This is a genomic window from Pseudonocardia thermophila (genome assembly GCF_900142365.1).
GTDB classification, from domain to species: domain Bacteria; phylum Actinomycetota; class Actinomycetes; order Mycobacteriales; family Pseudonocardiaceae; genus Pseudonocardia; species Pseudonocardia thermophila.
Map to the genome: position 1 here is coordinate 1 of NZ_FRAP01000024.1, position 112,053 is coordinate 112,053.

General features: G+C 73.2%; 112 protein-coding genes, 1 tRNA gene and 3 pseudogenes (1 of these 116 only partly in view). 53 read left to right on the forward strand and 63 right to left on the reverse strand.

The annotated features are described in order from the left end of the window. The first annotated feature begins 199 nt into the window (after positions 1 to 199). The 3 genes from BUE41_RS25455 to BUE41_RS25465 all read left to right on the forward strand — a co-directional run bounded on the left by BUE41_RS25455 (position 200) and on the right by BUE41_RS25465 (position 2,971). A complete protein-coding gene (locus BUE41_RS25455; protein ID WP_073459866.1) occupies positions 200 to 631 on the forward strand; it encodes a nuclear transport factor 2 family protein in 432 nt (143 codons plus the stop codon). A 40-nt stretch (positions 632 to 671) separates the two neighbouring features. Continuing rightward, positions 672 to 1,586: a LysR family transcriptional regulator gene (locus BUE41_RS25460; RefSeq protein ID WP_073459867.1), complete on the forward strand. Its 915-nt coding sequence runs from the start codon at positions 672 to 674 to the stop codon at positions 1,584 to 1,586. 65 nt (positions 1,587 to 1,651) lie between these two features. After that, a complete protein-coding gene (locus tag BUE41_RS25465; protein WP_073459868.1) occupies positions 1,652 to 2,971 on the forward strand; it encodes a cytochrome P450 in 1,320 nt (439 codons plus the stop codon). Here the strand turns inward: BUE41_RS25465 and BUE41_RS25470 are convergent. The 3 genes from BUE41_RS25470 to uvrB all read right to left on the reverse strand — a co-directional run bounded on the left by BUE41_RS25470 (position 2,948) and on the right by uvrB (position 6,844). Further along, entirely contained in the window at positions 2,948 to 3,232 is a 285-nt protein-coding gene (locus BUE41_RS25470; protein WP_200804108.1) for an MmcQ/YjbR family DNA-binding protein, read from the reverse strand. The genes BUE41_RS25465 and BUE41_RS25470 overlap by 24 nt on opposite strands. 73 nt (positions 3,233 to 3,305) lie before the next feature. After that, positions 3,306 to 4,571 (reverse strand): glycosyltransferase 87 family protein, encoded by a 1,266-nt coding sequence (locus BUE41_RS25475; protein ID WP_234997575.1) that lies wholly within the window; start codon positions 4,569 to 4,571, stop codon positions 3,306 to 3,308. A 92-nt stretch (positions 4,572 to 4,663) separates the two neighbouring features. Continuing rightward, positions 4,664 to 6,844, reverse strand: a complete 2,181-nt coding sequence (gene uvrB / locus BUE41_RS25480) for an excinuclease ABC subunit UvrB (protein ID WP_084755822.1) — start codon at positions 6,842 to 6,844, stop codon at positions 4,664 to 4,666. A 171-nt stretch (positions 6,845 to 7,015) separates the two neighbouring features. Between uvrB and BUE41_RS25485 the strand changes: the two genes are divergently transcribed. Continuing rightward, positions 7,016 to 7,525, forward strand: coding sequence for a ribonuclease FAU-1 family protein (locus tag BUE41_RS25485; RefSeq protein ID WP_327194785.1), 510 nt, complete (start codon positions 7,016 to 7,018; stop codon positions 7,523 to 7,525). Between the two features lie 9 nt (positions 7,526 to 7,534). Here the strand turns inward: BUE41_RS25485 and BUE41_RS25490 are convergent, their stop codons facing one another. The 6 genes from BUE41_RS25490 to rpsA all read right to left on the reverse strand — a co-directional run bounded on the left by BUE41_RS25490 (position 7,535) and on the right by rpsA (position 13,105). Further along, on the reverse strand, positions 7,535 to 8,137 hold the full coding sequence (locus BUE41_RS25490) for a hypothetical protein (protein ID WP_073459870.1): 603 nt from the start codon (positions 8,135 to 8,137) through the stop codon (positions 7,535 to 7,537). A gap of 87 nt (positions 8,138 to 8,224) precedes the next feature. After that, positions 8,225 to 8,815: a hypothetical protein gene (locus tag BUE41_RS25495; RefSeq protein ID WP_143172352.1), complete on the reverse strand. Its 591-nt coding sequence runs from the start codon at positions 8,813 to 8,815 to the stop codon at positions 8,225 to 8,227. Positions 8,816 to 8,832: 17 nt separating this feature from the next. Further along, positions 8,833 to 9,453 (reverse strand): RNA polymerase sigma factor, encoded by a 621-nt coding sequence (locus BUE41_RS25500; protein ID WP_084755824.1) that lies wholly within the window; start codon positions 9,451 to 9,453, stop codon positions 8,833 to 8,835. A 102-nt stretch (positions 9,454 to 9,555) separates the two neighbouring features. Further along, positions 9,556 to 10,707, reverse strand: a complete 1,152-nt coding sequence (coaE, locus tag BUE41_RS25505) for a dephospho-CoA kinase (protein WP_073459872.1) — start codon at positions 10,705 to 10,707, stop codon at positions 9,556 to 9,558. A gap of 42 nt (positions 10,708 to 10,749) precedes the next feature. Continuing rightward, positions 10,750 to 11,421: a hypothetical protein gene (locus BUE41_RS25510; RefSeq protein WP_143172353.1), complete on the reverse strand. Its 672-nt coding sequence runs from the start codon at positions 11,419 to 11,421 to the stop codon at positions 10,750 to 10,752. Between the two features lie 220 nt (positions 11,422 to 11,641). Further along, positions 11,642 to 13,105, reverse strand: coding sequence for a 30S ribosomal protein S1 (rpsA, locus tag BUE41_RS25515; RefSeq protein WP_073459874.1), 1,464 nt, complete (start codon positions 13,103 to 13,105; stop codon positions 11,642 to 11,644). Positions 13,106 to 13,297: 192 nt separating this feature from the next. Here rpsA and BUE41_RS25520 point away from each other — a divergent pair, with 192 nt between their 5' ends. Continuing rightward, positions 13,298 to 14,158: a class I SAM-dependent methyltransferase gene (locus BUE41_RS25520; RefSeq protein ID WP_073459963.1), complete on the forward strand. Its 861-nt coding sequence runs from the start codon at positions 13,298 to 13,300 to the stop codon at positions 14,156 to 14,158. Positions 14,159 to 14,335: 177 nt separating this feature from the next. Continuing rightward, complete coding sequence (locus tag BUE41_RS25525) at positions 14,336 to 14,737, forward strand: PaaI family thioesterase (protein ID WP_234997587.1); 402 nt, start codon at positions 14,336 to 14,338, stop codon at positions 14,735 to 14,737. A 116-nt stretch (positions 14,738 to 14,853) separates the two neighbouring features. Here the strand turns inward: BUE41_RS25525 and BUE41_RS25530 are convergent, their stop codons facing one another. The 6 genes from BUE41_RS25530 to BUE41_RS25555 form a co-directional block, all read right to left on the reverse strand. Continuing rightward, on the reverse strand, positions 14,854 to 15,579 hold the full coding sequence (locus BUE41_RS25530) for an ABC transporter ATP-binding protein (protein WP_073459876.1): 726 nt from the start codon (positions 15,577 to 15,579) through the stop codon (positions 14,854 to 14,856). Next, positions 15,576 to 16,448, reverse strand: a complete 873-nt coding sequence (locus BUE41_RS25535; RefSeq protein ID WP_073459877.1) for an ABC transporter ATP-binding protein — start codon at positions 16,446 to 16,448, stop codon at positions 15,576 to 15,578. Before BUE41_RS25535 ends, BUE41_RS25530 begins: the two co-directional genes overlap by 4 nt. Next, positions 16,445 to 18,202, reverse strand: coding sequence for a branched-chain amino acid ABC transporter permease (locus BUE41_RS25540; protein ID WP_084755828.1), 1,758 nt, complete (start codon positions 18,200 to 18,202; stop codon positions 16,445 to 16,447). The genes BUE41_RS25535 and BUE41_RS25540 overlap by 4 nt, the downstream gene beginning before the upstream one ends. Then, entirely contained in the window at positions 18,199 to 19,125 is a 927-nt protein-coding gene (locus tag BUE41_RS25545) for a branched-chain amino acid ABC transporter permease (RefSeq protein WP_073459878.1), read from the reverse strand. Before BUE41_RS25545 ends, BUE41_RS25540 begins: the two co-directional genes overlap by 4 nt. An 85-nt stretch (positions 19,126 to 19,210) precedes the next feature. Then, entirely contained in the window at positions 19,211 to 20,446 is a 1,236-nt protein-coding gene (locus BUE41_RS25550) for a branched-chain amino acid ABC transporter substrate-binding protein (RefSeq protein ID WP_073459879.1), read from the reverse strand. A gap of 274 nt (positions 20,447 to 20,720) precedes the next feature. Next, positions 20,721 to 21,326, reverse strand: coding sequence for an ANTAR domain-containing response regulator (locus BUE41_RS25555; RefSeq protein WP_234997588.1), 606 nt, complete (start codon positions 21,324 to 21,326; stop codon positions 20,721 to 20,723). A gap of 142 nt (positions 21,327 to 21,468) precedes the next feature. On the opposite strand from BUE41_RS25555, the gene BUE41_RS25560 reads away from it, so the two are divergent. The 4 genes from BUE41_RS25560 to BUE41_RS25575 all read left to right on the forward strand — a co-directional run bounded on the left by BUE41_RS25560 (position 21,469) and on the right by BUE41_RS25575 (position 24,168). Then, a tRNA-Leu gene (locus BUE41_RS25560) sits at positions 21,469 to 21,542 on the forward strand. A gap of 90 nt (positions 21,543 to 21,632) precedes the next feature. After that, entirely contained in the window at positions 21,633 to 22,388 is a 756-nt protein-coding gene (locus BUE41_RS25565; protein ID WP_073459881.1) for a hypothetical protein, read from the forward strand. 138 nt (positions 22,389 to 22,526) lie between these two features. Next, the gene (locus tag BUE41_RS25570; RefSeq protein WP_327194786.1) at positions 22,527 to 22,904 is read left to right on the forward strand and encodes a DUF309 domain-containing protein; all 378 of its coding nucleotides are present in this window, start codon (positions 22,527 to 22,529) and stop codon (positions 22,902 to 22,904) included. Positions 22,905 to 23,043: 139 nt separating this feature from the next. After that, positions 23,044 to 24,168, forward strand: coding sequence for a GNAT family N-acetyltransferase (locus tag BUE41_RS25575; protein WP_159444965.1), 1,125 nt, complete (start codon positions 23,044 to 23,046; stop codon positions 24,166 to 24,168). Between the two features lie 75 nt (positions 24,169 to 24,243). Here BUE41_RS25575 and BUE41_RS25580 read toward each other — a convergent pair whose 3' ends face one another. Beyond that, positions 24,244 to 24,684: an HIT family protein gene (locus tag BUE41_RS25580; protein WP_073459884.1), complete on the reverse strand. Its 441-nt coding sequence runs from the start codon at positions 24,682 to 24,684 to the stop codon at positions 24,244 to 24,246. A gap of 31 nt (positions 24,685 to 24,715) precedes the next feature. Next, the gene (locus tag BUE41_RS25585) at positions 24,716 to 25,453 is read right to left on the reverse strand and encodes a decaprenylphospho-beta-D-erythro-pentofuranosid-2-ulose 2-reductase (protein WP_143172354.1); all 738 of its coding nucleotides are present in this window, start codon (positions 25,451 to 25,453) and stop codon (positions 24,716 to 24,718) included. A gap of 76 nt (positions 25,454 to 25,529) precedes the next feature. Here BUE41_RS25585 and BUE41_RS25590 point away from each other — a divergent pair, with 76 nt between their 5' ends. Beyond that, positions 25,530 to 26,318, forward strand: coding sequence for a shikimate dehydrogenase (locus BUE41_RS25590; RefSeq protein WP_073459885.1), 789 nt, complete (start codon positions 25,530 to 25,532; stop codon positions 26,316 to 26,318). A gap of 77 nt (positions 26,319 to 26,395) precedes the next feature. Here the strand turns inward: BUE41_RS25590 and dapA are convergent, their stop codons facing one another. The 5 genes and pseudogenes from dapA to BUE41_RS25615 all read right to left on the reverse strand — a co-directional run bounded on the left by dapA (position 26,396) and on the right by BUE41_RS25615 (position 30,249). After that, complete coding sequence (gene dapA / locus BUE41_RS25595; RefSeq protein WP_073459886.1) at positions 26,396 to 27,286, reverse strand: 4-hydroxy-tetrahydrodipicolinate synthase; 891 nt, start codon at positions 27,284 to 27,286, stop codon at positions 26,396 to 26,398. Continuing rightward, on the reverse strand, positions 27,283 to 28,392 hold the full coding sequence (locus BUE41_RS32735) for a methyltransferase domain-containing protein (RefSeq protein ID WP_073459887.1): 1,110 nt from the start codon (positions 28,390 to 28,392) through the stop codon (positions 27,283 to 27,285). Before BUE41_RS32735 ends, dapA begins: the two co-directional genes overlap by 4 nt. A 202-nt stretch (positions 28,393 to 28,594) precedes the next feature. Beyond that, positions 28,595 to 28,744, reverse strand: a pseudogene (locus BUE41_RS32550) (ATP-binding cassette domain-containing protein); the annotation flags it as partial. 51 nt (positions 28,745 to 28,795) lie between these two features. After that, positions 28,796 to 29,617, reverse strand: a complete 822-nt coding sequence (locus BUE41_RS25610; protein ID WP_084755829.1) for an SGNH/GDSL hydrolase family protein — start codon at positions 29,615 to 29,617, stop codon at positions 28,796 to 28,798. Between the two features lie 2 nt (positions 29,618 to 29,619). After that, positions 29,620 to 30,249, reverse strand: a complete 630-nt coding sequence (locus BUE41_RS25615) for an NAD(P)-dependent oxidoreductase (protein ID WP_073459888.1) — start codon at positions 30,247 to 30,249, stop codon at positions 29,620 to 29,622. A gap of 86 nt (positions 30,250 to 30,335) precedes the next feature. Between BUE41_RS25615 and BUE41_RS25620 the strand changes: the two genes are divergently transcribed. Next, positions 30,336 to 30,914: a TetR/AcrR family transcriptional regulator gene (locus BUE41_RS25620; protein WP_084755831.1), complete on the forward strand. Its 579-nt coding sequence runs from the start codon at positions 30,336 to 30,338 to the stop codon at positions 30,912 to 30,914. A 223-nt stretch (positions 30,915 to 31,137) separates the two neighbouring features. Next, complete coding sequence (locus BUE41_RS25625; protein WP_073459890.1) at positions 31,138 to 31,839, forward strand: DsbA family oxidoreductase; 702 nt, start codon at positions 31,138 to 31,140, stop codon at positions 31,837 to 31,839. A gap of 17 nt (positions 31,840 to 31,856) precedes the next feature. Here BUE41_RS25625 and BUE41_RS25630 read toward each other — a convergent pair whose 3' ends face one another. From BUE41_RS25630 to BUE41_RS25645, 4 genes are read right to left on the reverse strand one after another with little or no spacing between them, the layout of a single operon-like run. Further along, the gene (locus BUE41_RS25630) at positions 31,857 to 32,336 is read right to left on the reverse strand and encodes a hypothetical protein (RefSeq protein WP_143172355.1); all 480 of its coding nucleotides are present in this window, start codon (positions 32,334 to 32,336) and stop codon (positions 31,857 to 31,859) included. After that, complete coding sequence (gene ilvD / locus BUE41_RS25635) at positions 32,333 to 34,015, reverse strand: dihydroxy-acid dehydratase (RefSeq protein WP_073459892.1); 1,683 nt, start codon at positions 34,013 to 34,015, stop codon at positions 32,333 to 32,335. Before ilvD ends, BUE41_RS25630 begins: the two co-directional genes overlap by 4 nt. After that, positions 34,012 to 35,340 carry an MFS transporter gene (locus tag BUE41_RS25640; protein WP_073459893.1) on the reverse strand — a complete coding sequence of 443 codons (1,329 nt, stop codon included), beginning with the start codon at positions 35,338 to 35,340 and terminating at the stop codon, positions 34,012 to 34,014. The genes ilvD and BUE41_RS25640 overlap by 4 nt, the downstream gene beginning before the upstream one ends. A gap of 51 nt (positions 35,341 to 35,391) precedes the next feature. Continuing rightward, complete coding sequence (locus BUE41_RS25645; RefSeq protein WP_234997579.1) at positions 35,392 to 37,263, reverse strand: DEAD/DEAH box helicase; 1,872 nt, start codon at positions 37,261 to 37,263, stop codon at positions 35,392 to 35,394. A gap of 239 nt (positions 37,264 to 37,502) precedes the next feature. Here BUE41_RS25645 and BUE41_RS25650 point away from each other — a divergent pair, with 239 nt between their 5' ends. Continuing rightward, on the forward strand, positions 37,503 to 38,207 hold the full coding sequence (locus BUE41_RS25650; RefSeq protein WP_200804109.1) for an HAD family hydrolase: 705 nt from the start codon (positions 37,503 to 37,505) through the stop codon (positions 38,205 to 38,207). Between the two features lie 3 nt (positions 38,208 to 38,210). Here the strand turns inward: BUE41_RS25650 and BUE41_RS25655 are convergent, their stop codons facing one another. The 5 genes from BUE41_RS25655 to BUE41_RS25675 form a co-directional block, all read right to left on the reverse strand. Then, positions 38,211 to 38,915, reverse strand: a complete 705-nt coding sequence (locus BUE41_RS25655; RefSeq protein ID WP_073459894.1) for a DUF4333 domain-containing protein — start codon at positions 38,913 to 38,915, stop codon at positions 38,211 to 38,213. 575 nt (positions 38,916 to 39,490) lie between these two features. After that, positions 39,491 to 41,902 (reverse strand): Tex family protein, encoded by a 2,412-nt coding sequence (locus BUE41_RS25660; protein ID WP_073459895.1) that lies wholly within the window; start codon positions 41,900 to 41,902, stop codon positions 39,491 to 39,493. 99 nt (positions 41,903 to 42,001) lie between these two features. Continuing rightward, entirely contained in the window at positions 42,002 to 42,748 is a 747-nt protein-coding gene (locus BUE41_RS25665; RefSeq protein WP_073459896.1) for a hypothetical protein, read from the reverse strand. 64 nt (positions 42,749 to 42,812) lie between these two features. Next, positions 42,813 to 43,979: a class I SAM-dependent RNA methyltransferase gene (locus BUE41_RS25670; protein WP_073459897.1), complete on the reverse strand. Its 1,167-nt coding sequence runs from the start codon at positions 43,977 to 43,979 to the stop codon at positions 42,813 to 42,815. Next, positions 43,976 to 46,024: an APC family permease gene (locus BUE41_RS25675; protein WP_073459898.1), complete on the reverse strand. Its 2,049-nt coding sequence runs from the start codon at positions 46,022 to 46,024 to the stop codon at positions 43,976 to 43,978. The genes BUE41_RS25670 and BUE41_RS25675 overlap by 4 nt, the downstream gene beginning before the upstream one ends. Positions 46,025 to 46,105: 81 nt before the next feature. Here BUE41_RS25675 and BUE41_RS25680 point away from each other — a divergent pair, with 81 nt between their 5' ends. Together BUE41_RS25680 and BUE41_RS25685 are read left to right on the forward strand one after the other, a co-directional pair. Then, positions 46,106 to 46,768 carry a potassium channel family protein gene (locus tag BUE41_RS25680; RefSeq protein WP_073459899.1) on the forward strand — a complete coding sequence of 221 codons (663 nt, stop codon included), beginning with the start codon at positions 46,106 to 46,108 and terminating at the stop codon, positions 46,766 to 46,768. Positions 46,769 to 46,772: 4 nt separating this feature from the next. After that, on the forward strand, positions 46,773 to 47,432 hold the full coding sequence (locus BUE41_RS25685; protein ID WP_073459900.1) for a potassium channel family protein: 660 nt from the start codon (positions 46,773 to 46,775) through the stop codon (positions 47,430 to 47,432). A 10-nt stretch (positions 47,433 to 47,442) separates the two neighbouring features. Here the strand turns inward: BUE41_RS25685 and BUE41_RS25690 are convergent, their stop codons facing one another. Beyond that, a complete protein-coding gene (locus BUE41_RS25690; RefSeq protein ID WP_073459901.1) occupies positions 47,443 to 48,105 on the reverse strand; it encodes a DUF3159 domain-containing protein in 663 nt (220 codons plus the stop codon). Positions 48,106 to 48,129: 24 nt separating this feature from the next. Continuing rightward, positions 48,130 to 48,513, reverse strand: a complete 384-nt coding sequence (locus BUE41_RS25695; protein ID WP_073459902.1) for an OB-fold nucleic acid binding domain-containing protein — start codon at positions 48,511 to 48,513, stop codon at positions 48,130 to 48,132. A gap of 75 nt (positions 48,514 to 48,588) precedes the next feature. Between BUE41_RS25695 and BUE41_RS25700 the strand changes: the two genes are divergently transcribed. Further along, positions 48,589 to 49,380, forward strand: a complete 792-nt coding sequence (locus tag BUE41_RS25700) for an alpha/beta hydrolase (RefSeq protein WP_327194787.1) — start codon at positions 48,589 to 48,591, stop codon at positions 49,378 to 49,380. A gap of 6 nt (positions 49,381 to 49,386) precedes the next feature. Here the strand turns inward: BUE41_RS25700 and BUE41_RS25705 are convergent, their stop codons facing one another. Both BUE41_RS25705 and dut read right to left on the reverse strand, forming a co-directional pair. Next, on the reverse strand, positions 49,387 to 52,143 hold the full coding sequence (locus BUE41_RS25705; RefSeq protein WP_073459903.1) for a DUF3710 domain-containing protein: 2,757 nt from the start codon (positions 52,141 to 52,143) through the stop codon (positions 49,387 to 49,389). Next, a complete protein-coding gene (dut, locus tag BUE41_RS25710; protein ID WP_073459970.1) occupies positions 52,143 to 52,604 on the reverse strand; it encodes a dUTP diphosphatase in 462 nt (153 codons plus the stop codon). The genes BUE41_RS25705 and dut overlap by 1 nt, the downstream gene beginning before the upstream one ends. A gap of 100 nt (positions 52,605 to 52,704) precedes the next feature. Between dut and BUE41_RS25715 the strand changes: the two genes are divergently transcribed. Then, on the forward strand, positions 52,705 to 53,184 hold the full coding sequence (locus BUE41_RS25715) for a DUF3093 domain-containing protein (RefSeq protein ID WP_073459904.1): 480 nt from the start codon (positions 52,705 to 52,707) through the stop codon (positions 53,182 to 53,184). A gap of 92 nt (positions 53,185 to 53,276) precedes the next feature. On the opposite strand, the gene BUE41_RS25720 is transcribed toward BUE41_RS25715, so the two are convergent. After that, the gene (locus BUE41_RS25720) at positions 53,277 to 53,579 is read right to left on the reverse strand and encodes a DUF4193 domain-containing protein (protein WP_073459905.1); all 303 of its coding nucleotides are present in this window, start codon (positions 53,577 to 53,579) and stop codon (positions 53,277 to 53,279) included. A gap of 269 nt (positions 53,580 to 53,848) precedes the next feature. Between BUE41_RS25720 and BUE41_RS25725 the strand changes: the two genes are divergently transcribed. Both BUE41_RS25725 and cei read left to right on the forward strand, forming a co-directional pair. Beyond that, positions 53,849 to 54,943 carry a phosphotransferase family protein gene (locus tag BUE41_RS25725; RefSeq protein ID WP_073459971.1) on the forward strand — a complete coding sequence of 365 codons (1,095 nt, stop codon included), beginning with the start codon at positions 53,849 to 53,851 and terminating at the stop codon, positions 54,941 to 54,943. Continuing rightward, positions 54,940 to 55,614 (forward strand): envelope integrity protein Cei, encoded by a 675-nt coding sequence (cei, locus tag BUE41_RS25730; RefSeq protein ID WP_073459906.1) that lies wholly within the window; start codon positions 54,940 to 54,942, stop codon positions 55,612 to 55,614. The genes BUE41_RS25725 and cei overlap by 4 nt, the downstream gene beginning before the upstream one ends. A gap of 7 nt (positions 55,615 to 55,621) precedes the next feature. Here cei and BUE41_RS25735 read toward each other — a convergent pair whose 3' ends face one another. Continuing rightward, complete coding sequence (locus BUE41_RS25735) at positions 55,622 to 56,428, reverse strand: inositol monophosphatase family protein (RefSeq protein WP_084755871.1); 807 nt, start codon at positions 56,426 to 56,428, stop codon at positions 55,622 to 55,624. A 339-nt stretch (positions 56,429 to 56,767) separates the two neighbouring features. On the opposite strand from BUE41_RS25735, the gene BUE41_RS25740 reads away from it, so the two are divergent. Beyond that, complete coding sequence (locus BUE41_RS25740; RefSeq protein WP_073459907.1) at positions 56,768 to 58,168, forward strand: RNA polymerase sigma factor; 1,401 nt, start codon at positions 56,768 to 56,770, stop codon at positions 58,166 to 58,168. Positions 58,169 to 58,303: 135 nt separating this feature from the next. On the opposite strand, the gene BUE41_RS25745 is transcribed toward BUE41_RS25740, so the two are convergent. After that, positions 58,304 to 59,440 carry a glycoside hydrolase family protein gene (locus tag BUE41_RS25745; RefSeq protein WP_143172356.1) on the reverse strand — a complete coding sequence of 379 codons (1,137 nt, stop codon included), beginning with the start codon at positions 59,438 to 59,440 and terminating at the stop codon, positions 58,304 to 58,306. 60 nt (positions 59,441 to 59,500) lie between these two features. Further along, on the reverse strand, positions 59,501 to 59,983 hold the full coding sequence (locus BUE41_RS25750) for a deaminase (protein WP_234997583.1): 483 nt from the start codon (positions 59,981 to 59,983) through the stop codon (positions 59,501 to 59,503). 68 nt (positions 59,984 to 60,051) lie between these two features. Here BUE41_RS25750 and BUE41_RS25755 point away from each other — a divergent pair, with 68 nt between their 5' ends. Next, positions 60,052 to 60,549 (forward strand): DUF1707 SHOCT-like domain-containing protein, encoded by a 498-nt coding sequence (locus tag BUE41_RS25755; protein ID WP_073459909.1) that lies wholly within the window; start codon positions 60,052 to 60,054, stop codon positions 60,547 to 60,549. Here BUE41_RS25755 and BUE41_RS25760 read toward each other — a convergent pair. Together BUE41_RS25760 and BUE41_RS25765 are read right to left on the reverse strand one after the other, a co-directional pair. Continuing rightward, positions 60,546 to 60,950, reverse strand: coding sequence for a CBS domain-containing protein (locus BUE41_RS25760; RefSeq protein ID WP_084755838.1), 405 nt, complete (start codon positions 60,948 to 60,950; stop codon positions 60,546 to 60,548). The genes BUE41_RS25755 and BUE41_RS25760 overlap by 4 nt on opposite strands. Before the next feature lie 126 nt (positions 60,951 to 61,076). Next, positions 61,077 to 62,150 carry an extracellular solute-binding protein gene (locus BUE41_RS25765; protein WP_159444967.1) on the reverse strand — a complete coding sequence of 358 codons (1,074 nt, stop codon included), beginning with the start codon at positions 62,148 to 62,150 and terminating at the stop codon, positions 61,077 to 61,079. A 311-nt stretch (positions 62,151 to 62,461) separates the two neighbouring features. On the opposite strand from BUE41_RS25765, the gene BUE41_RS25770 reads away from it, so the two are divergent. Genes BUE41_RS25770 through BUE41_RS25790 form a run of 5 tightly spaced genes read left to right on the forward strand, consistent with a single transcriptional unit; the run spans position 62,462 to position 67,056 of the window. Next, entirely contained in the window at positions 62,462 to 63,196 is a 735-nt protein-coding gene (locus BUE41_RS25770) for an IclR family transcriptional regulator (RefSeq protein WP_073459912.1), read from the forward strand. Positions 63,197 to 63,221: 25 nt separating this feature from the next. Further along, positions 63,222 to 64,115 carry an ABC transporter permease gene (locus BUE41_RS25775; RefSeq protein ID WP_073459974.1) on the forward strand — a complete coding sequence of 298 codons (894 nt, stop codon included), beginning with the start codon at positions 63,222 to 63,224 and terminating at the stop codon, positions 64,113 to 64,115. Then, positions 64,112 to 64,909 (forward strand): ABC transporter permease, encoded by a 798-nt coding sequence (locus BUE41_RS25780; RefSeq protein WP_073459913.1) that lies wholly within the window; start codon positions 64,112 to 64,114, stop codon positions 64,907 to 64,909. The genes BUE41_RS25775 and BUE41_RS25780 overlap by 4 nt, the downstream gene beginning before the upstream one ends. Further along, a complete protein-coding gene (locus tag BUE41_RS25785) occupies positions 64,906 to 65,976 on the forward strand; it encodes an ABC transporter ATP-binding protein (RefSeq protein WP_073459914.1) in 1,071 nt (356 codons plus the stop codon). Before BUE41_RS25780 ends, BUE41_RS25785 begins: the two co-directional genes overlap by 4 nt. Positions 65,977 to 66,021: 45 nt before the next feature. Beyond that, the gene (locus BUE41_RS25790; protein ID WP_073459915.1) at positions 66,022 to 67,056 is read left to right on the forward strand and encodes an ABC transporter substrate-binding protein; all 1,035 of its coding nucleotides are present in this window, start codon (positions 66,022 to 66,024) and stop codon (positions 67,054 to 67,056) included. Between the two features lie 66 nt (positions 67,057 to 67,122). Here BUE41_RS25790 and BUE41_RS25795 read toward each other — a convergent pair whose 3' ends face one another. Continuing rightward, the gene (locus tag BUE41_RS25795; protein WP_084755842.1) at positions 67,123 to 67,845 is read right to left on the reverse strand and encodes a sulfite exporter TauE/SafE family protein; all 723 of its coding nucleotides are present in this window, start codon (positions 67,843 to 67,845) and stop codon (positions 67,123 to 67,125) included. A 109-nt stretch (positions 67,846 to 67,954) separates the two neighbouring features. On the opposite strand from BUE41_RS25795, the gene BUE41_RS25800 reads away from it, so the two are divergent. The 5 genes from BUE41_RS25800 to BUE41_RS25820 all read left to right on the forward strand — a co-directional run bounded on the left by BUE41_RS25800 (position 67,955) and on the right by BUE41_RS25820 (position 72,613). Further along, positions 67,955 to 68,563, forward strand: a complete 609-nt coding sequence (locus tag BUE41_RS25800) for a TetR/AcrR family transcriptional regulator (protein ID WP_073459916.1) — start codon at positions 67,955 to 67,957, stop codon at positions 68,561 to 68,563. 1 nt (position 68,564) lies between these two features. Beyond that, complete coding sequence (locus BUE41_RS25805; RefSeq protein ID WP_073459917.1) at positions 68,565 to 69,311, forward strand: P-loop NTPase family protein; 747 nt, start codon at positions 68,565 to 68,567, stop codon at positions 69,309 to 69,311. Then, complete coding sequence (locus tag BUE41_RS25810; RefSeq protein WP_073459918.1) at positions 69,308 to 71,287, forward strand: YhgE/Pip domain-containing protein; 1,980 nt, start codon at positions 69,308 to 69,310, stop codon at positions 71,285 to 71,287. Before BUE41_RS25805 ends, BUE41_RS25810 begins: the two co-directional genes overlap by 4 nt. Before the next feature lie 117 nt (positions 71,288 to 71,404). After that, entirely contained in the window at positions 71,405 to 71,827 is a 423-nt protein-coding gene (locus tag BUE41_RS25815; RefSeq protein ID WP_073459919.1) for a hypothetical protein, read from the forward strand. Positions 71,828 to 72,109: 282 nt separating this feature from the next. Next, positions 72,110 to 72,613 (forward strand): pyridoxamine 5'-phosphate oxidase family protein, encoded by a 504-nt coding sequence (locus BUE41_RS25820; protein ID WP_073459920.1) that lies wholly within the window; start codon positions 72,110 to 72,112, stop codon positions 72,611 to 72,613. Between the two features lie 19 nt (positions 72,614 to 72,632). Here the strand turns inward: BUE41_RS25820 and BUE41_RS25825 are convergent, their stop codons facing one another. Then, positions 72,633 to 73,313 carry a DsbA family protein gene (locus BUE41_RS25825; protein ID WP_143172357.1) on the reverse strand — a complete coding sequence of 227 codons (681 nt, stop codon included), beginning with the start codon at positions 73,311 to 73,313 and terminating at the stop codon, positions 72,633 to 72,635. Positions 73,314 to 73,316: 3 nt separating this feature from the next. Next, positions 73,317 to 73,820, reverse strand: a complete 504-nt coding sequence (locus tag BUE41_RS25830) for a MauE/DoxX family redox-associated membrane protein (protein ID WP_073459921.1) — start codon at positions 73,818 to 73,820, stop codon at positions 73,317 to 73,319. Positions 73,821 to 73,908: 88 nt separating this feature from the next. Between BUE41_RS25830 and BUE41_RS30935 the strand changes: the two genes are divergently transcribed. Both BUE41_RS30935 and BUE41_RS25835 read left to right on the forward strand, forming a co-directional pair. After that, positions 73,909 to 74,064: a hypothetical protein gene (locus BUE41_RS30935; RefSeq protein ID WP_159444968.1), complete on the forward strand. Its 156-nt coding sequence runs from the start codon at positions 73,909 to 73,911 to the stop codon at positions 74,062 to 74,064. After that, a complete protein-coding gene (locus tag BUE41_RS25835) occupies positions 74,064 to 75,620 on the forward strand; it encodes an HAD family hydrolase (protein ID WP_073459922.1) in 1,557 nt (518 codons plus the stop codon). Before BUE41_RS30935 ends, BUE41_RS25835 begins: the two co-directional genes overlap by 1 nt. 32 nt (positions 75,621 to 75,652) lie before the next feature. Here BUE41_RS25835 and BUE41_RS25840 read toward each other — a convergent pair whose 3' ends face one another. Next, positions 75,653 to 76,588, reverse strand: a complete 936-nt coding sequence (locus tag BUE41_RS25840) for a cation diffusion facilitator family transporter (RefSeq protein ID WP_073459923.1) — start codon at positions 76,586 to 76,588, stop codon at positions 75,653 to 75,655. Positions 76,589 to 76,659: 71 nt separating this feature from the next. On the opposite strand from BUE41_RS25840, the gene BUE41_RS25845 reads away from it, so the two are divergent. Continuing rightward, a complete protein-coding gene (locus BUE41_RS25845; RefSeq protein WP_073459924.1) occupies positions 76,660 to 76,854 on the forward strand; it encodes a CsbD family protein in 195 nt (64 codons plus the stop codon). Positions 76,855 to 76,994: 140 nt separating this feature from the next. Here BUE41_RS25845 and BUE41_RS25850 read toward each other — a convergent pair whose 3' ends face one another. Both BUE41_RS25850 and mftD read right to left on the reverse strand, forming a co-directional pair. Continuing rightward, positions 76,995 to 78,017: a DUF2157 domain-containing protein gene (locus BUE41_RS25850; RefSeq protein ID WP_073459925.1), complete on the reverse strand. Its 1,023-nt coding sequence runs from the start codon at positions 78,015 to 78,017 to the stop codon at positions 76,995 to 76,997. A 29-nt stretch (positions 78,018 to 78,046) separates the two neighbouring features. After that, complete coding sequence (mftD, locus tag BUE41_RS25855) at positions 78,047 to 79,225, reverse strand: pre-mycofactocin synthase MftD (RefSeq protein ID WP_073459926.1); 1,179 nt, start codon at positions 79,223 to 79,225, stop codon at positions 78,047 to 78,049. A 336-nt stretch (positions 79,226 to 79,561) separates the two neighbouring features. Here mftD and BUE41_RS25860 point away from each other — a divergent pair, with 336 nt between their 5' ends. Further along, positions 79,562 to 81,082 (forward strand): ABC-F family ATP-binding cassette domain-containing protein, encoded by a 1,521-nt coding sequence (locus BUE41_RS25860; protein WP_073459927.1) that lies wholly within the window; start codon positions 79,562 to 79,564, stop codon positions 81,080 to 81,082. A gap of 56 nt (positions 81,083 to 81,138) precedes the next feature. Here BUE41_RS25860 and BUE41_RS25865 read toward each other — a convergent pair whose 3' ends face one another. From BUE41_RS25865 to BUE41_RS32740, 3 genes and pseudogenes are all read right to left on the reverse strand, one after another. Next, positions 81,139 to 82,191 (reverse strand): class I SAM-dependent methyltransferase, encoded by a 1,053-nt coding sequence (locus tag BUE41_RS25865; RefSeq protein ID WP_143172358.1) that lies wholly within the window; start codon positions 82,189 to 82,191, stop codon positions 81,139 to 81,141. Positions 82,192 to 82,284: 93 nt separating this feature from the next. Continuing rightward, a complete protein-coding gene (locus BUE41_RS25870; protein ID WP_073459929.1) occupies positions 82,285 to 82,959 on the reverse strand; it encodes a response regulator transcription factor in 675 nt (224 codons plus the stop codon). A gap of 28 nt (positions 82,960 to 82,987) precedes the next feature. Next, positions 82,988 to 84,349, reverse strand: a pseudogene (locus BUE41_RS32740) (sensor histidine kinase); the annotation flags it as partial. Here BUE41_RS32740 and BUE41_RS25880 point away from each other — a divergent pair. After that, positions 84,264 to 84,764: a DUF1707 SHOCT-like domain-containing protein gene (locus tag BUE41_RS25880; protein ID WP_084755849.1), complete on the forward strand. Its 501-nt coding sequence runs from the start codon at positions 84,264 to 84,266 to the stop codon at positions 84,762 to 84,764. The pseudogene BUE41_RS32740 and the gene BUE41_RS25880 overlap by 86 nt on opposite strands. Here BUE41_RS25880 and BUE41_RS25885 read toward each other — a convergent pair. The 3 genes from BUE41_RS25885 to BUE41_RS30495 are packed head-to-tail and all read right to left on the reverse strand — an operon-like array spanning position 84,692 to position 86,636. Further along, positions 84,692 to 85,501, reverse strand: a complete 810-nt coding sequence (locus BUE41_RS25885; protein ID WP_084755851.1) for an alpha/beta fold hydrolase — start codon at positions 85,499 to 85,501, stop codon at positions 84,692 to 84,694. The two genes, BUE41_RS25880 and BUE41_RS25885, sit on opposite strands and share 73 nt — an antisense overlap. 44 nt (positions 85,502 to 85,545) lie before the next feature. Then, positions 85,546 to 86,427, reverse strand: a complete 882-nt coding sequence (locus tag BUE41_RS25890; protein ID WP_073459931.1) for an ABC transporter substrate-binding protein — start codon at positions 86,425 to 86,427, stop codon at positions 85,546 to 85,548. Positions 86,428 to 86,447: 20 nt separating this feature from the next. Next, positions 86,448 to 86,636, reverse strand: a complete 189-nt coding sequence (locus BUE41_RS30495) for a hypothetical protein (RefSeq protein ID WP_143172360.1) — start codon at positions 86,634 to 86,636, stop codon at positions 86,448 to 86,450. 53 nt (positions 86,637 to 86,689) lie between these two features. Between BUE41_RS30495 and BUE41_RS25895 the strand changes: the two genes are divergently transcribed. Continuing rightward, positions 86,690 to 87,199: an O-acetyl-ADP-ribose deacetylase gene (locus BUE41_RS25895; RefSeq protein WP_073459932.1), complete on the forward strand. Its 510-nt coding sequence runs from the start codon at positions 86,690 to 86,692 to the stop codon at positions 87,197 to 87,199. A gap of 96 nt (positions 87,200 to 87,295) precedes the next feature. Beyond that, positions 87,296 to 87,838: pseudogene (locus BUE41_RS32250) on the forward strand (DUF998 domain-containing protein); the annotation flags it as partial. 44 nt (positions 87,839 to 87,882) lie between these two features. Here the strand turns inward: BUE41_RS32250 and BUE41_RS25905 are convergent. Together BUE41_RS25905 and hppD are read right to left on the reverse strand one after the other, a co-directional pair. Next, positions 87,883 to 88,290 carry a VOC family protein gene (locus tag BUE41_RS25905; protein ID WP_073459934.1) on the reverse strand — a complete coding sequence of 136 codons (408 nt, stop codon included), beginning with the start codon at positions 88,288 to 88,290 and terminating at the stop codon, positions 87,883 to 87,885. Positions 88,291 to 88,448: 158 nt separating this feature from the next. Beyond that, on the reverse strand, positions 88,449 to 89,639 hold the full coding sequence (gene hppD / locus BUE41_RS25910) for a 4-hydroxyphenylpyruvate dioxygenase (protein WP_200804113.1): 1,191 nt from the start codon (positions 89,637 to 89,639) through the stop codon (positions 88,449 to 88,451). Between the two features lie 510 nt (positions 89,640 to 90,149). On the opposite strand from hppD, the gene BUE41_RS25915 reads away from it, so the two are divergent. After that, entirely contained in the window at positions 90,150 to 91,745 is a 1,596-nt protein-coding gene (locus BUE41_RS25915) for an acyl-CoA synthetase (protein WP_073459936.1), read from the forward strand. 21 nt (positions 91,746 to 91,766) lie between these two features. On the opposite strand, the gene BUE41_RS25920 is transcribed toward BUE41_RS25915, so the two are convergent. Beyond that, positions 91,767 to 92,624 carry an oxidoreductase gene (locus tag BUE41_RS25920; protein ID WP_073459937.1) on the reverse strand — a complete coding sequence of 286 codons (858 nt, stop codon included), beginning with the start codon at positions 92,622 to 92,624 and terminating at the stop codon, positions 91,767 to 91,769. 297 nt (positions 92,625 to 92,921) lie between these two features. Between BUE41_RS25920 and BUE41_RS25925 the strand changes: the two genes are divergently transcribed. Genes BUE41_RS25925 through BUE41_RS25935 form a run of 3 tightly spaced genes read left to right on the forward strand, consistent with a single transcriptional unit; the run spans position 92,922 to position 96,129 of the window. Then, entirely contained in the window at positions 92,922 to 95,342 is a 2,421-nt protein-coding gene (locus BUE41_RS25925) for a xanthine dehydrogenase family protein molybdopterin-binding subunit (protein WP_084755853.1), read from the forward strand. Between the two features lie 20 nt (positions 95,343 to 95,362). Then, complete coding sequence (locus BUE41_RS25930) at positions 95,363 to 95,833, forward strand: (2Fe-2S)-binding protein (RefSeq protein WP_073459938.1); 471 nt, start codon at positions 95,363 to 95,365, stop codon at positions 95,831 to 95,833. 11 nt (positions 95,834 to 95,844) lie between these two features. Beyond that, complete coding sequence (locus BUE41_RS25935) at positions 95,845 to 96,129, forward strand: hypothetical protein (RefSeq protein WP_073459939.1); 285 nt, start codon at positions 95,845 to 95,847, stop codon at positions 96,127 to 96,129. Positions 96,130 to 96,228: 99 nt separating this feature from the next. Here BUE41_RS25935 and BUE41_RS25940 read toward each other — a convergent pair whose 3' ends face one another. Continuing rightward, positions 96,229 to 96,618 carry a DUF5313 family protein gene (locus tag BUE41_RS25940; RefSeq protein WP_073459940.1) on the reverse strand — a complete coding sequence of 130 codons (390 nt, stop codon included), beginning with the start codon at positions 96,616 to 96,618 and terminating at the stop codon, positions 96,229 to 96,231. Between the two features lie 48 nt (positions 96,619 to 96,666). On the opposite strand from BUE41_RS25940, the gene BUE41_RS25945 reads away from it, so the two are divergent. Further along, a complete protein-coding gene (locus tag BUE41_RS25945; RefSeq protein ID WP_073459941.1) occupies positions 96,667 to 97,131 on the forward strand; it encodes a MarR family winged helix-turn-helix transcriptional regulator in 465 nt (154 codons plus the stop codon). A 3-nt stretch (positions 97,132 to 97,134) separates the two neighbouring features. On the opposite strand, the gene BUE41_RS25950 is transcribed toward BUE41_RS25945, so the two are convergent. Beyond that, complete coding sequence (locus BUE41_RS25950) at positions 97,135 to 97,836, reverse strand: phosphatase PAP2 family protein (protein ID WP_073459942.1); 702 nt, start codon at positions 97,834 to 97,836, stop codon at positions 97,135 to 97,137. A gap of 795 nt (positions 97,837 to 98,631) precedes the next feature. Then, positions 98,632 to 99,375: an SDR family oxidoreductase gene (locus tag BUE41_RS25960; protein ID WP_073459944.1), complete on the reverse strand. Its 744-nt coding sequence runs from the start codon at positions 99,373 to 99,375 to the stop codon at positions 98,632 to 98,634. Between the two features lie 86 nt (positions 99,376 to 99,461). Between BUE41_RS25960 and BUE41_RS25965 the strand changes: the two genes are divergently transcribed. Continuing rightward, complete coding sequence (locus BUE41_RS25965) at positions 99,462 to 100,163, forward strand: TetR/AcrR family transcriptional regulator (protein WP_073459945.1); 702 nt, start codon at positions 99,462 to 99,464, stop codon at positions 100,161 to 100,163. Positions 100,164 to 100,219: 56 nt separating this feature from the next. Here BUE41_RS25965 and BUE41_RS25970 read toward each other — a convergent pair whose 3' ends face one another. Next, positions 100,220 to 100,714, reverse strand: a complete 495-nt coding sequence (locus tag BUE41_RS25970) for a DoxX family protein (protein ID WP_073459946.1) — start codon at positions 100,712 to 100,714, stop codon at positions 100,220 to 100,222. A gap of 146 nt (positions 100,715 to 100,860) precedes the next feature. On the opposite strand from BUE41_RS25970, the gene BUE41_RS25975 reads away from it, so the two are divergent. After that, entirely contained in the window at positions 100,861 to 101,748 is an 888-nt protein-coding gene (locus tag BUE41_RS25975; protein WP_200804110.1) for an NAD(P)-dependent oxidoreductase, read from the forward strand. After that, complete coding sequence (locus BUE41_RS25980) at positions 101,745 to 102,251, forward strand: GNAT family N-acetyltransferase (RefSeq protein ID WP_073459947.1); 507 nt, start codon at positions 101,745 to 101,747, stop codon at positions 102,249 to 102,251. Before BUE41_RS25975 ends, BUE41_RS25980 begins: the two co-directional genes overlap by 4 nt. On the opposite strand, the gene BUE41_RS25985 is transcribed toward BUE41_RS25980, so the two are convergent. The 3 genes from BUE41_RS25985 to BUE41_RS25995 form a co-directional block, all read right to left on the reverse strand. Beyond that, positions 102,177 to 102,746 (reverse strand): TetR/AcrR family transcriptional regulator, encoded by a 570-nt coding sequence (locus BUE41_RS25985; RefSeq protein WP_234997585.1) that lies wholly within the window; start codon positions 102,744 to 102,746, stop codon positions 102,177 to 102,179. The genes BUE41_RS25980 and BUE41_RS25985 overlap by 75 nt on opposite strands. A gap of 52 nt (positions 102,747 to 102,798) precedes the next feature. Next, positions 102,799 to 104,013, reverse strand: a complete 1,215-nt coding sequence (locus tag BUE41_RS25990) for an HNH endonuclease family protein (protein WP_084755855.1) — start codon at positions 104,011 to 104,013, stop codon at positions 102,799 to 102,801. A 165-nt stretch (positions 104,014 to 104,178) separates the two neighbouring features. Continuing rightward, on the reverse strand, positions 104,179 to 105,015 hold the full coding sequence (locus BUE41_RS25995) for an HNH endonuclease family protein (RefSeq protein WP_073459981.1): 837 nt from the start codon (positions 105,013 to 105,015) through the stop codon (positions 104,179 to 104,181). Between the two features lie 175 nt (positions 105,016 to 105,190). On the opposite strand from BUE41_RS25995, the gene BUE41_RS26000 reads away from it, so the two are divergent. The 6 genes from BUE41_RS26000 to BUE41_RS26025 all read left to right on the forward strand — a co-directional run. Next, the gene (locus tag BUE41_RS26000) at positions 105,191 to 105,673 is read left to right on the forward strand and encodes a MarR family winged helix-turn-helix transcriptional regulator (RefSeq protein WP_073459950.1); all 483 of its coding nucleotides are present in this window, start codon (positions 105,191 to 105,193) and stop codon (positions 105,671 to 105,673) included. A 107-nt stretch (positions 105,674 to 105,780) separates the two neighbouring features. Next, entirely contained in the window at positions 105,781 to 107,046 is a 1,266-nt protein-coding gene (locus BUE41_RS26005; protein WP_073459951.1) for an FAD-dependent monooxygenase, read from the forward strand. Positions 107,047 to 107,063: 17 nt separating this feature from the next. Then, complete coding sequence (locus BUE41_RS26010; protein WP_073459952.1) at positions 107,064 to 108,455, forward strand: MFS transporter; 1,392 nt, start codon at positions 107,064 to 107,066, stop codon at positions 108,453 to 108,455. After that, positions 108,452 to 109,219 carry an FAD binding domain-containing protein gene (locus tag BUE41_RS26015; protein ID WP_073459953.1) on the forward strand — a complete coding sequence of 256 codons (768 nt, stop codon included), beginning with the start codon at positions 108,452 to 108,454 and terminating at the stop codon, positions 109,217 to 109,219. The genes BUE41_RS26010 and BUE41_RS26015 overlap by 4 nt, the downstream gene beginning before the upstream one ends. An 85-nt stretch (positions 109,220 to 109,304) precedes the next feature. Further along, positions 109,305 to 111,677 carry a xanthine dehydrogenase family protein molybdopterin-binding subunit gene (locus tag BUE41_RS26020; protein WP_073459954.1) on the forward strand — a complete coding sequence of 791 codons (2,373 nt, stop codon included), beginning with the start codon at positions 109,305 to 109,307 and terminating at the stop codon, positions 111,675 to 111,677. After that, positions 111,674 to 112,053, forward strand: the 5' portion of a protein-coding gene (locus BUE41_RS26025) for a (2Fe-2S)-binding protein (RefSeq protein ID WP_073459955.1). The gene runs 127 nt beyond the window's last position; only the first 380 of its 507 coding nucleotides appear in the window; the start codon lies at positions 111,674 to 111,676; its stop codon lies off the right edge, out of view. Before BUE41_RS26020 ends, BUE41_RS26025 begins: the two co-directional genes overlap by 4 nt.

Below are 112,053 nucleotides of genomic sequence, written 5' to 3' on the forward strand. Positions count from 1 at the left end.
GCTACAACACTCGACGCGCCCACTCCGCTCTCGGTGGCCGACCCCCAGCCACCCGACTCGCCGCCTAACTGTCAACAACCTCCCGGGTCAGTACACCTAGAGCGCGAACGACCGTCCTCCGCCATCCACCCTCCAACTCGTTGGACACACCAACGATCCTGCCTTATCGTTGGTCGAACCAACGAGATAGGAGGACGAGATGCCCACCACCACCCTCGACGAGCTCGCCGACCGCCAGGCCATCGCCGAGCTGGTCGCCCGCTTCGGGCGCTGGCTCGACGGCGACCCCGGCGACATCGCCGACTTCTACGCCCTCGACGCCGAGGTGGAGAGCCCACGGGCGCGGCTGCGCGGCCGCCACGCCATCGCCGAGTTCCTCGCCCGGACCGGGGACGAACGCGCCCACCACCTGCACACCGACCTGTTGATCGATCTCGACGGCGACCGTGCGGTGGTCTCGGCCAACCAGCTGGTCAACTTCTTCGAGCCCGGCGTCCCGCCGTACCGCACCTCCGGCCTGCGGGTCACCTACACCGTCGCTCGCACCGACGACGGCTGGCGGATCGTCCGCAGCCGGATCGAGCTGCAGTGGCTGATCGGCGAGCTGCCGACGGTGGCGGACAGCGCGTGACCCTGCCTGCACAGCCGGTCCCGGGTCCTAGGATCCCGGCATGGACGTCCAGCGGTTGCGCGTGCTGCGGGAGCTCGCCGACCGCGGATCGGTCACCGCCGTCGCCGCCGCCCTGTCCTACACGCCCTCCGCGATCTCGCAGCAGCTGAAGATCCTGGGCGCCGAGGTCGGCCTGGTGCTCACCGAGCCGGACGGTCGCGGCATCCGCCTCACCGAGGCCGGCAAGGTCCTCGCCGCCGAGGCCGAGCACGTGCTCACGGCGCTGGCCCGGGCGGAAGCCGCGATGGCCCGCTTGCGCGCCGAGCCGCAGGGGCGGGTGCGGATCGCGCTGTTCCAGTCCGCGGCCCGGATGATGGCGGCCGGTCTGCTCTCCCGCCTCGACGACGAGCCCGGCGTCGAGCTCGAGCTGCGCGACGTCGACATGGTGCCCGCGCAGGTCCCGGCGCTCGCCGCCGAGTTCGACATCGTCGTCACCCACCGCGACGAGCACACCGAGCCGCCGCGGTACGTCACCGAGGGCCGCTGGCAGGTCGAACCGCTGCTGCGGGAGCCGCTCGACGTCGTGATGCCGCGTGAGCACCCCCTGGCGAACCGCGACGGGGTCGCGCTCGTCGAGCTGGCCGACGAGGAGTGGCTCGGTGTGCAGGTCGGCTGGCCGGTCGACGACGTGCTGCGCTCGCTCGCGATCCAGACCGGCACCAACCCGCGGGTCGTGCAGCGGATCAACGACTTCTCGGTGACCGAGGAGCTGGTCGCCGCCGGCCGCGGCATCGCCCTGCTGCCGCGCTGGTCCACCGATCTGCGCGGCGGGCGGCTGGTCAACGTGCCGATCACCGGGGTGCGCGCGGCCCGGCTCATCGAGGCGGTGCTGCGGCCGAGCGCGGCCCAGCGGCCGGCGGTGGCGACGGTGCTGGCGGCCGTGCGCGCGGAGGCGGCCGAGATCGCCTCCCGCTGACGGCGGCTTGCCCGGTTCGGTTGGTGCCCGGCCGCCGCTTGCGCGGCGCAGTACCGTGGCCGGGGATGAGCGACGACGCCACCGCACTGCTGCACGACCCGGTGACGTACGAGACCGGGGTTCCGTTCGAGGTGCTGCACCGGCTGCGCCGCGAGCGGGGGATCGTCCGGGTCGGCGAGCCGGAGCAGGTGGGCTGGCCGGAAGGCCCCGGTTACTGGCTGGTCCTGCGGCACGCCGACGTCACCGCCGTCCTGCGCGACCCGGCCACGTTCTCCTCCCACACGGGCGGCACCCAGATCCGCGATCCCGCGACGCCGCAGGACCTGGCCTACGTGCGCCGCATGATGCTCAACATGGACCCGCCGGAGCACTCCCGGCTGCGGCGCATGCTCGCCCGGTCCTTCACCCCGCGGGCCGTCGCCGCGCTGGGCGAGCGCATCGCCGAGCACTGCCGGCGCATCGTGGACCGGATGCTGGCCGGGCCCCGCGAGGTCGACTTCGCCCGTGACGTGGCGGCAGATCTGCCGCTGCTCACCCTCGCCGACGTGCTCGGCGTACCGGCCGAGGACCGGCTGCTGCTCTACGACTGGTCCAACCGCGTGATCGGCTGGCAGGACCCCGACTACGCGGTCAGCGCAGCCTTCGATCCGTCCCGCGGCACGGACATGGCAGCGAAGGCGATCACGCTGCGCCCCGAGCCGGGACCGGACGGACGGATGCCGGATCCGCGCAGCCGCGCCGGCATGCCCGATCTGTACGCCTACGCGGCCCTGCTCGGCGAGCGGAAACGCACCGAGCCCACCGGCGACGTCATGTCGATCCTCATGGCGCAGCGCGACGACGCAGGCGGCCACGTGACGATCGAGGAGTTCGAGAACCTCTTCTGGCTGTTCGCGGTCGCCGGCAACGAGACGCTGCGCAACGGCATCCCGGGCGGGATGATCGCCCTGCTCACCCATCCCGACGCCCGGCGGGCCCTGCGCGCCGATCCCGGCCTGCTGCCGGACGCGGTCGAGGAGGTGCTGCGCTGGTGGACCCCGGTGATGGTGTTCCGCCGCACCGCGACCAAGGACACCGAGATCGCCGGGCAGCCGATCGCCGCCGGGGAGAAGGTCGTCGTGTCGTTCGCGTCGGCCAACCGCGACGAGGCGGTCTTCGCCGAGCCGGACGTGTTCGACATCCACCGCCGCCCGACCGCGCACCTCGCCTTCGGCCAGGGCCCGCACTTCTGCCTCGGCGCCCAGCTCGCGCGCCTGCAGATGCGCACGCTCTTCGCGGAACTGCTCGCCCGCACCTCCTGGCTGGGGGCGGCCGGAGAGCCGACCTTCCTGCGGTCGAACTTCCAGCGCGGGGTGAAGCGGCTACCGATCAGGTGGGAGCCCTGACGCCGGCCGCAGCCGCTTCGGCAGCTTCGCCACGACCGCGTCGTAGGAGATGTCGATCAGCTCGCGCAGCTCGTCGTCCGGCACCGCGCCGTCGAGGGTGACCGAGTTCCAGCCGTACCGCCCGATGTAGGCGCTCTGCGTCACCGTGCCCGGGTGGGCGGCGCGCAGCTCCGCGGCCTCGTCGGCGTCCCGGCCGCACGTGAGCCCGGCCCGCTCACCCGAGCCGAGGAACGCGAAGATCTTCCCGCCGACCTTCGCCACGAGGTCGCCCTCCCACGGCCGTCGAGCTCGGCCCCGGGCCTGGCCAGGCAGTAGGCCACGATCTCGTCGTGGTTCACGACGCCGGCACCGCGCTGCGCCGCTGCCAGTGCACGCGCAGCGCGACGAACAGGGCCACCGCGAACCACACGTAGGTGCTACCCACGACCTGCTGCCACGGCGTCCAGGTCAGCTCGACGTCGTTCGCGCGGGGCAGGCCCAGCTGGTGCGGGGCGGCCACGAACACCACCGCGGTCAGCGCAGTCGCCCACCACCAGCCGGCCGACCGCAGCCGGGCCGCGGTCGCGGCGGCGACGAGCAGCGCGGGCGCGATCCACACCCAGTGGTGCGACCACGACGTCGGTGAGACGAGCAGGCCGAACCCGGCGGTCGTCACCATCGCGAGCGGGGCGGGGGCCTTCGCGATCACCGGCGCGACCAGCACCAGCAGCAGCAGCGACAGCAGCACCCACACGATCGTGCGCGCGGCGCCGTCGACCCCGGCACGCACCAGCACCGCCTGGAAGGTCTGGTTGGTGAAGAACGGCGAGGCGCTGACCCCGCTGACCGGGTTGTCCAGCCAGAACCGCAGCGACGCCGCCGGTGCGAACGCGAACCCGACCAGCGTGGCCGCCACCCCGGACGCGGTGGCGATCGCGGCGGCTCGGTAGTCGCGCCGCAGCAGGAAGTACACGACGAACACCGCCGGCGTCAGCTTGATCGCCGCGGCGACACCCACCAGGATCCCGCGCGGCCAGCGCGGTGAGCGGATCATCAGGTCGACCGCGACCAGCGCCATCAGGACGAGGTTGATCTGGCCGAACTCGATCGTCTGCACCACCGGCTCCAGCGCCAGCGGCGGCAGCCCCGCGGTGGGGTGGTCGAAGTCGATGTCCTTGCCGGGCTGCACCGCCAGCGCCAGCGGCAGCAGGATGGAGGTCACCGAGATCGCGCCGGCCGCGCCGCCGGACGGCCACAGCCGCCGCGCGGTCACGTACAGGGTGGCGCCCAGCGCCAGCGTGGACAGCACCAGCAGGATGATCCAGCTGACCGTCCACGGCACGACCGCCAGCGGCACCATCAGCAGCGCCGCGAACGGCGGGTAGATGAACGGCAGCGCGATGTGACCCGACGTCTCCGGGAGCGGCCCGTACATGTCGCCCCCGGCCAGCCACGCCTGCACGGCGAAGCGGTACACCTCGAGATCGATGTGCCGGCCGCCGGTGTGCACGACCAGCCCGGCGAGCACGAGCGCGAGCAGCGGGAGCGTGACGGGCAGGACGCGCTGCGGCCTGCGCAGCACGTCGAGCACCCGGCTCGACACGTCCGTCGCGGTCACCACGTACCTCACGGTAGCGCCCGGCGTCCCCGGCGCAGCACGGAGCGTGCACCCTGGACCGGCCGTAGGCCCCCGACCTGGGCTTACCCGGCGGGCTACTGGATGCCCGCCGCGTCCATGCCGCGCAGCTCCTTCTTCAGCTCCTGGATCTCGTCGCGCAGCCGGGCGGCCAGCTCGAACTGCAGGTCGCGGGCGGCGGCGAGCATCTGGTCGGTCAGCTGCTGGATCAGGTCGGCAAGCTCGGCGCGCGGCATGCTCTTCGTGTCGCGGCGGGCGACGATCCCCGAGCTCACCGGGGCCCGACCCGGCTCCCCCGTCGCGCGCTTGCCGCGGGACGCGTTGCGGCCGCGGCCGCCGACCGGTACCTCGTCGGCTTCCCGGTAGACCTGGTCGAGGATGTCAGCGATCTTCTTCCGCAGCGGCTGCGGATCGATGCCCTTCTCCGTGTTGTAGGCGATCTGCTTCGCCCGCCGCCGATCGGTCTCCTCGATCGCGTTGCGCATCGACTCGGTGATCGTGTCGGCGTACATGTGCACCTCGCCGGACACGTGCCGGGCCGCGCGCCCGATGGTCTGGATCAGCGACGTGGTGGAGCGCAGGAAGCCCTCCTTGTCGGCGTCGAGGATCGCCACGAGCGACACCTCGGGCAGGTCCAGGCCCTCGCGGAGCAGGTTGATGCCGACCAGTACGTCGTACTCGCCCTTCCGCAGCTCGCGCAGCAGCTCCACCCGCCGCAGGGTGTCGACCTCGGAGTGCAGGTACCGCACCCGGATGCCGAGCTCCAGGAGGTAGTCGGTGAGGTCCTCGGCCATCTTCTTGGTGAGCGTGGTGACCAGGACCCGCTCGTCGCGCTCGGCCCGCACCCGGATCTCGTGGACCAGATCGTCGATCTGCCCCTTCGTCGGCTTCACGACGACCTTCGGGTCGACCAGCCCGGTGGGCCGGATGACCTGTTCGACGAACTCGCCTCCGGTGCGGGAGAGCTCGTACGGGCCGGGGGTGGCCGACAGGTAGACCGTCTGCCCGATCCGCTCGGTGAACTCCTCCCAGGTCAGCGGCCGGTTGTCGCACGCGGAGGGCAGCCGGAACCCGTACTCGACGAGGGTGCGCTTGCGCGACATGTCGCCCTCGTACATGCCGCCGATCTGCGGCACCGTCTGGTGCGACTCGTCGATGACCAGCAGGAAGTCGTCCGGGAAGTAGTCGAGCAGCGTCGCGGGCGCGGAACCCGGCGGGCGGCCGTCGATGTGGCGCGAGTAGTTCTCGATGCCGGAGCAGAACCCGACCTGGCGGATCATCTCCAGGTCGTACTGGGTGCGCATGCGCAGCCGCTGGGCCTCCAGCAGCTTCCCCTGGCTCTCCAGCTCGGCGAGCCGCTCCGCCAGCTCGGCCTCGATGTCCTGGACGGCACGGGCCATCCGCTCCGGCCCCGCGACGTAGTGGGTAGCCGGGAAGATCCGCAGCTCGTCGACCCGGCGCAGCACGTCACCGGTGATCGGGTTGAGGTAGTAGAGCGAGTCCACCTCGTCGCCGAAGAACTCGATGCGGACCGCGAGCTCCTCATACGCCGGGATGACCTCGACGGTGTCGCCGCGGACCCGGAACGTGCCGCGGGTGAACGAGTGGTCGTTGCGGGTGTACTGGATGTCGACGAGCGCCCGCAGCAGCTCGTCGCGGTCGATCCGGTCGAGGATCTTGATCGGCACCGACCGATCCAGGTACGACTGCGGCGTGCCCAGGCCGTAGATGCACGACACCGACGCGACCACCACGACGTCGCGCCGGGAGAGCAGGCTCTGCGTGGCGGAGTGGCGCAGCCGCTCGACGTCCTCGTTGATCGAGGAGTCCTTCTCGATGTAGGTGTCGGTCTGCGCGATGTACGCCTCGGGCTGGTAGTAGTCGTAGTACGAGACGAAGTACTCGACCGCGTTGTACGGCAGCATCTCGCGCAGCTCGTTGGCCAGCTGCGCGGCCAGCGTCTTGTTCGGCGCGATCACCAGCGTGGGCCGCTGCAGCCGCTCGATCAGCCACGCCGTGGTGGCCGACTTGCCGGTGCCGGTGGCGCCCATGAGCACCACGTCCTGCTCGCCGGCGCGCAGCCGGCGCTCCAGCTCGTCGATCGCCGCCGGCTGGTCGCCCGCCGGTTGGTAGGGGCTGACGACCGTGAACCGCCCGTCCTTGCGGGGGATGTCTCCCACCGGCCGGTGCTCGGAGTGGGCCAGCGGCACACCCTCGGGATGTGCCGCGCTGCCCGGGACCTCGGTCGCGAATGCCACGAGACCCAGAGTACGAGCGCTCACCGACAATCCCACACCGACAATCCCACACCGACAATCCCACACCGACGATCCGGCACCGACGATCCCGCACCGCCGACCCCACAGCGCCGATCCCACACCGACGAGCTCGCACCGCCGCCGATCGCGATCCCTGGCAGCATTGCTCCGGTGCACCCGCCGAAGATCTCCACCTTCGACGTGCCCGGCATGGTCAACATCGACACGAAGGGCTGCGTGCGCCCGGTCGAGGTCTACACCGAGACCTCGTTCGGTCTGTACATGAGCCGTCCCGTCGTCGGCCGGCCCAGCGCGCACTGGATCGAGACCTGGTTGCTGCCCGATCTGGGGATCGCGGTCAGCGACTGGGCGTGGAACCCCGGCCACGAGCGCGACCAGGACTTCTACCTCGACATCGCCACGATCAGCCGGGACGGCTCCCGCTACGTGCTCGTCGATCACTACCTGGACATCGTGGTGCAGCAGCGCCGCTCGACGCAGGTGATCGACGTCGACGAGTTCACCGCCGCGGTGGCCGCGGGGCTGATCGACCCGGCCGCGGCCGAGTACGCCCTGAACGCGATGGTGCAGGCCGTGACCGGGCTGGCCGCCAACGCCAACGATCTCGACGCGTGGCTGGCCGGCCTCGGGATCAGGCTGACCTGGCGGAAGCGGAGCTGACCGCGGCCGTCACTCGGCGGGCTGCTCCGCCTCGCCCGGGGGCTGCTGCGGCTGCTGGGGCTGGGGTTGCTGGGTCACCGGCTGCTGCGTGACCGGCTGCGGGTCCTGGCCGCCCTCTGCGCCGCCCGACTTGGTGGGCGACGGCTTCGAGGCAGCCGTCGTGGGCTTCACGGTCGACTGCACCGTCGGCTTCACGGTCGGCTTCGGTACCACGACGGTCGGTTTCACGACCGTCGGCTTCGGCTTCGGCCGGGTGGTCTTCGGCTTGACGACGGTCGTGGGCCGGGCGGCGGTGGTGGTCGCCTGCGCGCGCTCCTGCTCCCCCTGCGACGGGCCGGGCACCGCGGCCTCCGTGGGCAACAGCGCGGCCGGGGACGGCTCCGAGGCGCTCACCGGGACCCGCGGCGTGGCGGCCTGGGCGACGGCCGTGATCCCGCCGAGGCTGCCGACGGTGAACACCGCGGCCGCGGCGGCCGTGGTGGCGCGGCTGGCCGTGCCCGCGCGGCGGATCACGCTGTCGACCGAGGGCAGGGCCACCGATGCGGCGAGCTCGTCGTCCATCCGCCGGAACTCGCTGGTGAGCCTTCGGCGCAAGCGCGTCTCGTCGTCCATCACGGCCCGAACCTCTTCCCCGACGGCAGTGGTCGACCGGCCGGACTAGCGCCGGTTCACCCCATCATACGGACATTCCGTGACGCCTCATGCGCTCGGCGTCGCGATCCGGTGCCGGTGGGGTCCCCGGGCGGCGCTCGTGGACGTCGGGTCCGAGGACGAGGTCTTCGTCGGCTCGCTGCTCGTCGGCTCGCTGCTCGACGTCTGCGGCGGCCTGGTGCGGGTCCGGGTCGGCCGGTCCGGGCGGCCCTCCGAGTCCTCGTCGTCATCGTCGTCCTCGACGACCGGCGGCGGTGACTGCGGGGTCGGCCGCACGGCCGGGGCCGCGGCCGCCGGCGGCGCGACGGCACGCGCCTGCGGCCGCGGGGCGGAGCGCGGCGCGGGCACGTCCGCGATCGTCTCCGGGAGCGCGGACTCCACCGCGGCCGAGCCGGTCGCCACCACCTCCGGTGTGCGGGCCGCGGCGCCCGGCGCGGGCAGCTCGGCGGCCACGTTCCCCGACGGCCCCGCCTGCGCGACGGCCGTGATGCCGCCCAGGGCACCCACGGTCAGCACCGCGGCCGCGGCGGCCGTGCTCGCTCGGTTGGCCGTGCCGGCGCGGCGGATCACCGTGTCGACCGCGGGCAGCGTCACCGCCGCGGCCAGCTCGTCGTCCATGCGCCGGAACTCGTCGGTCACGCGTGCGAGCGTGTCGGTCACCCGTCTCCCCCCTCGTTCCGCTGCGCGTCCTGCGCACCGGACAGCACTGCCGGCAGCTCGTCCGCGAGCCCCTCGACGACCACGTTGCGAGCCGCGCCCAGCCGGGCCTCGACGATCTCGGGATTGACCTGCTCGACGGCGGCGATCTCCTCCACCGAGGCACCCGCCATGTGGTAGAGCACCACCGCGCGGCGCTCCGCGGGCGTCAGCCGGGCCAGCGCCTGCAGCAGCGCGCGCGTGCGCGGATCGACCCCCTCCGCGATCCGGTGCTTCCGGCCCAGGCCGAGTTTGGCGAGCACGCGGCGCCAGCTGCGCATGGTGGCGCGGACGGCCACACTGCGGACCCACGCCGTCGGATCCGGCTTGCGGCTGATCGTGGCCCAGTTGCGCCACGCCCGCGAGTACGCGTCCTGGACGACGTCGTGCGCCTCGCCCGGGTCGAGGGTGATCGCGTACAGCTGTGCCACCAGGCGCTGGTAGTTGGCCTCCAGATGCGCACCGAAGTCGATGCGCAGAGCGGCGAGCGACCCGGAGGGAGCGTCCTGGTCGATCTGCGCGGCCTCGTAGTCGTCGTCATCGACGTCGGCCCCGTCCCATCGGTCGACGATCGCGCTCACCTTCTCGCCCCTTTATCACGGCCTCCGGACTCACTCGATGGTGGGTCCTCCTGCGCCCACATCGGTCACAAACCGTGGTCCGTTACCGACAAATGGGTCCGATCAGTGCAACGACGGTGCCCACCCGGAGGATGCGGCCCACCCGGCGGCGATCACAGCCACGTCCTCCCACCAGCGTCGTTCCAGCTCAGCGTACTGATCGTCGCCGGCTCCCGCTGCCCGCTCGGCGTCGTGGCGGGCCCGCTCGGCCCGGGCACCGGCGTCGGCGCGCAGCCAGTCGCGCGCCAGCAGCGCAGCGCGCCACCGGTCCGATCCAGCCTCGCGGACCTGCAGCTTCGCCGGCCGGGCCGGGTCGGCGGAGCGGAAGCAGCGCGTCTCGGCGTCGTCGCCGGACGGATCGGGAACGAAGCCCACTGCAGCCAGATTGTCACGCAGGGTGACGGCGTTCGAGAGGGAACTCACGCCCAGCTGGATCTCGACGACGTCCGGCGCGGGCAGGTCCGGCACCGCGGTCGGGCCGATGTGCTCCACCCCGCGGGCGAGCTCACCCGCCGCGTGCGCGACCCGCGCCACGAGGCGGGCGCCGGCAGCGGCCCACGCCGGGTCCGCCGGGTGCAGGCCGGGTCGGGCCACGGCCGGGCGGCCCGCGCGCAGGTTCGCCTCGAACGGCACGAGCCGCTCGTCCCACAGCCGGTCGACGGCGGCCTCGAGCTCCTCCGGTCCGCCGCAGTTGTCCAGCCACGCGTCCGCGACGGCGCGGCGGGCGGCCTCGTCGGCCTGGGCGGCGATGCGGGCCCGCGCGTCGTCCTCGGCCATGCCGCGCTGCCCGACCAGCCGGGCCACCCGCGTCTCCACGTCCGCGTGCACCACCACGACGAGGGCGAACCGGGCCGCCATCCCGCCCTCGACGAGCAGCGGCACGTCCTGCACCACGATCGCGTCGGGGGGAGCCTCGGCCACCAGCTGGTTCGCCCGCTCCCGCACCCGCGGATGGACGATCCCGTTCAGCTTGGCCCGCGCCGCGTCGTCGTTGAACACGATCGCGCCGAGCGCGGGCCGGTCGAGCTCGCCGTCCGGCCCGACGACCCGCTCGCCGAACTCCGCGACGACGGCGGCGAACCCGTCGGTCCCCGCCGCCACGACCTCGCGCGCCAGCACGTCCGCGTCGACGAGCACGGCCCCGCGGGCGACGAGCCGGCGCGCGACCGTCGACTTGCCGGACCCGATCCCGCCGGTCAGTCCCACCTGCAGCACGCCGCCACCCTACGGGCGGCCGTGATCGACCCCCCGGTGGGCTCAGCTGCCCGCTCCGGCCTGCACGGCGGGCACGCCGGGTGTCGGCTCGGCCGACGTGGTCGCAACGGCTTCTGGATCGATCTTCAACGCCCGCTGCGCGAAGTCGGTGATCAGGTTCTCCCGAGCCCGGCCCTTCGGCACCGTGCGATCAGGCACCTGCACCGCCAGCGTGCGCGGGCCGTCGATCAGGCTGAGCAGCAGCTCGCCGCGGCGCACGTAGAGCAGACCCGTGGCCGGGCCGACCGCGATGTCGCGCTTCTCCCCGTCCTCCAGGCTCGCGTTGAGCTCCCACTGCTTGCGCGCCGCCTCCGGGCTCTCGTACGTGTAGGCACGCAGCGTGAACAGCGACCGCCCCTTCTCGCCCTGGTACGTGCAGTCGATCTTCTCGGTGCGGCCCACCGCCGGGGCGGGCAGCCCGCGGATGGTCCGCACCGACGTCTTCGCCGGGTCCAGGCCCAGCACGCCCGCTACGTCGGCCGGTGTGATCAACGCGGCGCACGGGTCCAGCGGCTCCGTGGCGGGATCCGCAGTGGGCGTCGTGGGGGCGAACGTCGGCACCATCACCCCGGGTTCGGCCGACGCCCCACCACATCCGGTCAGTGACCCTCCGAGAAGGAGGCACAGCATCCCCGTGCCGAGCAGTCGCGCGATCCGGCGCCCGCCATCCCCCATGCTGCACACCGTAGAGGGTGGGCTCGGACACTTCGCGCGGCGCGCCCGCATCACCACGCAGAGCGACCCGACCGGTCGACGGATCACCGCCGAAAAGGCGACGGCCCCGACGACCATGTGGTCGCCGGGGCCGTCGAACGATCAGCGCGCAAAGATCAGCGCCGAACGATCGGGCGCCGAACGATCAGCGGGATCGGCCGCCGATCTCGTGACGATCACGTCACGCGCCGCCGGAGAGCTTCTCCCGCAGGGCGGCGAGCTGCTCGTCGCTCGCGAGCGAGCCCCCGCTCTCCGACGAGGCCGAGGACGAGTAGCTGGTGCCACCCGCGGCGCCCTCGGCCGCGGCGGCCTCGAGCTCCTGCGCCTTCTTGAGCTGCGCGATGTGCTGCTCGTACCGGGCGTGGGCCTCGGCGTACTGCCGCTCCCACTCCTCGCGCTGCTTCTCGTAGCCGGGCTGCCACTCGCCGGTCTCGACGTCGAAGCCCTCGGGGTAGATGTAGTTGCCCTGCTCGTCGTACTCGGCCGGCATGCCGTAGCGGGTGGGGTCGAACTCCGTGTCGGGAGTCATGCCCTCGTTCGCCTGCTTCAGCGACAGCGAGATGCGGCGCCGGTCGAGGTCGATGTCGATGACCTTGACCATGCAGTCGTCGCCGACCTGGACGACCTGCTCCGGGATCTCCACGTGGCGCTCGGCCAGCTCGGAGATGTGCACCAGGCCCTCGATGCCGTCTTCCACGCGGACGAACGCACCGAACGGAACGAGCTTGGTGACCTTGCCCGGCACGATCTGGCCGATGGCGTGGGTGCGGGCGTAGGCGCGCCACGGGTCTTCCTGCGTGGCCTTGAGGGACAGCGAGACGCGCTCGCGATCGAGGTCGACGTCGAGCACCTCGACCGTGACCTCCTGGCCCACCTCGACGACCTCGGACGGGTGGTCGATGTGCTTCCAGGACAGCTCGGAGACGTGCACCAGGCCGTCGACGCCGCCGAGGTCGACGAACGCACCGAAGTTGACGACCGAGGAGACGACGCCCTTGCGGACCTGGCCGCGGGCGAGCTGGTTGAGGAACTCGCTGCGGACCTCGGACTGGGTCTGCTCGAGCCACGCCCGGCGCGAGAGAACGACGTTGTTGCGGTTCTTGTCGAGCTCGATGATCTTGGCTTCGAGCTTGCGGCCGACGTAGGGCTGCAGGTCGCGCACGCGCCGCATCTCCACCAGGGAGGCGGGCAGGAAGCCGCGCAGGCCGATGTCGAGGATCAGGCCGCCCTTGACGACCTCGATCACGGTGCCCTCGACGGGCTCGTCGGCCTCCTTGAGGGCCTCGATCGTGCCCCAGGCGCGCTCGTACTGGGCGCGCTTCTTGGACAGGATCAGCCGGCCCTCCTTGTCCTCCTTCTGGAGAACGAGCGCCTCGACGTGCTCCCCGACCTCGACGACCTCCGCGGGGTCGACATCGTGCTTGATCGAGAGCTCCCGCGAGGGGATGACGCCCTCGGTCTTGTAGCCGATGTCGAGCAGCACCTCGTCGCGGTCGACCTTGACGATGGTGCCTTCGACGATGTCGCCGTCGTTGAAGTACTTGATCGTCTGGTCGATGGCGGCGAGGAACTCCTCCTCCGACCCGATGTCGTTCACTGCGACCTGGGGGGTTTGGGTCGGGGCGGCGGTGGTGTCGGTGGACATGTAGTGGGGTGCTCCGGTAATGGATGGTTTGGTGGTGCTTGCGTGGTGTTGCTGTGACGTGCTGCTGTCACCCTTTGAACGTCGTGCTGCGCAGTGCCGAGGCCAGCGATCGCGGGAGGCACCCGCGACATTGACCACAGTGCGCGCGCCATGCTACGCGGGCACCGATCACCCCGGCAACGCGGGGTCCGCATCGAACAACATCGGTTTGCGGCGGAGGATTCCCTGGTGAGCGCGGAAGAGATCCTGGGAACCGCGGGCGTCGCCCGGCGCAGCGTCGACTCGGCCGAATCGGAGCGCGCGAGCCGGCTCTGGTGGGACGCCGACGCCGACGACTACCTGGCCGAACACGGCGCCGACATCGGCGAGGTCGACTTCGTCTGGTGCCCCGAGGGGCTGCGCGAGGCCGACGTCCGGCTGCTCGGCCCCGTCGAGGGTCGCCGGGTGCTGGAGGTGGGTTGCGGCTCGGCGCCCTGCTCGCGCTGGCTGGCCACCCAGGGCGCGCACCCCGTCGCCCTCGACATCTCCCGCGGCATGCTCGACCACGCTGCCGCCCTCGGCCGCTCCACCGGGATCCCCGTACCGCTCGTGCAGGCCGGGGCCGAGCACCTCCCGTTCGCCGACGACGTCTTCGACCTGGCCTGCTCGGCGTTCGGCGGTGTCCCGTTCGTCGCCGAGCCGGACCGGGTCATGCGGGAGGTGGCCAGGGTGCTGCGACCCGGCGGCCGCTGGGTGTTCGCCGTGAACCACCCGATGCGGTGGATGTTCTCCGACGATCCCGGCGAGGAAGGGCTGATCGTGCGGCAGTCCTACTTCGACCGCACCCCGTACGTGGAGGTGGACGCGAACGGCGCCGCCACCTACGTCGAGCACCACCGCACCATGGGTGACCGGATCCGCGACATCGTCGCCGCCGGGCTGGTCGTGGAGGACGTGGTGGAACCCGAGTGGCCCGAGGGACTGGACCGGGTGTGGGGGCAGTGGAGCCCGCTGCGCGGGGCGCTGTTCCCGGGGACGGCGATCTTCGTCTCGCGCAAGCCCGCTCGGGCCTGATCGCGGCCGGCACCTCTGCGACGTGCCCGGCTCCATGGCCCGAGCGCCTGAGGCGTGCGCCACCGCCCGCGGCGGCGCCGTCCCCCGGCGCGTTACCGTCGCACGGTGACGACCGAAGCACCTGACCGCGACGCGGAGTCCGGCGCAGGCTCCGGCACCGATCTCAGCGCTGATCAGATCACCGCCGAGCAGATCGCAGCCGAGCAGCTCGCCGACCGGATGGGCATCGAGGTGCTCGAGACGAGCCGCGAGCAGGTCGTCGGGCGCATGCCCGTGGCGGGCAACCGGCAGCCCTACGGCGTGCTCCACGGCGGCGCCAACGCCGTGCTCGCCGAGACCCTCGGCTCCATGCTCTCCGCGGTGAACGTCATGCCCGACCGGTTCCCGGTGGGCATCGAGCTGTCCTGCACGCACCACCGGTCCGCGACCAGCGGGTGGGTCACCGGGGTGGCCACGCCGATCCACATCGGGCGGTCGACGTCGACGACGGAGATCGTCATCACGGACGAGCAGGGCCGGCGGGTCTGCACGGCGCGCCTGACCTGCCTGCACCGCGACAACCGGCCGCGCGTGAGCTGAGCGCGCACGTCGTCCCAGAGCGACGGCTGACGGAATCGCCGGAGAGCCCCTTGCCCGCCACCTCGTGGCGGGCAAGGGGCTCTCCGGCGATTGCCCGAGCCGAGCCGGGCCGGGCCTCAGCTGGCGACGCCCTCGCCCAGATAGGCTTCCTGCACCCGGGGATCGGCCAGCAGCTCCTGCCCCGTGCCCGAGATGGTGGTGCGCCCGAGGTCGATCACGTAGGCGTAGTCGGAGAGCGCCAGCGCGGCCAGCGCGTTCTGCTCGACCAGCAGCACGGTGGTGCCCTCGGCCTGCAGCTCCTTGACCGTCTCGAAGATCTTCTGCGTCATGATCGGCGAGAGCCCCATGGACGGCTCGTCGAGCATGAGCAGCTTCGGGCGCGACATCATCGCGCGGCCCATGGCGAGCATCTGCTGCTCGCCGCCGGAGAAGAGGCCGGCCTTGTTGCGCCGCCGCTCCCCCAGCACCGGGAACAGGGAGTACACCCGCTCCAGGTCCTCCTGGATCCCGGCCTCGTCCTTGCGGATGTACGCGCCGAGGCGCAGGTTCTCCTCGACCGTCATCCGCGCGAACAGCCGCCTGCCCTCGGGGCTGTGGGCCACCCCGCGGGCCAGGATCTCGTGCGCCGGCAGCTGGTGGATGGGCTCGCCCTCCAGCAGGATCTCCCCGGACACCGGCTTGAGCAGCCCGGAGATCGTGCGGAGCGTGGTGGTCTTGCCCGCCCCGTTGCTGCCGATGAGGCTCACGATCTGGCCCCGCTCGACCGTGAAGCTGACCCCGCGCACGGCCTGGATGGCGCCGTAGGCGACGGTCAGGTCCCGGACCTCGAGGAACGCCGTCACGATGATCCTCCCAGCTGCTTCTCACCCGGCGCGCCGTGGTCGGCGGCCTCCTCGGCCTCCTGGGCCTCGTGGATCTGCGCCTCGACCTGCTCGGGCGGGGCGCCGAGGTAGGCCTCGACGACCCGTGGGTCGCCGCGCACCTCGTCGGGCGTGCCCTCCACGAGCAGCTCGCCCTGCACCAGCACGAGCACCCGGTCGCACAGGGTGAAGATGAACTTGGTGTCGTGCTCGATCACCACCACGGAGATCCCGGTCTCGCGGATCTTCAGGATCAGCTGCCGGGTGTTCTCGGTCTCCGCGGCGTTCATCCCGGCCGTGGGCTCGTCCAGGAGCAGCACCGACGGTTCGGTGGCCAGCGCTCGGGCGATCTCGAGCCGCCGCTGGTCGCCGTAGGGCAGGTTGCGGGCCAGCTCGTCGGTGACCCGCCGCAGCCCCACGAACTCCAGCAGCTCGGCCGCCCGCTCGCGCGCCTCCCGCTCGCTGCGCCGGAACCCCGGCCCGTGCAGCAGGGACGACAGCGGGCTCTGCTTCATCCGCACGTGCCGGCCGACGAGGACGTTCTCCTCGGCCGTCATGCTCGGGAACAGCCGGATGTTCTGGAACGTCCGGGCGACGCCGGTCTCGGTGACCAGCGCAGGATCGCCCGGCAGCGGCTCGCCGCGGAACGAGACCGTGCCCGACGTGGGCGTGTAGAGCCCGGTCAGGCAGTTGAACAGGGTGGTCTTGCCGGCCCCGTTCGGACCGATCAGGCCGATGATCTCGCCCTCGTTCAGGCTGAACGAGACGTCGTTCAGCGCCCGCAGGCCGCCGAACTGCATCGTCACGCCGCTGGCCGCGAGCACCGTGCTCGTCGTCGTCGGGGCGCTCATGGGGCCACCGCCTCACGGGTCGTGGGCTTGTCGCCGCCGGTGTCGATCGGTTCGGGCTCCTCGACGAGCTCGGCCCGTCGGTGCGCGTCGGGCACGAGGCCCTGCGGCCGGTACCGCATGATCAGCACCAGCGCGATGCCGAACAGGAGCAACCGGTAGTCGGCGAACTCGCGCAGCTTCTCCGGCAGGATGAACAGGATCGACGCCCCGAGCACGGCGCCCGGGATCGTGCCCATGCCGCCGAGCACGACGGCGGCGAGCAGGGTCACCGACTCCAGGAAGCGGAAGCTCTCGTAGGACACGGTGGCCGTCTTGTGGGCGAAGATGGCGCCCGCCAGCCCGGCGAGCATGGCGCCGATCAGGAACGCCAGGATCTTGACCGGACCGGTGCGGATGCCCATCGCGCGGGCGGCGTCCTCGTCCTCCCGGATCGCGATCCACGCCCGGCCGAGCCGCGAGTACTTCAGGTTCGCGAACACGGCCATGACGAACGCGACCAGCAGCACGATCAGGAAGTAGTAGAGGACACCGCGGGGCAGGGAGACCGGCCCGATCCGCAGGGCCTGGTCGAACCCGATCCCGAACGCCTCCACCGGCGGGATGCCCGGGATGGCGTTCGAGCCGCCGGTCAGACCGCCGATGTTGTTCTGCGCGCTGCGCACGAAGATCTCACCGAACGCCAGCGTGACGATCGCGAGGTAGTCGCCGCGCACGCGCAGCGTCGGCGAGCCGACGATCGCGCCGAAGATGCCCGCGATCACCGCCGCGATCACCATGACCAGCGGGAACGGCAGGTGGATGCCCACCGCCGACGCCGCCGCGCCGGACAGGTTCGCCGCCACGAAGGCGCCGATCCCGAGGAACGCGACGTACCCGAGGTCGAGCAGGCCGGCGAGGCCGACGACGATGTTCAGCCCGATCGCGGTGGCCGCGTAGACGCCGATGTTCGTCGCGACCGTCATCCAGTACTCGGTGCCGGCCGAGGTGAGCGGCAGGCACAGCGCCGCGACGAGCAGCAGGATCACGGCGTACCCGCGGTGCCGGTCGAACAGGGCGTTGACCCAACCGAGCAGCCCGGCGGCGTGCAGCGCGCCCAGGAAGCCGCCCAGGGCGGCGAGGAACGACAGGAAGACCGCACCGGCGTAGGTCGCGGTCGCGCCGAACCCGCCGCTGGTGAGCACCGCCGCCACGAGCAGCAGCAGGAGCACGATGACGACGAGCAGGATCAGCCACTCGACCCAACGGTTGAACTTCCAGCCGATCTCCGGCACGGGCTCCAGGTCGCCGACCCGCGAGGCGAGCGCGAGGACGATCCCACCGATCAACGCCACGATCGCGCCGAAGGCGACGGATCCCTCGGAGGCGGTGATCGCGCCGAGGCCGCCGCCCTCCACCGTGATCCACAGGCCGTTGATCACGGAGACGGCGATCGTGCCGTAGCCGAGCGCCCGGGCGATCCGGTGCCGGGCGGGGATCCTCTTCACCAGCGCCACGACGATCGCGGCGATCCCGAACAGCACCAGGTGCAGGCGGAACCCGCTGGAGGCCAGCGGGGCGGTGAAGTTCTGCAGGGTGGCCTGCGCCGGGTACGGCCCCTTGTTCAGGACGAACGTCGCCCACGGCAGGAACGAGCCGAGCAGGGTGAGCACGCCGCCCACCACCATGAGGGTGGTCGTGTGCGGCTTGAGCGCGGCGATGCCCTTCGGCCGGGGCGCCGCGTGCGCCGGTGGCTTCTTCTCGGTCGTGGCGGTCATGCGCGCACCCGCTCGGTCTCACCGAAGAAACCCTGCGGCCGGAACACGAGGACTGCGATCAGCACCACGAAGATCCAGACGTAGTCGTAGGCACCGCCACCCGGCAGGTACTGGCCGGCCAGCGACTTGATCAAACCGATGGCCAGACCGCCCACCACCGCACCGCGGATGTTGCCGATCCCGCCGAGGACCGCCGCGGTGAAGGCGAAGATGCCGTTCTGGAACCCCATGTCGATGTTGATGAAGTTGTAGAAGTTCCCGTAGAGCACGCCGGCGACGCCGGCGAGCGCGCCGCCGAGGGCGAACGTCAAGACGATCACCCGGTCCGGGTTGATGCCCATGAGCCGGGCGACGTCGCGGTCCTGCGCGGTGGCCCGCATGGCGCGGCCGAGCCGGGTCTGCTCGACGAACGTGTTCAGCGCGAACGCGAGCACCAGCGCGACGACGACGATGAGGATTCCCGAGTACTGGATGGGCACGCCGTCGCCGATCGGCAGCACGAGCGCGCCCGGGATGAAGATGCTCGGGAACGGGATGGCAGCGGTGGCCTCCGGGTAGAACACCCGGACCGCCTCCTGCAGCGCTACCGACACACCCAGCGCGGTGATCAGCGGTGCGAGCCGCGGCGCGTTGCGCAGCGGCCGGTAGGCGAAGCGCTCCATCAGGATGGCCACGACCATCGAGACCAGCGCCCCGATGACGATCATGATCGGCAGCAGGAACCACCACTGCGTCGTGACGGCCGTGGGGAGGACGAACGTCGCGGTCCCCACCGCTCCGTAGGCGCCGACCATGAAGACCTCGCCGTGGGCGAAGTTGATCAGCTGGATGATGCCGTAGACCATCGTGTAGCCCAGTGCGATCAGACCGATGAGCGAGCCGAGGATCAGCCCGTTCACGATCTGCGACATCAGGATGGACAAGCTGTGAGTCCCTCCACGCGCACCGGGGGCGGGGTGTTCCCCCGCCCCCGGCGTGACTCCATGACTGTCGTGTCGTGGCCTTCGGTCAGCCCTCGAAGGTACCCGTCTCGATCGGCGTGAACTCGCCGTTCTTGACCGTGTACACGGTCAAGAGCTTGTTCGTGGTGTCGCCGTACTCGTCGAACGAGATCGGGCCGCCCGCGCCGTCCAGCTTGATGTCCTGGACGGCCTTCACGATCGCCGGACGGGTGGTCTCCGGGTTGTAGTCGCCGCCGGCGAGCGCCGTCTTGAGCGCCTGGATGATGACGTTGGTGGAGTCGTAGGCGAAGGCGCCGTACGCGCTGTACGGCTCGGGGTAGTTCGCCGCCTTGTAGTCGGCGACGAACTTCGCCGCGCTCGGCAGCGACTCGGTGGGCGCGCCGACGTTGGTGGCGAGGTCACCCTCGCGGCCGCCCAGCTCGACGAACTTCGCGTCGACGATGCCGTCGCCGCCCATCAGCGGGATGTCCAGGCCCTGCCCGGCCAGCTGCCGCGACAGCGGGCCCGCGACCGGGTACTCGCCGCCGTAGTAGACGGCGTCCGGGTTGAGCGGGCGGATCTTGGTGATCACCGGGTTGAAGTCGGTGTCCTTCTCGCCGACCCGCTCCCGGGCGACGATGTTGGCGCCCAGCTTCTCGGCCTGCTTGGCGAACTCGTTCGCCAGACCCACGCCGTAGGTCTTGCCGTCGTCGATCACCGCGATGTTCTTCTTACCGGCCTTCTGGACCAGGTAGTTCGCGGCGAACGGGCCCTGCACCAGGTCGGTGGTGGAGACGCGGAAGTAGCTCTCGAACTGCCGCTTCGGGGCGCCGGTGGGGTCCTCGCCCCGGGTCAGGCTCGGGCCGGTGTTGGCCGGGGAGACCTGCACGATGCTCTTGCCGGCGAGGATCGGCTGCACCGTCTGGGCCGTCGAGGAGTTGAGGGTGCCGACCACGCCGACGACGTTGTCGTCCGAGGCGAGCTTCGTGGCCGCCTGCCCAGCGACCTGCGGGGTGGCCTGGTCGTCCTCGGCCTGGAACACGAGCTGGTACCCGGGCACGGCGCAGGACTCGTTCGCCTGCTTGACCGCCAGATCGGCGGAGTTCCGCATGCCGAGACCCAAGGCTGACAGGCCGCCCGACAGCGGGGCCACCATGCCGATCACCAACGTGCCTTTGCTGGTGTCGCAGGACGCTCCCCCGGCCCCGGTGCCCGGGGCCTCCTGCCTGTTCGTCCCGCACGCCGTCAGCGCAAGTGCGCCCGCGAGGATCGCAGCGGCGGCGACGGTACGCCTCCGAGTCATGTGCTGTTGTCCTTCCGTTACACCTCAGCGCCGTTGGCGCGGCCCGATCAGGCCGTTCCCCCCGCGGCGCTGCGGATGACCGCGTGCCGGGGGTGGACCCGATCACGCCCGATGGCTCTCGCCAGTCGAGAGCGTGGCGGACGTTAGGACACCCCACATCGAGTCGTCACCATCTGGGACCGCAGCTTTACCGGACCGCAACCCGGAGTTGCGCGGAGTGACCACCCGGGCGGCACACGTCACCACCGAACGGCGGACGACAGTGGCGTGATCGTTACGCCTTCGGCGTCGCGAGCCCTTCGATGATCGCCTCGGAGACCGCCTTCATCGTCGTGCGCCGGTCCATCGCGGTGCGCTGGATCCAGCGGAACGCCTCCGGCTCGGTCATGTTCTGCTTGGCCATCAGCAGGCCCTTGGCGCGGTCGATGAGCTTGCGGGTCTCCAGCCGCTCAGCGAGCGTGGCGACCTCGTCCTCGAGCGCGCGCTTCTCAGCGAACCGGGACACCGCCAGCTCGATCGCCGGCACCAGCTCGTGGCGGGCGAACGGCTTGACCAGGTACGCCATCGCGCCGGCGTCGCGAGCCTGCTCGATGAGGTCGCGCTGGCTGAACGCGGTGAGCATCACCACGGGCGCGATCCGCTCGTCGACGATCTGCTTCGCGGCCGTGATGCCGTCGACCTTCGGCATCTTCACGTCCATGATGACCAGGTCCGGCCGCAGCTTGCGGGCCTGTTCGACGGCCTGCTCGCCGTCGGCGGCCTCACCCGCGACGACGTAGCCCTCCTCGCTGAGCATCTCGGCCAGATCGAGCCGGATCAGAGCCTCGTCCTCGACCACGAGAACACGCAGGCCGGCGGCCGGTCGGGCGCCGTCCTCCAGGGTGTTCTCGCCGGAAACCTGCTGCTGGGTCACCGAATCCACTCCTCGCGCGCGTCCCTACTCCTGAAGGATTCAGAATAGTCGCGCGGGGAGACCACCGACTGTGATCTCGGACGGGCGCAGTATGCTGTGATCGCGATCGGCCCCCGTAGCCCAATTGGCAGAGGCGACGGATTCAAGTCCCGTGAAGTGTGCGTTCGAGTCGCACCGGGGGCACAGCTTCACCAGCGCCTGCGGCGCCACGCGATCAGGTGCCGCACGGCGCGTCCGCGCGCTCGATCGACGGCTCGGCGGCAGGATGTCCGCGTGAGGCTCTCGCTGCGGATCGTGACCGTCCTGCTGGCGGCCGCCGGCGTGCTCGCGGCCTGTGGCGGCCCGGACCCGGCGCCGACCGGCTCCGCCCCCAGCGCCTCCCCCGCCGCGGACCAGCCGCTGCCGACCGCGCCGCTGACCCCTGACCCGGCGACCGGCCACCTCATGCTCTGGCCGTTCGCGGACGTGGCCGCGGCGCAGGCGTGGCAGCAGGCGCACCGCGACGGCGGCAGCCAGCCGTGGCACCTGGACGCGGAGGCCACCGCGCTCGGGTTCGCCCAGGGCTACCTCGGCTTCGCCGAGATCGACCAGGTCACGAGCACGGAGGGCGGCGACGCCGAGGCGTGGATCGGCGTCGGCTACACCTCACCGGACAGCGGGCGGCAGGTGACCGTCGCCGTGCTGCACCTGGTGCGCGTCGGCACCGGCGAGGACGCCCCGTGGGAGGTCGTCGGCAGCCGGGACGAGTACCTGACCGTCGAGACCCCGGCGTACGGGGCGGCCGCGACCTGGCCGATGACGGTCGGCGGCATGATCACGGGCGTCGACGAGAGCCTGCACGTGCGGGTGCTGAGCCCCGCGGGACCGGTCGGCGAGTTCTGCTGCGCGCCCGCGGGCGGGGAGAAGTCGCCGTGGCAGGTCACGGTGCCCCGCCAGGCCGAGCGCGGGGGCGATCTCACCGTCGTGGTGTGGACCGGCGGGCACGTCGCCGACGTGGAGCGCTTCGCGATCACCGGGGTGCGCGGCTGAGCGTCAGGAGGAGCCGCCCGCCCTGGCCCTAGGCTGGAGGCCGTGCGGGACCGGGACGCTGCAGGCCGAGCACGCAACGCCCGCCCCCGGGACGCCGCCGGACGGCCGCTGCCCCGGGGCGCGCAGGGGGTCGCGCGCGTGCCCGACGACCTCGTGCTGCCCCCGGACGCCACCGTCGACGAGGCCCAGCGCCTGATCGACGAGGGCCTGCCGTTCCCCGCCCACGACGTGCTGGAGGCCGCTTGGAAGGCCGCGCCCGAGCCGGAGCGGCCGCTGTGGCGCGCGCTGGCGCAGCTCGCCGTCGGCCTCACCCACATCCAGCGCGGCAACACCCGCGGCGCCGCCGCCCTGCTCGCCCGGGCCGGGGACGGGCTGGCGCGCTGGGTCGGTCCGCCCGTCGCGGGCGTCGACGCCGCGGGGCTCGCGCACTGGGCGGACGAGCTGGCCGCGCGGATCGAGCGGGAGGGCCTGGCGGGCCTCCCCGACCGGCTGCGGCCGCGGCTGCGCGGGGGATGATCGCGTCGAGGTCTCGTGTCATCGCCGTTCGCACCGTTCGAAGCGGTCGATCGACAGAACCCGCGATCTCGGCATGATCGCCCTGCCGGCTGCCGGCAACTCGCTCGACCGGCGCAGCCGAGATCGCCAGGATGGCCGCATGCCCGGTCTGCCGCCTGTGCTCTCCGACGGCGTGGTGACCCTGCGCGCCCACCGCGCCGACGACGTGCCCGACCTCGTGCGCACGGCGCAGGACCCGCTGTTCCGGCGCTACACGCGAGTGCCCGTGCCCTACACCGAACGGCACGCCGAGGACTACCTCGACCACGTGCGCACGGCGATGCTCGTGGGCCGGGGCGTGCACTGGGCGGTCGAGGCGCGGATCGGCGGACGGGCCCGGTTCTGCGGGTCCATCGACGTGCGGCTGAACCCGCCGCCGGAGGTCGGGTACGGGCTGTCGCCCTGGGCGCGCGGGCGCGGGCTGATGTCGCGGGCGCTGCGACTGGCCGCTCGGTGGGCGTTCGACGAGCTGGAGCTGCCGATCCTGCACTGGTCCACGCACGCCGGGAACCTGGCGTCGTGGCGGGTGGCGCACGCGTGCGGGTTCTCGTTCCACGGAGTCCGGCCGCTGTCGCTGGTGCACCGCGGCGAGCTCGTCGACGGCTGGTTCGGCTCGCTGCGCCCCGAGACGCCCATGGCGCCGCAGACGCCGTGGTGGGAGATCCCCGTCATCGAGGGCGAGCGGGTGCGGCTGCGACCGCTCGCCGAGTCCGACGTGCCGCGGATCGCCGAGGCGTGCGCCGATCCGGTCACCCAGTTCTGGCTCGTGGCCCTGCCGGACCCGTACACCGAGGAGGACGCGCGGAAGTTCGTCGGCAACACCCACCTCAACGCGGCGCTCGGCACGGCCGTGTCGTGGGCGATCGCCGACCGGGAGGACGACCGGCTGCTGGCGAACGTCAGCGTCTTCGGGCTCGACGACGTCTTCCAGCCCGAGGGCGGCGAGATCGGCTACTGGGCCCACCCGGACGCACGCGGCCGCGGCGTGGTCCGCGAGGGCGCCGCGCTGGCGGTGGCGCACGCTTTCCGACCGCGTGGCGAAGGCGGCCTGGGCCGTGAACGGCTCCAGCTCGGCGCGTCGGTCGACAACGCCGGCAGCCGCGCGATCGCCGAGCGGCTCGGGTTCCGGTTCCTCGGCGTCCACCGCCGCGACGGCTACGTCGGCCGCGGGGAGGCGCGCCGGTTCGACGACGGGGCCTGGTACGAGCTGCTGCGCACGCCGTGACCCGCGTGAACCGACGTCGCCGTGCCGTGCTCGACAGGGCAGTCCGATCACGGTAGCGTCCCCGACGGGGTGCTCTCAGCGCAGCGCCGCCGCCGCCGCGGCGATCTCCGCGGGGTCACCGGGGCGCGGCCGCCACGGCAGCACCAGGCCGTCGCCCGGGTAGCGCGGCACGACGTGCACGTGGAAGTGGAACACCGTCTGCCAGGCCGCGGGCCGGCAGGCGTTGACCAGGTTCACCCCGGCCGCACCGAGGCCGTCCCGGGCCCGTGCAGCCAGCCGCTGCGCCGCCACCGCACACGCGGCGAGATCGTCCGGGTCGATCGAGTACAGGTCCTCGGCGTGCGTCTTCGGCACCACGAGCGCGTGCCCGCGGGTGCCCGGGTTGATGTCCATGAACGCGAGCGTGCGCTCGTCCTCGTCGACGATCGTCGCTGGAGCCCGTCCGCCGACGATGCGGCAGAACACGCAGTCCGACTCCGTGCCCGATCCCGTGCTTGGTTCCGTGCCCGAATCCATGCCAGCAGCTTGTCAGCCGCCCGGCGGCCGCTCAGCGGGGCAGGCGCCGCCACAGGGCCCGCGGCGCGTGCTTCGCCACCGCGAAGATCAGCCGCAGCACCCCGGGCACCCACACCTCGTCGCGGCCCTTCCGCAGCGCCGCGACGGTGGCGTCGGCGACCTGGCTGGGCGTGGAGGAGAACGGCGCAGGCGTCATCCCCGCGGTCATCCGGCCGATCACGAAGCCGGGCCGGACCAGCAGCAACCGCACGCCGGACCCGTGCAGGGCGTCGGCCAGCCCACTGGCGAGCCCGTCCAGGCCGGCCTTCGCCGAGCCGTAGACGTAGTTGGCGCGGCGCACCCGCGCCCCGGCCACCGACGAGTACACCACCAGGTCCCCACCGCCCTGGGCGCGCATGATCCGGGCGAGGTGGGTGAGCACGGCGACGTGCGCCACGTAGTCGGTGTGCACGATCGCGACGGCGTGGTCGGCGTCGCGTTCCGCACGCGCCTGGTCGCCCAGGATCCCGAAGGCCACGATCACCGTGTCGAGCCGGCCGAACCGGCCCACGAGACCGTCCAGGAACGGCCGCTGCGCGGCGAGGTCGTCGGCGTCGAACTCAGCGCGGTGCACGTCGGCCGCGCCGGCCGCCCGCACCGCCGCCTCCTCCGCGTCGAGGTCGTGGGAGCGGCGCGCGGCCAGCACCACCGTCGCGCCCTTCGCCAGCCGGGTCGCGACCGCGACCCCGATCTCGCTCCGCCCGCCCAGTACCACCACGGTCCGCGTCACCGGCCCAGCCTCTCAGGCCGCCGCCACTGGTCGGGTGGGTACCCGGCCGGGTGCGCTGACCTGCGAGACTGGGCAGATGCACGCCGCCGTCCTCGGCTCCCCCGTCGGCCACTCGCTCTCGCCCGTGCTGCACACCGCCGCCTACCGGGCGCTCGGCCTCGACGACTGGGTCTACACCGCCCACGAGTGCACCGAGGACCAGCTGGCCGCGTTCGTCGACGGGCTCGACGAGAGGTGGGCGGGCCTGTCGCTCACGATGCCGCTCAAGCGGGTGGCCCTCGAGGTCGCCACCGACGCCTCACCGCTCGCCGCCGCCGTCGGGGCGGCCAACACGCTGGTGTTCGACGGGCGTCGCTACGCCGACAACACCGACGTGCACGGCATCGTCGGCGCGCTCGGCGCGGTGTCCGGCCGCGCCGTGGTGCTCGGCGCAGGCGGTACGGCGCAGGCGGCGCTCGCCGCGCTGCAGCAGCTCGGCATCGAGCAGGTCGACGTCCTGGTCCGCGACCTCTCCCGAACCACCGAGCTGCGCGCCACCGCCGAACGGCTCGGCGTCGCGCCCGAGATCCACGCGGCGCTCGCCGACCCGGCGCGGTTCGTGGACGGCGCCGACGTCGTGATCTCCACCCTGCCCGCCGGGGCCGCCGACCACATCGGCTGCCGCGGCGCCGGCACCGTCCTGGACGTCGTCTACGCACCGTGGCCGACGAAGTTCGCCCAGCAGGCGACCGGCGCGCGGGTGGTCAGCGGACTGGAGATGCTGCTGCACCAGGCCGTGGAGCAGGTGCGGCTGATGACCGGCAAACCGGGCCCGGTGGAGGCCATGCGCGCGGCGCTGGATGCCGCTGTGGCCGCGCGGCGCTGAGGTGAACTCGGCACACACCGACCGGCCCTCGCCGAACGGTTCGGGCGGGCAGAGTGCTCTCCGTCGATCGGGTGCTCTCAGTCGATCAGGTGCGCCGCGCGCAGGGCTGCGCGAACCTCCTCGTAGTGCAGCTCGTCCAGCGGGACGAGCGGCAGCCGGATGCCCGGCTCGATCAGCCCCAGCTCGGCGAGCGCCCACTTCACCGGGATCGGGTTCGGCTCGACGAACAGCGCACGGTGCAGGCTCGCGAGATCGGAGTCGATCGCGGCGGCCTCCTCGGCGTTGCCGCTGGTCGCCGCCTTGCACATGCGGGCCATGGCCTCGGGCGCCACGTTCGCGGTGACGGAGATGTCACCGTGGAACCCGGCGAGCATGCTGGCGCGGGCGGTGGCGTCGTCGCCGGAGTAGAGGGCGAAGTCGGGCAGGTTCAGCGCCACGAGGTCGCGCACCCGGTCGAGATCACCCTTGGCCTCCTTGATGCCGATGATGTTGGGGATCTCGGCCAACCGCTCGACCGTGGTCGGCAGCATGTCGCATGCGGTGCGGCCGGGCACGTTGTAGAGGATCTGCGGGATGTCGACGGCCTCCGCGACGGCCTTGAAGTGTCGGAAGAGGCCCTCCTGCGGGGGCTTGTTGTAGTACGGGGTGACGAGCAGCGCCGCGTCGGCGCCTGCGTCGGCGGCCGCCTCGGTGAGGTGGATCGCCTCGGTGGTGGAGTTGGCGCCGGTGCCCGCGATGACGGGGACCCGCCCGGCCACCACGTCGATGGTGCGGCGGATGACCTCGGTGTGCTCCTCCACGGACAGCGTGGCCGACTCACCGGTGGTGCCGACCGAGACGATGGCCGAGGTCCCGGCGAGGACCTGCCGCTCGACGAGGCGCTCCAGCGCGTCGAAGTCGATGCTCCCGTCGACGTGCATCGGGGTGACGAGCGCGACCAGGCTGCCGGTCACGATGCCCTCGATCATGGTGTCTCCCACGGTGTCTCGCGTGCGCCTTGCTGCGACGATAACCCGCCCGCGGTACCGCCGACCGGGCGGTGCACCGACACGGCGTAGTGCCCTCCGCTGTACGGTGCACGGTCCCACGTCGCGTAGCGCTCGGTGAGCTGCAGCCCGGCGTCGGCGCACCATCCGTCGTAGTCGTCGAGGCTCGGCCAGCCGGGCCGCAGGGCGAACCCGGCGACGAGCCGGCCGCCCGGCGCGAGGTGGCGGGCGCAGCGGGAGACGGCGGCGGCCCGGTCCGCCGCGGCCACGTAGGGGACGACGTTGCCGGCCAGCACGACCACGTCGAACCGCTCCGGCCGGTCCAGCTCAGCCAGCGAGGCGTGCACCCAGGTCAGCTCGGGCGCCCGCTCGCGGGCCACCGCGATCATGTCCGGGTCGGAGTCGACGCCGAGCACGGCGACGCCGCGGCGGGCCAGCTCGATCGCGACCCGGCCGGTGCCGCAGCCGCCGTCGAGCACCGAGGCCGGGCCGTACGAACAGACGAAGTCGGCCTCGCCGTGCGGGTTCTCACCGCGCTCGGCCATGGCCCGCCAGCGGTCGTCGTAGCGCTCGGGATCGAAGGCGCCGCGCCACGCCGTCCAGTCTTCGGGGAGGGTCACCGCGACACGGTGCCACGCCGCAGCCGTGCCCCGGCGTCCCTCCCCACCCACCGGCTGGTCGACGGCCGCCTCGTGCCCGCCGTGCACGACCGCGGCGATCTCCCGCTTGAGCACGTTGAACTCGGGCGCCGCGACGTCCCGTGCGGACAGGTCGACCGGGACGATCCGCTCGACGTGCCCCGGCACCGCGTGGGCCGCGCCGCCCGACATCACCACCACCCGGTCGGCCAGGAACACGGCCTGCTCGATTCTGTGGGTCACGAAGACGACGGTGGTCCCGGTCTCTCGGTGGATGCGGGCCGACTCGGCCTGCATGGTGGTGCGGGTGAGCGCGTCGAGGGCGCCGAACGGCTCGTCCATGAGCAGGACCGCCGGGTCGTTCGCCAGCACCCGCGCGATGGCGACGCGCTGCTGCATGCCGCCGGACAGCTGCTTCGGGTACTTGCCGGCGAACCGTTCCAGTCCCACGGCGGCGACCCAGCGCTCGGCGATCCGGCGGGCCTCCGCCCGTACGCACCCGCCCGGCGGGGCCCGCAGGCGACGTGCTCCCGGACGCTGCGCCAGGGGAAGCGCCCGTCGTCCTGGAACACCACTCCGCGCTGCGGACTCGGTTCAGCCACGACCTGCCCGTCGACGTGACCGTGCCCTCGGTCGGGTGCTCGAACCCGGCGATGATGCGCAGCAGCGTCGACTTCCCGCAGCCGCTCGCCCCGACGAGGGCGACGAACTCGCCCGACGGGATGGACAGGTCGACACCGGCCAGCGCGCCGACGGCGCCGTTCGCGGTGGTGCAGGTCTTGCCCAGCCCGGAGATCTCGATGTCCCCGGCGGGCCGACTCGCGCGCGTGACCGGACGGTCCGATGGGGACGGCTACGGGTGATCTGCGCGTGACACCGGCCCGTCGGCGAGCCAGCGCGCGGCCAGCTCGGTGACCTCAGCCGCGGCTCGCTCGCTCAGGTGGATGTGGTCGACGAAGAGCTCCAGGCCGTTGCCGCGGGCCACCTCGTCCCAACTGCGGCCGAGCAGGTAGTGCTCGGCCCCGGCCCGCAACGCCAGGGCGAAGGAGAACGCGAACGCCGGCCGCTCCCCCGTCAGCTGCGCGGCCAGCCGCTCGTGCACGGGGAGGTGGTCGGCGCCCGACCGCGCGGCGATCTCCGCGATCACGGCGTTGTACGCGGCGAGGCGGTGGTTGACGTCGGAGTCGAGGTCCTCCCCGAGCGGCGGCAGCGACATCAGCGCGATCCGTGCGCCGGTCGCCGACGAGATCCGCTCGACGACGGCTGCGAGGTTGTCCCGGTACTGGTCGAGGGGTACTTCGTCGCGGACGTCGTTGGTGCCGATCAGCAGGAGCACGGCGTCCGGCAGGCAGGCCACCACGTCGGTGTCGACCCGGGTGAGCAGCCCGGCGGAGCGGTCGCCGTTGACGCCCGCGTTCACGATCGTGTGACCGGGGAACCGGGGCCGCAGCGCGTCCACCCAGCTCGCGCCGAGGGTGCCGCGGGTGAGGCTGGCCCCGGCGGCGACGATCACGGGCCGTGTGGGGGCGGCTCCCTCAGCGCAGACCTGAGTGGGCGGATCGACGGGAGCGCGCAGGAAGGTGAGGTAGCCGACGCCGGCGCCGGTCCCGAGCACGGCGACGAGCAGCAGGCTGAGGGCGAGGGCGATCCGCCTGCCGGCGAGGAGCCGGGACATCGTCAGTACCCCAGCGCGATCGAATGACCGATCGCGGCGCGGTCGGCGAGCGCGACGAGGATCGCGCGCGCGAGATCGGCCCGGGCGATCGTGAAGCCGCCGCGCACGTTCCGGTCGATCGCGGTGCGGTAGGGACGGGAGCGGCCGTCGGTGAGCCTGGGCGGGCGCATGATCGTCCAGTCCAGGCCGCTGTCCTGCACGATCCGGTCGGTCCGGGCGAAGTCGGCGAACGAGCCGCGCAGGTAGCGCCGCAGCAGCGGCTTGACCACGGCCCGGGTGACCGGCCCGTCCCCCTCGTCGACGACGTGCCCGCTCGCGGTGACGACGACCAGCCGCCGGGTGCCCGCGGCGTGCATCGCTGCGACGATCGCGCGGGCCCCGGAGCTGCACACGGTGGTCTCCTCGCGGGAGCGGGGGCCGAGGGCGGACACGACGGCGTCTGCTCCCTTGACGGCCGGGGTGATCGCGTCCGGGTCCATGACGTCGGCGGTGACGACGTCGAGCGCCGGATGCTGCTCGATCAGCCCGGCCGCGTTGCGGACGACCGCCGTGACCTGGTGACCGGCGTCGAGCGCCTGCCGCACGACCTGCCGCCCGGTGCCGCCGGTCGCGCCGAAGACGGTGATGCGCATGTGGCCTCCCGATCGGGGCTAGTGAACACTAACCCCACGATGGGCTAGTGTTCACTAACCTGTCAAGCGCGGAAGGAGACCGGCTGGTGAGCACGCGGGAGCGGATCCTCGACGCGGCCGAGCGGATCCTGCGCACCCGGGGTGTGGTGCAGGCCACGACCAAGGAGATCGCGCAGCAGACGGGGGTCTCGGAGCCGACGCTGTACAAGTACTTCGCGGACAAGGAGCGGCTGCTCCTCGCGGTCCTGCAGGAACGCCTCCCCTCCCCGGCCCGCGTCGCCGCCCGCCCCGGGGAGGGTGACGTCGTGGCGAACCTCGTCGAGCTCACCCACGCGATGCTGGACTTCTACCAGCGCTCGTTCCCCATGCTCGGCGCCCTGCTCGCGGACCCGCAGCGCATGGCAGCGCACCGGGAGGCGATGCGCGGGCTCGGCGCCGGCCCGGAGAAGGCGCTGGAGCCGTTCGCCGCGTACCTGCGGGCCGAGCAGGAGCGCGGCCGCATCGCCGCCGACGCCGATCCGGACGCGTGCGCGGCGCTGCTGGTGGGCGCGTGCTTCCAGCAGGCGTTCCTGCGGCTGTACGCGCAGGGGCCCGCGGCGACGGCGGCCCCGCGCTCGCAGGCCGAGGCACTGGTGCGTGCGCTGGCCGGGGCATTCGTGAGGTGACAGGAGCGCTGTGGACGCGATCCACCTCGGCCCGGCCGCGTAGCCCGGACTGCCCTACCGCGCCCGGTCGAGCACCACCGGAGGACGACCACGACGCGCGAGCCGCGATCCGGCGACGAAGGAGCCGAGCGCACACAACACCGCGGCTCCCGGCAACGGTCAACCTGCTGCTCCGCTCCCCCGGGCACGGAACACCGCCGCCCGTTCCCGGGTTGGAACAGCCGTGCAGATCGAGATCTGGTCCGACGTCGTGTGTCCCTGGTGCGCCATCGGGCGCGCCCGCTTCAACAAGGCCCTGGCCGCCTTCGAGCACCGGGACGAGGTGCAGGTGCGCTGGCGCAGCTTCGAGCTCGATCCGCAGGCCCCGCGCGAACCCGACGGCGTCGACCTGGTCGACCACCTCGCCACCAAGTACGGGATCCCCCGCGAGCAGGCGCTCGCCATGAACCAGCGGGTCACCGAGTCGGCCGCGGCGGAGGGCCTGGAGTTCCGCCTGGACCGGGCGCAGCGCGGCGCCACGTTCGACGCCCACCGCGTGCTGCACCTAGCCGCCGACCGCGGCGTGCAGGACGCGGTGAAGGACCGGTTCTTCCGGGCCTACTTCACCGAGGGCGCCCGCATCTCCGATCCGGACGTCCTCGCCGAGCTGGCCGCCGAGGCCGGGCTGGACGCCGCTGAGGTGCGCGAGGTCCTCGCCGGCGACCGGTACGCGGCCCAGGTGCGCGCCGACCAGGCGCAGGCCCGCGCCTACGGCATCACGGGCGTGCCGTTCTTCGTGCTCGACCGCCGCTACGGGATCAGCGGCGCACAGCCCGTCGAGCTCCTCGCCTCGGCGCTGCAGCAGGCGTGGGCCGAGCACCGGCCGGTGCTGCAGCCCACCCCGGCGGCCGGGGACGCCTGCGCCGACGGCAGCTGCGCGGTCTGAGCTCCGCGGGTGGACGCTCAGGAGCTCCGGCCGACCCGCTCGGCCAGCCACCGCGGGTCGCCGTCGCCGTGCAGGGCGACGACGGCGGCCAGCTGCCACACCATCGACGGCAGGAAGTCAGGGCCGAGGCCTTCGCGGTAGCGGATGATCTGCGCCGCGGAGTCCTCGTCGACCAGCGGACCGGACGTGTAGCGGGCGCGCAGGGCGCAGCGCTTGCCCAGCTCCTGCTCGATCCACGTCAGCACCGCCTCCACCAGGTCACCGCCGACCTCGTCCCGCGCGGCGGACAGCCACCGGACCAGGATCAGGGTCACCATCAGCTCGGTGGCCCGCTGCTCGTCGGTGAAGCCGCCGGAGAACGCCGACAGGTAGCGCCGACCCGGCTCCGGGGACCGCTCGGAGAGCGTGTGCGTCACCGCGTCCAGGATCAGCTCGGAGATGCGCTCGGCGATCGCGTCCTCGGCCGGACCCGGCGCCTTGACCCTGCTCTTCGTCACCACGTGCACACCGCTCCCTGTGCGGCCGACCCGACCAGCCGCGCGTACTTCCCGAGCACCCCGGTCCGCAGCTCGGGTTGCCGCGGCTGCCAGGCCTCCCGACGGCGGGCGAGCTCGTCCTCGTCGACCAGCAGATCCAGGGTGCGTGCCTGCATGTCGAGCACGATCCTGTCACCGTCGCGCACGAACGCGATCGGGCCACCGTCCACCGCCTCCGGCGCGACGTGGCCCACGCACAGGCCGGTGGTGGCGCCGGAGAACCGGCCGTCGGTGAGCAGCAGGACGTCCTTGCCCAGGCCGGCCCCCTTGATCGCCGCGGTGACGGCGAGCATCTCCCGCATGCCCGGGCCGCCCTTGGGGCCCTCGTAGCGGATGACGACGACGTCGCCGGGCTGCAGGTCCCCGACCGCGTCCATGGCGTCCTGCTCGCCGTCGAACACCCGTGCGGTGCCCTCGAACCGGGCGGAGTCGAACCCGGCGCTCTTCACCACCGCGCCGTCGGGGGCGAGCGAACCGCGCAGGATCGTGATCCCGCCCGTCGGGTGGATCGGGTCGTCCAGCGCCCGGATGATCTGCCCGTCCAGGTCGGGCGGATCGATCGCGGCCAGGTTCTCAGCGACGGTGGCGCCGGTGCAGGTCAGCGCGTCGCCGTGCAGCAGCCCGGCGTCGAGCAGCGCCTTCATCACCACGGGTACGCCGCCGACCTTGTCCACCGTCGACATGACGTGCGCCCCGAACGGCTTCACGTCGGCCAGGTGCGGCACCCGGTCGCCGATCCGGTTGAAGTCGTCCAGCTCCAGCGGCACGCCCGCCTCCCACGCGATCGCGAGCAGGTGCAGCACCGCGTTCGTCGAGCCGCCGAACGCCATGACCACCGCTATCGCGTTCTCGAACGCCTCCCGGGTGAGGATCTGCCGGGCCGTGATGCCCTGTTCGATCAGCTGGACCACGGCCTCGCCGGAGGCGCGGGCGAAACCGTCGCGGCGCCGGTCCACCGCGGGCGGGCTGGCCGAGCCGGGCAGCGCCATGCCGAGCGCCTCGGCCGCGCTCGCCATCGTGTTGGCCGTGTACATCCCGCCGCAGGCGCCCTCGCCGGGGCAGATGGCCCGCTCGATCGCCGCGACCTCGTCCTCACCGATCAGCCCGCGCCTGCACGCCCCGACGGCCTCGAACGCGTCGGCGATCGTGACCTCCCGGTCGCCGACGTGGCCGGGCATGATCGAGCCCGCGTAGAGGAACACCGCGGCCAGGTCCAGCCGGGCGGCGGCCATCAGCATGCCGGGCAGGCTCTTGTCGCACCCGGCGGGCAGCACGGTGCCGTCGAGCCGCTCGGCCTGCACGACGGTCTCCACCGAGTCCGCGATGATCTCCCGGCTGACCAGGGACCAGTGCATCCCGACGTGCCCCATCGAGATGCCGTCGGAGACGGAGATCGTGCCGAACTCCATGGGGAACCCACCGGCCGCGTGCACCCCCTCCTTCGCCGCGAGGCCGAGCCGCTGCAGCGACAGGTTGCACGGGGTGATCTCGTTCCAGCTCGACGCGATCCCGATCTGCGGCTTCGCGAAGTCCTCGTCGCGCATCCCGACGGCGCGCAGCATGCCGCGGGCACCCGCCCGCTCCAGCCCGTCGGTGACGTCCCTGCTGCGTGGTTTCCGGTCAGGTCGGTGCTCGGTCATGACGCTCCCGTGGTGGTGGTCCGCTCAGCGTGGCGCAGCGACCGGCTGAGCGCGAGCACCACGATGCCGGACAGCACCATGAAGAACGCGACGGCGAGCATCCCGGTCTGGAACGCGCCGGTCAGGTCCCGCAGCCAGCCGGTGAGGTAGGGCCCGGCGAACCCGGACAGGTTGCCGAACGAGTTGATCAGCGCGATGCCGGCGGCAGCGCCGACTCCGGTGAGGAACCGGGGCGGGATCTGCCAGATCACCGGGATCGCCGCGAACACCCCGCACGCGGTGACGGTGACCGCGGCCATCACCAGGAACGGCGAGTTCAGCAGCAGCGCCACCGCGATCGCGGCCGCCCCGACGAACGCCGGCAGCGCGACGTGCCAGTGCCGTTCCCCCGTCGCGTCCGAGTGCCGCGACCACAGCACCATCACCACCGACGCGACCGCGTACGGGATGGCGGTGACCAGTCCCTCCTGGACCAGCGACAGGTCGGTGCCGAACTGCTCGGCGAACCCGGCGATCACCTGCGGCAGGAAGAACCCGAGGACGTACAGGCCGAACACGATGCCGAAGTAGACGACCGCCAAGGCCAGCACCCGCCCGTCGGTGAGCGCGGCGCGCAGCCCGGTGGTGTGCGGCACCTGCGCCTCGTCCTCGGCGGCGATGCGGGCCTCCAGCGCCGCGGCCTCGGCCGGGTCCAGCCACCGCGCCTTCGACGGCCGGTCGGGCAGCAGGAACAGCAGGGCGACGCCGAGCAGCACCGTCGGGATGCCCTCGACGAAGAACATGAACCGCCACCCCGCTTCGAAGCCGAGGGCACCGTCGCCGTACTGGATGAGCAGCGTCGAGATCGGTGCCCCGATCACCGACGACAGCGGCACGGCCAGGAAGAACAGCGCCACGACCTTCGCCCGCACCACCCGCGGGAACCAGTAGGTCAGGTACAGGATGATGCCGGGGAAGAACCCGGCCTCGGCGAAGCCGAGCACGAACCGCACGATGTAGAACCCGAGCGGGCCGGTCACGAACGCCGTCGCCGACGCCACCAGCCCCCAGGTGATCATGATCCGGGCGATCCAGAGCCGCGCCCCGACCTTGTGCAGGATGACGTTGCTCGGCACCTCGAAGAAGAAGTAGCCGATGAAGAACAACCCCGCCCCGAGCCCGTACGCGGTCGCGGACAGGCCCAGGTCGGGGTTCATCGTCGTCGCCGCGAACCCGACGTTGACGCGGTCGACGTAGTTCAGCAGATAGCACAGGCCGAGCAGCGGCAGGAGCCGCCACATGGCCCGGCGGACGGTCCGGTCCCCCCGCATCGGTGCAGCGTCCATCCGGCGACCCTACGGCCGCGCCAAGATCGCGTCGAACCGGACCGCCGTGGGTCAGGTGCGGGCGTACCCGCGGTCGCGCCGGATGTTGGCGCGCCGCCCCTTCAGCGTGGTGCTGCCCCGCAGCCGGCGCAGCACCTCGTCGGCGGCGTGCTCGGGGATCTCCACCAGCGCGTGCCGCTCGTGGATCTGGATCGCGCCGATGTCGCGGCCGGACAGGTTCGACTCGTTCGCCAGCGCGCCGACGATGTCCTGCGGACGCACCCCGCTCGCCCGGCCGGCGCTGACGAACAGCCGGGTGATCCCGGCCTTCGGCGGCCGGTTGGCGGCGCCGCGGCCGCGGGAGTCGCGGTCGTGGCGGTCCCGACCACGGCCCGGCTTCGGCGGGGTGACGACCGGGATGTCCTCGGCGTCGTCCGGCGCGCCGGTGGCCTCCTGCAGCAGCGCCACGGCGGCCGTGGCCACGTCGAGCAGGTCGTGGTCGGCGGCCAGCTCGGACAGCATCTCGCGGATGCCCGCCAGCTCCGGGTCCTGGGACACATCGGTGCTGAGCTCGTCGGCACTGAGTCTGTCGGCAGTGAGCTCGTCGGCGCTGAGCTTGTCGGCGCTGAGCTTGTCGGCGATGGCCTGCCGGGTGCGCACCAGCCGAGCGGCCCGCAGCTCCGCTGCGGTCGGCACCGGGGCGACCGTGATCGGCTGCCCGGTGAGCCGCTCGACGGCCCGCAGCGCGTGCATCTTCGACGGCGGCACGAGCGTGATCGCCACGCCCTCGCGGCCGGCCCGGCCGACCCGCCCGATGCGGTGCACGTACGCCTCCGCCGTCTGGGGGACGTCGTGGTTGACCACGTGCGTGAGCAGGTCGATGTCGAGCCCGCGGGCGGCGACGTCGGTGGCGACGAGCAGCTCGGTGCGGCCGGTGCGCAGCCGCTCCACCACGCGCGTGCGGTGCTCCTGGTCCATGCCGCCGTGCAGCGCCTCCGCGCGCAGCCCGCGCGCGGTCAGGGTCTCGGTGACCGCGTCGACGTCGGCCCGGGTGCGGCAGAACACGATCGCCGCCTTCGGCCGCTCCGCCTCCAGCACGCGGCCGAGCGCGGCCGTGGTGTGCGAGCGGGACACCAGGTAGGCGGTCTGGCGCACCTTCGGCGTCTCGCCCTCGGCCGGCTCCGGCCGGCGGATGCGCACGGTGACCGGGTCGTGCAGGTACTTCTGCGCCAGCGCCTCGATCCGCCGCGGCATGGTGGCCGAGAACAGCACCGCCTGTCGGGTCGGCGGGGTCTGGTCGAGCAGGGTCTCGATGTCCTCGACGAAGCCCATGTCGAGCATCTCGTCGGCCTCGTCGAGCACGACGACGGCGAGCCCGTCCAGCCGCAGCGCGCCGCGGTGGGCCAGGTCGATGGCGCGACCGGGGGTGGCGACGACGACGTCGACGCCCTGCTGCAGCGCCTTCCACTGCGGCCCGACGGGCGCGCCGCCGTACACGGTCGCGACGCGGGCGCCGCGGCCGTCGTAGAGGCCGGCACCGTAGCGGGTGACGGCCTCGGCGACCTGCAGCGCCAGCTCCCGGGTCGGGGCCAGCACCATGCCGAACGGGGCGTCGCCGCGGGACTGCTCGGGGCGCTCCTCGGCGAGCCGGGTGAGCATCGGCAGCGCGAACGCGGCGGTCTTCCCGGTGCCGGTGGCGGCCTGCCCGAGCAGGTCCCGCCCCGCGACCAGCGGCGCGATCGACTCGGCCTGGATCGGGCTCGGCCGGTCGTAGCCGAGCTCGGCCACGGCGGCGACCAGCTCGGCGGGGAGGGGGAGATCGGCGAACGTCGGGGGGTGTCCGGCCGTCGTCTCCGGGTTCTCAGTGGTCTCGGGGGTCCCCGTGGTCGGGGCGGGGGACGTGCTCGGTCGTTCGGTTTCGAGCGAAGGCTCGGAGAGGATCACCAATGGTTCTTTCAGTCGCAGCGAACGGGCACGCCGTGCAGGCGCCCCGCGGATCATCGAGCCCGCGGGCCCTCTGCACGACTGCTGCCCGGCCTTTGCGGTCTCCTGAGTGGTGTCAACGCACCACCGCCCGTCCATCATCCCAGACGGCGCGGGAACCCGGCGCACCGGCCCGTCACATCGCGTCACCGCCCCACCGGCCGCCGCAACCGCGGCCCGCCGCCTGACATGCTGGGGGCATGCGGCTGGTCATGTGGGACGTCGACGGCACCCTGCTGCACGATCGCGGGCGCTGCTACTCCGCGTACGTGTCGGCGTTCACCGCGTTCACCGGCCACGAGTTCCGTGCGCAGGTGAACGCGGGCGGCCGCACCGACCGGTGGATCACCGCGCAGGTGTTCGCACAGCACGGCATCGAGGCGCGGGACGGGTTCGACGAGTTCTTCGCCCGCTACGCCGCCGCGGTCGCCGCGCTGCCGCCCGGCCCCGGCCCGGCGCAGGCGCTGCCCGGCGTGGCGGAGGTGCTGGCCGAGCTGCACGCCCGTCCGCACGTGGTGCAGACCCTCGTCACCGGCAACATCGCGCCGGTGGCGGCGGAGAAGGTGCGCAACGTCGGGCTGGTGCACTACCTCGACACCAGCATCGGCGGTTACGGGGAGCACCACGAGGAGCGCGCCGAGCTGGTCCGCACCGCCCGGGCCCGCGCGGAGGCGGTGCACGGCCCGGTCGCCGACTCCGACGTGCTCGTCGTCGGCGACACCGAGCACGACGTGCGGGCCGCGCTGGACTGCGGGGTCGTGGCCGTCGGCGTGGCCACCGGGCGGACGAGCGCAGCGGAGCTGGCCGCCGCGGGGGCCCACCACGTACTGGCGGACCTGACCGACACCGCGACCGCGCTGGCCGTGCTCGCCGGGGTCCCCGCCCCCGCCCGGGCGGAGCGCTGACGCTCAGGCCGGGTAGGGCTGACCCGAGCGGTCGACCTTGATCGGGATCGGCACGACCCGGCTCGGCTCGGCGGCCGGGAAGGCGCGGCAGTCGATCGTGTCGCCGGGCTCGTTCACGATCACGGTCTGCCCGGCCTGCCCGCACTCGGCGACGATCGTCCGCCCCCACGGCCTCGGTGAGCGCTGCCCCGATGATGCGGGTGATGTCGGCGGCCCGGAGCACGCGGGTGTGCGCGACCGACACCTCCCCGAGGCCGTCGACCTGGGTGAGCGGGTAGGTGATCGGCTGGTTCTGCAGCTTCGCCGAGCAGGTGAGAGTGCCGTTGCGGTCGAAGTGGACATCGGGATGGGGCACTGCACGTCGGTGGGCTCGACGCCCAGCTCGGTGCGGGTGCGGCGATGATCTGCGCGGCCACGTCTGCCGGGTCGAGCGTGGGCCGCTCCTGGACGACGGTGAACGGCGGTGCCGGTGTCGTCGGTCCGGGTCACCGTGCAGGTGATCTGCCGGCCGACCACGGTGGCGGTGCAGGTGAACGTGCCGCCCTGCTCCTGCACGACGTCGTCGGGGCAGCGCGGGTCGGTGGCGACCAGCTCGTCGGTGCGCTCGGTGGCCGCGACGATCTCGGCCTGCGGCAGCGCCGGATCGACGTAGCGGGGCAGCAGCCACGCCCCGACGCCCGCCCCGGCGAGCAGGAGCGCACCCGCCACGACCAACGCGACGAGGCGGCCCCGCCGAGGTGCAGGCCCGGGTTGCGCCACCGGCGGGACCGGTCCCGTGGGCCGAACCCCGGCAGGGAACGCGGCGGCGCCGGCGCCTGCGGCACACGGATCACCTCGGTGGCGTCCGTGCGCACCGACGACCGCAGGAGCTCCGTCCCCCGTCCTCCCCCGCCGGCTTCCTCAGCACGTCCGTCGCCCCGCGGTCCGCGCCCGGGGCCGTCGCGGGAACGTCGGGGCGGTGCTGGACCACCGTCGGATCGGCGGCCGACGGGCTGTGCACCCTCGGCCGACGGCTCGGGCTCGGCGGGCTGGGCGGGACGGTCGCCGGTCATGGAGTCCTCCGGGACCTGAGCGGAGGAACCGACCCGGACGGGTGGCCGCCTGGACGGATCTGGATCTCTCGTCGGGGATGCTGCCACCCGTCCGACGGGACCCCTCCCGCCGAACGGCGCAGTGGCGGTTCGGTGCAGGTTCGCTGCTCGTTCAGCGCTTGTTCAGTGCCTGCCCAGTGCCTGCCCAGTGCCTGCCCAGTGCCTGCCCAGTGCCGGGTCAGGACCAGCTGCTCAGTCCTTGGCGAGCCCGGCCCGGCGCAGCGCGTCGGCCATCGCGCTGTTCACCAGACCACCGCCGGAGCCGCCGCGGCGCTGGTCCTGCCCGCGACGGGCGCGCTGGTCCCGCCCGCCCTGCTGATCGCGGCCGCGCCGGCCGCCGTCGCCGTCGCGCCGGTTCCGCGGGCCCTTCGCGGTGCCCGGCTGGTCGTCGAGCCGCAGCGTGAGCGAGATGCGCTTGCGAGCCTCGTCGACCTCCAGGACCTTCACCCGGACGATGTCGCCGGACTTCACGACCTCGCGCGGATCGGACACGTACGAGTCCGACATCGCCGAGACGTGCACGAGCCCGTCCTGGTGGACGCCGATGTCGACGAACGCACCGAACGCCGCCACGTTCGTGACCTGGCCCTCCAGCAGCATGCCCGGGCGCAGGTCGGAGATCGTGTGCACGCCCTCGGCGAAGCTCGCGGTGCGGAACGCCGGGCGCGGGTCGCGGCCGGGCTTCTCCAGCTCGGCGAGGATGTCGGTGACGGTGGGCAGCCCGAAGCGGTCGTCGACGAAGTCCTGCGGCTTGAGCGACTTCAGCTTGCGGGTGTTGCCGATCAGGTCGTGGATGTCGGTCTTGGCCGCCTCCAGGATCCGGCGGACCACCGGGTAGGCCTCCGGGTGCACGCCGGACACGTCGAGCGGGTCGTCGCCACCTCGGATGCGCAGGAAGCCCGCGCACTGCTCGAACGCCTTCGGGCCCAGCCGCGGCACGTCGTTCAGCGCCATGCGGGTGCGGAACGGGCCGTTGGCGTCGCGGTGGGCGACGATCGCGGCGGCGAGGCTCTCCGAGATGCCGGAGACGCGGCGCAGCAGCGGTACCGACGCCGTGTTGAGGTCCACACCGACGGCGTTCACGCAGTCCTCCACGACCGCGTCGAGCGACTTCGACAGCGCCGCCTCCGGCAGGTCGTGCTGGTACTGCCCCACCCCGATCGACTTCGGGTCGATCTTGACCAGCTCGGCGAGCGGGTCCTGCAGCCGACGCGCGATCGACACCGCGCCGCGCAGCGACACGTCCAGGTCCGGCAGCTCCGCCGACGCGTACGCGGACGCGGAGTACACCGATGCGCCCGCCTCGCTGACCACCACCGGGATCAGCTTCAGCGCGGGGTTGCGGGCGGCCAGTTCGCGGGCCAGCTTGTCGGTCTCCCGCGACGCGGTGCCGTTGCCGATCGCGATCAGCTCGACGTCGTGCTCGATGCACAGCTTGGTCAACGTGGCCAGCGCCTGCTCCCACTGGCGGCGCGGCTCGTGCGGGTAGACGGTGTCGGTGGCGACCACCTTGCCGGTGGCGTCGACGACGGCGACCTTCACGCCGGTGCGCAGACCCGGGTCGAGGCCCATCGTGGGCCGGCTGCCGGCCGGGGCGGCGAGCAGGAGGTCGCGCAGGTTCGCCGCGAACACCGCGATCGCGCCCTCCTCGGCGACCGTGCGCAGCCGCACCCGGATGTCGACCGACAGGCGGGTGAGGATGCGGGTGCGCCACGCCCAGCGCACGACGTCGCGCAGCCACTTGTCGGCCGGGCGACCCTGGTCGCTGATGCCGAAGGTCTCCGCGATCGTGGCCTCGTAGTCGGTGAACTCCCCCGGCTCCACCGGCTCGGTGGTCGGCTCCAGGGTGACGTCGAGCACCTCCTCCTTCTCCCCGCGGAACGCGGCGAGGATGCGGTGGCTCGGCAGCTTGGTGAACGGCTCGCTGAAGTCGAAGTAGTCGGCGAACTTCGCGCCCTCGACCTCCTTGCCCTCGCGGACCTTCGTGACCAGCCGGCCCCGCGTCCACATGCGCTCGCGCAGCCCGCCGATCAGGTCGGCGTCCTCGGCGAAGCGCTCCACGAGGATCGCCCGCGCCCCCTCCAGCGCGGCGGCCGCGTCGGGCACCTGGCCCTCACCGGTGCCGGTGACGTACGCGGCGGCCGTCTCCTGCGGGTCCATCGTCGGGTCGGCGAGCAGCGCGTCGGCCAGCGGCTCCAGGCCCTGCTCGCGCGCGATCATCGCCTTGGTGCGCCGCTTCGGCTTGAACGGCAGGTAGATGTCCTCGAGCCGAGCCTTCGACTCCGCGGCGAGGATCCGCTCCTCCAACTCAGGGTCGAGCTTGCCCTGGCGGCGGATCTCCTCCAGGATCACGGTGCGCCGCTCCTCGAGCTCCCGCAGGTAGCCCAGCCGCTCCTCCAGGGTGCGCAGCTGCGCGTCGTCGAGGGAGCCGGTGGCCTCCTTGCGGTACCGGGCGATGAACGGCACCGTTGCCCCGCCGTCCAGCAGCTCGACGGCGGCCGCGACCTGGTGGTCGCGCACGCCGAGCTCATCGGCGATGCGTTCGATGACCCCGTTGCGGCCGGGCTTGACGCGGGAGGCGGGAGGCGTCGTCGTGCTCGTCACCCCCCTATCGTGGCGGGTGGGACCGACACAACCGGTGACCACCCGCCGCGCGGTGGACCGGACGGGCTCGCTAACATCCCGGGCCCGCCGTGCGCCGGGTCACGACCCGATCATGCGTTCCAGCAGCGCGACGGCCGCCTGCTGCTTGCTCCCGATGGGCCCGCCCGCGCCGAAGACCTCGACCTCGATCAGCCGTTCCCCGTCGACCGCGATCGCGGCGCTGCGCTGCTGGCCGCCGTAGGCCTGGCCGCGTTCACCCACCGGGATCGGGGTGACGGTGGCGCCCTGGGTGGCGGCGTCGCTCTCGAACGACCTGATTTGCTCGTCAGCGGCGACGGCAACCGCGATCGTGATCTGCACGTCGATCCCGCCGGTGCGGTCGTCGGCCAGGTACGAGCAGCTGGAGAGCACGCCGAGCGACACCCCGGCGGCCAGCGACACCTTCGAGGTGACGATCCCCGACACCTCCTCGGCGGGCGGGCAGTCGGCCGCGCCGATGCCTCCCGCGACGTCATCCGCAGCGCCGAGGAATCGGCTAAAGCCCCAGACCGCGAACCCGATTCCAGCCAGCACAACCGCGGCGACGACGATCGCCGCGATCAGGCAGCCGCGCCCCGACTTCTGCTGCGGCGGACCGGGCGGCGGGCCGTACTGCTGCTGGGAGCCGTACTGCTGGGGTCCCTGCTGCTGAGGCGGATACGGCGCGCCGTAGGGCTGCTGCTGGGGGTAGGGCTGCTGGGGGTACGGCTGCTGCCCCGGGTATCCCTGACCGGCGGGCGGCTGCGGCGGGTACCACCGCCCGTCCGGGGCCTGCCACCATCCCGGGCCCTGCGGCTGCTGGGACATCGCGCTCCTTGCTCCTGTGCGGGCCGCATTCTCGCTGTTCGCCCGCGCCCGGGGTGCGCCGGGGTCAGGCCCGCCCGAGCAGCGCCACGCACTCCATGTGGTGGGTCATCGGGAACGCGTCGAACGCGCGCAGCTCCCGCAGCGGGTAGCCGTGCTCGGCGAACAGCGCGACGTCCCGGGCGAGCGCCGCGGGATCGCACGCCACGTGCACGACCCGGTCGGGCTCCCGCTGCGCGATCGCGGCCACGAGGTCGCGGCCCAGCCCGCGCCGCGGCGGATCGGCGACCACGACGTCGGGCCGGTCGGCGAGCCCGGCGAGCGCGTCCTCCACGCGGCCGGAGCGCCAGTCGATCCACGTCAGGTCGGCGAGCGCCCGCTGCCCGTCGGCGACCGACTGCCGGGCCGCCTCCACGACCACGACCCGCCCGTCCGGCCCGACCTGCTCGGCCAGCACCGAGGCGAACAGCCCGGCCCCGCCGAAGAGGTCCCACGCGGTCCCGCCTGCCGGGACCGCGGCCCACTCCCCCACCACCGTCGCCAGGGTGTCCGCCAGCGCCGGGTGGACCTGCCAGAACGTGCCGGGCGACAGCAGCCACTCGCGCCCGGCGGCGCGCGCCACGACGGGCCCGGCGGTGGTCCCGGGGGCGTGCACGATGCCGTCGGCGTCGACCACCACCTCGATCTCCGCGCCCGGCCGGTGCCGCCGCTCCAGCACCGGCGGCAGCACCCCGACCGGGGTGAGCGGGCAGTCGGCGATCGGCAGGACGTCGTGGCTGCGGTGCGCGCGCAGCCCGGCCCGGCCCAGATCGTCGACGGCCAGCCGCACCCGGGTGCGCCAGCCGAGCTGGCCGCCGGGCAGCGCCTCCACCGGCACCTCGCGGTCGAGCCCGGCCAGCCGGCGCAGCTGCTCGGCGAGCACCGCGGCCTTCAGCTCGCGCTGCGCGTCGGAGCGGGCGTGCTGCAGGTCGCAGCCGCCGCACCCGCCGGGCCGGGCCCACGGGCACACCGGTTCCACCCGCTGCGGCGACGGTTCGAGCACCGCGACCGCGTCGGCCCGGCAGAACGTCCCGCCACCGTCCTCGGTGACGACCGCGTGCACCCGCTCCCCGGGCAGGGCGTGGCGCACGAACACCACCCGGCCCTCGTGCCGGGCGACGCAGTGCCCGCCGTGGGCGACCGGGCCCACCTCGAGCTCCAGGACGCGGTCGGTCCAGCGCAGCGTCCCGGTCACGGCCGTGCGCCCGCCGTGGGCCGCTCCTCGGAGCCGGCTCCGGTGTCGCCGCCGGCCCCGTCGGTGCCGAAGCCGCGGCGGGTGTCGCCCGGTGCGCTCTCCGGGCGGCGCTGCGCGGCCCGCGCCGAGGATCTCAGCTGCCAGGGCACGCTCGTCACCATCACGCCGGGCGTGAACAGCAGCCTGCCCTTGAGCCGCAGCGCGCTCTGGTTGTGCAGCAGCTGCTCCCACCAGTGCCCGACCACGTACTCCGGGATGAACACGGTGACCACATCGCGGGGGTTGTCGGTGCGGATGCGCTTGACGTAGTCCAGCACCGGCTTGGTGATCTCGCGGTACGGCGACTCCACCACCTTGAGCGGGATCGGGATCTTCCGCTTCTCCCATTCGCGCATCAGCCGCTTGGTGTCGGCGTCGTCGACGTTGACCGTCAGCGCCTCCAGCAGATCGGGCCGGGTCGCCCGGGCGTAGGCGACGGCCCGCAGCGTCGGCTTGTGCACCGTCGAGACGAGCACGATCGCGTGGTTGCGCGACGGCAGGACGGTGTCGCCCTCGCCGGGGGCCAGCTCGGCCGCCACCCGGTCGTAGTGCCGGCGGATCGCGATCATCAGCAGGTAGAAGCAGACCATCCCGGCGATCGCGATCCACGCTCCGCGGGTGAACTTCGTGATCAGCACGATCACCAGCACGGTCCCGGTCATCACCGCGCCGAACCCGTTGATGGCCCGCGAGCGCAGCATCCGCCGACGCGCGACCGGGTCGGTCTCGGTGGCCAGCAGCCGGGTCCAGTGCCGCAGCATGCCGGTCTGGCTCAGCGTGAACGAGGTGAACACGCCGACCGTGTAGAGCGCGATCAACCGGCTGACCTCCGCCTGGAAGCCGACGACCAGCACGATCGCGATGCCGGCCAGCACCAGGATGCCGTTGGAGTAGGCGAGCCGGTCGCCGCGGGTGTGCAGCTGGCGGGGCAGGTAGCGGTCCTGCGACAGGATCGAGCCGAGCACCGGGAACCCGTTGAAGGCGGTGTTGGCCGCCAGCACCAGGATCAGCGCGGTGCACAGCACCACGAACACGAAGCCCGGCCGGAAGTGGTCGAACACGGTCTGGGCCAGCTGGGCGACCAGCGTGTGCTGGACGTAGCCGGGCGGGGCGCCGACGAACTGCTGGTCCGGGAACTGCGCCAGCTTCGCCCCGGTCAGCATCGCCAGCGCGATGATGCCGGAGAACATCAGCACGGAGATCGTGCCGAGCAGCAGCAGGGTGGTGGCGGCGTTGCGGGACTTCGGCTTGCGGAACGCCGGCACCCCGTTCGAGATCGCCTCGACGCCGGTGAGCGCGGCCGCGCCCTGGGTGAACGAGCGCATCACCAGCAGCACCAGCGCGAGGCCGGTGAACGCGTCGCCCTCGGCGACCAGCTCCAGGTCCGCGCTCGGCGCGGCCAGCGGCTCGCCGAGGATCAGGATGCGGGTGAGCCCCCAGACGACCATGGCGCCGATCCCGGCGATGAACGCGTAGGTCGGGATCGCGAACGCCACGCCCGACTCGCGCACGCCGCGCAGGTTCATCGCGGTGAGCAGCAGGATCGCGGCCACCGCGAACGCCACCCGGTGCTGCGCCACGAACGGCACCAGCGCGCCGATGTTGGCCGCTGCCGAGGAGATCGACACAGCGACGGTGAGCGTGTAATCGACCAGCAGCGCACTGGCCACCGTGAGGCCGGCGCGGCGGCCGAGGTTGACCGTGGCCACCTCGTAGTCGCCGCCGCCCGACGGGTAGGCGTGGACGTTCTGCCGGTAACTGGTGACCACCGTGAGCAGCACGACCACCACCGCGAGCCCGACCCACGGCGCGATCGCGTAGGCCGCGATCCCCGCCACCGACAGGGTCAGGAAGATCTCCTCCGGCGCGTACGCCACCGACGACATCGCGTCCGAGGCGAAGATCGGCAGCGCCACCCGCTTCGGGAGGAGCGTGTGTGCGATGCGGTCGCTGCGCTGCGGCCGCCCCACCAGGATCCGCTTGACCGCGACGCCGAACCGGGACACGGCGCGAAGCGTATGCCGCGCGGGTGGCAGTTGAGCAGGCACCGTCGCCGACCTGTGTCCTGCGCGCTACCGTTTCCGGTCGTGTACGTCGTGATCATGGGGTGCGGCCGCGTCGGGGCCGCGCTGGCCGGCGGGCTGGAGCGGCTCGGCCACGAGGTCGCGGTGATCGACCGCGACGCCCAGGCCTTCCGCAGGCTCGGCGCCGACTTCCGCGGCCGCCAGGTGGTCGGTCAGGGGTTCCACCGCGACGTGCTGATCGAGGCCGGGGTGGAGCGCGCGGACGCGTTCGCCGCCGTGTCCAGCGGCGACAACTCCAACATCATCTCCGCGCGGGTGGCCCGCGAGACCTTCGGCATCGAGCGGGTGGTGGCCCGCATCTACGACGCCAAGCGCGCCGCCGTGTACGAGCGGCTGGGCATCCCCACGGTCGCGACCGTGCCGTGGAGCACCGACCGGCTGATGCGGATGCTGCTGCCCGACGGCGTCGCGTCGGCGTGGCGGGACCCGACCGGCACCGTCGCGATCCTGCCGCTGCCCGTCCACGAGGAGTGGGTGGGCCGCCCCATCCGCGAGCTGGAGGCCGCCACCGGGTGCCGGGTCGCGTTCATCGTCCGGTTCGGCACCGGGCTGCTGCCCAAGTCGGACACCGCCGTCCAGGCCGAGGACACCGTCTACGTCGCCGCCCTGTCGGGCACGATCGGCGAGGTCACCGCTGCCGCGGCCGCCCCGCCGCAGGAGAGCTGAAGGCATGCGCGTCGCGATCGCCGGGGCCGGTGCAGTGGGCCGGTCCATCGCCCTCGAACTGATCGAGAACGACCACCAGGTCATGCTCATCGAGCGCGAGCTCGCCAACATCGAGCCCGAGGCCGTCGAGCAGGCCGAGTGGGTGCACGCGGACGCGTGCGAGCTGGCGTCCCTGGAGGAGGCCAGCCTGGAGACCTGCGACGTCGTCATCGCCGCCACCGGCGACGACAAGGTCAACCTCGTCGTGTCGCTGCTGGCCAAGACAGAGTTCGCGGTGCGCCGCGTCGTCGCCCGGGTGAACGACCCGCGCAACGAGTGGCTGTTCACCGAGAACTGGGGCGTCGACGTCGCGGTGTCCACGCCGCGGCTGCTCGCCGCGCTCGTCGAGGAGGCCGTGGCCGTCGGCGACCTGGTGCGGCTGATGACGTTCCGGCAGGGGCAGGCCAACCTCGTCGAGGTCACGCTGCCCGACGACACCCCGCTGGCCGGCAAGCCGGTGCGCTCGCTGTCCCTGCCGCCGGACTCAGCGCTGGTGGCGATCCTGCGCGGCAGCCGGGTGATCGTCCCGCAGGCCGACGACGCCCTCGAGCCGGGCGACGAGCTGGTGTTCGTCGCCTCCTCGGCGGTGGAGGACGAGATCCACGCGGCGATCCACGGCCGCTGAGGCCGGACGGTCAGGTGAGGGCGTTGCGGCGGTGCGCCCTGCGCACGGCCCAGATCGTGCCGAGCAGCGCCAGCCCGAACAAGGGGTAGCCCATCGCCAGGCGGGCCACGCCGAGCCAGGTCTCCTCGTTGGCGTCGTAGAGCAGCCCCTGGACGACCACCCGGGCGCCGAACACGAGCGTCCACAGACCGGTGGCCAGCATGTAGGCCCGGCGCAGCGCGGCGTCGGAGCGCCAGCCCATGCCGTCGCCGTTGATGCCGTGCCAGATCACCCCGGCCAGCGGCCAGCGGGCGATCATCGACACCAGGAACGCCAGGAACAGCCCCGCCGACAGCAGCAGACCCGGCAGGTAGAAGCCGCGGGCCTCACCGGTGCGGTTCGCGATGAACGCCGCGACGCCCACGCCCAGCAGGCCCGAGATCGCGGGCTGCAGCGCCTCCCGGCGCGCGATCCGCCAGATCGTCACCAGCACGGCGGCGCCGATCGCCCCGAAGAGGGCAGCCTGCAGCCCGGCCGCGATGTTGACGACGACGAACACCGCCACCGGGATCGACGAGGCGATGATCCCGGGGATCCCGCCCATCTGCTCCATGACGGTCGGGAACTCGCGTTCCCGGCGCTGCGGCTGATCGGCCTGCGACTGATCGGGTCGGTCGGTGGCAGGATCGGTCATGGAGCCTTCCGGGTCGCCGATCGATCAGGCCTCGCTCGCCTGACAGATCTCGTAATACGGGTTGTAGATGACCTTGCGGCCATCGCGCACGGCCAACCGCCCGCGGGCCCGCACGGTGCGGCCCGGCTCGATGCCGGGGATCCGTCGACGACCCATCCAGATCAGCGTGACTCCGTCGGTGCCGTCGAACAGCTCGGCCTCGAGCGACGCGTGTGCGTCGGGCGAGCAGAACTCGACGGTGCGGAGCCTACCGAACACCGTGACCTCCTGACCGGAGGCGCACGCGGCGGCGGGTTGGGCCCCTTCCCGCGCGGCTCCTGCGGAGAGGTCATCGGCGTCGAGCTGCTCCACGTCGCTGGTCAGCCGCCGCAGCATCCGACGGAAGGTGCCGGCCTCGGTGCCACCCATCTCGCTCCCAAGTACCTATCGGCCCTGCGTCGGGCCTCTAGGGTGTTCAGCGTAACCCTGCTGAAACGGTCCCACGTGTCGCTGGATTCCGCAGACCGGGGCGCCGCTCCCGGCTCCACCCGTTCGGCCGACGAGCGGTCGATCCGCCGCGGTGTGCGGGCGGTGCTGCTGCCCGGTTCGGGCTCGGACGAGCGCTTCGTCCGGAACGTCTTCTCCGCCGTTCTGCGTGCGTTCGGGATCACACCTGTGACGCCCGTCCCACGGCCCGGGCCGGGCGTGGTCGACGGGTACCGGGCCGCGCTCGACGCCGCCGCGGCGGAGCCGGGGGCCCTGCTCGTGGGCGGGATCTCGCTGGGTGCGCACGTCGCGACGGCGTGGGCGGTCCGCCACCGCGCGGAGCTGGGTGAGCGTCTGCGCGGCGTCCTGGTCGCACTGCCGGCGTGGACGGGCGCGGCCGACGGGGCGCCGGCGGCGCTGGCCGCCCGCGCCACCGCGAGCCTCGTCCGGGTCGGTGGGGTGGAGGCAGCGCTGGCCGAGGCGGCCGCGGGCGCACCGGCGTGGCTCGCGGCGGAGCTGCGCCGGGCGTGGCCGAGGTACGGCGCGGGGCTCGCCCCGGCGCTGGAGGCGGCGGCCGCCGAGCCGGCCCCGACCGCTTCGGAGCTCGCCCGACTGGACGTGCCGGTCGGCGTCGCCGCGCTCACCGACGACCCGGTGCATCCCCTCCCGGTCGCCCGCACCTGGTACGCCGCGCTCCCCCGCGCCGCGCTCGACACGGAGACGCTGGCGGCGTTCGGCGCCGACCCGGGCGTCGTCGGCCGGGCGGCCGTGCTGGGGTGGCTGCGCGCCGGTGGGAACCCCGCCGGCTGACGGCGGTCAGACGCCGGTCGGCTGGTCGGGGTCGGGTCGGCTGCGGCGGCGCCGCGGGGTCACGGAGCCGCGCCCGGCCTTCTGGGCCAGCTCGGCCACCGTCAGGCGGGTGCCGGACCGGTCGGCGCGGCGGCGGCCGCCACCCGACTCGTACTGCTCGGTGCCGTTGTGCTCGGTGCCGTTGTGCTCGGTGCCGATCGGCGTGCTGGTCGGCGCAGTGCTGGTCGACTCGACCCGACGCTCCTCGGGCGTCCGCACCGGTTTCGCCGGCCCGCCGCTGCCGGGCCAGCCCGCGGTCCAGCCGGCGAACGGGGCCGGCGTGCGACGCTCGCCCCCGGTCTTCGAGGAGGCCGGGGCGGACGGCTCGTCAGCGCCCGATCCGGCACCCGATCCGGGGGTCGAGGCGAGGGTCGAGGCAGAGGCTGATGCGGGGGGCGGATCGGGTCGCAAGCCCCGGCTGGCGGCCCGCAGCCGCTGCGCGGTCCGCTCCGCCTCCGACAGCCCATCGGCGGGCGGGGCGGCCGATGCCGGGGCGTCCCAGCCGAACGTGTCCGCGGCGGGGCGCGCGGCCGTCTCCTCGGCCGCGGGCTTCTCGTGCCGGGCCCGCCGCCGTGAGCCACCGTCCCCGTTCTGGGCCGGGGTCGTCCAGTCCAGCCAGGGCGACGACGCCGCGTCCGGGTCCATCGCCACCCCGTTCACCTCGTCCTCCGCCCCGCTACCCGGGTCGGGGTCCTCCGCAGGCGCGGCCGGCACCGCGTGCAGCCCCGCCGAGACCGCGTACAGGCCCGTCGACGGAGTGTCGGCACTCCGGTCCGGCCACGCCGCGCCCGCAGCCACCCCTCGTTCCGCCGGTTCTGCCGGATCGGTGGCGCGGCGGGGCGGCTCCCCGAACGCGGGCCCGCCGGTCCGGTCCGGTCCGGGCTCGCCCCGCTCGGCGGCCCTGGCGCGGCGCCGTGCGGTGAACGGGTCGAGTCCGGTGTCCGGGACGGCGGTGTCGTCCGTGGCGACGGTGTCGAACCGGGACGTGTCCGGGCCCGCGGCCGGCGCGGGCCCGCCGTCGACTCCCGGTTCGTCCTGCTCATCGGCGCCGTGCCGGCCGCCGGTGCGGTCGACGGGTTCGGGTAGGCCGTACCGCTCCCAGAACGACGTCGCCGGTTCGGAGTCCGCCGGTTCGGAGTCCGCGAGCTCGGTCGCCGAATGCACTGTGTCCGCCGGCACTGTGTCCGCCGGCGCTGTGTCCGCCGGCGCTGTGTCCACCGGTGCCGGGTCGGCGGCGGCGTCGGCCCGTTCGGCGACGGCCCGGTCGAGCTCCTGGCGGGCCCACTCCGTCCAGTCGACGGGAGACGCCGCAGTGGTGGACGCGGCGGCGTCGACGGGGGCGGCTTCGGTGCCGACGGCCTCCCACGCGGTGGTGACGCCGGGCTCGTCGCGCCAGCGGGTCTCCTCCTGCGGCGGCACCGAGCCGAACGGCTCAGCCGCCGCGGTGTCCAACCCCACCCCGAGCGCGGGCTCGGGTTCGGGTGCGGGCTCGCTCGGCCGGGCCGGGCGGTCCCACCCGAAGAACGCGTCGATGCCGTCGTCCGCGGGGCGGGGCGGCACGGTCGGCAGCCGGGTCGTGACCGGCGGCTCCTCGGCCACCGGGTCCCCGATCGGGTCCGCGACCGGGGCGGGTGCCGCGACCGGGGCGTCCGGCACCGGCTCGGGCCAGGTGTCCCGCGGCGGGACGGCGGGCCCCGGATCGGGGGTCTCCCCGCGGATCGCGCTGAGCAGGATCGGCTGGGTGATCTCCGCGGCCACCTCGGCGATCGGCGGCCCGGAGCGCCGCCGGGCGGCGGGCTGGCCGGCGGTCCACTCCGGCGTGCGGGGCCGCCCGGTGGCCTCGTCGATCGGCCACGCCGACGTGTCCGGCCCCACCGTGGCCGGACCACCCACTGCGGCCGGCTCCTCGGCCGGCGGGACGCCGGTCGCCGGGGCATCGGTCACGCGCCCGCCCATCGCCGGCTCCGCCTCGGGCACAGGGGCACCCGCCGCAGGGACACGTGACACAGGCGCACCGGACGCAGGAGCGCCGGGCGCAGGAGCGGACGGCGGCGGGGCGGGTTGCTGCTCGGCCGGCGCGACCGGCGCCGCCGCAGCAGCGGGCGGCTCCGGCTCCGGCAACGTGTCCGGCACGGTCAACGGCAGCACCGTCCGCGGCGGGTACGGCGCCTTCCCCCGCACGACGACGAGCCCGCGCAGCAGCTCTCGCAGCTGGGCGTCGAGCGCGGGCTGCTGCTCGGTCGGCCCGGTCGCTACGCCGTAGACCATCCAGCGGGGCCCGTCGACGCCGATGAACACCGACGTGGCCGCGCCGGTGGTGGCGACCAGCTCGCGACCCCACTCGCCCTTGGACGAACGCACCCGCGCGCCGCCCTCGCGCAGCGACGCGACGATCTCCTTGGCCAGGTCCGGCCACAGCTTCGACGACTTCGGCGCCGCGAGGGCGCTCACCGACAGCCGCCCGCCGGGCACGTTGATGGTGACCGCCTGCGTCTTCCCGCTGCCGGCGGGTTCGACGTGCACGCGGCCGGCGGGCGGGATCGGCACCCGCAGGGCGCCGAAGTCGTGCACGTTCGGGGCGGCGGAGACGGCGGGATCGGCGTCGTCGACGTCGTACGGGCCGTACTGCGGCATCGGCCGGGGATGCTCGGCGGTGTACGACCCGGTGCGTTCGGCGGTGCGCAGCGCGGCACCACCCCGGCGGGATCCAGTGCGAGAACCCACTACGGCGTCACCCCGTCGGTGAGCGCCGCATGGCCGCCGGTCGACCCGTGGCCGCCGGTGCCGCGCTCGGACTCCGGCAGGGCGTCGACCTCCACGAAGCGCACCTCCTCGACGCGCTGCACGACGAGCTGCGCGATCCGGTCGCCGCGCTTGAGCACGATCCCCTCGCGCGGGTCGAGGTTCACCAGGCACACCTTGATCTCGCCGCGGTAGCCCGAGTCGACGGTCCCGGGCGCGTTCACGATCGACAGCCCGCTGCGGAACGCCAGGCCGGAGCGGGGGTGGACGAAGCCCGCGTAGCCGCGCGGCAGCGCGATGGCGATGCCGGTGCCGACGAGCGCCCGCTCACCGGGCGCCAGTACGACGTCGGTCGTGGTGTGCAGGTCGACACCAGCGTCGCCGGGCCGCGCGTAGGCGGGCACGGGCAGGCCGGGATCGAGCCTGGTCAGGAGCACATCGATCGGGGCGCCTGCGGTGGGCGCGACGAACGGTGCGGCGGACGGCTCGTGCGGGGGAGCATCGACGGGGCCGGGCACGACGGGCGAGGCTACCCTCGGTCGGGTGAGGGAGCAGCAGAACCGCGCAGCGGATGCGACGTCCGGCCGCTCCGGGTTCGACGAGCGGTTGTCGGTGCCGTTGTGGTGGTACCTGCCGGCCGTCGGGCTCGGCGTGCTGCTCGGCGCCGAGATCCACATGGGCTATCCGGGCATCCGTTCATGGATCGGGTACGTGACCTTGATCCCACTGTTCGTGCTGGCCCTGGTGTGGCTGGGCCGCTCCCGGGTGCAGGTGACGCAGACCGAGCTGGTCGTCGGTGAGCGGCGCCTGCCGCTCACCGCGGTGGGCCGGGCCGACGTCGTCGAGAAGTCCGGTAAGCAGGAGGCGCTGGGCCCGCAACTGGACCCCACTGCGTACCTGCTGCACCGGCCGTGGATCGGGTCGGTGGTGCGGGTCGAGGTGCTCGACGGCGCCGATCCCGCTCCTTACTGGGTGTTCTCCACGCGCCGGCCGAAGGAGGTCCTCGCCGCGCTCGGGCGCTGATCCGGCGCCGGGACCGAGCCGGGCTCCGGGTACGCCGACACCCCGATCCGAGTCTCGGACCGGGGTGTCCCGGGCACCGGCCCGTCAGCTGGTCAGGCCGCGCAGTCGCGGCAGATGTAGCGGTCGCCGTTCGTCTCGGCCAGCCGGCTGCGGTGGTGCACCAGGAAGCAGCTGGAGCAGGTGAACTCGTCGTCCTGCTTCGGGAGGACCTTGACGGTCAGCTCCTCGCCCGACAGGTCGGCACCGGGCAGCTCGAAGCTCTCCGCGGTCTCCGCCTCGTCGACATCGACCACGGCCGACTGAGCCTCGCTGCGCCGGGCCTTGAGCTCGTCCAGCGAGTCCTCGGCCAGATCGTCGGTCTCACTGCGCCGCGGCGCGTCGTAGTCGGTCGCCATCGTTCCCACCCTCTGCACTGCTACTGGTTCCGTCGTGCCGCTAAGGAACGTCACGGTGCCGCTGTTTGTGCCCGGCGTCCGAGTGACACGAGTCTCATCCGTGTGCGTGACGTTTGCGCGGCCCACGGCCCCCGACACACCATGTCAAGCCCGCCGGGGCGGCAGCAGGGTAGCTCACGCGGTCGGCGCGCCGACGAGTGACACTCCCGCTTCCGGTTAGGGTGCGCTCCGTGGTGCCTCACCGACCCGACGCCGCCGATCGTCCCGCCGTGCCGGCCACGGCGACCCCCGGTACCGAGACTCCGGGTGCCGACCCGGCCGCCGTCGGCGCCTGGCTGGCCGAACAGCTGGGCGACCCGGCTTGGCGGCAGGCGTCGCTGGAGCCGGTCGGCGCCGGCCGCTCCAACCTCACCTACCGCGTCGACAGCCCGGCCGGCTCCGTGGTGCTGCGCCGCCCGCCGGTGGGCGAGGTCGCCGCGACCGCGCACGACATGGGGCGCGAGCAGCGCGTCATCACCGCGCTCGCCGGCACCGACGTCCCCGTGCCGAAGGTGCTCGCCTCCTCTGCGGGCGGTCCGCCCGTCGACGCGCCCTGCTACGTGATGGAGCTCGTGGAGGGCGTCGTACCGCTGGGCGACCTGCCGCCGGGCTGGGCGGAGACCCCGGCGGAGCGGGCCCGAGCCGGCACCGCGCTGGTGGACGTGCTCGCCACGCTGCACGCCGTGGACCCGGACGCGGTCGGGCTCACCGGCTTCGGCCGCCCGGAGGGCTTCATGGCCCGCCAGGTGCGCCGCTGGATGAAGCAGTGGGAGCAGGCTCGCCCGCACCTCACCGCCGCCGACGTGGACGACACCACCGCCGCCCAGCTCACGACGCTCGCCGCCGACCTGGAGGCCGCGGTGCCGCAGGCGCAGCGGTCGGCGATCGTGCACGGCGACTACCGCATCGACAACTGCCTGTTCGACGCCGCCGATCCCGGCCGGATCCGCGCGGTGCTGGACTGGGAGCTGTCGACGCTGGGCGATCCGCTCGCCGACGTGGGCCTGCTGCTCGTCTACTGGCACGAGCCGGACGACGAGCCGATCTGGCGGGCCGCGCAGCACCTGCCCAGCCCCACCTCGCTGCCCGGGTTCCCCACCCGCGCCCAGGTGGCCGCCGCCTACGCCGAGCGCACCGGCCTCGACCTCACCCCCCTGCCCTGGTACGTGGCGTTCGGCGCGTTCAAGCTCGCCGTCGTGCTGCTGGGGATCCTCGCCCGGGTCCGCGCCGGCGTGGTGCCGGCGTCGATGGCCGACGGGCTCGACGGCGCCGCCGCCCCGCTCGTCGCGCTGAGCCGGCACGTGCTCGCCGAGGGACTGCGGTGACCGCGGTGGGGGTCCGGCCGTACCAGCGCCGCCGCCGCGGCCCGATCGTGGCGCTCGTCTCGGTGCTCGCCGTGCTGGCGGCCATCACGTGGACGACCGTGCTGCTGACCTCGACCACCGGCACCGGGCTGCGCTCCTGCCCGTCGCCAGCGGACGGCGCGCCGATCGGCGAGGTGCTGGCCGGGGACGCGCTCGACGACGTCAACCCGGTGCCGGCCGAGGACGTGCAGGTGCGGGTGCTCAACGCCGGCGGCCAGCGCGGCCAGGCGAACCTGGTGGCGGCCCAGCTGAAGGAGTGGGGCTTCACCGAGGCCTCTCCCCCGGCCAACGACCCGCGGTTCCCCGATGGCGACATGGAGTGCGTCGGGCAGCTGCGCTTCGGCGCGGCCGGGGAGGCCGCGGCGAGCACGCTCACCCTCGTGCTGCCGTGCGTGGAGCTGGTCCGCGACGGGCGTGAGGACGCCACCGTCGACGTGTCCGTGGGCACCGCGTTCGGCGACCTGAACCCGCGCCGGTTCTCCGCCGGCCTCGCCGTCCTGGAGGAGCTGGCCGAGCCGCAGCAGGGCACCACCGGCGCCACCAACGCCGACCCGGAGGGGCAGGGCGAGGGGCCCACCGCGCCCGCGGCGGACCCGGCGCTGCTGCAGAAGGCCCGCGACCACCGCTGCTGACCGGTTGTCAGACCTCGGCCGCTCCGTGGCGGCGGAGCAGGTCCGCGAGCTCGTCGGCGACGCCGGGGGCGGCGGCGAACAGCGCGTCCGCCCCGAGCCCGTCGTCCGGCGGCGTCCGGCCCGGCGCTGCGGGGGTCCGCACGACGGCCCCGGCCTCCGCAGCGATGAGGCTCGCCGCGGCCCAGTCCCACCAGTTGCAGCCGTGCTCGAGGTAGCCGTCGATCCAGCCCGCCGCCACCGCGCACAGATCGAGCGCGGCCGACCCGGCCCGGCGGATGTCGCGCACGTCGCCGAGCAGCCCAGCCACCATCGCCGCCTGGCGCAGCCGCCGCTGCGGGCTGTAGGAGAAGCCGGTGCCGAGCAGCGACAGCCGCACGTCGGTCTGCCGGGACACCCGCAGCGGCCGCCCGTCGCAGGTCGCCCCGCCGCCCAGCGCCGCGCTCCACAGCCGGCCCGACTCCGGCTCGATGACCGCCCCGGCGATCGACCGGCCGTCGCGCACGGCGGCCAGCGAGATCGCGTACCAGGGCAAGCCGTAGAGGAAGTTCACGGTGCCGTCGATCGGGTCGACGACCCAGCTGATCCCCGACCGCGCCTGGCCGCCGTGCTCCTCGCCGACGACGTCGTCGCCGGGTCGCAGCTCGGCCAGCCGGGAACGCACCAGCTGCTCGACGGAGTGGTCGGAGGCGGTCACGACATCGGTCGGTGTGCTCTTCGTGTCGACGCCGTCCCCGGGCTCGACCTCCCACGGCCGCGGCAGCCCGCGCAGGTGATCGGCGGCCTCGCGCACGACTTGTTCGGCCGTCGCCCTCAGCTGCGCGGGCTCGTCCGGCGCGCCGTCCTCGGCGCCGGCGAACCCGGCGCCCACGGCGTCGCTGACATTCCTGCTGGTCCCGTCGCCGGCGTGCACGTCCACCCCGCCATCCGACCACAGTCGTGATGCGCCGTTCGACGGGGGTCGGACGCGCCCGGACGGCGAGACGGGTACGGCCCCGCACCCGCAGTTACAATGGTGCGGTACCCCACACGGGACCGCCCCCGATGAGGCCTGGAAGAGCGTCGTCCGACAGGCCCTCGTCCATGTGTCGAGATCACCTCGGCTACGGTGGCAGGCCCGTTCGAACGGCAGATCTGACAGCAGCGAGAGGGCCTAGTGGCAGCCGCAGACTCCGCAAGCCGGACCGAGGACGCCGTCGACTCGACGGCGGCCCTTCCCGCGCGTCGACCCCGCCGGGTGTCGGCGGCCGCGACCTCGACCACCACCGCCAGCAAGGCTGTGCGTGCACCCCGGAAGGCGGGGGCCAAGGCCAAGGCCAAGACCAGTCCCAAGAAGGCCGGCCCGACCGACGACGTCGACGAGCCCGAGCTCGACGGCGACCTCGTCGACGGTGACCTCGAGGACGTCGACGTAGAGCTCGACGACCTCGTCGGCGACGACGACGAGGTCGCCGACGCGGACGACGACGAGGAAGAGGACGAGGAAGAGGACGACGAGGCGATCGCCTCCGGCGAGCCGGTCGCCACGACGTCGGAGCGCCGGTCGAGCTCGAAGTCGAAGTCGTCCAGCGACTTCGTCTGGGACGAGGAGGAGTCCGAGGCGCTGCGGCAGGCGCGCAAGGACGCCGAGCTGACCGCCTCGGCCGACTCGGTCCGCGCCTACCTGAAGCAGATCGGCAAGGTCGCGCTGCTCAACGCGGAGGAGGAGGTCGAGCTCGCCAAACGGATCGAGGCCGGTCTCTACGCCGCCGAGCGGCTGCGCCGGGCGGCCGAGTCGGGCGAGAAGCTCTCGCCGCAGCTGCGCCGAGACCTCAACTGGATCGTCCGCGACGGGGAGCGCGCGAAGAACCACCTGCTGGAGGCGAACCTCCGCCTGGTGGTGTCGCTGGCCAAGCGGTACACCGGCCGCGGGATGGCGTTCCTGGACCTGATCCAGGAGGGCAACCTCGGTCTGATCCGAGCAGTCGAGAAGTTCGACTACACCAAGGGCTACAAGTTCTCCACCTACGCGACGTGGTGGATCCGCCAGGCGATCACCCGCGCGATGGCCGACCAGGCGCGCACCATCCGTATCCCGGTGCACATGGTCGAGGTCATCAACAAGCTCGGCCGCATCCAGCGCGAGCTGCTCCAGGACCTCGGGCGCGAGCCCACGCCCGAGGAGCTCGCCAAGGAGATGGACATCACCCCGGAGAAGGTGCTGGAGATCCAGCAGTACGCCCGGGAGCCCATCTCGCTCGACCAGACCATCGGCGACGAGGGCGACTCGCAGCTGGGTGACTTCATCGAGGACTCCGAGGCCGTCGTCGCGGTCGACGCGGTGAGCTTCACCCTCCTGCAGGACCAGCTGCAGTCGGTGCTCGCCACGCTGTCGGAGCGCGAGGCCGGTGTGGTGCGCCTGCGGTTCGGCCTCACCGACGGCCAGCCGCGCACGCTCGACGAGATCGGCCAGGTGTACGGCGTGACCCGCGAGCGGATCCGCCAGATCGAGTCGAAGACCATGTCGAAGCTGCGGCACCCGTCGCGGTCGCAGGTGCTGCGCGACTACCTGGACTGAGCTGACCGACCGCTCCCGTCGGTACAACTGGATCCACACTGGCCCCACACTGAATCGCGACGAACGGCACTCTCGTCCACTCAGGGTGGACGAGAGTGCCGTTCGTTGCTCTCCAGGGCCGGTTCCGACACCGGTTCAGAGGGGCAGCGGTGCGGCCGCGCCGCGCTGCCCGTGCCCCTCGGCCCCGGCGCCGCAGGTCCACGGCACGAACGCGGCCAGCGGCTTCCCCGGCGGGCTCTCCCCCAGGTAGATGAGCGGTTCCAGCCGGATCCCGGCGCCGGTCTCGTTCGCTGTGCCCAGCCACAGGTCGATGAGCTGGTAGGCCTGCCCGCGCAGGGTGACGACCGTGCGGCCCTGCCCGCCGCAGGAGGTCGCGGAGATGGCGCGGCGGCCGAACGGCGGGGCGCCCCAGTCCGGGTTCTCGTTGCCCGGCGCGGTCCACTCGCCGTCCGGCGCGGTCGCGATCGCGTAGCTGGTCGGGGTGCCGGTGCAGTACCCGCAGTTGGGATCGTTGTAGGTCATGATCCACGACCCGGTGCGGGTATCGCGGTAGGCGCCCGGGGCCTCGGTCCGCACGATGCCGGCGAGGCGGTGCCGCCCGTCCCCCGCTCCCCCGGTCCCGGACGGGGTGAGCCGCTCCGACGACAGCGTCTGGTCGGCCATCGTGCACAGCATCACCGGCGGACGTGGATCGTCCGGCACGATCGAGAAGTCGCCGTTGCCGGTGCAGACGTGCAGCGCGGGCTTCACGACGGCCTCGCCGGAGCCCCCGCACGGACCGGTCGGACCCGCGCAGTGCAGCACGTAGTAGGCGTTGGCCCGCTCCCGTGCGTGGTCGGCTGGTGCGTTGAACCACAGGAGCCACGCCCCGTCGTCCGGGCCCCAGCCGGAGCGGCGGACCATCCTCGGGTTGAAGCAGCCCAGCCCGGTGTCGCCGCAGAGCGCCTGCCAGGTCCGCTGCGCAGAGGGGCTGACCTCGTCCGGGGAGAAGAGCCGCACCGGTGCCGTCCAGGGACCGGAGAGGCTGCGGGCCCGCGACACCCCGAACCCGCACCACGGCGACGGCGCGCCCCAGGTGAACCCGCAGCCGTACATCGTCCCGTAGAAGTGGAACACGCCGTCGACCTCGACGATGGTGCCGTCGTGCAGGTCGAGCCCGGTGATCGTCACCCCGGCCGGGGTCTGCGCCGCGTGCGCGGTCGCGGGAACGACCCCGAGCGCGACGATCGTCACGAGCACGGCCACAACGCGTGCGCTCCAGCCCGCCGCCATGCCGCCACCTTCTCAGCGCCGAGGGCGGGCGACGGCGAGGTTCACCCGCCCGATCGGGCGCTACACCGGGGGCAGCACGTGCAGGTTGGGCTCCTGGGCCGCTTCCGCCAGCTCCGGCATCTCGACGACCTCGATCCCGGCCGCCGCCAGCACCGCGATCCCCTGCGCGCCGGTGACGAACACGTCGGGCTCCCGCCAGGCGAACACGACGCGGCGGATGCCGGAGGCGACGATCAGCTCGGCGCACGTCCGCGGCCGCGACGCTCGCCGCCCGCACGGCTCCAGCGTCGAGTACAGGGTGGCGCCGGACAACCGGGGATCGTCCGGGGCGACCCGGGACAGCGCGGACTCCTCCGCGTGCACCTGGCCGTCGACGTCCCGCGACCATCCGCGGGCGATCTCCCTGCCCTCCGCGTCGACGATCACCGCACCGACGGCGAACGCCGCGTCGCTGCGTGGGCTGCGGTGCGCCAGCTCGATCGCCAGACGCATCCAGCGGCCGTCGTCCTGCACCCCGCCACCGTAGCCCGGGTCGCCGGACACCCTGCGGGCGCTCCGTCCGGGGCACTAGCATCCGGCCCATGGTGAGGCCCCTGTCGAGGACCGTGTCCGTGACGGACGACGATCGCTCCCGGGTCGCTCAGCTGCTCCAGACGGCGTGCGGTGAAGGCCGCATCGGCCTGGACGAGTTCAGTGCGCGCGTCGGCACGGCGTGGCAGGCCGAGACGGCGGGCGAGCTGGCCCGCGCGACGGCCGGGCTCGTGCCGTCCCGCGAACGGACCGGCCGGTCGCCGCGGACGTGGCTGCGCTCGCTCACGGCGTTCGGCTCCCGCAACGTGGAGATCCGCAACGCCGAGCCGGACGGGGTCGTGGAGATCAACGGCACCTGCCTGTTCGGTGACGTCAACCTCACGGTGCCCGCCGGTGTCGCCGTCGAGGTGCGCGGCATGTCGCTCGGCGGCACGCAGGACATCGCGGTCGACGCGGCCCCGCCCACCCACGGCACCCCGGTCGTGAAGGTCGGCGTGCACCTGCTGTTCGGCACCCTGCGGATCACCCAGCGCGACCCGGACGAGCGGGCGATGCCGGTGATCCAGGCGGGCGCCTAGGGCTGCACCGGCTCACGGCGGGCCACCGCGCGCAGGATGTCGCGCCGGGTGACGATCCCCACCAGCTCCCCGTCGTCGAAGATCGGCACCGACCGGAACCGCTCCTCGAGCATCATCTCGGCGACGTCGGCCAGGTCGTCCTCCGGGCCGAACCTCGTCGGTGTGCGCGTCATGACGCTCGAGACCCGCTTCCCGCGCAGGTCCTCGGCCGGCCAGCCCTCGGGCCGGACGTTGCCGCGCAGGAGATCGGCCTCGGTCACGATGCCCACCACACGGCCCTGTTCGTCCAGCACCGGCGCCGCGGTGAACCCGTGCGAGACCAGCAACGCCGCCGCGGCCTCGATCGGCGTGTCCTCCTTCACCGTGATCACCGGGCTGCTCATCACGTCACGCGCTCTCATCGTCGGTTCCCCTTCGCGGTCCACCTGGCCCGAGCGTGCGCCCGGAGGGGCCGGGACGGCAGGGGCCAGGGGCCCGCGACGCGACGGCGGAAGGACCCGGGCGGGCGGCGCACCGGCGTGGTCAGGTCAGCCGACCTGCCAGGCGGTCCACTTCTCCGCCGCCGCGGCCTGGTTCTTCGCCCACCAGTCGGGGTCCTGCAGCACCACGGTGCCGTGGTCGCCCTCGAGGAACGGGTTGAACAGCTTCCCGGACTCGGTGAACTCCACCGTGCTGAGGTCGATGTCGTCGCGCACCGGTGTGAGACCGCTCAGCTCGGCGAAGGTGCGCAGCTGCTCCGGCTCCAGTGCGAACGCGATCGCCTCCTTCGCCGCCGCCGCGTTCGGCGCCCCCTTGGGCACGACGAACGCGTCGTAGTCCCAGCTGGTGAAGTCCCAGACGGGCGTCAGGTCGGCGCCGCTGTCGCGGATGATCGCCAGCCGGCCGCTGAGGGTGAGCGTCATGGTGGCCTGCTTGTTCACCAGGTTCTGCTGCAGCGCGGTGAACGACGGCGCGAAGATGATCTCCGACTTGATCGTGCCCAGCTTGGCCAGTGCCCGTTCGACGTCGAGCGGGTAGAGCTGGTCCGGCGGTACGCCGTCGGCGACGAGGGCGGCCTCGAGGATGCCCTTCGGCGAACCTCCGTAGACGACCCGCTTGCCGGGGAAACGGGCGACGTCGAAGAAGTCCTTGATCGACGTCGGCACGTCCCCCGTGTAGACCGATGCGTCGTAGGCGAAGTCGGTCGCGTACTTCGTCGCGGGCACCGAGCAGTCCGTGACGGTCCCCTCCGGCACCTTGTCGACCGGGAACCGGCTGAGGTCGACGGTCTCGAACAGCGTCCCGCAGTGCTGTTTGGCCAGGTACGACCCGGTGTGCACGACGTCCCACACGGTCTGGCCCTGTTCGACCATCGTGTGGAGCTGGCTGATGTAGTTCAGCGACGTCACGTTGTCGAACGTCGCGCCGGTCTTCGCGGTGAACGGCTCCTGGAACGCCTTCTTCTCGTTCTCGGTGGCCTCCCCACCGGTGGTCTGCCAGGTGATGACCGTGTCCGGACCCGCCGGTGCGGACGGGTCCGCACCGGACCCCGATCCGCAGGCCGCGGTCGTCGCCAGGACGACACCCACGACGGCCGCGGACACCAACTTCGTCGGCCTCATTGCCCCACTCCTCCTCGTCGAGTCCGAGGTCCCGCTCGCTCGGTCGGACGACGGGATGACACTCTGCATCGCGAACACATTGTTCGCAAGACGAACAGGAGAACCTCCTGCACAGTGGGCCCGTCGCGCGGCGGCGGGGCCTGGCGGCTGCACGCTCCACACGCGTGCGCACATTCGTACCTGATGTCGGACTGTCAGACAAACATCACCTGACTTGCATTGACGTCCGACTGGTCGCTCCGCTACCGTCCTCATCCGTCGCTCATAACGCGACATATATCCCGTAATGCGCAACGCGGCGGAGGGGTCACGTGGGCGAGTCGGAACCGGCCCGCACCGAGGGCGAGGGTCCCGGCGGAGACATCCAGGTGATCGCCCGGATCGCCACCCTGCTCGAGTGCCTGGACCCCGGCTCGCCCTCGCTCGACACCGCCACCACCGCCAAGGTGCTCGGTGTCGGACGGTCCACCGCGCACCGATACCTCGCGTCGCTGGAGAAGCGCGGGCTTCTCCGACGACGCGACGTCACGACCTACGAACCCGGGCCCGCGCTCTGCCGGATCGGGACGCTCGCGCTGGCCCGGCTCGGCGTGGTCGAGGCCGCCGGCCCCGTCATGCACGAGCTGGTGCAGGAGGTCCGCAGCACGGTGGTGCTCAGCGTGTGGGGCGGGCAGGCGCCCGTCGTCGCCCGGGTCGTGCCCGACACCAGCCGGTTCACCACACTGTCGGTGCAGGTCGGGCGCTCGCTGCCGCCCGAGGCCGCGCAGTCGCGCCTGTTCGCCGCCCACCACGCCCGGTCCCGGCGCGTGGGTGGCCGGCTGCGGGTCCTGGACGACGGCCTGATCCCGATCGGTGACCTGCTCGTCGCCCGCCAGGTCTACCCGGGCGGTGGCGTCAAGACGATCGCCGCGCCCGTCCGCACCGCGGACGGGACGATCGTCGCCACGCTCGCCGTCATCGGGATGACCGTCTTCATGCCCGACGACGAGGACGACGTGCTCGTCGAGCGACTCACCGACGCGGTGTCGCGCATCGCCGTGAACTGACCCCGACCCGGAAGTGGAGTCGATGATGACCACGACCGCCGTCCTCGACGTCGGCCGCGCTGCTCCGGTGCGTGCGGCCGGGCGGACGACCGGTTCGCGGACCGCGACGGCGCTCCTGCTCGCGCCCGCGGTGATCGCCTCGCTGGCCCTGTTCGTCTACCCGCTCGCGCGCATCGTCGTCGTCAGCGTGACCGAGCCGACGATCGGGCTGCACAACTACGCGGAGCTGTTCACCGACGGCTACACCCTGCGCGTCCTCACCCGGACGCTGCTGGTGGCGCTCGGCGTGGCCGTCCTCGACCTGCTGATGGCGTTCCCGTACGCGTACGCGATGACGGTGTGCAGCCCGCGGGTGCGCGCCGTGCTCTTCACGATCGTGCTCATCCCGTTCTGGACCAGCGCGCTGGCCAAGAACTTCGCCTGGATGATCCTCTTCCAGCGCGGCGGGCTGGTCGACGAGTTCCTGAAGGCGACCCTGGGCATCGACTACCCCCTGCTCGGCACGACGCCCGCGGTGCTGATCGCGATGTCGCAGGTCCTGCTGCCGTTCGCGGTGCTGCCCCTCTACGCATCCCTGGAGCAGATCGACCGGCGGCTGGTCGACGCCGCGCAGGGGCTCGGCGCCACCCGCGGACGGGCGTTCCGCCAGGTCTACCTGCCGCTGGCCGCACCCGGGCTGGTGGCGGCGGGGGCGCTCGCGTTCATCCTCTCGCTCGGCTTCTACATCACCCCGGCGCTGCTCGGGTCGCCGCAGCAGACGCTGATCGCCCAACTGATCATGGCGCGGGTCGAGCAGGTCCTCGACTTCGCCGGCGCCGACGCGATCGGCATCTTCCTGCTGATCGTCACGGTGGCCATGGCGCTGCTGTCGCGGTGGGTGTCCCGCCGGGCCACCGCGCGGAAGGAGGCGGCTCGATGAGGCGGGCACCGCTGCTCTGGATCGTGGTGTGCAGCGTCGCGGCCCTGCTGACCGTCCCGACGCTCTTCCTGATCCCGATGAGCCTCACCGGCGGCTCGACGTTCCAGTTCCCGCCGCCGAGCTGGTCGCTGCGGTGGTACCGCAACCTCGTCGAGGACCGCGGCTGGCGCGACGCGGTGATGGTGTCGCTGCAGGTGGCGGTGCTCTCCACGCCGATGGCCGTGGCGATCGGCACCGGCGCGGCGTTCGGGCTGATGCGCCTGGGCGCGCGGCTGCGGCTGATCGGGGCGGGCGCGCTCTCCGCGCCGCTGGTGATCCCGAACATCCTCATCGCGCTGGCGATCTACGGGATGTTCCTGCAGATGGGCCTGTCCGGCACGATCCTCGGCCTGGTGCTCGGGCAGACCGCGCTCGCGGTGCCGTTCGTGCTGATCGCGGTGCTCGCCCGGCTGCAGGGCTACGACCGCAACCTCACCGCCGCCGCGCTGAGCCTCGGCGCCACGCCCGCGACGGTGTTCCGCACGGTCACGTTCCCCCTCGTCCTGCCGGGCATCGTCGCCGGCGGCGTGTTCGCGTTCGTCGCCTCGTTCGACGAGCTCGTGATCGCGCTCCTGCTGCAGAGCCCCCGCACCGTGACCCTGCCCGTGCAGATGTTCAACGCCGTCGTCGAGGCGGCGGACCCGACGATCTCGGCCGCGTCGACCGTCCTCGTGGTCGTGGTCAGCGCGGTGATCCTCGTGGCGCAGATCGGCTGGACCCGCCGGTCGGAGAAGAGGAGTGGAAGCGGCGCATGAACGCACGTGCGGGACGACTGGAGATCCGCGAGCTCGTCAAGCACTACGGCGGCGACGGCCCTGCGGCGGTGGCCGGGATCGACCTCACGATCGATCCCGGTGAGTTCATCACCCTGCTCGGGCCCAGCGGGTCGGGCAAGACCACGACGCTGAACATGATCGCCGGGTTCGTGCCGCCCACGTCCGGGTCGATCCTGCTCGGCGGCACCGACCTGACCGGGCTGCAGCCGCACAAGCGCGGGTTCGGCATGGTCTTCCAGAACTACGCCCTGTTCCCGCACATGTCGGTCTTCGACAACGTCGCCTACCCGCTGCGCCAGCGCGGCAAGAGCAAGGCCGAGATCCGCAAGCTCGTGCTCGACATCGTCGAGCGGTTCGGGCTGGCCGGGCTGGAACGGCGCCGCCCCGCCCAGCTCTCCGGCGGCCAGCAGCAGCGGGTCGCGCTCGCCAGGGCCCTGGTGTTCTCGCCGCCGGTGCTGCTGCTCGACGAGCCGCTCGGCGCGCTGGACCGCAAGCTGCGCGCGCAGCTGCAGCTGGAGCTGAAGAAGCTGCACCAGGAGGTCGGGCTGACGTTCGTCTTCGTCACCCACGACCAGGACGAGGCGATGTACCTGTCCGACCGGATCGCGGTGTTCGACGAGGGCCGCATCGACGGGATGGGCCGGCCCGCCGAGCTGTACGACGACCCGGGCACGCTGTTCGTCGCGAACTTCCTGGGCGAGGCGAACACGTTCGCGGGCCGGTTCGCTGATCCCCGCACCTACGCGTGGAACGACGAGAAGTGGCGCACCGGGGAGGGTGACCACCCCGCTGAGGCCGTGCTCGTCGTCCGGCCGGAGCGGACGCGGGTGTTCGCGCCCGGCGAGGTGCCGCCCGGCTGGAACTCGGTCGGCGCGATCGTCACCGACGTCTCCCGCCTCGGCCCGACCTCGCGCATCGATCTCGCCTTCCCCGACGGCCGCGCCGGAGCCGCCGTCCTCCCCTCGACCGACGCGGTGCAGGTGCGCGTCGGTGACGACGTCCGCGCCGCGTGGGACCTGCCGTCGCAGGCCTTCGTGACGCCCTGACCCTCCCATGCCCCGTAGCCGTCGGATCACCGAGGAGAACGGTCCATGCGCAAGGCCTTCCTGCTGGGCCCCGTCGTCGCACTCACGCTCGCCGCGTGCGGCTCGTCCCCACGACCCGAGCGTTCCGCCGATCCCGCCCCGCCCCCGGAACCGCTCAGCGTGGTCGGCCACGCCTCGGTCCTGGAGTTCGGACCCGTCCTGCTGGCTGCGAAGAAGGTTCCGCCGGGCACGGTCGTCACCGCCAGCGGTGGCGTGCCGAACCTGTGGAACGCCCAGGACAACCAGCTCTCCAGCGGTGTGAGCGGGCGCGCTGCGAGCGGCTCGGCCCCCGTCACGTCCGCGACCGCGGACCTCGCCGGCAACGCCGGCACACAGACCCTGCGGATGTCGCTCGAGCACGACGACGCTCGCATCGTCATGACCGTCACCGAGGGGCTGTACCGGATCGTCGCCCGCAAGTCGGCGGGGATCACCGGCCCCACGGACCTCAAGGGCAAGCGCATCGCGACCTTCGCCAACACCTCGGCCGCCGTCTTCCTCAGCGACGTGCTGCGGACCGCCGACCTGACCGAGGACGACGTCACGATCACCTCGCTCACCGCACCCGCCACGGCCGACGCCCTGATCAACGGCGAGGTCGACGCGATCTCGATCTGGGAACCCGAGTCGGAGCGGGCCGTGAAGGCGCTCGGTGACGACGTCGTGACCTTCCGCCCCCAGGGCTCCTACCGGGAGGTCTACAGCCTCAACGCGAAGGCCGGCGACCTCGTGGACCCGCAGAAGCGGGCCCGGATCGTGGAGTTCCTGCGCGCGGTCGTCGACGGCTGCCGGGCCGCCGAGGAGGACCCGGCGGAGATGCAGGCGCTGCTGGCCGAGCGGACCGGGCAGCCGCTGGAGCTCATCGCCGAGTCGTGGCACCACCACCACTTCCCCTGCGACCTGCCGGACGATCTCCTCGACGTCCTCGTCGCCGAGGAGCAGTGGCTCGCGGAGAAGGACGGCCGCGCCCCGCGGACCCGGGAACAGCTCGAGGTGCTGATCGACGGGAGCGTCCTCGAGGAGGTGCGGGCGAAGAAGTAGCCGACACCGGCCTGACCGCCGTGCTGTGGCGTCCTGGGGGGACGCAGCACGGCGGTCGTTCCCGTTTCAGAGCAGGCTGCGTCCGATCAGCGTCAGCGCCGAGGCACCCACGACGACGAGGACGGCGACGCGCATGCGGCCGGCGTCCAGGTAGCGGCGCAGCGGGCCGGACAACCAGAAGCCGGCCGCGACGAACGGGGTCAACACCAGCCCGGCGGTCACCTGCACAACCGGGAGCTCACCGGTGACGGCCAGGGTCAGCACCGACAGCAGGGCACCCACGACGAAGAACACCGCCAGCGTGGCCCGCACGCGCGGGCCGCTCTCGCGGTGGTAGAGCAGTGCGATCGGCGGACCACCGATCGCGGTGGCGGTCCCGGTGGCGCCCGCCACCATCCCCGCCGCGGTGAGCGTGACGGGGTTGCGCGGCACCTGGGTCGACCACGCGCTGGCCGCCAGCGCCGCCAGCACGACCAGGCCGACCACGGCACCCAGCACCTGCGTCGAGACCGCGGCCACCACCCACACACCGAGCGGCGTTCCGGCCACCCGGCCGAGGAACGCCCAGCCCAGCCCTCTCAGGTCGGCGTGGCGCAGCTCCCTGGACAAGGTCAGCAACGGCACCACGGTGGCGGCGATCAGGATCGAGCCCGGCATGAGGGAGGGGAACATCAGGGTCACGATCGGTGTGGCGACCAGACCCACCCCGAGCCCCACGCTGCTCTGGACGATCGCCCCGACGAGCGCGGCCACCCCGCCGATGATCACGAAGTCCGGCTCCGGCAGCACGTGGTGGAACGCTACCTCCCACCCTTCCCGCTGCCGCGCACCCGCCTCCGTCTGTGACGTTCGAGGCTCCGGCTTGGTCAATACCTCTGGTACTCAATACCCTGGGTACGTGAACGAGACGTATCCGCCGCCGACCCCGCGCCCGAGCCGCAGCGACGTCCGCACGCGCCTGCTGGACGCGGCGAGCGAGGTGTTCCTGGAGGCCGGGTACGCCGACGCCCGGCTCACCGACGTCGCCCGCCGGGCCGGGCTGACCAAGGGCGCCGTCTACTCGAACTTCGCCTCCAAGCTCGACCTGTTCGCCGAGGTCGTGCGCAGCCGCACCGCCGAGATCGCCCAGCGGGCGATGGCCACCGTCGCCGCCGGCGCCCCCATGGCGAAGACACTGGCCGAGGCGGTCGTCGGCGAGTCGCGGTGGAGCCTGCTGCTCACCGAGTTCGCCGTCCACGCGCTGCGCCACCCCGAGCTGCGCAGCGCGTACGCCCAGGTCCGGCGCGCCCAGCGGGAGGCGCTCACCACCGCGATCACCGCCGCCACCGCCGAGGACCCGGCCCTGGCCGAGCGCGTCGCCGGCCGGCCCGAGCACGCCGCGCTGCTCGTGCTCGCCGCCGTCAGCGGGCTGGTGCTGGACCGCAGCGCCGATCCCGCCGCCGTCGGCGTCGACGAGGTCGCAGGGGCGTTGTCGCTGCTGCTGCCCGCCCAGGTGGACGGAGGCTGACGTGCGCTGGGAGCTCGATTCGGTGGCGGTGGACGGCACCCACTCGCCCCTGCTGCGGCCCACCTCGCTGGCGCTGCGCAGCGGCCAGGCGCAGCTCGCGGTCGGCCCCGCCGGGGCCGGCCACACCGCCCTGGCGCTGGCCGCCGCCGGGCGGATGAAGCCGAGCACCGGCCGAGTGCTGCTCGACGGGTCACCGGCCCCGGACGTGCTGCGCCGGACCGTCGCGATCGTCGATGCGCCGGGGGTCACCGAGCCCGACGGAGCGCTGCCGCTGGCCATTGTCATCGGCGAGGAGCTGGCGATGGCCCGCCGGCGCGCGGGGCGCGCCGCCGTCGCCGCGTGGCTCGACGAGCGCGGTGCCCTCCCCCACGCCCGCACCCGCTACGAAGACGTGCCCGCGCCGCTGCGGCTGCGGCTGACGACCGAACTGGCCGCCGCCCGGCCGGGCGTGCGGGCGCTCGTCCTGACCTCGCCCGACCGGCACGGCGTGCTGCCGCAGGACTGGTGGGCAGTCGCCTGCGAGCACGCCGGGCAGGGCCTGGCCGTGATCGTGACGGCGCAGGAGGTCGCGAGCGCGCTGCTCGACGCCGTACCGGCCGTGATCGGGGCCGCCGAGCCCGGCGAGCCGACGACGATCCGTGCCGAGGAACCCGAGCTCGCCGAGGAACCAGGACCCGCGGACCGGGCCGGTACCGATGAACCGACCGCGGTCCTGGCCGCGGACTCCGAGGAGAGGAGCGGGTCGTGACCTCGATCCGCCTGGCCATCACCGAGCTGCGGCGCATCACCGCGGGTCGGCTGCCGAAGCTGGCGGTGGTCGCGCTGTGCCTGATCCCGTTGCTCTACGGCGGGCTGTACCTCTACGCCAACCGCGACCCGTACGGCAAGCTCGACGACGTCCCGGCCGCGCTCGTCGTGGAGGACACCGGTGTGCGCCAGCCCGACGGCACCGTGCGCAACGTCGGCGCCGAGGTCGCGCAGGAGCTGCTCGACGGGCACGCGTTCGACTGGTACCGGATCGACGCCGCCGCGGCCGAGGAGGGCGTGCGCACCGGGACGTACACGTTCGCGCTGACCCTGCCGGCGGACTTCAGCGAGGCCCTCACCTCCACCGCGGACTTCACGCCCCGCCAGGCGGTGCTGGTCCTCACCACGAACGACGCGAACAACTACCTCGCCCGCACCATCGCCGGCACGCTCACCTCCCGGGTGCACGACGCGGTCGCCGAGCAGGTCGGCACGGAGGCCGCCGACCGGTTCCTCACCGGGTTCGCGACGGTGCACGACAAGCTCGGCGAGGCCGCCGACGGTGCCGACCAGCTCGCCTCCGGGGCCGGCACCGCTCGCGACGGTGCCGACCAGCTCGCCTCCGGGGCCGGGCGGCTCGCCGACGGGCACCGGCAGCTGCTCGACGGGGCGACCCAGCTGGAGTCCGGAGCCGCCCAGCTCGCCGACGGTCTCGGCCAGCTCCGCGACGGCACGAAGACCCTCCCCTCCGACGCCGACGCACTGGCCGACGGCGCCGAGCAGGTCGCAGCCGGCAACCGGAAGATCGCCGACGCGGGCGCGACCGTGGCCGGGGTAGCGCAGAAGATCGCCGACCGGATCTCCTCCGCCGACGACGAGCTGCGCAGCGAACTGGTCGCCGCAGGCCTCACCGACGAGCAGGTGGACAAGGCACTGGCGAAGCTGCAGCCGCTGCGGCAGGAGCTGCTCGCCGGCAACACGAAGCTCCAGCAGGTCAACGACCAGCTGTCCCAGCTCGCGGACGGCTCCGAGCAGGTCGCCGCGGGTGCCCGCAAGCTCGCCGACGCCGCCCCGCAGCTGGCGTCCGGCATCGCCCAGGCCGCCGACGGTGCCGACCAGCTCCACGAGGGGGCGACCGCGCTGAAGGACGGGGAGCAGTCCGCGCTCGACGGCGCCGTCGCGCTGAAGGACGGCGCGGCCGAGCTGGCCTCCGGCGTCGGCAAGCTCGCCGACGGGGCCGCCCAGCTGCACGACGGGCTGGAGTCCGGTATGGCGGGCGTCCCGGCGCTCGACGACGACACCCGCACCGCCACCGCGCAGACCATCGCTGATCCACTCGCGGTGCGGAACGTCGCCGAGAACGAGGCCGCCGACTACGGCGCCGGGCTCGCTCCCTTCTTCATGACGCTGGCCGCCTGGATCGGCGCTTACGTGCTGTTCCTGCTCCTGCAGCCGCTGTCGACCCGCGCGATCGCAGCGAACCAGCCGTCGTGGCGGGTGGCGCTGGGCGGCTGGCTGCCGGCGGCGCTGCTGGGGATGGTGCAGACCACCGTGCTCTACCTCGTGCTGATGCTCGGGCTCGGCATCGAGCCGGTGCACCCCGTGCTCACCCTGGGCCTGATGTGGCTCGCCTCGGCCTGCTTCACCGCCGTCGTCCACGGGCTCAACGCCCTGCTCGGCGCGACCGGTCAGTTCCTCGGTCTCGTGCTGATGGTGCTGCAGCTGGTCAGCGCGGGCGGCACGTTCCCGTGGCAGACGATCCCCGACCCGCTCTACCCGCTGCACTACGCGCTACCGATGAGCTACGTGATCGACGGGCTGCGCCAGCTGATGTACGGGGGCGAGCTGATGCGCGTCGCCGGCGACACCGGCGTGGTGCTGGTGTGGCTGGTCGCCGGGCTCGCCCTGGCCACGTACGCCGCACGGGCGCGACGCGTGTGGACCCCGGCGCAGGTCCGCCCCGAGCTGGTGCTGTGACCTGCGCGACGACGTGCGCGACCTGACGGATCGGTAAGGCAAGAAGATGGCAAGAAGCGCGCAAACCTTCCCCAAGAACGGTGGCCGTCCCGCCGGCGACCCCATAGCGTCGTGCTCATGGACTCCGGCCACGCGCCGTCGCGCACCACTCCCTGCGCCCGCCGGTACCGGGGCCCCTCCGGGGTGGGCCACACGCTGGTCGTCCTGTGCGCCTGGGCGCTGGCCGGACTCGTCACGCTCGCCGTCGCCGCCAAGACGAAGATCGGGCCGGTCGTCGTCGAGCTCACCCGCAGCCACGGGGTGCACGCCGGGGACGTCCTCGCCGCCGTCGTCATGTCGCTCTTCGCGATGACCGTGACGGTGCTCGTGATCGCGCACTTCTGGGCGGCCCGGCGCCGGGCGCGGCGGGCGCACCGGTACGCCGCGGTGGGGTACGGCACCCTCAGGTGCGACGCCCGCGCGCACGGACGCCAACAGGGCCCGGCCCGCGCGCACGACCACGACGGGCACGACCGGAGCCGGTACGCCTACCGCCGCTGACGCCCGGGGAGCTGCGGAACGAAGCGCCTGAGGGACGAGGGCACGAGCACCGGAGGAGCACCTCGACGACCCACCGGTCCGCGAGCCCGGTCGGTTGCGGAGCCGTCCTCGACGCGGGGAGCGCGTGAGCCGCGCTCGGCGACGGAGGGCCGGGCGCGATCAACGCTGCGGCTCTCCTGCCACTCGCCGTCCCTGCCCTCGGCCGACGACACCGTCGCCGCACCGATGAGTCCGGGCGGTCCGGCCGGTCCACCCTCGCGCACCGACCCGAGGAGGACCGTCGTGACCGCACCCCTGACCGATCCCGATCCCCGCTACGGCGAGCCGGGCGCCCCGCCGACCGAGTGGGCCGAGGCGGAGCGGATCCTGGCCACCGCCGAGCTGTACTGGATCTCCACCGTCCGCCCGGACGGCCGCCCGCACGTCACGCCGCTGCTCGCCGTCTGGGACGACGGCGCCCTGCACGTCTGCACGGGCGCCGCCGAGCGTAAGGCGCGCAACATCGCGGCCAACCCGCGGGTCGCGCTCACGACCGGCCGGAACGACCTGGTGGGCGGCACCGACGTGGTCGTCGAGTGCGTCGCCCACCGGGTCACCGATCCGGCCCGGCTGGCCGAGCTCGCCACCGCCTGGGAGAAGAAGTACGGCGCCGACTGGCACTTCGACGTCGGCGCTGAGGGCTTCACCGGGCCCGGCGGTGTGGCCTGGGTGTTCCGGCTCGACCCGACGACGGCGTTCGCCTTCGGCAAGGGCCCCTACCGCCAGACCCGCTACCGCTTCACCTAGCAGTCCCGGGAGCGGCCGGTCACTGGACGGCGGCCCGCAGCGCCTGGTCGGTCAGCGGGATCCGCTGTCCGTCCACGAGCACGGTCGGGGTGCCGTTCACCCCCGCCTTCGACGCCGCGTCGGTCGAGTTCTCCACCCAGCCGCGGTAGGTCCCGTCGGCGACGCACTGCTCGATCGAGTCGGGGGCACCGGCCTGGCGGGCCAGCTCGACCAGCCGCGAGTCCGGCAGGCCCGGACCGCCCTCCGGCGGCTGGTTCTCGAAGAGCAGCTTCGCGAACTGCGGATACACCCCGGCGTCGGCCGCGCACCCGGCCGCCGCCGCGGCCCGGGTCGAGTACTGCGTGGACGAGAGCCGGTCGAGGATCGCGATCGGGTGGTAGACGATCTTCGCCGTGCCCTCCGCGACGAGCTCGTCGAGCGTGGCACCCGACTGCACCTCGTAGGCGCGGCAGACCGGGCACAGGAAGTCCAGGTAGACGTCGATCGTGTGGCGTGCGGCGGGATCGCCGACGACGATCCCGCCCACGACGGTCCCGGCCGGCGCTGGTGCGGACTCGGCCGATCGCTGCGCGTACCAGACGCCGAACCCGACGGCACCGGCGAACAGCACGAGCACGAGGATCGCCGCGATCGTCGCCCCGGACGGTCCGCGGCGGCCGATCGTCTTGCGCATGTTCACCGTGCGCTGTGCAGCGCCCATTCCTCACTCCGTCCCGACGCCGACCGCGCGGCGCCCTCGTTCGTCCTCGACCGCACGGCCGGCCAGCCGCCCGTCGAGCGCGAACCGGCTCGCCGGTCGCCAGGCGAGCAGCAGCGCGACGAGCAGCAGCCCGCCGTCGCGGATCAACTCCCAGCCGTACTGCGGTTCCTCGTCGGCGGCGAGCAGGCCGCCGGACCCGAAGCATCCGCAGTCGATCCGCAGCCCGCGGGCCCACGCCGACGCGATCCCGATCACGAACGCCGCCATCAGCACCGCCGACGCGATCGCCGCCGGCCGCACGAAGATCCCCGCCACGAGCAGCAGCGCCAGCAGGACCTCCACCAGCGGCAGCGCCGCGCCGACGATCGGCACGACGGCCTCGGGCAGCAGGTCGTAGGCACGCACGGCCCGCACCGACGCGTCCAGATCGGTGACCTTCGCCAGGCCGGCCCACAGCCACACCCCGCCGAGCAGCAGGCGGGCGAGGGTCGCCAGAACACGGGTCATACCCTGTGGGTCGTGCGCGGAGCCCGTCCGGTTCCCGGGTCGCACCGATCTCACCCGTCCGGGGCGGTGGGCGTCGTAGGCTCTGCGGATGCCCCGCTCGACGTCCGCGGTGCGCCGGCTGGCGCTGTTGGTGGTCGCGATCGCGCTGTGCACGGGCGCGGGCTGGCAGCTGGGCAGGCTGGCCGAACCGGCGCTGCCCCCGCCCTCGTACGACCTCCCGGCCTCCGGCGGGCATCACCACTGATGGCGACGGTCACCGCGGCGGCTCCCGCGGACCGGGAGTGGACGCGCCTGGTCACCGTGATCGGGTTCGGCCTGCCCGTGCTCGTCCTCGCGGTCGTGCCGCCCCTGCAGTACCCGTACTGGCAGTGGACGGCGCTGGTGCTCACCACACCCGTCGCGACGTGGGGTGCGTGGCCGATCCACCGCGCCGCGCTGCGCGGGCTGCGCCGCGGCGACGCCGGCCCGGACGTGGTCACCGCGCTCGCGGTGGCCTGGGCGTACGGGTGGTCGCTGTGGGCGATGTTCTTCGCCGGTGCCGGGACCACCGAGCACACCCACCCGGTGGAGCTGCTGGCTCCGCGGGCGAGCGTGACCGCGCAGATCTACTTCGAGGTGGCCGTGGTCGTCGCGGGTGCGGGGCTGGCGCTGCGCCGGTACCTGCCCCGCGTCGAGCACCACGATCCCGGCGAGGCGTTCCCTCCGGCGCGCACCGCCCGCTGGGCCGGGCGCTGGTACGGGCCGGTGACGCTGTGCCTGACGGGCGCCGCCACCGGGTTCTGGTGCGGGGCGGAGCTGCCGACGGTGGCTGTGCCGGCCGGGCTCGCCGTGCTGGCGATCGCCGCTCCACTGGCGGTCACCGAGGCCGTCCCGGTCGCCGTGGCCGCGGGCCTGCGCCGCGCCGCCGCGACCGGCGTGGTCGTCGGGGAGGAAGCGGCACCGGCCGCGGCGGCGGTCGACACGATCGTCCTCGGGCGGGCGCTGCTGCACCGGCCGGTGGCCGTCACCGGGATCACGGTCGCCCGCGGCACCGCCGAGGGTGACGCGCTCGCCGTCGCCGCCGCGCTCGCCGGGCACTCCCCCGACGCCCGCATCTCCGCGCTGGCCGGCGCCGCCGCGTTCCCGCCGTCGGTGAGCGATCTCGCCGTCGACGCCGCGGGCAGCGTCCGCGCGACCACCGGCGCCCGGCACGTCGCGCTCGGCCCGCCCGCCGCGCTCGGCGTGGAGGTGCCCGACGCGCTGGGCACGCCCGATCTCGTCGTCGTGTGGGACGGGCAGGTGCGGGCCGGCTTCACCGTCGAGACGGGCCGCCATCCCGGCGCCGCGGCCGTCGTCGCCGAGCTGCGCAGGCTGGGACTGATCCCGGTGCTGCTGACCGCCGCGGACGAGGCGGATTCCCTGGCCGACGGGCTCGACGTCGACGTGGTGCTGCCCGCCGCCGGACCCGCCGCGAAGGTGGCGGTCGTGCGCCGGCTGCGGGCCGACGGGCACACCGTGGCGGTCGTCGCGGGCCCGGGGGCCGCGCACCTGGAGGCAGCCGATCTGCCGGTCGCCGTGGGCGCGCCGAGCGTCCGCGGCATCGGCCTGCCCGCCGGGGCGCCCGAGGCGCTGCCCGGCGCGCTGCGCCTCGCGCGGCGGATCACCGGGACCGCCGAGATCGGGCTGGCAGTGGCGCTCGGCGCAGCACTGGTGGGGCTGCCGGTGGCCGCGGCCGGCTTGATCCACCCGCTGCTGGCGGCCGTGGTGGGCCCTGGTGTCACCGCGGCCGTCGTGCTCAACGCGCTGCGGCTGCGCCGGTGAGCGCCCGGGAGGTGCGGATCAATCCCCGCAGATCAGCCGCAGTGGTCCTCGTGGTGGGCGTGCGCGTGCGCCTCGACCTGCAGCGTCGTGTGCACCACCCCGAACCGTTCCCGCAGCATCGCGCCGGCGTGGTCGAGCACGGACCCCTCGCCGCAGCCGGTGCGCGCCGCGGGCGTGACGACGACGTGCGCGGACATGGCGGGCCGCCGGTCGTTGATCGCCCAGACGTGCAGGTCGTGCACCCCGGCGACGCCGGGCACGGCGAGCAGCGCGGCCTTCACCTCGGCCACGTCGATGTGCCGGGGCGCGCCCTCCAGCAGCACGTGCCAGACCTCGCGCAGCAGCGTGACCGCGCGCGGCAGGATCAGCGCGGCGATGAGCAGCGACGCGACCGTGTCGGCGTAGGGCCAGCCGGTCGTCATCAGCACGACCGCGGCGAGGATGACGCCGACCGAACCGAGCGCGTCGCCGAGGACGTGCAGCGCTGCGCCGCGCAGGTTCATGTTGCGCCGGTCGCCGCCGGCGAGGACGACCAGCGAGATCACGTTGCCGACCAGGCCCAGTGCACCGATGAGCAGCATCGGCAGGCCGGGCACCTCGGCGGGTTCGACGAGGCGGCCGACGCCCTCGGCCACCACCCACACCACGACGACGACGAGGGCGAGCGCGTTGAGACCGGCGACGAGCACCTCGACGCGGCCGAGTCCGTAGGTGCGCTCCATGCTCGCCGGCCGTCCCGCGAGCGCGGCGGCGATCAGCGCGGCGACGAGCGCACCGGCGTCCGTGAGCAGGTGGCCCAGGTCGGCGAGCAGGGCCAGCGAGCCGGTGAGCGCGGCGCCGATCGCGCCCAGCACCGTGGCGGCAACGGTGACCGCCAGCGCGACGGCGAGTCGTCGCCGATCACCGCCGGCGTGTCCGTGTCCGTGCCCGTGGCCCATGCCGCCACTAAAACATGCATGAGTGCGCATGTCTAGCTGAGGGTGCCCTAACCCTCCGGTGGGAGGGTTTCGCCCGTGCCTCCCGGGGAACCCGGCACGACATGGGACTCGACGACAAGATCCGCAACAAGGCCGAGGAGATCAAGGGCGAGGCCAAGGAGGGCTACGGCAAGGCGGCCGGCGACCCGGCGTACGAGGCCGAGGGCAAGGGCGATCAGGCCGAAGCCAACCTCAAGCAGGCCGGGGAGAAGCTGAAGGACACCGTGAAGTCCGTGCTGGGCCGCGGCAAGACCTGAGACGAGACCTGATCAGCCGGAGCCGGCCGGGCTCCGACCCTCTCGACGAACGGCACTCTCGTCAGCGATGGTGCTGACGAGAGTGCCGTTCGTCAGCTCTCCCGGCGCGCACATCGGGCGAGTGGTCGGGCCGGGGGGGCTCACAGGCCGAGCGCCAGCACCCCGATCGCTGCTCCCGCCGCCACGACCGCGGCCGCACCGATTCCCCGCCCCGGCGTACCGCGTTCCTGCCCCGGCCCCGCCTCGCGTCGGCGCCGGGCGACGAACAGCCCCGCCCCGACGAGCGCGATCCCCAGCACGAGCAGCACGAACGCCACGGCGAGCGCGTCGGGGAACCAGTCGGCCACCACCCGCGGCACGACGATCAGCGTCGCCACCGCGCCGACGCCGAGCAGCACCAGGTCCCGCTCCAGCACCCCGCCGACGACGAGCAGCGCCGCGGAGGCGATCGCGAGGGTCGCGCCCCAGCCGCTGTCGGCGACGACCGTGGCGCCGACGATCACCGGCACCGACCCGCACACGTAGGCCGCGGCGCGCGGTCCCACGACCCGGCCCCAGCCGAGCAGCATCCAGGCCAGGCCGACGCCCCACACCGCGAGCCACGGCGGCTCCCCGGCCTCGCCGGGCAGCAGCGCCGCGGCGGCCGCGACGGCGACCACGACCGCGACGATGAACGCCGCGTGCAGCGGGATCGCCCGGTGGAGGCGCCAGAGGACGGCGGCGTAGACCGCAGCGCCGCCCGCCGCCAGCAGGGCGACGACCTCGCCGTCGAGGTCCAGCACCTCGTCGGCGAACAGCCCGACCGCCCCGGACAGCGCCGCCACCGACAGCAGCCACACCACCGCGCGCAGCCGGCCGGACGCCCCGATGTGCGGCGACGGCGCCAGGAGGCCCGCGACGAGCAGCACGACCGCCGCGCCGGCCGCCACGGCCAGCCGACCACCGGTGCCCAGCTCGTCCCAGAACCGGCCGGTGAGCGTGATCACGGCGACCAGCACCAGTATCCCGCCCACGTAGCCGAGCGCCTCGGCGAGCAGGGACGAGCGCGGCGGGGCGGGCCGGGCGGCCTCGGCGGCGCGGATCGCCTCGGCCTGGGCCGGTTCGATGAGGCCGGCCGCCACCCAGCGGTCGAGCGCGTCGTCGAGCGACGAGGGATTCGCCATCCCCGGACCGTATCGGGCGGGCTCGCGCGTCAGCGCTTGACCGCTCGGGTGAAGTTCTCCGGGACGATGATGTCGTCGGGCACCAGCTCGTGGATGGACGAACGGCCCAGCCCGAGCAGCGCCTCGTCGATGCCGCTGCGCAGGATCTGCAGCACGTTCGACACGCCCGCCTCCCCGTTGGCGGCCATGCCCCACAGGTACGCGCGGCCGATCATGACCGCCCGCGCACCGAGGGCGAGCGCCTTCACGACGTCGCTGCCCCGGCGGATGCCGCCGTCGAGCAGGATCTCGACCTGGTCGCCGACCGCGTCGGCGATCGCCGGGAGCGCCCGGATCGACGCCGGCGTGCCGTCGAGGTTGTTGCCGCCGTGGTTGGACACCGAGATCGCGGTGGCCCCGATGTCGACGGCGCGGCGCGCGTCGTCGGGGTGCATGATCCCCTTCACGGCGAACGGGCCGCCCCACTGCTCGCGCAGCCAGCGGATGTCCTCCCAGGTCGGCAGCGGGGTGGTCATCCACTGGTAGTAGGCGCCGAAGAAGGTGGGCGCCTCCTCACCGGGGCCGGCCAGGTTCGGGGTGGTCAGGTCGGGCAGCTTGCCGCTGCGCACCCAGTCCAGCAGGTACTTCGGTCGGGTGATGCCCTCGGGGGCGAACTTCAGCAGCGCCTTGAGGTCGAGCTTCTCCGGGATGTAGGGGCTGCCCCAGTCGCGGCGGGTGGCGAACGTCCAGTCCAGGGTGATGATCAGCCCCTTCGCGCCGGCGGCGCGGGCCCGCTCGGCGCGCTGCAGGATCGCGTCGCGCCCGCCGACCCAGTACGTCTGGAAGAACAGCTTCGGGTTGGCCGCGGCGACCTCCTCCACGGGCTTCGACGCGAACGACGACAGCCCCATCGCGGTGCCGGCCGCGGCGGCGGCGCGAGCCACCGCGACCTCGCCCTCGGGGTGCACGGCCTGCACGCCCGTCGGGGAGATCAGCACCGGCATGGAGATCTCCTGCCCCATGACCGTGGTCGCCTGGTTCCGCTCGGCCGGCAGGTCGGCGATGTGCGGGCGGAAACCGAGCTCGTCGAAGGCGCGGACGTTGTCGTTCATCGTCACGCCTCGTTCCGAGCCGGCGACCAGCGCCATGTAGACCGACCGCGGCAGGCGCTTCTTCGCCCGCCGCTGGGCCTCGGCGACCGTCTCGAACCACTCCTTCGTGCTGGCCATCGCCAGGACCTCCCGTGTGCGGTGCGGGTGCGCGAGCGCGCGTTCCGGCCGGAGCCTAGTGCCCGGACGGGCACTGGTGCGCCAATTATGGCACCAAGTGCCCAAATGTAGGGGAGGCCGCCCCGCCGGTCGTACAGGGTGGCCCGGCCCACATCGCCGCAGGCGCGTCGAGAACGGAGCTGCGGTGATCAACGAGGCGATCCGATCACAGCAACCTCGTTCTCGACGGAAATCTGGTTGCCCGGCCGGCACCGCCGCCCGTACCGTCCCGATCGTGCTCTTCAGCTGACGCCGCCACCACCTCTGCCGACGTCCCTTCAGCGCTGGAGCACGCCCATGCCATCCACGGCGGTCGTCTGCCGCGATCTCTCCTTCTCCTGGCCCGACGGCACGGTCGTCCTCGACGGCCTCGATCTCGCCCTCGACGGCGGCCGCACCGGCCTCGTCGGCGCCAACGGCAGCGGGAAGTCCACGCTGCTCCGGCTCATCGCCGGTGAGCTGACGCCGGCCGGCGGCGAGATCAGCGTCGCGGGCGGCGTCGGGTACCTGCCGCAGACCGTCACCCTCGACACCGGCGCCAGCGTGGCCGACCTGCTCGGCATCTCCGAGCGACTGGCCGCGATCGCCGCCGTCGAGGCCGGTGACGCGTCGGCCGAGAACCTCGCCGTCGTCGACGACGACTGGCTGGTCGAGGAGCGGGCGCGCGCCGTGCTCGACCGGCTCGGTCTGCCGGTCGGGCTCGACCGCAGCGTCGGCACGCTCTCCGGCGGCGAGGCCGTGCTCGCGGCGCTGGCCGGGCTGCTCGTCGATCCACCGGAGATCACCCTGCTCGACGAGCCCACCAACAACCTCGACGAACCCGCCCGGGAACGACTCCACGCGGCGGTGGACAACTGGCCCGGCACGCTGGTCGTCGTCTCGCACGACCGCGAGCTGCTCGAGCACGTCGACCGGATCGTCGAGCTGCGCGCCGGCGCAGCCCGCACCTTCACCGGCACGTTCCGCGACTACACCGCCGCGCTCGAGGCCGAGCAGGAGGCGGCCCGGCGGATGCTGCGGGTGGCCGAGGCCGACCTGGCGCGCGAGAAGCGGCAGCGCGCCGCAGCGGAGATCGCCCTCGCCCGCCGCAAGCGCTACGCCGACAAAGCCTTCGCCAACAAGCGCATGCCGAAGGTGGTCATGAACCTGCGCCGCGCCGAGGCTCAGGTCTCGGCCGGCAAGTACCGCAACCTGCACGACGCCCGGCTGGACGAGGCCCGCGCGGCGCTCGCCGAGGCGGAGGCCGCCGTCCGCGACGACGACCGCATCCGCATCGATCTACCGGCCACCGCGGTGCCCGCCGGGCGGATCGTGGCCGATCTGGCCGGGTTCACCGTGCGCGGGCCGGAGCGGATCGGCGTCGTGGGCCGCAACGGCGCGGGCAAGACGACGCTGCTGCGCGCGATCCACGCGGCCGCCGCCGTCCCGGTCGGGTACCTGCCGCAGCGGCTCGACGTGCTCGACGACGACCGCTCGGTGCTGGACAACGTCCGCGCCGCCGCCCCCACCGCCACACCGCAGCACGTGCGGGCGCAGCTGGCGCGCTTCCTCGTCCGCGGCGCGGACGTCGACCGCCCGGCCGGAACGCTGTCCGGCGGCGAGCGGTTCCGGGTGTGCCTCGCCCGGCTGCTGCTCGCCGACCCGGCACCGCAGCTGCTGCTGCTCGACGAGCCGACGAACAACCTCGACCTCGACAGCGTCGCCCAACTCGTCGCCGCGCTCTCCGGCTACCGGGGTGCGCTCGTCGTGGCGACGCACGACCGGCACCTGTTGGCCGACATCGGGGTGGACCGCGTGCACCGGGTCGAGCGTCCGTGACGGGAGCGACGTCGGTGGCGCCCCCGCCACGGGTCCGGCGAGCGGGCCGCCGGAGGTCAGCGCGGCTTGCGCCGCAGACGCAGCGACACGACGTGCCACCGGCACGCCGCCGATGCCGGGTCGGCCGCGATCCGCGCGGCGAGACCGCCGTAGAAGGCCTCGAGGATCTCCGTGCGCTGCTGGTCGGTCCGGTCCGGGTCCAGCCAGCGGAAGAACGGCCGCTCGGTGACCGCGCGTACGAACGGCAGGTAGCGCTCGGCGAAGGCCGCCCCGTCGGCGGTACCGCCGTAGGTCTCGGCGTCGTCGGTGTGGGACAGCTCGGTCGCGAGCAGGTCGAACCCGCACTCCGCCACCGGCGCCGTCCACTCGGCGGGCGTTCGGTTGTAGGTGGGGTAGACGATCCGCTCCGACTCCTGCGGCCGCAGGGTGCCGGCCGCGACGAGGGCGGCCAGCTCCTCGTCGATCATCGTGAACAGGCCCTCGGCGCCCGATGTCCCGTCGGGCCGCGACGCGCCGGCCACGATCACCAACTCGCCACCGTCGACGAGCTCGCGGGCGCGCTCGGCGAGGAACAGCCGCCAGTCCTGCTCGGCACGCGCGCGGAACGGCTCCACCTGCTCCGCGCTCATCAGGTTCGGGTAGGTGCGGCCGGGCACCCCCGCCGGGGACTCGCTGAGCCAGTGCAGGGTGATCGCGCTCCAGCCGAGGTGCAGCCGCCGATCGGGGAACAGCGGCCCGTACAGCGTCCGACCGACGACGTACGGGTAGACGCCGGTGCGCCCGGCCGGGTACCCGTCAGGGCTCTCGAGCAGGGCGAACAGCGGGCCGAAGTCGTTCTCCGGCAGGTCGGTGTGGGCCACCTCGACGGGGACGGCGCCGTTCCGGGCCCGGATCGCGTCGACGGCGGCGGCCATCGGGGCCATCTCGTTCGCGCCGCCCGCGCACCCGAAGTCCCCGATCAGCAGCGGGGTGGGTGCCTCGGGGAGCGGGACGGCGGTCGCGGCCTCGACGAGCCAGGCGTCCGCGGCCCGCGCCGCGGCCCGCTGCGGTTGGGAGTGGCGGCTGTAGAAGCCTCCGCCCAGCATCACGCTCTCCGGTACGGCACCCACGGGCGGGACCGTAGCGCCGGTCACCGCCCCTGCCGATTACGATCCGGTCACGGTCGTTGCAGCGTCACGCACCGCTTTCCCCACCGCCGGTGATCACGCCCAGCCGGGCCGCACCAACCCGCTCTCGTAGGCCAGCACCACCAGCTGCGCGCGGTCCCGCACACCCAGCTTCACCATCGCTCGGCTGACGTGCGTCTTCGCCGTCGCGGGGCTGACGAACAACTGCTCGGCGATCTCGTCGTTGCTCCGGCCCGCCGCGACGTGGGTCACGACCTCCCGCTCCCGCTCGGTGAGCGTCTCCATGAGCGCGACCAGCTTCCGGTCCGGCCGCGCGGTGCGGGTCCGCGCGGCGAACTCCTCGATGAGCGTGCGGGTGACCGCGGGCGCGAGCAGCGCGTCGCCGCGCTGCACCACGCGGATGGCGTGCACCAGCTCAGCGGGCTCGATGTCCTTCACCAGGAACCCGCTCGCCCCGAACCGGATCGCGTCGAACACGTAGGCGTCCTCTGTGAACGTGGTCAGCACGACCACCTTCACATCGGCGAGCACGGGATCGGCGGCGATCTCGCGGGTGGCGGTGAGCCCGTCGGTGCCGGGCATGCGGATGTCCATGAGCACGACGTCGGGCCGGTGCTCGCGGGCCAGCCGCACCGCGGCGGCCCCGTCCTCGGCCTCGGCGACGACCCGCATGTCCGGCTGCGGGGCCAGCAGTGCCCGGAACCCGGCCCGCACCAGGGCCTGGTCGTCGGCGAGCAGCACCCCGATCACGCCTCGTCCCCCTCCCGACGGGCAGCGTGGCCCGCACCCGGAACCCGCGCCCCGGCAGCGGACCGGCCTCCATCGAACCACCGAGCGCGTTCGCCCGCTCCCGCATGCCCGCGATGCCGCTCCCGCCGGTCTCCCCCGCCGCCGCGCCCGCGCCGTCGTCGTCGATCTGCACGACCAGCGCGTCCTCGGCGTAGGTGAGCCGCACCCGGGCGGTGGTGGCCGGCCCGGCGTGGCGGCGCACGTTGGTCAGCGCCTCCTGCACGATCCGGTACGCCGCGAGGTCGACGCTCGGCGGCACCGGCCGCTCCTCCCCCGCCACGATCAGCTCGACGGGCAGCCCGGCCGCGCGGACCTCACCGATCAGCGCATCGAGCCGATCGATGCCGGGCACCGGATGGTGCGGCGGCGGTTCGTCCACCGCGCGCAGCACGCCGAGGGTGGCCCGCATCTCCCGCAGCAGCTCCTTGCTCGACTGCTTGATCGCCGCGAGCGCGGTGCGAGCCTGCTCGGGATCCTCGTCGAGCAGGTAGAGCGCCACCCCGGCCTGCACGTTGATCAGCGACACGTGGTGGCCGAGCACGTCGTGCAGCTCCTGCGCGATGCGCAACCGCTCCTGCACGCCGCGGTGCCGCTCGGCCTCCGCGGCCGCGGCGGCGGCGTGCGCGGCGCGCTCCCGGCGCGCGCGGATCCCCTCGCTCGCGGCGATCACGGCGGTCAACACGGCCAGCCAGAACGCCGCGCCCGACCCCACTGCGCCCGACCACGAGGAATCCCCGCCGGTGCGGACCAGGTGGTACCCGACGAGCACGATGTACGTCCCGCCGACGATCGGGTAGACGACCCGGCGATGCCCGGCCAGCACCGCGGACACCAGTCCGACGAACAGCGGCAGCAGCACCGGCCCGTAGGCGTAGCCGAGCAGGAACCACGCGACGGTCGCCGCCGCGATCACCCCGAGGGCCACCCGCCGGTCGGCCGCCCGGAACACCAGCGCCACCGGGCCGACGAGGAGCAGCAGCACACCCACCGTGTCGAGGGGCCGGAACCCGGCGAAGCGCGCGGAGGCGAACACCGAGCCGGCGACGGTCACGATCCCGACCACCGCCGGCAGCACGACGGTCGGGAGCAGCCCCTCCCACCAGGGCGGTCGCCGGATCTGCACGAGTGCCACCGTAGGGGCGGGCCCGCCGTCCAGCGTCCCGCGCAGGGCGCAGATGCACCTACCGCGCCGGACGTACGCCGGGCCGCAGGGGTGTCGCCCCGCAGCCGACGCCCGAGAACGCCCGAGCACGGAGCATGGCGGCATGAACGCAGAACCCGTGAACACCGAGCAGGTCAACACCGAGCACGTGAACACCGCACCCGGGAACACCGAACAGCGGGTCCGCATCGGCGACGCCGAGCGCGAGCAGGCCGCGGCCCGGCTGCGGGAAGCCGTCGGGGCCGGATACCTCACGGTCGGCGAGGCCGACGAGCGGCTCGCGGCCGCCTACGCCGCGACCACCCGGGCCGAGCTGGACCGGCTCACCGCGGACCTCCCCGCGCCGGCGTCCACGACGGTCCCGCTCGGTCCCGGGGGGCTCACTCCGGCCGCCCGGCGGAGGCTGGCGATCCACGCCGCGATCATCGGAGTGCTCCTCGCGGGCGTCGCCGTGCGGTGGGTGCTCGTCGGCGGGCCGTTCTTCTGGCCGATCGGACCGCTCGTGTTCCTGCTCGGCACACTGGCCCTGCACTACGCGCTGGCGCGCCGCCCCACGTGGTCGGAGCTGGCCCAGTCCGCCAGCCGGGGAACGACCGCCGCGTAGAGATCGGGATCGAGGCCCATGCCGGTGTGGGTGGAGGAGATCTCGACGCACTCGGCGTGCGGATCGCACGACGACCGCCAGGCGACCACCCCGTCGGCCTTGGAGTACAGCGACAGCGCCGGCACGTCGACGGGGCGTTCCAATGCCGCCGCGGCGGTGTCGTGGCAGTCGCCGGTGAGGCAGTCGGCGTCGAGCACGGGCAGGCCCAGCGCGGCGGCGCGCGGCAGCCAGCGGGCCAGCCGGGCGGCCATGCCGTTCAGCTCCAGCGGCGGCACCACGGGGCTGCCGAACATCACCAGCCCGCGCAGCAGGTCGGGACGGCGCGCCGCGAGGAGCCGGCCGAGCTGGCCGCCGCGGCTGTGGCCCAGCACGACGACGGGTCCGCCGGTGGCCCCGACGTGCCGCTCGACGACGGCCTCGAGGTGGCCGACCAGCTGCGAGGTGCAGCCGATCACCCCGGCCAGGCCCGCGCCGGCCGGGCGGTACCCCCAGCGCTGCAGCCAGCGGTGCATCACGGCCATGCTCGCGTCGATGCCGCCGAGGCCGGGCACGACGACCGCGCCCGTGCCGCGGCCGACGTCGTGCGCGGCCCGCCACACAGGGTGGGCGAGGAGGGTCCGCCGGCCGATCCCGGCCACCGGGGCCAGCATCCGCACCCGGTCGTGCGCCGCCGCGGGCACGCGCGACAGCGCGGACAGCAGCGGGAAACCGGCGGCCGTCGTCTCGTCGGCGGTCATGGCTCACCGTCCCGGTAGGGAACCGGGATGCCGCCCCGGTTCGGTCACAGTGGACGTACCCGGCCGGGCGGTGGGGAAACCAGCGCGTCGGGGTGCAGCGCCCAGGCGAGCGCCTCGATGCCGTCGACCAGCCGCGGACCCGCGCGGACGACGTAGGAAGCGGAGTCGATCGCGACGATCCGCCGCCCCGGCAGCCGCTCCCGCACCGTCGCCGCCTGCGCGACGGCGGCGTCGAGGCCGTACCCGCACGGCGCCACCACGATGACGTCGGCCGGAGCGGCAGCCAGCTCGTCCCACGTCGTGGCCGCGGACCGGCCGCCCTCGGCACCGAGGACCGGCTCGCCGCCGGCGCGGCGCACGAGCTCGGGCACCCAGTGGCCGGCGAGGAACGGCGGATCGGTCCACTCCAGCACGAGCACCCGCGGCCGGGCCCGGTCGGCGACGGTGCGCTCGATCGCCGCCAGGCGCCGCTCCAGATCGGCGACGAGCCGCTCCCCCGCTGCGGGCCGCCCGGCGCGCCGGGCGATCTCGGCGATGCCGGCGAGCACCTCGGGCACCGTGTGCGGGTCGTGCTGCACGACGTCGGCGGTGCAGCCGATCGCGGCCAACGCGTCGGTGACGGTGGCGGCGGGCAGCGCGCAGATGCGGCACAGGTCCTGGGTGAGGATCAGCTCGGGCCGCAGCCGGGCCAGCGCAGCGGTGTCCAGCTCGTACATCGGCAGGCCGCGGGCGGCGCGGTCGCGCACCACCGCGTCGATGCCCGCGGGATCCAGGCCCGGCGGCAGCGCGGTGTCGACGACGACCGCGGCCCGCTCGCGGATCCCGGCGGGTTCGTCGCACTCGAAGGTGACGGCGACCAGCTCGTCCGCCAGGCCCAGGGCACCGACGATCTCGGTGGTGGCCGGCAGGAGCGACGCGATGCGCACGCCGCCGAGGGTAGGCGAGCTCAGCCGAGCGGGCCCAGGGTGAGCACCCCGATGACGAACAGCACCACGGTCACCAGGAACAGCAGGGACACGATCGGCCCGGCCCACGTGGTGGAGACCAGGGGCGGCGCCGCGTTGCCGGTGCGCCCGTCGTCCGAGGAGGGGGACCCGGGGGTGACGGCGCTCATACCCTTCTGTTCGCCGGTCAAGCCAGGACCGTTACCGGATCGTCGCCCGATCGTCGGCGCGGCATGCTTGTCGGATGCCGGAGATCGTGTGTGTGCGAGGCGACATCACCGAGGCCGTCGTCGACGCCGTGGTCAACGCCGCCAACTCCAGCCTCCTCGGCGGAGGGGGCGTCGACGGCGCGATCCACCGCCGCGGCGGACCGGAGATCCTGGCCGCCTGCAAGGAGCTGCGCGCCGGCCCGTACAAGGCCGGGCTGCCGACCGGGCAGGCCGTGGCCACCACCGCCGGCCGGCTCCCGGCGCGCTGGGTGATCCACACCGTCGGCCCCGTGTACTCCCGTCAGGAGGACCGCTCTCACCTGCTGGCCTCCTGCTACCGCGAGTCGCTGCGGGTGGCCGACGAGCTCGGCGCGGCCACGGTCGCGTTCCCCGCGGTCTCGGCCGGGGTCTACGGCTGGCCGATGGACGACGCGGCCCGCATCGCCGTCACCGCGGTGCGGGACACGCCGACGTCGGTGAGCGAGGTCCGGTTCGTGCTGTTCACCGACGACGCGCTGGCCGCGTTCACCGCGGTCGCGGGCTGACCGGGTGCCGCCCGATGAGGCGGGGTGGGGAAACCCCCACCCCGCTGAGGGGTCTCCCGGAGAGCGGGGAACGCCGGTAACCGGCAAGCTCAGGGCATGACGATCGCGCACGCCCCGCCCCGCTCCCTCGCCCCGGCCCGGCCCGCACTGGCCGGATTCGCCGTCGCGGGGGCCATCCTCGTGGCGCTCGACGTGCGCAGCCCGGCCATGGTGCTCACCCAGACGATCAGCACGCACGCCACGACGGCGGCCCGGCTCGCGTTCGTGGTCGCGCTGCTCGCGAGCTGCGCGGGGGTGGCCGTCGCGCTCGGCCGGGCGTGGCGTCAGGTGACCGCCGGACGCGCCACCGACCTGCTGCTCCTGTCCCTCTGGCCGGTCGGGATGGGCATCGCGTCGTTCTTCGACCAGAACACGCAGTCGTGGACGGGCACGGTGCACAACGTGGCCGTCGGAGCCGCGATCGTCGGGGTCCACCTGGCCGCGCTGCGCACCCGGAACCGGCCGCTGATGGCGCTCACCGCGGTGGGCGCCGCCACCATGGCCGGCCTGCTGGTGCTGATCGGGTTGCACGTGCTCGGCGTGCCGGACGTGCCCGTCGGGGTCGTCGAGCGGGTGCTGGTGGTGATCTGCGTGGTGCTGGTGGTGGCCACGCTGAAGGTCCGCCGGTCCCCGCAGGCGGCTGATCAGCTCCCGGCGATGTTCACCATCCAGGAGACCCCGAACCGGTCGGTGAACATCCCGAAGGTGTCGCCCCACGGCGCCTTCTCCAGCGGGACGACGATCGACCCACCGGCCGACAGCCCGTCCCAGAAGCGGCGCAGCTGATCCTCGTCGTCACCGGACAGGGAGACCGTGCCGTTCGGCGAGATCTCCATCGAGGCGGGGACGTCGGCAGCCATCAGTGTGAGGTCCGGCCCCGCCAGGATCTGCGCGTGCATCACCTTGTGCTGCTCGTCCTCGCCCAGGCCCATGCCACCCGCCTCGGCGAACGTGGTGATCGTGAGCTCGCCGCCGAGCACGGAGTGGTAGAACTCCATGGCCTCCTTCGCCTGGTCGCGGAAGTTCAGGTACGGGTTCAGCCTCGTCGCCATGCCGGCGCAGAGTAGACCCGGTGCCGACGGACCGCAGACCCTGGCCAGAGGTCCTGGCCGATCACCGGCAGCTCCCGGGGAACGAGGGCGCGAGCAACCGGAGGGGCCACGTCACCGGCTCGAGGGCGCGCGAGCCGGAGCACCGCAGGCACCGACCGTCAATCCAGGTTCCCGCGCTTCGCCTGCTCGCGCTCGATCGCCTCGAAGAGGGCCTTGAAGTTGCCCTTGCCGAACCCGAGCGAGCCGTGCCGTTCGATGAGCTCGAAGAACACGGTGGGTCGGTCGCCGAGGGGCTTGGTGAAGATCTGCAGGAGGTAGCCGTCCTCGTCGCGGTCGACGAGGATGCCGCGCTTCTGCAGCTCCTCGATCGGCACCCGGACCGCACCGATGCGGGCGCGCAGCTCGGGGTCCTCGTAGTAGGCGTCCGGCGTGGCGAGGAACTCCACACCGCGGGCGCGCAGGGCGTCGACGGCCGCGACGATGTCGTTCGTGGCGAGCGCGAGGTGCTGCACGCCGGGCCCGCAGTAGAAGTCGAGGTACTCGTCGATCTGGGAGCGCTTCCGGCCGGCGGCGGGCTCGTTGAGCGGGAACTTGACGCGGTGGTTGCCGCTCGCGACGACCTTGCTCATCAGCGCGGAGTACTCGGTGGCGATGTCGTCGCCGACGAACTCGGCCATGTTCGTGAAGCCCATGACCCGGCGGTAGAACTCCACCCACTCGTCCATGCGGCCCAGCTCGACGTTGCCGACGACGTGGTCGAGCGCCTGGAACAGCCGCTTCGGGCGGCCGAGGACGGACCGCCGCTCGACGTAGCCGGGCAGGTAGGGGCCGCTGTAGCGGGAGCGGTCGACGAGGGTGTGGCGGGTGTCGCCGTACGCGGCGAGGGCGGCCACGCGCACGGTGCCGTGCTCGTCGGTGAGATCGTGCGGTTCCTCCAGCACGACGGCCCCGTTCGCGCGGGCGTGGGCGATGCAGCGGTCGACGTCGGGCACCTCGAGCGCGACGTCGGCGACGCCGTCACCGTGGCGGCGATGGTGGTCGAGCAGCGGGCTGGCGGGATCCACGCCGCCCTTGACGACGAACCGGACGGCGCCTGAGCGCAGCACATAGGCGTGGTGGTCGCGGTTGCCGGTCTCGGGGCCGGAGTAGGCGACGAGCTCCATGCCGTAGACGAGCTGGAACATCTGCGCGGTCTGGGTCGCGTTGCCGACGATCCACATGACGGCGTCCCAGCCGACCACCGGGAACGGGTCGGCGGTGGGGTCGTGCTCCACGAGCCCCACGAGCTGTCGCAGCTGGTCGACGTCCAGCTCGGCGAGGCGTTCCTGACTGGTGAGGGTCTGCTCGATGCTCACGGGAACCTCCTCGGACACGTGATGCGGTGCAGGAAGGACACCTCTCTGCCTAGTTGGTCCGCAACAGAGGCACGGAGTGCTGATCGAACTGACCAGCTCACCGCGTGCTCGCGCAGCTGAGCTCGACAGTCTGCCTAGTTCGTGCGCACCGTCGCTGTTTGCACCACGACGGCACATCCGGCGAGGGAGGAGCCGGACCCGGTCGGCACATCCGGCGAGGGACGAGCCGGACCCGGTCGGCACATCCGGCGAGGGACGAGCCGGACCCGGTCGGCACATCCGGCGAGGGACGAGCCGGACCCGGTCGGCACATCCGGCGAGGGACGAGCCGGACCCGGTCGGCACATCCGGCGAGGGACGAGCCGGACCCGGTCGGCACAGTGCCGTTCGTCGAGCTTCCGCCCCTCCAGACGGAGCTGCCCGAGGGGAGAGTGGACCCGACCGCGCCCCGTCCAGCGGGCATAGGCTGCGGGCATCCCCCGCCACCGGACGAAGGAGTCGTCGATGACGTCGTTCAGCCCCGAGACCACCGCGTCCGTCGCGTTCGCCCGTCAGCACTCGATCGGTGATCTGCTGCGGCGCACGGCGCGTCGGTGTCCGGACAAGCTCGCGGTGGTCGACGGGGATCGGCGGGTCAGCTACGCGGAGTTCGACGCGGCGGTGAACCGGTGCGCGAACAACCTCGCCGCGGCCGGGCTGGTCAAGGGGGACCGGGTGGCGCTGCTGTCGCACAACTGCTGGCAGTTCGCCGTGCTCGCGTTCGCCACCGCGCGGCTGGGGGTGGTGTTGGTGCCGGTCAACTTCATGCTCAACGCCAGCGAGATCGCGTTCATCCTCGACCACAGCGGCGCCAGCACGTTCATCGCCGAGGATCTGCTGGTCACCACCGCCGAGCAGGCCATCGCCGAGACCGGCCGGGAGTTTCGGCGGGCGGTGATCCGGCTGGCCGGCACACCGGCACCGACCGGCTGGACCGACCTGGACACCTGGATCGACACCGGCGACGCCACCGAACCCGCCGTGGCGGTGGCCGACGACGACCCGCTGCGGTTGATGTACACCTCCGGCACCGAATCCCGCCCCAAAGGGGTGATGCTGACCTCGCGGTCGCTGATCGCCCAGTACGTGTCCTGCATCGTCGACGGCGGCATGAGCGCGGACGACATCGAGATCCACTCCCTGCCGATGTACCACTGCGCCCAGCTGGACTGCTTCTTCAGCGTCGACGTCTACCTGGGCGCGACCAGCATCATCCTGCCCAGCCCCGATCCCGCCCGGCTGCTGGAGACCATCGAGCGGGAACGGGTGACCAAGCTGTTCTGCCCACCCACCGTGTGGATCTCCCTGCTGCGGCACCCGGAGTTCGACACCCGCGACCTGTCCAGCCTGCGCAAGGGCTACTACGGCGCCTCCCCCATGCCGGTCGAGGTGCTCAAAGAACTCCAGCAGCGGCTGCCCGACGTGGCGCTGTGGAACTTCTACGGCCAGACCGAGATGGCCCCGGTCGCCACCATCCTGCAACCCCACGACCAACTCGCCCACGCCGGCTCCGCCGGCCGGCCCGCCCTCAACGTCGAAACCCGCGTCGTCGACGACGAGGGCAACGACGTCGCCCCGGGCGAGGTCGGCGAGATCGTGCACCGCTCCCCGCACGCCATGGCCGGCTACTACAACGACGAGGACAAGACCGCCGCCGCCTTCACCGGCGGCTGGTTCCACTCCGGCGACCTCGGCGTGATCGACGCCGACGGCTACCTGTCCGTGGTCGACCGCAAGAAGGACATGATCAAGACCGGCGGCGAGAACGTCGCCTCCCGCGAGGTCGAAGAAGCCCTCTACCAACTCGACGGCGTCGCCGAAGTCGCCGTGTTCGGCGTCCCCCACCCTCACTGGATCGAAGCCGTCACGGCCGTCATCGTCCCCAAACCCGGCGTCACCTTGACCAAAGACCACGTCGACGCCCACGCCCGCCGCGTCCTGGCCGGCTACAAACGCCCCAAGTACATCGTGTTCGCCGACACCCTGCCCAAGAACCCCAGCGGCAAGATCCTCAAGAAGGACCTCCGCACCCAGCACGCGAAGCTCGCCGAGCAGGAGTGACGGGCGCCGGGCCCGCCGTTCTCACGCGAGGGCGGTGAGCCCGGCGACGACGTCGTCGGGCAGTGCCACGTCGCGCACGGCGGTGTTCTCCTCGAGGTGCGCCAGCCGCGAGGTGCCCGGGATGAGCAGCACGTTCGGCGCAACCGCGAGCGTCCAGGCGAGCACCACCTGCGCCGGGGTGCGGCCGAGCCGCTCCGCCGCCGCGTGGACCGCGTCGTTGCTCAGCACGGGGTTCTGCGTGTGGAAGCCCGAGCCCAGCGGGAAGAACGGCACGAACGCGATGCCCGCCGCTGTGCACTCCTCCAGCACGGCGGCGCAGCTGCGGTCGAGGACGTTGTAGGGGTTCTGCACGCACGCGATCTCGGTCTGCTGCCGGGCGCGTCGCAGGTGCTCGACGGTGACGTTGGACAGGCCGACGCCGGCGATCAGCCCCGCGTCGCGGGCCTCGATCATGGCGCCGAGCTGGTCGTCGAAGCGCTGCCCCGGCGGTTGTCGCTCGTCGAGGACCCGTAGGTTGACCGCGGCCAGCTGCTCCACGCGCAAGGCGGCGAGGTTGTCCTCGATGCCGGTGCGGAGATCAGCGGGATCGTCCCACGGCAGCCAGTTCCCGGCGGCGTCGCGGCGGGCGCCGACCTTGCTGACGATCGCGAGCTCCGGCGGGTACGGGTGCAGGGCCTCGCGGATCAGCTCGTTGGCGACGTCGGGGCCGTAGTACTGGGCGGTGTCGATGTGGTCGATGCCGAGCTCGACGGCGCGGCGCAGCACGGCGATCGCCCCGGCGCGGTCGCGGGGCGGCCCCATCACGCCCGGCCCGGGCAGCTGCATCGCGCCGAACCCGACGCGACCGACGGCGTACCCGGCGAGATCGAAGCGATCCATCCCCGCACCCTAGTGCGACACTCCCACTCTTTCGGAGGAAACCGCGCCCGACCGCGAATCCGCATCTGCGGAACCACTGACCCATTTTCTCCGCATCCACCTACCACCCTCGGGGCAGTCATCGCGTTGACCTGCGCCTTCGTCCGATCACCCGGCGTCATCCCGGAGACGTGCTACGGGAAGCCTGCGCACCGACGCGCACCTGTAGCAGCAACCCGTCGTTGGGCTGCGCAACCGGCCCGGCCGCGGTTCTGCTGCCCACGAGTTCCGGCGACGGGCCACGCCGAGAGGACGACGATGCCCGCTCATCGCGCCGCCACGCGCCGCGACATCAGCCGAGCCGACTCCGCAGCGGCCGAGGCCGCGCACACCGCCGAGGCCCGTGCCGAGGCCGCCACCCGCAACGCCCGGTCGCTGCTGCGCCGGGACACCGGCCGGCGGAAGTTCCTCGGCTACCTCGTCGCCGCTCCGACGCTCGTGGTCGCAGCCGAGCTGACCCGCCAGTCGGTGTTCGGCGCCCCGACCGCGAACGCGCTCGGGTTGCCCAGCCCGCCGCAGACCCCCGAGGTCTACGACCTGCTCGACGCGCTGCGCGACAGCATGCGCCCGACGGCGCACCTCGTGCGGGTGGAGGTCCGCAAGGACGGCACGGTCCACTTCGCACTCCCCCGCTCCGACAACGGCCAGGGGATCATCACCTCCACCAAGATGATCATCGCGGAGGAGATGGACCTGGAGCTCGACCAGGTCGACGTCACCCTCGCCGATGCCCGCCCGGAGCTGATGTTCAACCAGATCACCGGCGGCTCGAGCACCACCTTCACCACCTACACCGCGATCCGCGTGGCCGCCGCGATCGCCCGTGGCCGGCTGCTCGACGCCGCCGCGGCCCTGCTCGAGCAGGACAAGGGCACGCTGACCAGCCGCGCCGGGCTCATCACCGGGCTCAACGGCAGGTCGCTGCCGTTCGGTGAGCTGACCGAGGCTGCGGCGAGCCCCGTCGACGAGGTCGTCGAGGTGGTGCTGAAGGACCGCAAGGACTTCCGCGTCATCGGAACGCCGCAGACGAAGACCGACGCCCGCGACATCGTCACCGGCCGCAAGAAGTTCACGACCGACCTGAAGATCCCCGGCGCGCTCCCGACGATCATCTGCCGCGCCCCCGATCTCAACGGCACCCCGGCGGGGATCGACAACCTCGACGAGGTCCGGTCGATGCCCGGCGTCACCGACGTCGCGGTGGTGCCCACCGGGATCGCGGTGCGTGCGAAGACGTTCGGCCAGTGCATCGAGGCGGCGCGGGCGATGCAGGTGCGGTGGAAGGCCGGCACCGTCGCCGGCGAGGACGACGAGTCGATCCTGGCGAAGCTGCGCAGGGCCGAGCTGCCGCTGGCCGTGCCGGCCGTGGCCGGCGACGTCCTGGAGCGGTCGTTCACCTTCTACTTCCGCTCCAACTCCGCGCTGGAGACCAACTGCGCGATCGCCGACGTCCGCGACGGCAAGGCCGAGATCTGGGCGCCGCTGAAGAACCCGATCGTCGCCCAGCAGGACATCGCGAAACGGCTGGGGCTGCCGTCGTCCGCGGTGACGGTGCACGTCGTGCAGGGTGGCGGCTCCTTCGGGCGCCGACTCTTCCACGACGCCGCGCTGGAGGCCGCGCAGGTGTCGAAGGCGATGGGCAAGCCGGTCAAGCTGATGTGGACCCGCGCCGACGACTCCCGGCAGGGCCGGGTGCACCCGATGGCGACCTCGCGGGTCCGCGCGGTCGTCGCGGCCGACTCGGTGCTGAGCTTCGAGCAGCGCCACACCAGCGTCGCCACAGACTTCGGCCACGGGTTCGGCGAGGCGGTCACGTCGGCGGCTGCGAAGGCGCCCGGCGGGCAGCTCGGCGTCGCCGCGACGATCTTCGAGCTGACCCAGGTGACGCCCTACGACTTCGGCGTCTCCACCCGACTGCTCAACGAGGTCGAGTTCGGCTTCAACACCGGCAGCATGCGCAACGTCTACTCCCCCGACGTCGCGACCGCCCGTGAGCTGATGGTCGACCAGATCGCGGCGAAGCTGGGCAAGGACCCGTACGAGTTCCGGACCGCGACCGTGAAGTACGACCGGTGGCGGGCCGTGCTCGACCGGGCCGCGGAGGAGGCGAACTGGGGGAAGTCGATGCCCGCAGGCACGGCGCAGGGCATCGCGATGCACATCGAGTACAAGGGCGCCTCCGCCTGCGTCGTCGAGATCGACTGCCGCGACGAGACGGTGAACCGGCCGATCCGCGAGGGCGTCACCGGGCCGCGGGTGACCAGGGTGACGTTCGTCGTCGACGTCGGACTCGTGATCAACCCGCGCGGGGTCGAGGCGCAGATGATGGGCGGCATCAACGACGCGCTCGCGATGACGCTGACCTCCAGCCTGCACCTGGTCGACGGGCACTTCGTCGAGGCCAGCTGGGACAACTACTTCTACACGCGGCAGTGGAACACCCCGCCGGAGATGAACATCGTCGTCATCGAGGACTCGCCCTCCGACGAGCCCGGCGGGGCCGGCGAGTTCGGCGTCGCCGCCACCTGCGGCGCCGTGGCGTGCGCCTACGCCCGCGCCACCGGAAAGGTGCCGGACTACTTCCCGATCAACCACAAGGACCCGTTCCCGTTCGAGCCTAAGCCGCTCGTGCCGCCGATCCCGCCGGCGCCCACCAACGGCCTCGACTTCATCTACTAGGACACCAATCAGGAGCCGCGATGCCCGAGCACCGCCTCACGATCAACGGCCAGCAGGTGACCGTGGACGTCGACGACGACGTGCGCCTGCTCTGGGTGATCCGCGACATCCTCGGGATCACCGGCCCGAAGTACGGCTGCGGGATCAACGTCTGCAAGGCCTGCACCAGCCACATCAACGGGCGCGCGTTCAACCCGTGCTCGGTGCGGGTGTGCGACGTCTCCGAGGACGACGAGATCACCACCATCGAGGGCCTCGCCGACGGCGACGAGCTGCACCCCATGCAGCAGGCCTGGATCGACCACGACGTCGCCCAGTGCGGCTACTGCCAGCCCGGCCAGATCATGGCCGCCGTCGCGAAGGTGCGGCAGTGCGCCGAGGAGGGCCGCGACGTCGACGACGCCGCCATCGAGGAGATCCGCAACATCTGCCGGTGCGGCACCTACAACCGGATCCGCGCGGCCATCAAGGCCGGCGCGGCGAACATGTGAGGACCGGGAGCATGGAGATCCGCACGAGGCACGTCGTGATCGCCGCGGCCGCCGTCGTCCTGCCGGTGGTGTTGGCCGGCATCGCCGCCGCAGAGGAGGACACCCAGTCGCCGCTGCAGGGCGCGGACGCCGGGGCAGCGACGCTGGGCAGCCTCACCGGCTCGTTCCTCGACGCCGTGAACGGGGCGGATCGCCCGTCCGGCGCCGACGGCACCGAGACCGAGTTCCCCACCGACCCGATCAACCTGGTCGACGGCCCGGTCGCCGGACTGCTGCGCAACGGCCCGTTCGAGTAGCTCTTCCACGTCCGCTCCCCTCCGCAACGAACGGCACTTTCGTCCACTCGAGGTGGACGAAAGTGCCGTTCGTTGCGTTCGGGATCAGTGCGTTCGGGATCAGCGCCAGCGCTGTTCGTAGCGCTCCTGGGCCGCGCGGCGGGCCTCCGGGTCATCCCGCATGCGGGCCTTGGTGGCCGTGCCGCGGGGGTACCCGGCTTTGACGGCGCGGTGCTCGGTGGAGAACTCCATGTAGGCGAACGAGTAGAAGTAACCGATGAGCAGACCGCCCAACACCGCGAGCGCGCGCATCCACGGCTCACCCGGGACGAACACGTAGAGCAGCACCGCGATCGGGGCGAGCTGCACGGTGGTCCGCACGAAGTGGCGCAGCCGCCACGTGCGCGTCGTGACGTCGTGCAGCACCCACTCGCGGTAGCGGGCAGGCAGCCGGCCGCCGTAGGCGTAGAACAGCCAGCGCACTGGGCCCGGGCGGACCATCTCCACCATCACTTATCACCCCAACACTTGGTGTGCAAAATATCCTACACTACGGGCATGCCCGGACCCTCCGCCGATCTGCTCAAGCTCGATCGGCAGGTGTGCTTCGCGCTCGCGGTGGCCGCGCGCAACGTGATCGCGCTGTACCGGCCGCTGCTCGAGCCGATGGGACTGACCCACCCGCAGTACCTGGTGATGCTCGCCCTGTGGGAGCGCGCACCACGCTCGCTCACCGAGTTGTCCGGGGTGCTCGCCCTCGACCCGGGCACGCTCTCCCCGCTGCTGAAGCGGCTGGAGGCGGCGGGCTACGTCACGCGCAGGCGCACACCGGGCGACGAGCGCACGCTCGCGGTCGAGCTGACCGAGGCCGGTCGGGCACTGCGGGCCGAGGCCGAGCGGATCCCCCCCGCGATCATCGAGCGGCTGGGCATGCCCCTGGAGGACCTGGAGCACCTGCGGGAGGTGCTCGACACCGTCATCGCGGCGACGAAGAACGCGCCCGCCCGCCGGCAGAGCGCGTAGGGATCAGCGGGCCGGCTTCGGCGGGATGCGCAGCCGCGCGAGCGGAGCGAGGACGAGCACGACCAACAGCCCGAGCAGCACCCCGCCGGTGACGTCGGCCGGGAAGTGCACGTTGAGCAGCAGCCGCGTGGCCGCGACCGTGACGATCGCCAGCGCGGCGACCGCGATCACCAGCCACCGCCACCAGGCCCTGCCCGCGACGCCGACCAGCAGCACAGCGACCGACGCCCACAGCACCGTCGTCGCCATCGTGTGGCCCGACGGGAAGCTGCCGCCGCTGGCGTAGCCGAGCTCGACGGGCACCTCGGGCCGATCGCGGCCGATCAGGTCCTTGAGCCCGTTCTCGACGACGTACTCGACGAGGTAGCAGGCGAACAGGTAGAGGGCAGCGGCGTAGCGGCGGATGAGCAGCGCGAGGACGATCACGACACCGGTGAGCACCTGGACCACGCGGGAGTGCCCGATGTCGGTGACCCGCTCCGCGAGCGCGACCAGCTCCGGCCGCGGCGCCATGCGCGCGTTGATCGCCTGGACGACTGCCTCGTCGAACCGCATCAACGGCGCCCACTCCGCCGCCACCAGCACGGTGAGCACCGCGGCGGCGCCGGCGAGCACGACGAGCACGATCCGGTTCACGGCCGGACGGGGCTGCGCGGGACCGGCGGGACGGGCCTTCCGCGTCGGGATGGGCACGGTGTCGGTCACACCCGGAACGCTAGGGAACCACCGCCCAAGAGACGGTCAGAGGAAGGCAAGAGGACGGTAAGAAGTTCACCCACTAGAGCGCGTTGACCACACCCCCGTGGCTCCAGAGCTGCCCATGGCGGACACCGTTGGTGATCGGAATCCTCAGGGATTCATCCGTTCGGTGGTCGACGTTCTAGCGCCGTGGCGCCGGCGCGGGACATGGCACGCCTTCCGAGCCGGCGAGGAGGGTGCCCCGGGCCGCTCGCCGGCACGGTGACCGCCGGAGCCGAGACGACCGGGCCGACCTCGTCCGTGCCGCGCCAGCGCCTCGTCCGCGCTGCGCACCTCGCGCACAGGCCGTCGTCCGCCACGATCGCGGCATGACCCGACGCACCGGGCCCGCAACCACCCCACGGCGGCCGCCGGTCCGGGCCAGATCACCGCCTCGCGCTCGCGCGGCGGACGGCCCTGCGCGTGGTCGAGCGCGACGCCCGACCACCAGCCGATGTGCCAGGTCACCCAGCAGGTCGTCGGCACCGAGGCCGCGTCGGGCTCCTGGTCGGCCCAGTCGGGGATCCAGTACCCGTCGCGACCCTGCCGCACGGTCCAGGTGAGCGGGGCCGGCTCCCACAGGGAGTCCTCGGCGACGAGGCGATCGAGATGGAACTCGGCGAGCGACCACGCGAACTCGAACTGCCACCGCATCAGGTCGGAGCCGGGCCGGGTCAGGCACCCGGGTTCGCAGGTACCCACCCCGAGCGCGGCCCGCACGGGGTGGGCCGGCCCGCGCACCGCACGTGCAGACGACGCCCCTCAGTGGACCATGCCGCCGTTGACGTAGACGGTCTGGCCGTTGATCCACCGTCCAGGCCCGGCCAGGAAGGACACGACCTCGGCGATGTCCTCGGGCGTGCCGAGTCGCTCCATCGGGTTGAGCTTGGCCAGCCGGTCGATCGTCTCCTCGTCCTTGCCGTCCAGGAACAACTCGGTGGCCGTCGGGCCGGGCGCGACGGCGTTCACGGTGATGTCGCGCCCGCGCAGCTCCTTGGCCAGGACGGGGCTGATCGCGTCGACCGCGCCCTTGGTGGCGGCGTAGCCGGCGTAGGTCGGGGACCCGAGCTTCGTGACCGACGTGGAGAAGTTGATGATCGCCCCGCCGTTGCGGACCCGGCGCGCGGCCTGCTGATCCACCACGAAGGTGCCCCGGATGTTGGTGCGGTGCATGCGGTCGAGCACATCGAGGTCGAAGTCGGCGATCGACGAGAGGATCATCACGCCGGCGGAGTTCACCACGACGTCCACGCCGCCGAAGGCCTCCTCGGTCGCGTCGAACGCCCGCGCGATCGCCTCCTCGTCGGCCACATCGGCCTGCACCGCGATCGCCTGCCCGCCGCCGGCCTCGATCTTCTCGACGACGGCGTCCGCCTCCTGCTCATTGCTGCGGTACACGATCGTCACCGCGAGGCCGTCGGCGGCCAGCCGCTCGGCGACGGCCCGGCCGATCCCCCGGGAGCCTCCGGTCACGATCGCGACGCGGGACACGGTGCTGCTGGTCATCGGAACTCCTTGGTAGCGTCGGTAGCTAACGTCGATAACGTGCTAACGCGGATAGCTATCGCCGCTATCGCACGAAGGGCAGGACCGTGACCAAGGACACCGTGCGAGACCGGGTCGTCCGGGCCGCCGTCGAGCTGCTGGAGGCCGATCCCGACGCCTTCTCGACCCGCTCGGTCAGCGCTGCGGCCGGCGTGCAGGCACCGACGCTCTACCGGCTGTTCGGAGACAAGGAAGGGCTCGTCCAGGCAGCCGTGTCGTGGGCCTTCGAGGAGTACATGGCGCGCAAGCGCGCACAGGCGCTCACCGACGACCCGGTGGCCGACCTGCGCGCGGCCTGGGACGTGCACGTCCGCTTCGGGCTCGAGCACCCAGTGCTCTACCAGCTGATGTTCGGCGACGGCGGCACCAGCCCGGCGGCTCGGCGGGGCGAGGAGGTGCTGGCCGGACTGCTGGGCCGGATCGCCGCGGTCGGGCGACTGGCCTGCAGCATCCCGCGAGCGGTCGCCCTGGTGCACGGCACGGCGATGGGCATGGTGCTGTTCACCCTCGCCCGTCCGGAGGCCGAGCGCGACCTCGCGGCGCTCGCCGCGGCCGGTGACCACGTCATCGCGACCGTGACGACCCCGAACGCCCCGCCCGTCGAGGACGCCGCGGAGCTCGGCACGGGCCGGCGGGCCGCCGCGCTGCGTGCCGCGCTCGACGCCGACCCGGCCACCGCCGAGGCGTTCACGCGCGCCGAGCGAGCACTGCTCACCGAGTGGCTCGATCGGCTGGCCGACCGGGGGTGAACCCGGTCGGCCAGGACCCAGGACCTCTGCTCAGTACTTCTGGTCGAGATCTCCGCTCAGGACTTCTGCGGCTCCCGGTAGAACGCTGCCAGCTGCGCGGCCGCACCGAGCAGACCGAGCCCCACCGCCAGCGCCGTGCGCTTGGCCGGGCTGAGCTTCTCGTCCACCCCGAGCACCCGGTCGAGGCTGAGCGTGCCGGGCCCGAGCGCGGCGACCGCGGCGGCCGCGGTCGCGAGGTTGAGCACGTACTCGTAGCCCTCGGCGGTGATGAAGAAGCCGTTGCGCAGGTGCACCGACCGCGCGGCCACGGCGAGGGTGCCCACGATCGCCGACGCGGCGAGCGGGGTGGCCGCGCCGGCCACCAGCGCCGCTCCGGACCCGATCTCGACGACCGCACTGGCGCGGGCCTGCAGCTCCGGCCGGCGGAAGCCGATCGAGCCGAACCACCGCGCGGTGCCCTCCAGCGTGCGCCCGTGCTTCACGCCGTGCGCGATCATCGTGCCGCCGACGATGCCGCGCAGCACCAGCCGACCGAGGTCACCTGCCTTCACCCGTCGCCTCCCGTGACGTCCGCGTCCTCTGGGTCCGTCGATCTTCTCCCACGAACCGGACGTTCGGCGCACCGGACGCCGTGATGGCTATCACCATCGCTAACCACTATGACAGCCGTCATAAGCGCCTTACCATGACGGCTGTCATGGACGGGGAGGTCACGGTGCAGCTGGGATTCCTCGGGCTCGGCGTGATGGGCACGCCGATGGCGCTCAACCTGGTCCGGGCGGGCACACCGCTCGTCGTGTGGAACCGCACCCCGGACAAGTGCGCGCAGCTGCGCGCCGCCGGGGCGACCGTCGCCGAGCACCCGGCGGACGTGTTCGCCGCGGCGTCGACGGTGCTGCTGATGCTGGCCGACGACGCCGCCGTCGACGCGGTGCTCGCCCGGGGCACGCCCGAGTTCGCCCGCCGCGTCGCCGGCCACACGATCGTCCACATGGGCACGACGGCGCCGGACTGGTCGCGCGCTCTTGGCGCCGACATCGCCGCCGCGGGCGGCCGCTACGTGGAGGCGCCGGTGTCCGGCTCACGGATCCCCGCGCTCAAGGGCGAGCTGGTGGCGATGCTCGCGGGCGACGCCGTCGACGAGGTGGCGCCGCTGCTCGCCCCGATGTGCCGGGCCACCGTGCCGTGCGGGCCGGTCCCGAACGCACTGCTGATGAAGCTCGCGGTGAACCTGTTCCTGATCACCATGGTCACCGGGCTCGTCGAGGCCGTGCACTTCGCCGCGCGCCACGGACTGGACCTCGACCGGTTCGCGGACGTGCTCGACGAAGGCCCCATGGCGAGCGCGGTGTCGCGGGTGAAGACGGCGAAGCTGCTGGACGGCGACTTCGCCGTGCAGGCGTCGATCGCGAACGTGCTGGAGAACAACCGGCTCGTCGCGCAGGCCGCGCGGCGCGCGGGTGCCGCCTCCCCGCTGCTGGACGTCTGCCACGCCCTCTACGCCGAGACGGCGGCGCTCGGGCACGGCGACGAGGACATGATCGCGGTGCTGCGGGCGATCCAGGCTCGTACGGCGGCCCCGTGATCCGCCCGCTCCACCCCGACGACGTGCCGGCGCTGGACCGGATGCTCGCCCGCTGCTCGCCGGAGTCCATCTGGCTGCGGTTCCGCGGACGACCGAACGGGTTTCCCTCCTCCTACCTGCAGCGTTGCCTCACCGGGGAGCAGCCGGCGCTGGTCGACGAGCAGGAGGGGGAGGTGGTCGCGATGGGCAGCATCGGTCCGGTGCCCGGGGAGCCGGGCGTGGCCGAGATGGCGGTGCTCGTCGAGGACCGCTGGCAGCACCTGGGACTCGGCCGCAGACTGATGCTGGCGCTGCTCGTCCAGGCCGGACCCCGGGTGGTGCGGATGCACATGGTCCGGTCGTCGCTCTCCGCCCATCTCGCGACGACGCTGCGCGTCCTCGCCGTCGAGCGCCACGGCAGCGAAACGGTGCTGGACGTCGACGCGCGGTCAGCCGTCGAGCACTGGAGCGAGCGTCGCCGCGACCGCGGTGAGCGGGGCGACGTCCTCGTGCAGCCGGGCTGACATGATCGCGCCCTCCAGCGCGCTGATCATGACCGTGGCGAGCCGCCGGGCCCGCCGCGCCGGGACGTCCATGGCCACGAGCTCCTCCGCGACGGCCCTCTCCCAGCGGCGCAGCCCCTCCGCCAGCTGGGCGCGGACCTTCGACCCGGTGCCGGCGAGGTCGGCGGTGGCGGCCATGATCGGGCAACCGCGCTCGAAGCCGCGCTGCGTGAACTCGTCCTTCCACTGGCCTGCCATGTGCCGGAACAGGCCCGACGGGGTGGGCCTGCGGGCCGTGCGCCGGTAGGCGCGGACCCGCTCGACGGCGAAGTCCGCGCCCCACAGGACGGCCTCCCCCACCAGCTGGTCCTTGCCCCCCGGGAAGTAGTGCTGGAACGACCCCCGGGGCGCGTGGGCGTGCTCGACGACGTCCCGGACGCTGGTGCCGGTCGCACCGCGCGTCCTGACCAGCTGCGCGCAGCTGTAGACCATGCGCTCCCGGGGGGTTCGTTCCACGGCTCACCTCACGGGTATGACGATTGTCATGAGGCTACCGGTTGCCCGCCGTTCAGGCCGGCAGCGGCTGCCCCGGACAGGTCGCGAGGACGTCGTCCATCGCCCTGCGCTCCTCCCAGGTCACCCACAGCTGGTAGCGCAGCTTCACCGCGACCTGGCGGGCGACGAACCAGCACCGCGCATCGGTGTTCGGCGGCAGCCAGCGGGCGGCGTCGGCGTCGGCCTTCTGCTCCTCGGCGGCGGCCTCGGTGGCCACGAGGTTGAGCGGGTCGTTCGCGAGCCAGGTCCGCTGGTCGGGGGTGAGCAGCTGCGCGCCCTTCTGCCAGGCGTCGACCAGTGAGACGACGTGGTCGACCCGCACGTCACCGGCGCGCGGGCCCTCGTTCGCGTAGCCGAGCGTGCGGCCGGTGTAGCGGTCGTGGAGGGTGCCGGACCCCACCACGCAGTCGGCGGTCCCGGGCACCAGCACCACCCCGACGAGGTCCCGGCGCAGGACGTCGTTGCGCTGGTCGCAGCCGTTGCCGTCGATGTCGGCGTACTCCGGGCCGAACGCGGCGCGGTCGTAGCCGGTCACGGGCACCCGGTCCTTGACCGGCACCAGCTGCAGGGCGTCGCGGGCGGGTGTGCCCGGCACGACGATCGGCGCGGCCCACGACGGCAGCGCGGGCACCGGGATCGGGACGCGGCGCTCGGGCGGCGGCGCAGGCGGGGTCCAGGTGCGTCCAGGGCGGGGCGCGGTCGGCGCTGCGGTGGGGGCTGGGGTGGGTGCTGCGGTGGTCGTGGGCGGGGCGGGCCGCTCGACCGGCGCGGGCCGCGCCGGCTGGCTGGGCACCGCAGGCGCGGGCGCCGCTGCGGCCGAGGTCGTGGCCGGCGCCTCGGAGGGGGCTGCCGCGGGCGCCTGCGTCGTGGGGGGCGCTTCGACCGGCGCCGCGGACGTGGCCGGTGGCTCGGCGGCAGGCGCCGCGGCGACCACCGGGGCGGGCACCTCGCTCGGGGTCACGACGGGCTCAGCGACGATCGCCGACACCGGCACCACCGCGGTGGCCGGCGTCGCCAGCACGGCGGTCGGCACCACGGACGCGACGACGGTCGGCGTGGGTGTGAGTGACGGTGTGGGCGTCGGCGTGAGCTCTGCGGGGTTCGCCGACGACATCCACCGGGAGGCGGTGGCCTCCTCGGTCGTGGAGGGCCGGGGCGCGGCAGCTGCCGCCGCGAGCAGTGCCACGACGACCGCCGTGCCGAACACGACCCGTTTTCTCACCCGCATGTCCGCTCTCCGTACCTCTCCTCGATCGTGATCCGTCCGCTGGATCGCGCTGGATGATCGGCGCGTAACGCGTGGACGGGGTCTCGATCAGGTGACGTGATCGCGGCTGCGGAGATCAACTCGACACGCCGCCGCCCGGCCCCCACCTCGGGTGATTCCTACCGCTCAGCTCGGCAACGGCTCCGCCGGGCAGGTGGCGAGGACCTCCTCCATCGCCGCGCGCTCGGCGGTGGTGACCCACAGTTGGTAGCGCTGCTTGACCGCGATCTGGCGGGCCACGTACCAGCAGCGGGCGACCTTGTTGGGCGGCAGCCAACTGGCCGCGTCGGAGTCACCCTTGCCCTGGTTGGTCGGGCCGTCGACGGCCACGAGGTTGAGCGGGTCGTTGGCGAGCGAGAGCCGCTGCTCGGGGCTCAGCTGCTGCGCACCCTTCTGCCAGGCGTCACTCAGCGCGACGATGTGGTCGATCTGCACCTCGGCCGAGCGCGGGCCGCGCTCGAACGAGATGGTGCGCCCGGTGTAGCGGTCGTAGAGGATGCCGGACTTGACCACGCAGTCGCGCGTGCCGGGCATGGTGACGACGCCGACCAGGTCGCGGCGCAGGATGTCGTTGCGCTGATCGCAGCCGTTGCGGTCGATGTCGGTCCAGGCGGCGCCGAACAGGTCGCGGCTGTAGCCGGTCCTCGGCGCGCGGCCCTTGACCGGCAGGGCCGCCAGGGCGTCCCTGGCCAGGGGCTTCGGCTGCCCCGTCGGCGTCGGCAACGGTGTCGGGAACGGTGTCGGGAACACCGTGAGGCCCGGCTTGTTCGTCGGCGTGGGTGTCGGCGTGGACGTCGGCGTGGACGTCGGCGTCGGCGCCGCCGAGGAGCGGTCGAGCCACGGCATCCAGCGGGCGGGCGAGATCGCCGCCTCGGCGGCGGGCGGCAGCGGCACCACCATGATCACGGCGAGCAGCGCCACCGCGACGCCCACCCCGATCAGGACCCGCTTCCACACTCGCATCCGCTTCCGCACCTCTTCGTCGAGCCGTTCCTTTGAACACGAAGCGTGACCGACGGGCCGCGGTCTCCCCGGGAGGACACGCGGTGAAGATCGGGATCTCCGCCGAAGCATCGGCGTGTCTGCGCCGAGCGGTCGCCCGGCGGAGTCGATCTCACCGTTGTGGTCGAATGTCGCCATGGGGGACGAGCGCACACGGTCCGGCCAGCCCGAACAGCTCCCTGCGCCGGAGGCACTGCTGTCCGCGCCGGGGTACGTGGCCCGGCGCCTGCACGCCGCGTACACGGCGGCGTGGGTGCGCTACGTCGATCCGGTGCTGACCGGTCCGCAGTTCGCTGTCCTCACCGCGGTCGACGCCTATCCGGGCGTGGAGCAGGGTTCGCTGGCGCGGGCGGTGGCGCTGGACCGCTCGACGATGGCGAGCATCGTGCGCCGGCTCGAGGAGCGCGGTCTGATCACTCGGGTGGTCCCTCCCGAGGACGGCCGCAAGCGCCTGCTGCACCTGACCGATGAGGGAGCTGCGACCCTCAAGGACGCCTATCGCCGCGCTCGCGAGCTCGATGTCCTGCTCATGGAGGGCATGGACGCCCAGAGCCAGCGTGACCTCCTGACCAGGCTGAACGCCATCGCGGAGCACTGGGAGAGCCTGGTCGACGACTGACCCGGCTCGGATTACTGACGCGTTAAAGATGCCTCGGGGGCTTGCGCGCCCGAGATCGTCAGTGTTCGGATTATCTCCGCAAGGAGAACCGACTCGGGGAGGACGGCGTGGCCAGCCAGACGTTCACGGTCACCATCGCGGGTGGTGGGCTCGGAGGTCTCACGGCTGCGTTGGCGTTGCGCCAGCGCGGTCTGCGCACCGTAGTGCTGGAGGCTGCCGACCAGCTCGGTGAGGTCGGCGCCGGCATCCAGACCGCCCCCAACGCCAGCCGGATCCTGTTCGGCCTCGGCCTGCGCCGCCAGCTGGCGGCGATCGCGACGATCCCGACCGACCAGGTCCGCAGGCGGTGGAAGGACGGCAGCATCATCGCGTCGCTGCCGCTCGGCGACCGGGTGGTGCAGGAGTACGGCGCGCCGTACTGGCACTACCACCGCGCCGACCTGCACCGAGTCCTGCTCGAGGCGTGCCTCGACCCGGACGGGCCCGGCCCGGTCACCGAGGTGCACACCTCGTCGGCGGTGGTCGACGTCGACCGCTCCGACCCGCAGCAGCCCGTCGCGATCACCGCCGACGGGCGCCGCTTCGCCGGTGACGTGCTGATCGGGGCGGACGGCATCCGCTCCAAGGTGCGCGCCGCCTGCGACTTCGAGGACACCCTCGTCTTCTCCGGGGAGATGTGCTACCGCCTGCTCATCCCGGGTGACAAGATCGCGGCCGATCCCGCGACCCGGTTCCTCTGCGACCGCTTCCACTCCACGATCTGGTACGGCCCCGACCGGCACCTCGTGCACTACTTCGTGCGCGGCGGGGAGTTCCTCAACGTGGTCGCGGTCGTGCCCAACACCATCGACACCACCGACGCGTGGACGCTGCCCGCCACCGCGGACGAGCTCGTCGAGGCCTTCCCGGGATGGGACGACCGGGTGGCCGCGATGCTCTCCAAGGCCGAGGGCGACGCCACGAAGTGGGCCCTGTTCCGCCGCCGCCGCGACCCGGTGTGGGTGGACGGACGGGTGGCCCTGCTCGGCGACGCCTGCCACGCCATGCTGCCCTACCAGGCCCAGGGTGCGTCCCAGGCCATGGAGGACGCGGCGGTGCTCGCCGAGGAGCTCGGCTCGGCCACGCGCGACGGAATCGATCAAGCGCTCATCCGCTACGTCGCCCGCCGCGCGACCCACGCCGGGATGGTGCAGGACGCGTCACTGCAGAACATGCGTTTCTACCACCTCCCCGACGGCCCCGAGCAGGAGGAGCGGGACAGGCTGCTGCGCGACTTCCGAGGCGAGTCCGACGTCTCCTACGACTGGCTGTGGAAGGGCACCCCGCTCAACAACCCGGACCTCGAGTCCCACACCTATCCGTTCGCACGCTGAGCCACACAGGAGCACCCATGCGCACCGGCGATCAGATCGTCCAGGACCTGCCCTGGAAATGGGGTGTCCAAGGCCGGATCTTCATCATCGGCGGCCTCGGCTACATGTTCGACGCCTGGGACGTCGCCCTGAACGGGTTCCTCACCCCGCTCCTGGGCACGGAGTTCGAGCTGGATACCGGGCAGCGCGGCCTGGTGGCCACCGCGAACCTGGTCGGCATGGCCGTGGGCGCCGTCGCCTGGGGAACGATCGCCGACCGGATGGGCCGCAAGAAGGCCTTCTCCATCACGCTCGCGATCTTCGCGATCTTCTCCGTGCTCGGCGCGCTCTCCCCCAGCTGGGAGGTCTTCCTCGTGCTCCGCTTCCTGGCCGGCCTCGGCCTGGGCGGCTGCATCCCCGTCGACTACGCGATCGTCAGCGAGTTCTCCCCGCGCAAGCAGCGTGGCCGGGTGCTCGCCGCGATGGACGGCTGGTGGCCGATCGGGGCGACCCTCGCCGGCGCCACGGCCACCCTGCTCGTCCCCGTGACGGGCAACTGGCGCTGGATGCTCGCGCTGATGGTGCTGCCGGCGCTGCTGCTGTTCTGGGTGCGCCGCGGCGTGCCGGAGTCGCCGCTCTACCTGGCCCGCACGGGCCGCGAGGCCGAAGCCCGCGCCGTGATCGACGAGCTGGTGCGCCGCACCGGCGCCGCGCCCGAGCCGTACGAGATCGTCGCCCCGCCCGCACCCACCGGCAAGCGGGTCGGCGGGTTCACCGCGGCGCTCGACCAGCTGCGCCGCGTGTGGGCGTTCAACCCGGTGACCACCGGCGTGGCGTGGTCGCTGTTCATCTCGGTCATGGTCGTCTACTACGCCGCGCTGTCGTGGATGCCGTCGATCCTGCGTGCACAGGGCATGGGTGAGGTCGCCGCGTTCGCCTCGACCACCGTCATGAACGCAGTCGGCATCCTGGGCGTGCTCACCTCGGTGCTGCTCGTCGAGGTGCTCGGCCGCAAATGGGTCATCGGGATCTCCGCCCCGCTGGCGGCGGTGTCGTTGTTCGTGTTCGCTCTCGTGATGGACGTCCCGACGGCCGCGATCGCGCTGATCGCCGTGTTCGGCTTCCTCGCGCTCGTCGTCATCCCGGTCATGTACGCCTACGTGTCCGAGCTCTACCCGACCCAGCTGCGCGCCAGCGGGTTCGGCTGGGCGTCGTCGATGAGCCGGGCCGTCACCGGGTTCGTGCCGCTGATCTTCGGCACGGTGCTGTGGCCGTTGCTGGGCCTGCCGATGACCTTCCTGCTCATGGCCCTGGTCGTGGCTGCCGCGGTCGTCTTCATGGCGCTCGGTGCGCCGGAGACCCGCGGCCGGGAGCTGGACCGGATCGTCGAGCCGGTGGACCCGACCGTCGTGGAGGCAGTGCGGCCGTGAAGCCCGCCTCGTTCGAGTTCCACCGCGCCCGCTCCCGGGCGGGCGCGGTGGAACTGCTCACCGAGCTCGCCGACGGGGATCCGAAGATCATCGCTGGCGGGCAGAGCCTCGTCGCGATGATGAACTTCCGCCTGGCCCGCCCCGGCCACCTGGTCGACATCACCGGCATCGACGACATGACCGGCATCGAGGTCGACGGGGACCGGCTGCGCATCGGTGCCCTCACCACCCACCGCACCGTCGAGAAGGCGGGGCTCGGGGTGCTGTCGGCGGCGATGCGCTGGGTGGGGCACCTGCCGATCCGCACCCGCGGCACCGTCGGCGGCAGCATCGCCCACGCCGACGCCACCGCCGAGTGGTGCATGCTCGCCGTCCTGCTCGACGCGCGGATCCGGGTGCTCGGACCCGCCGGCTCCCGCGAGATCGCCGCGGGCGAGTTCTTCCACGGTCCGTTCTGGACGGCCCTGGAACCCGACGAGCTCATCGTCGAGATCGTGTTCCCGTGGCCGCTGCCGCCGGCCGCGCTCACCGAGTACGCCGACCGCAAGGGCGACTTCGCGCTGGTCGCCGCCGCGGTCGACCTCGATCGCGAGCGGACGGTGCTCGGCGGCGTCGGCCCGGTCCCGCTGCTGGTGGACAGTCTCGACGCCGAGGAGATCGCCGCGGGCCTCGACGTCCGCGACGAGCCGGGCGTCAGCGCCCACTACCGCCGGGGCCTCGCCCGCACGCTCGTGCGGCGTGCGGTGGCGGAGGCCTCCCCGTGACCGTCCACGCACACCCTCCCGGTCCGGCGCGCACGTCCGGGCCCGTGCGTGGGCACCCCCTTCGTGCCCGTGAGGAGGTGACGACGTGACGCGCGAACCGCACCTGCACCGCGACGGCACGTGGGTCGGTGCGTCCGTGCCGCGCCGCGAGGACCCCCGGCTGCTCACCGGGCGCGGCCGGTTCGTCGACGACATCCGGCTGCCCGGGATGCTCCACGCGGCCTTCGTCCGCTCCACCGAGGCGCACGCCCGGATCGCCTCGGTGGACCTGTCCGCCGTGCGCGAGGTGCCCGGGGTCGTCGCCGCGTTCTCGGCGGCCGATCTCGGCCTGCACGACATCGTGGCGCTGCTCGACCGGCCGCTCCACGAGTTCGTGCCGACCGCGATGCCGGTGCTGGCGAAGGACAAGGTGCGCTTCGTCGGCGAGCCGATCGCGATCGTCGTCGCCCGCGACCCGTACGCCGCAGAGGACGGCCGGGAAGCCGCCGTCGTCGAGTACGAACCGCTGCCGCCGATCACGAGCGACTCCGCCGCGCTCGCCGAGGGTGCCGCGCTCGTGCACGAGGAGGCGCCGCGCAACACGCTCGTCGACGTGTCGCTGTTCGCCACCGAGGGCATCGACGAGGTGTTCGCGGCGGCGCACACCGTCGTCGAGGTACGCGCCCGCACCGGCCGGCAGAACGCGCTGCCCCTCGAGACCCGCGGCGCCGTCGCCGAATGGGACGACCGCGACGAGCAGCTGCGCGTGCACACCTGCACGCAGGTCCCGCACCAGGTGCGCACGGTGCTGGCCGCGAGCGCGGGCCTCGACGAGAAGGAGGTCCGGGTGATCGTGCCGGACATGGGCGGCGGGTTCGGGCTGAAGTGCGTCGTGGGCCGCGAGGAGATCGCGACCGCGGCCGCCGCGCTGCGCCTGCGCAAGCCGGTGAAGTGGATCGAGGACCGCAGCGAGGCGCTCACCGCGTCGTTCCTGGCCCGCGAGCAGCGCTACACCGTCCGCGCCGCGTTCGACGCCGACGGCCGCATCCAGGCGCTCGACGCCGACGTCGTCTGCGACATGGGCGCCTACTCCTGCTACCCGTTCACGGCCGGGATCGAGCCGCTGATGGCCTCGGCGGAGATGCCGGGCGTCTACAAGGTGCCGGCCTACCGGGTGCGCGGCCGCGCCGTCACCACGAACAAGGCACCGACCGCCCCGTACCGCGGGGTGAGCCGCCCGCAGTACGTGATGGTGATGGAGCGGGTGATGGAGAAGGCCGCCCGCGCGCTCGGCATCGACCCCGTGGAGCTGCGGCGGCGCAACGTCATCACCGAGTTCCCGTACCGCGGCGTCAACGACGTCACCTACGACCCGGGGTCGTACAAGGAGTCGCTCGACCTGTGCGAGCAGGTGCTGCGCGACGAGGGCTGGTTCGACCGGCGCGGCTCCGACCCGGCGATCGGGATCGGGTTCGCCTGCTTCTCCGAGCGCACCGGCTACGGCTCGGGCGCGTTCGCGCAGCGGAAGATGGCCGTGGTGCCCGGCTTCGACGTATCGGAGATCCGCATGGACCTCGACGGCACCGTCTCGGTCACCACCGGCACGCTCTCGCACGGCCAGAGCCACGAGACGACGATGGCCCAGATCGTGGCCGACCGGCTCGGCATCCCCTACGACAAGGTCAAGATCGTGCAGGGCGACACCGACCGCGTCCTCTACGGCTGGGGCTCGTTCGCGTCGCGGTCGATCACCATCGGCGGCAGCGCCGCGGCGGCGTCGGCGGAGAAGCTCGGAGAGCGGCTGCGGGTGATCGCCGCGCACCTGATGGACGTCGACGTCGAGTCCACCGAGCTCGACGGCGCCGGCGGCGTGCGGGCCGGGGACCGGCGGCTGTCGTTCACCGAGATCGCCGAGGTCGCCTACCTGCGCTCGCACCTTCTCCCCAAGGACGTCGAGCCCGGACTCTCCGCCACCGCGAGCTTCGACGTCGGCGGCGACGGCACGTTCTCCAACGCGACGCACGCCGCCGTCGTGCGCCTCGACCCGGGCACCGGCGGGGTGGAGATCCTGCGCTACGTCTGCGTGGAGGACTGCGGGGTCGCGATCAACCCGAAGGTCGTCGAGGGCCAGGCCCGCGGCGGCATCGCGCAGGGCATCGCGGGCGCGCTGTTCGAAGAGGTCCGCTACGACGACGCCGGACAGCCCCTCGCGGCGAGCTTCATGGAGTACAAGGTGCCGACCGCCGCGGAGATCCCCGACGTGCGCATCGAGCACCTGGAGACCCCGTGCGCGTTCACCGCGAACGGGGCGAAGGGCGCGGGTGAGGGCGGCACGATCGGGGCACCCGCGGCCGTGCTCAACGCGGTGAACGACGCCCTGCGCCACACCGGCGTGGAGCTCGACGACACCCCGATCCCCCGGGAGGCGATCTTCCGGGCCCTCGAACGCGCCGCCGAGCCGGCACTGGAGGCACGATGATCCAGCTGATCGAACTGACCGTGAACGGCGAGCGCCACGATCTCGTCGTCGAGCCCCGCCGCACCCTGGTCGACGTGCTGCGCCACGACCTGGGTCTCACGGGCACCCACGTCGGCTGCGAGCACGGCGTCTGCGGCGCATGCACGGTGCTCGTCGACGGCGCCCCGGTGCGGGCGTGCCTGGTGTTCGCCGTGCAGTGCGAGAAGACCGACATCCGCACCGTGGAGTCGCTGGCCGACGCCGACGGCACGCTGTCCGACCTGCAGCAGAGCTTCGCCGACCACCACGGCCTGCAGTGCGGGTTCTGCACCCCGGGGATGCTGATGCTCGCCGAGGGCTTCCTCGCCGAGGAGCCGGACGCGACCAAGGAGGAGAT

Coding starts and splice junctions, on each gene's coding strand:
- BUE41_RS25455 (WP_073459866.1), top strand. CDS start 200: ATGCCCACCACCACCCTCGACGAGCTCGCCGACCGCCAGGCCATCGCC.
- BUE41_RS25460 (WP_073459867.1), top strand. CDS start 672: ATGGACGTCCAGCGGTTGCGCGTGCTGCGGGAGCTCGCCGACCGCGGA.
- BUE41_RS25465 (WP_073459868.1), top strand. CDS start 1,652: ATGAGCGACGACGCCACCGCACTGCTGCACGACCCGGTGACGTACGAG.
- BUE41_RS25490 (WP_073459870.1), bottom strand. CDS start 8,137: ATGGACGACGAGACGCGCTTGCGCCGAAGGCTCACCAGCGAGTTCCGG.
- BUE41_RS25510 (WP_143172353.1), bottom strand. CDS start 11,421: ATGGGGGATGGCGGGCGCCGGATCGCGCGACTGCTCGGCACGGGGATG.
- rpsA (WP_073459874.1), bottom strand. CDS start 13,105: ATGTCCACCGACACCACCGCCGCCCCGACCCAAACCCCCCAGGTCGCA.
- BUE41_RS25535 (WP_073459877.1), bottom strand. CDS start 16,448: ATGAGCGCCCCGACGACGACGAGCACGGTGCTCGCGGCCAGCGGCGTG.
- BUE41_RS25540 (WP_084755828.1), bottom strand. CDS start 18,202: ATGACCGCCACGACCGAGAAGAAGCCACCGGCGCACGCGGCGCCCCGG.
- BUE41_RS25550 (WP_073459879.1), bottom strand. CDS start 20,446: ATGACTCGGAGGCGTACCGTCGCCGCCGCTGCGATCCTCGCGGGCGCA.
- BUE41_RS25575 (WP_159444965.1), top strand. CDS start 23,044: ATGCCCGGTCTGCCGCCTGTGCTCTCCGACGGCGTGGTGACCCTGCGC.
- BUE41_RS25580 (WP_073459884.1), bottom strand. CDS start 24,684: ATGGATTCGGGCACGGAACCAAGCACGGGATCGGGCACGGAGTCGGAC.
- BUE41_RS25590 (WP_073459885.1), top strand. CDS start 25,530: ATGCACGCCGCCGTCCTCGGCTCCCCCGTCGGCCACTCGCTCTCGCCC.
- dapA (WP_073459886.1), bottom strand. CDS start 27,286: ATGATCGAGGGCATCGTGACCGGCAGCCTGGTCGCGCTCGTCACCCCG.
- BUE41_RS25610 (WP_084755829.1), bottom strand. CDS start 29,617: ATGTCCCGGCTCCTCGCCGGCAGGCGGATCGCCCTCGCCCTCAGCCTG.
- BUE41_RS25615 (WP_073459888.1), bottom strand. CDS start 30,249: ATGCGCATCACCGTCTTCGGCGCGACCGGCGGCACCGGGCGGCAGGTC.
- ilvD (WP_073459892.1), bottom strand. CDS start 34,015: ATGACCGAGCACCGACCTGACCGGAAACCACGCAGCAGGGACGTCACC.
- BUE41_RS25640 (WP_073459893.1), bottom strand. CDS start 35,340: ATGGACGCTGCACCGATGCGGGGGGACCGGACCGTCCGCCGGGCCATG.
- BUE41_RS25650 (WP_200804109.1), top strand. CDS start 37,503: ATGCGGCTGGTCATGTGGGACGTCGACGGCACCCTGCTGCACGATCGC.
- BUE41_RS25665 (WP_073459896.1), bottom strand. CDS start 42,748: ATGTCCCAGCAGCCGCAGGGCCCGGGATGGTGGCAGGCCCCGGACGGG.
- BUE41_RS25685 (WP_073459900.1), top strand. CDS start 46,773: ATGCGCGTCGCGATCGCCGGGGCCGGTGCAGTGGGCCGGTCCATCGCC.
- BUE41_RS25690 (WP_073459901.1), bottom strand. CDS start 48,105: ATGACCGATCCTGCCACCGACCGACCCGATCAGTCGCAGGCCGATCAG.
- BUE41_RS25695 (WP_073459902.1), bottom strand. CDS start 48,513: ATGGGTGGCACCGAGGCCGGCACCTTCCGTCGGATGCTGCGGCGGCTG.
- BUE41_RS25720 (WP_073459905.1), bottom strand. CDS start 53,579: ATGGCGACCGACTACGACGCGCCGCGGCGCAGTGAGACCGACGATCTG.
- BUE41_RS25745 (WP_143172356.1), bottom strand. CDS start 59,440: ATGGCGGCGGGCTGGAGCGCACGCGTTGTGGCCGTGCTCGTGACGATC.
- BUE41_RS25760 (WP_084755838.1), bottom strand. CDS start 60,950: ATGAGAGCGCGTGACGTGATGAGCAGCCCGGTGATCACGGTGAAGGAG.
- BUE41_RS25765 (WP_159444967.1), bottom strand. CDS start 62,150: ATGAGGCCGACGAAGTTGGTGTCCGCGGCCGTCGTGGGTGTCGTCCTG.
- BUE41_RS25775 (WP_073459974.1), top strand. CDS start 63,222: ATGACCACGACCGCCGTCCTCGACGTCGGCCGCGCTGCTCCGGTGCGT.
- BUE41_RS25780 (WP_073459913.1), top strand. CDS start 64,112: ATGAGGCGGGCACCGCTGCTCTGGATCGTGGTGTGCAGCGTCGCGGCC.
- BUE41_RS25785 (WP_073459914.1), top strand. CDS start 64,906: ATGAACGCACGTGCGGGACGACTGGAGATCCGCGAGCTCGTCAAGCAC.
- BUE41_RS25790 (WP_073459915.1), top strand. CDS start 66,022: ATGCGCAAGGCCTTCCTGCTGGGCCCCGTCGTCGCACTCACGCTCGCC.
- BUE41_RS25815 (WP_073459919.1), top strand. CDS start 71,405: ATGGACTCCGGCCACGCGCCGTCGCGCACCACTCCCTGCGCCCGCCGG.
- BUE41_RS25825 (WP_143172357.1), bottom strand. CDS start 73,313: ATGGGCGCTGCACAGCGCACGGTGAACATGCGCAAGACGATCGGCCGC.
- BUE41_RS25830 (WP_073459921.1), bottom strand. CDS start 73,820: ATGACCCGTGTTCTGGCGACCCTCGCCCGCCTGCTGCTCGGCGGGGTG.
- BUE41_RS30935 (WP_159444968.1), top strand. CDS start 73,909: ATGCCCCGCTCGACGTCCGCGGTGCGCCGGCTGGCGCTGTTGGTGGTC.
- BUE41_RS25835 (WP_073459922.1), top strand. CDS start 74,064: ATGGCGACGGTCACCGCGGCGGCTCCCGCGGACCGGGAGTGGACGCGC.
- BUE41_RS25840 (WP_073459923.1), bottom strand. CDS start 76,588: ATGCGCACTCATGCATGTTTTAGTGGCGGCATGGGCCACGGGCACGGA.
- BUE41_RS25845 (WP_073459924.1), top strand. CDS start 76,660: ATGGGACTCGACGACAAGATCCGCAACAAGGCCGAGGAGATCAAGGGC.
- BUE41_RS25850 (WP_073459925.1), bottom strand. CDS start 78,017: ATGGCGAATCCCTCGTCGCTCGACGACGCGCTCGACCGCTGGGTGGCG.
- mftD (WP_073459926.1), bottom strand. CDS start 79,225: ATGGCCAGCACGAAGGAGTGGTTCGAGACGGTCGCCGAGGCCCAGCGG.
- BUE41_RS25860 (WP_073459927.1), top strand. CDS start 79,562: ATGCCATCCACGGCGGTCGTCTGCCGCGATCTCTCCTTCTCCTGGCCC.
- BUE41_RS25880 (WP_084755849.1), top strand. CDS start 84,264: ATGAACGCAGAACCCGTGAACACCGAGCAGGTCAACACCGAGCACGTG.
- BUE41_RS25885 (WP_084755851.1), bottom strand. CDS start 85,501: ATGACCGCCGACGAGACGACGGCCGCCGGTTTCCCGCTGCTGTCCGCG.
- BUE41_RS25895 (WP_073459932.1), top strand. CDS start 86,690: ATGCCGGAGATCGTGTGTGTGCGAGGCGACATCACCGAGGCCGTCGTC.
- BUE41_RS25905 (WP_073459934.1), bottom strand. CDS start 88,290: ATGGCGACGAGGCTGAACCCGTACCTGAACTTCCGCGACCAGGCGAAG.
- BUE41_RS25915 (WP_073459936.1), top strand. CDS start 90,150: ATGACGTCGTTCAGCCCCGAGACCACCGCGTCCGTCGCGTTCGCCCGT.
- BUE41_RS25920 (WP_073459937.1), bottom strand. CDS start 92,624: ATGGATCGCTTCGATCTCGCCGGGTACGCCGTCGGTCGCGTCGGGTTC.
- BUE41_RS25925 (WP_084755853.1), top strand. CDS start 92,922: ATGCCCGCTCATCGCGCCGCCACGCGCCGCGACATCAGCCGAGCCGAC.
- BUE41_RS25930 (WP_073459938.1), top strand. CDS start 95,363: ATGCCCGAGCACCGCCTCACGATCAACGGCCAGCAGGTGACCGTGGAC.
- BUE41_RS25935 (WP_073459939.1), top strand. CDS start 95,845: ATGGAGATCCGCACGAGGCACGTCGTGATCGCCGCGGCCGCCGTCGTC.
- BUE41_RS25940 (WP_073459940.1), bottom strand. CDS start 96,618: ATGGTGGAGATGGTCCGCCCGGGCCCAGTGCGCTGGCTGTTCTACGCC.
- BUE41_RS25945 (WP_073459941.1), top strand. CDS start 96,667: ATGCCCGGACCCTCCGCCGATCTGCTCAAGCTCGATCGGCAGGTGTGC.
- BUE41_RS25960 (WP_073459944.1), bottom strand. CDS start 99,375: ATGACCAGCAGCACCGTGTCCCGCGTCGCGATCGTGACCGGAGGCTCC.
- BUE41_RS25975 (WP_200804110.1), top strand. CDS start 100,861: ATGGACGGGGAGGTCACGGTGCAGCTGGGATTCCTCGGGCTCGGCGTG.
- BUE41_RS25990 (WP_084755855.1), bottom strand. CDS start 104,013: ATGCGGGTGAGAAAACGGGTCGTGTTCGGCACGGCGGTCGTCGTGGCA.
- BUE41_RS25995 (WP_073459981.1), bottom strand. CDS start 105,015: ATGCGAGTGTGGAAGCGGGTCCTGATCGGGGTGGGCGTCGCGGTGGCG.
- BUE41_RS26000 (WP_073459950.1), top strand. CDS start 105,191: ATGGGGGACGAGCGCACACGGTCCGGCCAGCCCGAACAGCTCCCTGCG.
- BUE41_RS26010 (WP_073459952.1), top strand. CDS start 107,064: ATGCGCACCGGCGATCAGATCGTCCAGGACCTGCCCTGGAAATGGGGT.